The organism is Kineococcus lubricus (genome assembly GCF_050871965.1).
Classification (GTDB): Bacteria; Actinomycetota; Actinomycetes; order Actinomycetales; family Kineococcaceae; genus Kineococcus.
Genome location: NZ_JBJLSK010000004.1, coordinates 1 through 115,343, shown reverse-complemented (window position 1 = coordinate 115,343; position 115,343 = coordinate 1). Strand labels below are relative to the sequence as shown.

Sequence of the window (115,343 nt, the reverse complement as noted above, 5' to 3'; positions counted from 1 at the left end):
TGTCCGGCGGGGAGCAGCAGCGGGTGGCGCTGGCCCGCAGCCTGGTCCGCCGGCCCCGCGTCCTGCTGGCCGACGAACCCACCGGCGCCCTCGACGTCGACACCGGCTCGGCCGTCATGGACGTGCTGGAGGAGCTCGTGCGCGACGACGGCACGACGCTGGTGACCATCACCCACGACCTGTCCGTCGCCGCACGCGCCGACCGGCAGTTCCGCCTCGACCACGGCGTCCTCACCGAGATCACCGACGACGCCCTGGCGGCGGCGACGGCCCACCGGGAGACGCTGTGACGGGGTTCCTCGCGGCCGTCACGGAGGCCTGGGGCGAGATCCGCGTCAACCGGGTGCGGGTGGTCCTGTCCCTCGTCGGGGTGTTCCTCGCCGTGTTCGCGATGACGACCATCACCGCGGTCGGGAACATGGGCCGGCAGATCATCGGGGAGAGCTCCGAACGCGCCGGCGGCCGCCCGGCGACGCTGCGGGTCGACGCCTCCCCCACGACGCAGTCGACCCCGGAGACGACCCGCGAGGCCGCGGAGGCGTTCGCGGCGGCCGCCGCCCGCCACGACGTGAGCTGGTGGGGGAAGACCGGGTTCGGTCAGCTGACGGTGCGGTTCCCGGCGGGCACCCAGCTGGTGTCGGCCACCACGGTGGACCCCAGCTACGGCCCCATGCACCGGATGATCGTCACCGAGGGGCACTGGTTCAGCGCCGCCGACGACACCGCCTTCTCCCCCCGGCTCGTCGTCAACGACGGGTTCCTGGACCAGCTCGGCGGGTTCGACGCCGCGAACCCGCCGACGGTCGTCCTGGGCGGGGACACCCCCGTCACCGCGACCGTCGTCGGGGTCTCCAACCCGACCGGCAGCGACCCGACCTACCCGCAGGCGTGGGTGCTGAACTCGGCCGTGGAGCGCTGGAACCTGGCGGACCCGACGTCCTCCTCACCCCCGAGCCTGGAGGTCTGGGTCCCCGACGCCGACGTCGACGCGCTGACGCAGGCGCTGCAGAGCGAGGTGCAGTCGAGCCTGCCGGGGTTCTCCGTGTACGTCTCGCGGGCCGACGCCGGCGCCGAGCTGGGGATCGTCGACGCGGTCCTGTCCTACGGGGTCCGCGGGGTCGGGGTCTTCGCGCTGCTCCTGGGCGGGATCGGGGTGCTCAACGTGGGCCTGGTGACGGTGCGCCAGCGCATCCGGGAGATCGGGGTGCGCCGCAGCTTCGGCGCGACCGGGGGCCGGGTGTTCTTCGCGGTGCTCCTGGAGAGCGTCGCCGCGACCTTCGTCGCCGGGTTCCTCGCGGTGATGCTGTCGATCATCCTGGTCTCGAACTTCCCGCTGCAGTCGGTCCTGCCGGCCGGGCTGACGCTGGAGGACGTGCCGCCCTTCCCGGTCTCCGCGGCCGTCGAGGGCCTGCTGGCGGCCACCCTCGTCGGGGCGCTGGCCGGTCTGGTGCCCGCGACGATGGCGGTGCGTGCCAAGGTCATCGACGCGATCCGCTACTGAACGTCCGGGGCCGGGCCGCGGCCCGGCCCCGGGACGGACCTCAGGGCGACCTCAGTGGGACAGGGCCAAGTAGGCCAGCAGGTCGTGGCGGGTGATGACGCCGACGGGCTTGCCGTCCTCGACGACCACGGCCGCGTCGGCGCCGGTGAACACCTCCCGGGCGTCGGCGACGGACTGCCCCGACCCGACCAGCGGCAACGGCGCGCCCATGTGCGCGCTCACGGCGTCCGACATCTTCGCCCGGCCGGTGAACAGCGCGTCGAGGACCTCGCGCTCGTTGACGGACCCGGCGATCTCACCGGCCATGACCGGCGGCTCGGCCCCCACGACGGGCAGCTGGGAGACGCCGTACTCCCGCATGATCTCGATGACGTCGTGCACGGTCTCCGTCGGGTGCGTGTGCACCAGCGCCGGCAGCCCGGCGCTCTTGTGCCGCAGGACGTCCCCGACGGTCCCGCCCTCCTCGGAGTCCAGGAACCCGTAGGAGGCCATCCAGTCGTCGTTGAAGATCTTGCCGAGGTACCCGCGGCCCCCGTCGGGCAGCAGCACCACGACGACGTCGTCGGGGCCGAGGTCCTTCGCCGCGCGCAGCGCCGCGACCACCGCCATCCCGCACGACCCCCCGACGAGCAGGCCCTCCTCGCGGGCCAGGCGCCGCGTCATGAGGAAGGAGTCGGCGTCGGAGACGGCGATGATCTCGTCCGGGACCGACGGGTCGTACGCGCTCGGCCAGAAGTCCTCGCCCACGCCCTCGACGAGGTACGGGCGGCCGGTGCCGCCGGAGTACACCGACCCCTCGGGGTCGGCGCCGATGACGCGGACCGGGCCCTGCTCCTTGAGGTAGCGGCCCGTGCCGGTGATGGTCCCGCCGGTGCCGACGCCCGTGACGAAGTGGGTGACCTTCCCCTCGGTGTCGGCCCAGATCTCCGGGCCGGTCGTCTCGTAGTGGCTGCGCGGGCCGTGGACGTTGGCGTACTGGTTCGGCTTCCACGCGCCCTCGATCTCGCGGACCAGGCGGTCGGAGACGGAGTAGTACGACTGCGGGTCCTCCGGCGGCACCGCCGTCGGGCACACCACGACCTCCGCGCCGTAGGCCTTCAGGACGTTGCGCTTGTCCACCCCGACCTTGTCGGGGCACACGAACACGCAGCGGTAGCCGCGCTGCTGGGCGACCAGCGCCAGGCCGACGCCGGTGTTGCCGCTGGTGGGCTCGACGATCGTCCCGCCCGGCTTCAGGGCACCCTCGGCCTCGGCGGCCTCGATCATGCGGGTGGCGATGCGGTCCTTCACGGAGCCGCCCGGGTTGAGGTACTCGACCTTCGCGAGCACCGTGCAGGCCAGGCCCTCGGTCACGCGGTTGAGCTTGACCAGCGGGGTCCCACCCACGAGGTCGACGACGGTCTCGGCGTAGCGCATGGGCCCATCATCGCCCACCGGACGAGGGGGCCCGCACGGGCCGCGCGCCGTCACAGGGCCCGGCGCACCGCCGCCACCACCTCCTGCGCGGCGGCCAGCGCCGCCGCGTCGCCGAAGCGCACGACGTCGGCGCCGACGACCGCGAGCTGGTCCCCCAGGCCGTGGGTGCCCACGCGCGGCAGCTCCCGCCGGGGTTCGCCCTCGGCGTCGGCGGCCAGGTCGGCCAGCGCCTGCGCCGCGGCGCGCACGGCGTCGGCCGGGCTCCCGGCCCCCTCGACGGCCCGCTCCAGGCGGGACAGCGGCAGCCCGCGGACCCGGTCGGCCTGCAGGCCCAGGGAACGACGGAGCTCGGCGCGCTGAGGTTCCAGCGCGCCGAGCTCGGGGTCGGTCTCGTGCGGCGTCGGGTCGTTCACGCCCGACAGTCGATCACACGCGTCAGTCGCTGCTGCCGCGCAGGATGGCGATGAGCCGCAGGATCTCCAGGTACAGCCACACCAGCGTCACCATCAGGCCGAAGCCGGCGCGCCAGGACTCCTTGACGGGCAGGCCGTTGCGGATGCCCTGCTCGACGTAGTCGAAGTCGAGGACGAGGAACAGCGAGGCCAGGACGACGCCGAAAGCGCTGACCAGGATGGCCAGCGGCCCGCCGCCGGAGTAGGCGCTGGCGCCCGTGACGGCCCACAGGCCCAGGTTGACCAGGCCGAAGACCAGGTACCCGACACCCGCGATGAGCAGGATCTTCGTGAAGCGCGGGCTGTTGCGGACGATGCCCGTCTTGTAGGCGACGAGCATCCCGGCGAACGCGGCGAGCGTGCCGAGGACGGCCTGGCCGATGATGCCGTCGTACAGCGAGGCGTAGACCGCCGAGATGCCGCCGACGAACAGGCCCTCCAGGGCCGCGTAGGCGAACATGACGCCCGGGCGGACCTTCCGGGACACCTGCGCCCAGATGCCGAGGACCATCGCGACCAGGGCCGCGCCGATGATCGGCAGGAAGGACAGCGTCCCGCCGCGGACACCGAAGTACCCGGCGGCCGCACCGACGAGCAGGACGGCGAACAGCGACGCCGTCCGCAGGACGACGTCGTCGAGGGTCATCCGGCGCGACTGCGCCGAGGTGGCGGACGGCTTCTGGTACCAGTCCTCGAGCGTGCGGGCCGAGGCGTCCGCGGGCCGGCGCTGGGCCGAGCTGGGCGCGTCGAACGTCGCGTAACCGTTCCGCTTCCACTCGTTGCTGCGCGCGAAGACCGGGTTCTTGCTCTCCATGGCTCCCCTCCGGAGCTGATGATCCTTGTCGGTTGCAACGACCGGGGAGGGAGCACCGTTCCCCGCACCGATCACGGAGTCATCACGATGAGTACCCGGGACGGGGATCGAACCCGCACGCCGCGAACGGCCCGGGGGTTTAAGCCCCGTGCGCCTACCAGTTACGCCACCCGGGCCTGCGCGGGCCCATCTTGTCAGGAGCGCGCGACGCGCTCGAACTCGGTGAACGGGTGCGACGAGGCACCCGGCGAGACGGCCTCGCGGTGGAACAGCGCCGCCTGGACCCACCCCAGCAGCACCCCCGCCTTGCGGCTGCCGGTGGGGACCGTGGACAGGTGGTGCAGCCGGTGCAGGAGCCAGGCCGGGTAGCCGCGCAGCCGCAGGCCGCGGACCTGCGCCACCCCCTGGTGCAGCCCCAGCGAGGCGACCGACCCCACGTGCGCGTGCCGGTACTCCTGCGTGGGGCGCCCGCGCAGCCCGGCCAGGAGGTTGTCGGCCAGCCGCCGGGCCTGCCGCACGGCGTGCTGGGCGTTGGGGGCGCAGAACGCCCCGGGCGCCGTCACGTCGGGGACGGCGCAGCAGTCCCCCGCCCCCCAGGCGTCCTCGACGCCCACCACCCGCAGGTCGGTGCCCACCCGCAGGCGACGGCGGTCGTCCAGCGGCAGGTCCGTGGCCTCCAGGACCGGGTGCGCCTGGACCCCGGCGGTCCACACGATCGTGCCCGCCTCGAACGCGCGGCCGTCGGAGAGCACGACCCGGCCGCCGGCGCAGGACGTCACGGTGGTGCCGAGCGCGACGTCGACGCCCCGCGCGCGCAGGACCTGCGCGGCGTACCGGCTGAGCGGCTCGCCGACCTCGGGCAGGAGGCGGCCGGTGGCCTCCACCAGGACGAACCGCAGGTCCGCGGCCCGCAGCCCGGGGTGCAGCCGCACCGCGTAGCGGGCCATGTCCTCGATCTCGCCGATGGCCTCGATCCCGGCGTACCCGCCGCCGACGAACACGAACGTCAGGGCCCGGGCCCGCCGGGCGGGGTCGGTCGAGACCTCGGCCCGGTCGAGCTGGGCCAGGACGTGCCCGCGCAGGTGCACGGCCTCCTCGACCGTCTTGAACCCGGTGGCGTGCTCGGCCAGGCCCGGCACCGGCAGCGTCCGGGCCACCGACCCGGGGGCCACGACGACCACGTCGTACGTGAGGTCGCGCTCGGCCCCGTCGGCGGTCCGGACCCGCGCGCGCCGGCCGGCATGGTCGAGGGCGACGACGTCCCCGGTGAGGACGTCGGCGCCGGACAGGGTGCGGCGCAACGAGACCACCACGTTGCGGGGTTCGATGGAACCGGCGGCGGCCTCGGGCAGGAACGGGTGGTAGGTCATGTACCCGCGGGGGTCGACCACGGTGAGGTGCAGCTCGCCGGGCCGGGACCGGCGCAGCAGCCGCCGGGTCGCGTTCAGCCCGACGAAGCCGCCGCCGATCACGAGGACCTCCGTGGGGGCGCCGGGCACGGAGGTCACCCCTGACCTCCCAGTCGCGCGGCGCGGGCCACCACCTCGTCGAGCATCGCCTCGGTCAGCCGGCCGGTCGCGGTGTTCTGCCGGCTGACGTGGTAGCTGCCGAGCAGCCGGACCGTCCCGTGCGGACCGGTCAGGTCGGCCTCGGCGCCGTGGCCGAACCTCGGCTGCGGGCGCGGCACCGTCCACCCCGCCCGCCGGGCCGCCGTCAGCGTCGATGCCCACGCGATGGCGCCCAGCGCCAGGACGACCCGGACGTCGGCGCCCACCTCGCGCAGCTCGGCGTCCAGCCACTGCGCGCAGGTGGCGCGCTCGTCCGGGGTGGGTCTGTTGTCCGGCGGCGCGCACCGCACGGGCGCGACGATCCTGGTGCGCCGCAACGCCAGCCCGTCGGCGGCGTGCACCGACGTGGGCTGGTTCGCCAGGCCCGCGCGGAACAGCGCCCGGATGATCCAGTCCCCGGAGGAGTCGCCGGTGAACATGCGCCCGGTGCGGTTCCCGCCGTGCGCGGCCGGGGCCAGCCCGATCACCAGCACCCGCGGGTCGTCGACGCCCAGGCTCGGCACGGGCCGGCCCCAGTAGGGCTCGGTGCGGAACGCGCGGCGCTTGAGGCGGGCGACGTCCTCGCGCCAGGCGACCAGGCGCGGGCACGCGCGGCACACGCAGCTGCGGGCCAGCAGGTCCGTCGTCGCGAGCCGGCGGACGTCGTCGGGGGTGCGGGCGACCGGGGTGCCCGGGGCGGACGGGTCACCCGGCCAGCCCGTGCCCGGCGGGACGGGCGAGTCGAAGCACCGCCCCGTCCCGGGGTGCTCAGCGGGCGACGGTGTCGGCGAGGTTGTCGAGGAGTTCACCGTAGATGCGGTCCAGACCGCGGGGGGCGAAGGTGCGCTCGAAGAAACCGCCGATGCCGCCGGCGCCGTTCCACTCGCTGGTGACGACGACCTCGGAGGCGTCCGGGCCGTCGTCCTCCACGCGCCACGTCGTGACCAGGGTGGAGTTCGCGTCGCTCTCCACGAGGGCGTGGCGGTCGGTGGCGGTCACGACGGCGCGCACGTCGCGGACCCGCTTCTTGGTGGCGTGCAGCTTCCAGCGCACCTGCGTGCCCGGTCCCTGACCGCCCTCCAGCACCTCGTAGTCGGTGAACTGCTCCGGGAGCAGGCGCGGGCGCGTGCCGCTGTAGTCGGCCAGTGCGGCGAGGACGCGCTCGGCGGGCGCGTCGATGCGTCGAGTGGTCGTGGCGGTCACGGTGCTCATGCTTCCCACCCTGCCAGATGTGCGGTTGGGTGGGCGCGTGGTGACGAGCGGCGCGCTGCGGGCCTGGGCCCTGGGACTCCCCGGGGCGCACGAGGAGGAGACGTGGGGCGCGGCGACGTTCCGCGTCGGGGCGAAGATCTTCGTCATCCTGCACGACGAGGACCGGGTCGCCTCGGTCAAGGCGTCGAAGGCCGACCAGGCCGAGCTGATCGCCGGCGACCCCGAGACGTACCGGATCGCCTCGCACACCGGGCGCTTCGGCTGGGTCGCGGTGCAGCTGGACAGCGCCGACCCCACCGAACTGCGCTCGGTGGTGCTGGAGGCGTGGCGGCGGACCGCGCCGAAGCGGCTGCAGCTCGCGCTGCCCGACGAACTGCGGGCCCTGCTGCCCCGACGCTGACCGGGGGCTGATCAGAGGCTGCGGGCCAGCGCGACGGCGATCCCGTCGAGGATGTCGTGCTCGCTGGTGAGCACCTCCTCGATCCCCGCCCGCGCCGCGACCCGCTCCAGCACCGTCGCCCACACCAGCGCACCGGCGCCGATGACGTCGACCCGGCCGGGGTGCACGAACGGCATCGCCGACCTCTGCGCCCGCGTCGCGCGCAGCAGCCGCTCGCACGCGGCCAGGACCTGCTGCACCGGCAGCCGCACCCCGTGCAGGCAGCCGGGGGTGTACTCCGCGAGCTCGATGGCGGCGGCCGTGATCGTCGTGATCGACCCGGCGACCCCGACGAGCGTGCGGGTCCGCTCCAGCGGGACGGGGCTGGTCGCGAGCGCGGCCTCGACGTCGGCGCGGGCCGCCGCGACCTGCTGCGGCGTGGGCGGGTCGTCGTGCAGGTGCCGTTCGGTCATCCGCACCGACCCCACGTCCAGCGAGCAGGCGGCCTCGACCTGCCGGCCGCCCAGGACCAGTTCGGTGGAGCCGCCCCCGAGGTCGACCACGAGGAACGGCGCGCGCTGGACGTCGAGCTCGGCGGTGGCCCCGGCGAAGCTCAGCGCGGCCTCCTCGTCGCCGCTGACGACGTCGGGGTCGACCCCGAGGCGGGCGTGGACCCCGGCGCGGAACTCCTCCCGGTTGGACACGTCCCGCGAGGCGGAGGTCGCGACGAACCGCACGGCCGCCGGTGCGTGCCGGGCGATGAGCTCGGCGGCGCGGTCGACGGCGGAGAAGGTGCGCTGCAACGCTTCCGGGGCGAACGCGCCGGTCCGGTCGACGCCCTGCCCGAGGCGGACGACCTCCATCGTGCGTTCGAGCTCGTGCGCGCGGCCCGTCACGGGGTCGACGTCGGCGACGAGCAGGCGCAACGAGTTCGTGCCGCAGTCGAGCGCGGCGACGCGCCTCACGCGTCGGCCCCGGTGTGCGGGCAGGTGGCCGGCCAGCCGCCGTCGGCGGCCAGCCGCTCCAGCGTCTCGTCCCCGATGGGGTTGACCCCCGGGCCCGCCGCGAGCGCGTGCCCGACGAGGGCGTGCAGGCACTTGACCCGCGTCGGCATCCCGCCGCAGGAGATCCCGGCGATCTCCGGGACGTCGGCGTCCCCGAGCGCGGCCCGGCGGCGCAGCAGGTCCTCGTGCGCGCGCTGGTACGCCGCGGCGAGCTCGGCGTCCTGCGCGAGGCGCTCGGTCATCTCCCGCATGAGGCCCGAGGCCTCCAGGGTGCTGATGGCACCGGCCGCGACGGGGTCGACGAGGTAGTACGTGGTGGGGAACGGGGTGCCGTCGGGCAGCCGCGGCGCGGTCTCGACGACGTCGGGGCGACCGCAGGAGCAGCGGTGGGCCACGGCCACCACTCCCCGCGGGACCCGGCCGAGCCGGCCGGCGATGCTGTCGAGGTCGGCCTGGGCGACGGGGGTGGCGGGGCTGCTCACGGTCTGCTTCCTACTTCGTCGAGCTGGGCGTTCCCAGCCCGGGGGTGGTCGGCGGGGGGACGTCGGCGGGGTTGCCGGCGATCCGCAGGGACTCCCAGATGTTCTCGTACCAGGCCGCCGCCGGCCTCGGCACGGTCGTCGCGGCCTCCTGCGGGGAGACCTCGTCGGCGCTGCTGGCACCGTCGACGACGTACGGGACCTCCCCGGGCAGGACGTACCGCAGCCGTTCCCGCGCCTGCGTCATGACGTAGGCGTCGTCGTCCCAGCGGTCGGCCTGGGCCTGCGCCGCGGCGAGGTCCTCCTGCTGCTGGGCGATCCGGTGGGTCAGCCGCCCGATCTCGGACCGCTGCTCCAGCCACTTCTGCAGGCTCGGCACCAGGAAGATCGCCAGCAGCAGGACCACCGCGGACAGCACCAGGACGCGCGGGCCGCGGGTGCGGCGCCGGTCGGCCGGGCTCATCGTCGCGGCGCTGCGGCCCCGGGCCGCCGGCGCCGGGCGGGAGTTCGCCTTCGCGCTGCGGCCGGTGGTGCCCGGCCCGCGCCCGGCGCGCGACGGCTGGCGGGGTGCAGCACTGCGCCCCGCGGCCCCCGCCTGGCGGGAGGGGCTGCGGGGCGCAGTCGGACGTCGCGTCGCCATGGGCTCTAGCTTCTCCCGGACGCGGCCGTCACCGGGTCAGGCGCGCCCGGTGAAACCGGCCGAGCGCGGGAACGCCTTGGCGCCGGCGTAGCGGGCCGCGTCGTCCAGCTCCTCCTCGATGCGCAGGAGCTGGTTGTACTTCGCGACGCGCTCGGAGCGGGCCGGGGCGCCGGTCTTGATCTGACCCGAGCCCACCGCGACCGCGAGGTCGGCGATGGTGGTGTCCTCGGTCTCGCCCGAGCGGTGGCTCATCATCGTGGTGAAACCGCTGCGGTGCGCCAGGTCCACGGCGTCGAGGGTCTCGGTCAGCGAACCGATCTGGTTGACCTTCACCAGCATCGAGTTGCCCGCACCGAGGTCGATGCCCTTGGCCAGCCGCTCGGGGTTGGTGACGAACAGGTCGTCGCCGACGAGCTGGAGCTTGCCGCCCAGGGCGTTGGTGATGTGCACCCAGCCGTCCCAGTCGTCCTCGGACAGCGGGTCCTCGATGGAGACCAGCGGGTACTCCGAGACCAGGCCCTCGTAGTAGCCGGTCATCCACTCCGCCGAGCGCTTCGAGCCCTCGAAGTCGTAGCCGCCCTCGCCGAAGAACTCCGTCGCGGCCACGTCGAGCGCCAGGGCGATGTCCTTGCCCGGGGCGAACCCGGCCTTGCCGACGGCCTCGAGGATGAGGTCCAGGGCGTCCTTGTTGCTGGGCAGGTCGGGGGCGAAACCACCCTCGTCGCCCAGGCCGGTGGACAGCCCGCGCGACTTCAGCACCGACTTCAGCGCGTGGTACGTCTCCGCGCCCCAGCGCAGCGCCTCGCGGAAGGAGGCCGCGCCGACGGGGGCGATCATGAACTCCTGGATCGCGACACCGGTGTCGGCGTGCGCGCCACCGTTGACGATGTTCATCATCGGCACGGGCAGGACGTGCGCGTTCGGGCCACCGAGGTAGCGGAACAGCGGCAGGTCCACCGAGGACGCCGCGGCCTTGGCGACGGCCAGCGACACCCCGAGGATGGCGTTGGCGCCCAGGCGGTTCTTGTTCGGGGTGCCGTCCAGGTCGAGCATGACCTGGTCGATGATCCGCTGCTCGTGGGCCTCGTGGCCGACCAGCGCGGGGCCGACCTCCTCGATGACGGCCTCGACGGCCTGCTCGACGCCCTTGCCCAGGTAGCGGCCCTTGTCGCCGTCGCGGCGCTCGTTGGCCTCGTAGGCGCCGGTGGACGCGCCGGACGGCACGGCCGCCCGGCTGAAGGTCCCGTCGTCGAGCAGGATCTCGACCTCGACGGTGGGGTTGCCGCGCGAGTCAAGGATCTCGCGAGCTCCGACGGCCTCGATGGTGGCCACGCGCACTCCTCGTGCTTCTCGATGTCGTCTGTCGACCCGAGCCTAGTCGCCCCCGCCGGATCGGGAACCACCCCCCGACGCCCGACGTCGTGCAGGACGAGGGACGACACCGAGGAGGGGGCACGACGATGAGCGAGGGTGACAACGCCTGGCGGTTCGAGGTGGACGGCCGGCAGCACGAGGTCGACGTCGACGTCGCGTCGATGAGCGGGAAGATCGTCGTCCGGCTGGACGGGAAGGTCCTGGAGGAGGACCGGATCTGGTTCTCCGACAAGGAGTTCCGCTTCCCGATCGGCGCGCACGAGGCCGTCGTCGAGGTGGACCTGGCCTACGGCGGCTTCGCGACCCGCTCCTCGCTGCGCCTCGACGGGGCGCACGTGGAGCCGCTGCGGCGCTGATCAGCCCGCCAGCGCCGTCCAGCCCAGCCGCCCCGCCCCCACCAGGCCCGACCCGCGGGGCAGGGCGGCCGGGGTGAGGCGCACCTCGGCCAGGTGCGGGTAGACCGCGAACTCCGCGAACGCCCGGCGCAGCGGGTCCATCAGCACGTCCCCGGCGGAGGCCACTCCCCCGCCCACGACGATGTCGGTCAGGTCGAACAGCGCCGCCGCCGAGGCGAACGCCGAGGCCAGGGCCCGGGTCCCGGCGGCGATGACGGCCGTGGCGAGCGGATCCCCGGCGCGGGCGTCGGCCGTCAGCACCTTCGCGTCGACCCGCTCCCCCGGCCGCCAGCCCTGCGCGAGCGCGGCCCGCACCATCGCCGGGCCGCTGGCGTACGCCTCCACGACCCCCGACGCCCCCGACCCCGGCAGCAGCTCCCCGTCCAGGACCACCCCGACGTGGCTGATGAACCCCGCGTTGCCGGACTTGCCCGACAGGATGCGCCCGTCCAGGACGATGCCGCCGCCGATGCCGGTGGAGACGACGACCCCCATCATCGACGGCGACCCCTGGGCCGCGCCGACCCACTGCTCGGCCGCGGCGAAGCACTGGCCGTCCTGCGCCAGCCGCGCCCGCGCAGGCTGCCCCAGCGCCGCCGACGCGTGCGCCGCGACGTGCTCGACGAGCGGGAACCCGCGCAGCGACGCGATGTTCACCGGGTGCACCGTCCCGGTGACCGTGTCGACCGGCCCGGCGGACCCGATGCCGACGACGTCGGCGACCGGCAGGCCCGCGGCCAGCCCGTCCCCGACGACGTCGCCGACCAGCCCCGCGAGCGCCGCGGCGACCGCGGCGGCGTCGTGGGCGTCGGTGGGCACCTCGCGGTCGTGGCTCACGGCCCCGTCGTCGGCGACGAGCCCCGCGGCGATCTTGGTGCCACCGATGTCGATGGCCAGCACGTGGGTCACGAGCCGGACCCTACCCAGCCGCCCGCTCGCGGGCCCGGGCCGCGGTCTCCAGGTCGCGGGTCGCCGTGCGCAGCGCCGCCTCGGGGTCGACGCCCGCCGCGTGGGCGCGCCGCACGACCGCCAGGAGCTCGTCGCCGATCTGCCGCTCCGTGGCCTGCGCGCTCACCGGCTCGTCGAGACCGTTGCGCTGCAGCCGCCCCAGCACCTTGTCCGCGCGCGCCAGGGCCGGCAACCCCGGCGGGATGCCGTCGAGCACGCTCTCGCGCGGCTTCTCCGTCGCCTTGACCGCGTCCCACCCGGCCTGCAGGTCCTCGGCCACGGCCTCACCGGCGAACACGTGCGGGTGCCGCCGCTCCAGCTTGGCGACGATCGTCGCCGCCACGTCGTCCACGTCGAACGGCTCGGCGGGGTCCTCCTGCGCGACGCGGGCGTGGAAGACGACCTGGAGCAGGAGGTCCCCGAGCTCCTCGCGCAGGTCGGCGCGGGTGCCGTTCTCGACGGCGTCGACGACCTCGTAGGTCTCCTCCACGAGGTAGCGCAGCAGCGAGGTGTGGGTCTGCTGGGCGTCCCAGGGGCAGCCGCCGGGTGAGCGGAGGCGGTCCATGACGGCGACGAGGTCGAGGAGCTTGCTGCCGGGGCGGGGGTCGCTCACAGGTCGCACGCTACCCACCCCGGTCGGTGCGACGACCGTGGACTGCGAGGGGCCGCCCCGCAGGAGGCGCGCGGTGTCGGTGACCACCGCTCCCCGGGGGAGCCCGCGTTCCGGGACGAGCCGGGAATCCCCGTGGCGCTGGTGGCACGGCTGCAGGAGGTGCCCCCCGCGAGCGCACGCCGTCGGTCCACGTCCTGGACGACCGCGTCCTGCGGGACGGCGAGCCCGCCGTCCCGCTCGACGTCGGTCCGGCGAGCCTCAGCGTCGACCTCGGCCGCCTGCTGCCCTGAGCCCTACCGGGCGCCGCCCGCCGCGACCGCCGCGGGCTGGTCCAGCAGGACGGCGTTGACGAACTCCGTCGCCCAGGCCAGCACCTCGGCGTCGCGCAGCGGCTTGCCGCCGATGCGCGCGGTCATGGGCGCCGGCACGAGGGCGACGTCGAGGGCGGGTTTGAGGATCGTCCCGGGGTAGAGCCGCTTGAGCCGCAGCTCCTTGGACTCCGGCAGGCTGATCGGCGCGAACCGGACCTGCTTGCCCATCAGGGCGACCTCGCGCAGCCCGCCCTGGCGGGCGGCGATGCGGAACTTCGCGACCTCCAGCAGGTTCAGCACCGGCTGGGGCGGGGTGCCGTAGCGGTCGACGAGCTCGGCGTGCAGCTCGACGAGGTCGTCGGCGGAGTCGGCCGCGGCCAGCCGCCGGTAGGCCTCCAGGCGCAGCCGCTCGGAGGGGACGTAGTCGTGCGGCAGGTGCGCGTCGACCGGCAGCTCGATCTTCACCTCGGTGGGTTCGGGTTCGGCGTCCTCGTTCGCCGCGCCCGGCACCTTGTTGCGGACGTCGGCGACGGCGTCGGCGACCATCCGCATGTACAGGTCGAAACCCACCCCGGCGATGTGCCCGGACTGCTCCCCGCCGAGCATGTTCCCGGCGCCGCGGATCTCCAGGTCCTTCATCGCCACCGCCATGCCCGAGCCGAGGTCGGTGTGCTGGGCGATGGTGGCGAGGCGGTCGTGGGCGGTCTCGGTGAGGGGTTTCTCCGGCGGGAACAGGAAGTAGGCGTACGCCCGTTCGCGGCCGCGGCCCACGCGCCCGCGCAGCTGGTGCAGTTGCGACAGGCCCATGCTGTCGGCGCGCTCGACGATGAGGGTGTTGGCGTTGGAGATGTCCAGGCCGGTCTCGACGATCGTCGTGCAGACCAGGACGTCGAACCGCTTCTCCCAGAAGTCGACGACGACCTGCTCCAGGCGGTGCTCACCCATCTGCCCGTGCGCGGTCGCGATGCGCGCCTCGGGGACGAGTTCCTTCAGCCGCGCCGCCGTCCGCTCGATGGACGACACCCGGTTGTGGACGTAGAAGACCTGCCCCTCGCGCAGGAGCTCGCGGCGGATCGCCGCGGTGATCTGCTTCTCCTCGTACCCGCCGACGTAGGTCAGGACGGGGTGGCGCTCCTCCGGCGGGGTCGCCAGCGTCGACATCTCCCGGATGCCGGTGACGGCCATCTCCAGGGTGCGCGGGATCGGGGTGGCGCTCATCGCGAGCACGTCGACGTTGGTGCGCAACGTCTTCAGCGCCTCCTTGTGCTCGACGCCGAAGCGCTGCTCCTCGTCGACGATGACCAGGCCGAGGTCCTTGAACTTCACCTCGCCGCTGATGAGCCGGTGGGTGCCGATGACGACGTCGACGGACCCGTCGGCCAGCCCCGCGATCGTCTCCTTGGCCTCCTTGCCGGGCGTGAAGCGGGACAGCGGCTTCACCGAGACCGGGAACTGCGCGTAGCGCTCGGCGAACGTCTTGAAGTGCTGCTGGACCAGCAGCGTCGTCGGCACCAGCACGGCGACCTGCTTGCCGTCCTGGACGGCCTTGAACGCCGCCCGCAGCGCGATCTCCGTCTTGCCGTACCCGACGTCGCCGCAGATGAGCCGGTCCATCGGGACCGGTTTCATCATGTCGGCCTTCACCTCGTCGATGCTGACGAGCTGGTCGGGCGTCTCGACGTAGGCGAACGCGTCCTCGAGCTCGCGCTGCCACGGGGTGTCGGGGCCGAACTGGTGCCCCTTGGTCGCCATCCGCGCCGAGTACAGCCGGATGAGGTCGCCGGCGATCTCCTTGACGGCCCGGCGGGCCTTGTTCTTGGTGTTGGTCCAGTCCGAGCCGCCCATCTTGGACAGCGTCGGGGCCTCGCCGCCGGTGTAGCGGGTGACCTGGTCGAGGGTGTCGGAGGGCACGAACAACCGGTCGCCCGGCTGACCGCGCTTGCTGGGGGCGTACTCCAGGACGAGGTACTCGCGGGTCGCGCCCTGGATCGTGCGCTGCACCATCTCGACGAACCGGCCGATGCCGTGCTGCTCGTGGACGACGAAGTCCCCGGGGCGCAGGGACAGCGGGTCGACGGCGTTGCGCCGCCGGCGCGGCGCCATGCGCCGCATGTCCTTCGTGGACTGGCCCCCGACGCCGGTGATGTCGGACTCGGTGACCAGGGCGGTCCGCAGCGCCTCGGCGACGAACCCGTGCTCCACGCTCGCGGTCGTCACGGTCACCACCGACGGGGCGGGTTCCTCCACGAGGTCGTCGACGAGCCGCGCCGGGACGTCCTCGCCCGAGAGCATCTCGACCAGCCGCTTGGCCGGGCCGTGCCCCTCGGTCGTCACGACGATCCGCCACCCGGCCGAGGCGAGGTCGCGCAGCTCGCGCAGCGCCTTCTCGGTCTCCCCGCGGTACCCGGCGACGTCGCGGGCGCCCACGCGCAGGATCCGCACGTCCTCCAGGTCGCGCAGCTCCTCGTCCTCGACCAGGGAGGTGATCGACCACCAGGGGCGGCCGGTGGCCTCGGCGTGGGCCCGGACCTCGGCCAGCGTGGCGAACGAGGACGCCCCCAGGTCGACGGGCGTCTGCCCGCCGGCGGCGGCGTTCATCCAGGCCGCGTCGAGGAACTCCGCGCCGGTGGCGACGAGGTCGTGGGCGCGGGCGCGCACCTTCTCGGGGTCGGCCAGCACGACGTGCGTGCCGGCCGGCAGGACGTCCAGCAGCGGTTCCATCCCGTCGACCAGGGCGGGGGCCAGGGACTCCATGCCCTCCACCGCGATCCCCTCGGCCAGCTTGGCGAGCACGTCGGCGGCGCCGGGCAGGCTCTCCTGCAGCGCGCGGGCGCGCTCGCGGACGGTGTCGGTGAGCAGCAGCTCCCGGCACGGCGGGGCCCAGACCCCGTCCGGCTCGACCTCCAGGGTGCGCTGGTCGGCCACCGAGAAGGAGCGGACCTCCTCGACCTCGTCGCCGAAGAACTCCACGCGCAGCGGGTGCGGGCGGGTCGGGGGGAAGACGTCGAGGATGCCGCCGCGGACGGCGAACTCGCCGCGGCGCTCCACCATGTCCACCCGCGTGTAGGCGGCGGCCGCGAGCGCCTCGACGGTCGCGTCGAGGCCGACGTCGTCACCGGCGCGCAGGCGCACGGGCTCGAGGTCGGCCAGCCCCTTGACCAGCGGTTGCAGCACCGCCCGGACCGGGGCGACGACGACGCGCACCGGCCCGGTGGTCGGGTCGTCCGCGGAGGGGTGGGCGAGGCGGCGCAGGACGGCCAGGCGCTGGGCGACGGTGTCGCTGCGCGGCGACAGGCGCTCGTGCGGCAGCGTCTCCCAGGCGGGGAACTCCGCGACGGCGTCGTGCGGCAGGTAGCAGCGCAGCCAGGTGGCGGTGTCCTCGCACTCGCGGCCGGTGGCGGTGACGACCAGCAGCGGGCGCGCCTCGGCGAACGCCGCGACCAGGGCGGGCCGCACCCCCAGCGGGGCGACGACGTCCAGGGCGCTGCTGCCCCCCTCCTGAGCGGTCTGGACGGCCGCGCGGACGGCGGGTTCGGTGCGCAGGACGTCGAGCAGGCCGGTGAGGCTCACGAACACTCCGGTGACGAGGGGTCCACGGGTCCACGGGGACCGTGAGGTGGCGGTGGGGGGTCGCGACCAGCCTACGACCGGCCTGCGACACGGGCCCCGCCACCGCCGGTGGCGCCCGATCCCGTCCGGTGGACCGGCCCGTTCCCACTACTGTCGCGGCCGTGCCCGGCTTCCCCGAACAGTCCCCCGACGCGCACCCCGTCCCCCGCTCACCGCACCGGGCCCGCCGCCCGCTGCGGCTGGCGCTGGCGCTGCTGGGCCTGCTGCTGCTGGCGTGGGCGGTGGCCGTCGCCGTGTCCGGGGTGCTGGCGGGGCGGGCGCTGCAGCGGGTGGCTGCGGAGGTGCCCGAGCTGGAGGCCCGGGTCCGCGCCGAGGACTGGGCCGGGGCCCGCTCGACCGCGACGGGGATCGCCGAGGACGCGCGCACCGCGGACCGGGCCACGTCGGCGCTGCCGTACCGGCTGGCCACCGCCGTCCCGTGGGTCGGCGACCAGCTGGGGGCCGCGGCCGGCGGCTCCCGCGCGGCGGCGCTGCTGACGGACCCGCTGCCGCAGGCCCTGGGGGTCGTCGACGACGTGCTGGGCGAGGGGCTGGTCTCGGCGGACCGCACCGTCAACGTCGACGGCGTGCGGCGGCTGACGCCGATCGTCACCGACTACCAGGCGCGCATCGAGCAGGCCCGCTCGGCGCTGCACGCGGCGGAGACCCCGGCGGTGCTGGCCGTCCTGCGCGACCGGCTGGACCCGGTGACGGCCCAGCTCGACGCCGTCTCCGGGCCGCTGGACACCGCGGCGCAGGTGCTGCCGCAGGTGCCGTCGCTGCTGGGGGCCGCCGACGGCGCCCGCACCTACCTGGTCGCCTTCACCAACCCGGCCGAGGTGCGGCCCGTGCAGGGCATCGTGGGCGCCTACGCCTACCTGAGCGTCGACGGCGGCCGGATCTCGCTGACGGCGACCGGGACCGACAACGACCTGTACGCCGCCCGCGCCGACGTCTCCGCCGTCGGGGAGGAGTTCGCGGCCCTCTACGGCCAGGACGCGGCGAAGGTGCAGAACGTCACGATGGGCGGCAGCGCCGACGAGGCGGGTGTCCTGACCTCCTCCCTGGTGAGCGCGGCGGGGCTGCCGACGCCGGACGCCGTCGTCTTCGTCGACCCGGTGGGCCTGGGGCAGCTGCTGGGCGAGGAGCACCCCCCGCTGGACCTCGGCCCGTTCGGCGCCGTCGCGACCCCGGACCTGGCGCACGTCCTCATGTACGACGCGTACGTGACCTACGGCGAGGACCAGGACGCCCGGAAGGCGTTCCTGGCCGCGACCTCGGCGGCCGCGTTCGAGGCGGTGCTGTCCGACGGCCTGTCGACCGCGGCCCTCGACGGGGCGCGGGAGGCCGTCGCGTCCGGTCACCTCGCGGTGTGGTCCAGCCGCCCGCAGGAGCAGGCGGCGCTGGTCGCCGCCGGGGTGTCCGGGACCCTGGGCGAGCCGCAGGACGCGGTGGCCCGGGTGGGGCTGACGAGCACGGTCCCCTCCAAGCTGGACTACTGGGTGCGCCCGTCCTTCGAGGTGTCCGCGCCGTGCTCGGGGACGGGGACGACGCAGGGGGCGCTGACGCTGACGCTGGCGAACTCGGTGCCCACCTCCGTCCCGGCGTACGTGTCGAACGCGGCGGCGCCGCGGGCGGCGGACCGGCGCACCGCGGCGCAGGTCGTCTCGCTGTGGGTGGCGCCGTGGGTGGGGCTGGACCGGGTGACGGTCGACGGGACACCCGTGGGCGCCGCCGTCGACGGCGAGCGCGGCTGGCGGCTGGTGCGGGTGAGCGTGCAGGTCCCCCCGGGCACGTCGGTGGTGGTGCGGTGGGAGTTCACCGGCGCGGCCGGCGCCCTCCCCCGCACCGTCGTCGGCCCGACGACCGCGACCGCGCCCACGGTGACGACCGGCAGCTGTACTCCGTGAGTGTTCGGCCGAACGTGCGGTTCTCGTCACTCTGGTCGCACCTCGTCCCACGAATCGCCCACATCAACTGGACTCCGGGGTGACGTTCCGTCATCCTGGGGGCCGCCTCGCGATCACAGGGTTCGCCGGGGCACTCGAAGTGGGGGGAACCACCGTGCGCAAGACCACCGCCCGCCTGGCTGCTGCCGGGGCTCTGACCGTCGCCGCTCTCGGCGTCACCTCCGGGGCGGCCTTCGCCGGCACCAGCTACGCCCCGTCGACCCCGACCCCGTCGGTGTCCGACGTCGTCACCCCGTCGGCGAGCCCGACGACCGGGGGCTCGACCCCGTCGTCGACCCGCTCGACCACCCCGGCCGCCGTGGGTGGCTCCAGCGACGAGCTGGCCTACACCGGCGCCGAGGTCCTGCCCTGGGCCGCGGCCGGCACCGTGCTCGTCCTCGGTGGCGCCGCGATGGTCGTCGCCGGCCGCCGCACCGCGCGCCGCACGCACTGACGCGACACCGCACACCTGGTACGACGCAGGGCCGCCGGGCACCCGGCGGCCCTGCGTCGTTCCCGTCCCCGGCGCACGCCCCGCGGAGGGCCCGAGATGACCTTCACGTCCTGCGTGTTCGACGACCTCCCCCGGCCGGACTACTGCGACCTGCACGCCGTCCCGCTGCCCGCGGGGGCCGACCCGGACCCGGCGCTGTGGGCCCGGACGATGTTCTCCCCGGACGGGGCGCCGCGCTGGGTGGCGGCGGCGCTGCGGGCGCGGCAGGCCCTGGTCCCGCTGCTGGGGATCGAGCGCGCACCGCACGCGGCGTTCACGGTCAGCCGGGTCGTGGGCGAGGAGGCGCTCATCGCGGTCGACGACACCCACCTGGACTTCCGCTGCGCCGTCGGCGTCGACCGCGAGCGGGAACTGGTGCGCTGCACCACGGCGGTGCGCTTGAAGAACCGGCGCGGGCGGGTGTACTTCGCGCCGGTGGCCCTGGCCCACGGACCGGTGGTGGAGGCGATGCTGCGGCGCACCGCCGCCGCGCTCAGCTAGCCGGGGCGTGGAACTTCTGCTGCGCGGCCTCGAGGCCCTCGGCGACGAGCTTCTCCACCGCGTCGGCGGCGTCCATCAGCAGGAAGGGCAGGTCCTTCTTCTCCGTGCCGGAGAACTCCTTGAGCACGAAGTCGGCCGGGTCCTGACGGCCCGGGGGCCGGCCCACACCCACCCGGACGCGGGCGTAGTCCTTGTCCCCCAACGACTTCGAGATCGAGCGCAGGCCGTTGTGACCGCCTTCGCCGCCGCCGCGCTTGAGCCGGACGGCACCGAAGGGGATGTCGAGCTCGTCGTGCAGGACGACGAGCCGGTCCACCGGGACGTCGAAGTACTTCGCCAGCCCGGCCACCGGACCGCCCGAGACGTTCATGTACGACGTGGGGGCCGCGAGGACGACCCGCGGCCCGGGGACACCTCCGGGCAGGACGCCGAGGCGTACCTCGGCGACCCTGGCCCCGGAACGGTGCCTCTTGAAGGAACCCCGCGTGCGCGACGCCAGCTCGTCCAGCACCATCTGGCCGACGTTGTGCCGGGTGCGCTCGTACTCGGGCCCGGGGTTCCCCAGGCCCACGACCAGCCAGGCGTCGCTCACGCGGTCAGTCCTCCGTCAGCGGTCTCAGGCGTTCTCGCCCGCGACCTCGGTGTGCTCCTCCTTGACGATGCCGGCCTCGGCCTCGGCGGCCTCCAGCTCGGCCTCGGCCTGGGCGGCGGTCGCCGCGGCGGTCACCACGACCACCAGCTGCTCGGGGTCACCGGCGAGGGTCGTGCCCTCGGGCAGGGTGACCTGCGAGGCGGCGACGTGCGTGCCGGCGGTCAGGCCCTCGACCGACACCGTCACGGCGGTCGGGATGTGGGTGGCCTCGGCCTCGACGGACAGGGTGGTGAGCTCCTGCTGGACGACGGTCTCCGGACCGGCCTCGCCCTCCAGGTGCAGGGGGACGTCGACGGTGACCTTCTCGCCGCGGCGGACGACGAGCAGGTCGACGTGCTCGATGAAGCCCTTGAGGGCGTCGCGCTGGACGTCCTTGGGCAGGGTGAGGTGCGACTCGCCGTCCACGGTGACGTTCAGCAGGACGTTGGAGTTGCGCAGCGCGAGCAGCGTCTCGTGACCGGGCAGCGTGATGTGCAGCGGGGCCTCGCCGTGGCCGTAGACGACGGCGGGGATCTTGTTGGCGCGGCGGATGGAGCGCGCAGCGCCCTTGCCGAAGCTGGTGCGCTTCTCGCCGGCGAGCTGGGTCTCGGACATGGTGGGTCTCCTCGATCTCGGGGTCTGGCGGCGTGACGAGGCCCCGGGAGAGAACTGCACACTCATCCACCGCGTCGATCACGGTGCCGCTCACGCGCCACCCTCGCCGAGGCAACCGGGCTCAATGCTACCCGCTCCCCCGGCCCGCCCGGACGGGCCGGAGGAGCGACCGGATCAGCTGTGGCCGTCGAACAGCGAGGTGACCGACCCGTCGTCGAACACCTCGCGGATCGCGCGCGCCAGCAGCGGCGCGATCGGCAGCACGGTCAGCTGCGGGAACTGCTGGGACTCCGCGATCGGCAGGGTGTCGGTCACGATGAGCTCGGTGATCGGCGAGTTCTTCAGCCGGTCCACGGCCGGGCCGGACAGCACCGCGTGCGTGGCGGTCGCGATGACGTCGGCGGCGCCGTTGGCCTTCAGCGCCTCGGCGGCCTGGACGATCGTGCCCGCGGTGTCGATGAGGTCGTCGACCAGGACGCAGGTGCGGCCCTCGACGTCACCGACGACCTCGTGCACCTTGACCTGGTTCGGCACGTTCGGGTCCCGGCGCTTGTGGATGATCGCCAGCGGCGCCCCGAGCCGGTCCGACCACAGGTCCGCCACCCGCACCCGGCCGGCGTCGGGGGACACGATGGTGATGTTCGAGCGGTCGACGCGCTTGCCGACGTGGTCGGCGAGGATCGGCAGCGCCCACAGGTGGTCGACCGGTCCGTCGAAGAACCCCTGGATCTGGGCGGTGTGCAGGTCCACCGACATGAGCCGGTCGGCCCCGGCGGTCTTGAACATGTCCGCGATGAGCCGGGCCGAGATCGGCTCACGGCCGCGGCCCTTCTTGTCCTGCCGGGCGTAGCCGTAGAACGGCGCGACGACCGTGATCCGCTTGGCCGACGCGCGCTTGAGCGCGTCCACCATGATCAGGTGCTCCATGATCCACTGGTTGACGTTCGCCGTGTGGCTCTGGATCACGAAGGCGTCGGAGCCGCGGACGCTCTCCTCGAACCGGACGTAGATCTCCGAGTTCGCGAAGTCGTAGGCGCTCGTGGGCACCAGTTCCGCGCCCAGGGCCGCCGAGACCTCCTCGGCGAGCGCCGGGTGCGCGCGGCCCGAGATGAGGACCATGCGCTTCTCGCCCGTGGTGGTGATGCCGGTCATGAGTCGGTCTCCTGCTTCTCGACGCCGTGGTCGTCCTGAGCCCGCTGGGCCGCCTGGGCCGCGGGAGTTCCTGGGCGCTTCTCGACGGTCCAGCCCTCGAGGTTGCGCTGGGGTGCCACGTTGATCGCCAGGGCGCCCGGGGGGACGTCCTTGCGGATCACCGTGCCGGCCCCGGAGTAGGCACCGTCGCCGACCGTCACGGGGGCGACGTACATGTTGTCCGAGCCCATCCTGACGTGGCTGCCGACGGTCGTGTGCGCCTTGCTCACGCCGTCGTAGTTCACGAACACCGAGGCGGCCCCGATGTTGGAGTGCTCGCCGATGGTGGCGTCCCCGACGTACGACAGGTGCGGCACCTTCGACCCGCGGCCGATGCGGGCGTTCTTCGTCTCGACGAAGGTGCCGATCTTGCCGTCGGGGCCGAGGTGGGTGCCCGGGCGCAGGAACGCGAACGGCCCCACCTGCGCCCCGGCGCCCACGACGGCGCCGGACCCGTGGGTCCGCTCGACCAGGGCCCCGGCGCCGACCTCGACGTCGGTCAGCGTGCAGTCCGGGCCGACGACGGCGCCGGCGGCGACGCGCGTGGTGCCGTGCAGCTGGACGCCGGGGCGCAGGGTGACGTCCTGCTCCAGCTCGACGTCCGCGTCGACCCACGTCGTGGCCGGGTCCAGGACGCTCACACCGGCCAGCATCCAGCGCCGCAGCGTCCGCCGGTTCGCCTCCGCGGCCAGGTCGGCGAGCTGGGCGCGGTCGTTGACGCCGCGGATCTCCCACTCGTCGCTCAGCGCGAGCGCCTCGACGCGGCCGCCCCCGGCGCGCAGGAGGGCCAGGACGTCGGTCAGGTACACCTCGCCGGCGGCGTTGTCGCGGCCGACCCGCCCCAGGGCGGTGCGCAGCGCCGCGACGTCGAAGGCGTAGATGCCGGAGTTCACCTCGCGCACCGCGCGCTGGGCCTGCGTGGCGTCCTTCTGCTCCACGATGGCGCTGACACCGGCCTCGTCGCGCAGCACGCGGCCGTAGCCGGTGGGGTCGTCGAGCTCGGCGGTCAGGACCGTCATGGCGTTGCCGCCCGCGACGTGGGCAGCGGTCAGGTCGCGCAGCGTCGCACCGGACAGCAGCGGCACGTCGCCGTAGGTGACCAGAACGGTGCCGGTGAGGTCGGCGGGCAGGGCCTCCAGGCCGCACTGCACCGCCCGTCCGGTGCCGGGGACCTCGTCCTGCAGGGCGACGAGCACGGCGTCGTCCTGGGCGCTGACGGCCGCGGCGACCCGCTCGGCCTGGTGCCGCAGGACCACGACGAGGTGCTCGGGACCGACCTCGCGGGCCGCGCGCAGCGCGTGGCCGACGAGGGGGCGCCCCCCGAGCGGGTGCAGCACCTTGGGCGTGGAGGACCGCATCCGCGTCCCCTCCCCCGCGGCGAGCACGACGACGGCGGCGGGGACGGGGGTGGGTGAGGGGGTGGCTGGCTGGGCGGTGGTCACGCGGGGCGCGCTCCTCGCGGCTCGTCCGGCCGGCTCGCCCGGGCCCTGGTGGGCCCGGGGGGTCGAGCGGCCGGTGGCGTCGACGGACAGGGGCGAGGATATCCGCCGCGCGCCGCGCGCCGGACCACCGGCCACGCGATCGGGGGACGGCCGCGGCCGCGTGCTCCCGGGAGAGGATTCGAACCCCTACTGGACGGGACCAAAACCCGCCGTGCTGCCGTTACACCACCCGGGACGGCGTCTCACCGTTCGTGCGTCGAGCACCGTGCCCGCCCATCCTGCCAGCTCCCCCGGCCGGCGCCGGACACCCGTCCGGCAGGATGGTGCCGTGTCCGCCACCCGTCCCCGCGCCCGCATGACCGGCGGGGAGCGCCGGGAGCAGCTCATCGGCGTGGGCCGCTCGCTGTTCGCCGCCAAGGGCGTCGAGGGCACGACCGTGGAGGAGATCGCGGCCGCCGCGGGGGTCTCCAAACCCGTGGTGTACGAGCACTTCGGCGGCAAGGAGGGGCTGTACGCGGTCGTCGTCGACCGCGAGATCGCGGCGCTGCTGGGGGCGATCACCCGGGCCCTGTCCGGCCGGGGGTCACCGCGGACGCTGCTGGAGCGGGCGACCGTCGCGCTGCTCGACTACATCGACGCCTCCACCGAGGGGTTCCGGATCCTGCTCCGCGACTCCCCCGTCACCCAGCCCACCGGCACCTTCGCCAGCCTCATCTCCGACATCGCCCGGCAGGTGGAGCACCTGCTCGTCGACGCCTTCGCCGCCCGCGGGTACGCCCCCGAGCGCTCGGGGATGTACGCCCAGATGCTCGTGGGGATGATCGCGGTGACCGGGCAGTGGTGGCTGGACACCCGCGAACCGGGCAAGGAGGAGGTCGCCGCGCACCTGGTGAACCTCGCCTGGAACGGCCTGACCGGGCTGGAGCCGGAGCCGCGGCTGTCCGCCCGGGCGCGCGTCGCCGACGGCCCGGGTGCCGAGCACTAGGGTCGCGCTGTGACACCCGAAACCCTCGGCGACCCCGCGGGGAGCGACGAGGTCGACCTCATCGTCGCCGCCTGGCGGCGCGAGGCCCCCCAGCTCGACGTCGAGCCGCTGGAGGTGCTGTCCCGCGTCGCCCGGCTGGCCCGGCACCTGGACCGGTTGCGGCGCGACGCGTTCAGCGCGCACGAGCTGGAGACGTGGGAGTTCGACGTCCTCGCCGCGCTGCGCCGGGCCGGTGCCCCGCACGAGCTGTCCCCCGGGCAGCTGCTGGTCGAGACGCTCGTGACGAGCGGCACGATGACCAACCGCGTCGACCGGCTGGTGCGGCGGGGCCTGGTGGACCGGCGGCCCGACCCCGACGACGGGCGCAGCGTCCGGGTGCGGCTGACGGTGGCCGGGGCGGCGGTCGTGGACGCGGCGCTGGCCGACCTCGTGGACGCCGAGCACCGGATGCTGGACGTCCTGGGACGCGAAGAGCGCCGAGCACTCGCGACGCTGCTGCGTCGGGTGTCGGCGCCCTTCGAGGGGTGAGGCGGGTCCGTCAGTAGGCCCCGCGGCCGCGGAGCACGGCCCCGGCGGTCTTCCACAGGATCATGAAGTCGAAGGTGAAGGACCAGTTCTCGACGTAGCGGACGTCGAGGCGGACCGACTCGTCCCAGTCGAGGTCGGAGCGGCCGTTGATCTGCCACAGACCCGTCAGGCCCGGCTTGACCAGCAGGCGGCGACGCATGTCGTAGCCGTACTCGTCGACCTCCTTCTGCAGCGGCGGGCGCGGGCCGACCAGCGACATCTCGCCGCGGACGACGTTGATCAGCTGGGGCAGCTCGTCGAGGGAGTAGCGGCGCAGGACGCGGCCGATGCGCGTGATGCGCGGGTCGACCTTCATCTTGAACAGCACGCCGTTGCCGTCGGTGGAGTCGCGCAGGTCGATGAGCAGCTTCTCCGCGTCGGTGACCATCGAGCGGAACTTCATCATCGGGAAGGTCTTGCCGTCCTTGCCGACGCGCTGCTGCTGGAAGAAGACCGGGCCCTTGCTGTCGAGCTTGATGACGATCGCCAGGGCCAGGAACAGCGGACTCAGCACGACCAGGGCCAGACCGGCGCTGACGCGGTCGACGGTGGTCTTGGCCAGCCGGCGGACGCCCTCGAGCTCGGGGCGCTCGACGTGCAGCAGCGGCAGGCCGCAGACGGGACGGATCGCGACGCGCGGCCCGATGACCTCGGTGAGGGCCGGGGCGACGACGAGGTCGGCGCGGGTGGCCTCCAGCTCCCAGCCGAGCCGGCGCAGGCCGGGGCCGTCGAGCTCGGGGCAGGCGGTGACGGCCACGACGTCGGCGTCCACGCTCGTCACGGCGTGCCGGACGTCGTCGAGGCTGCCGATGACCGGGATGCCCAGGGCGCGCAGCTCGGCGTCCTCCTCGGCGGTGCCGCGGCCGCCGGGGACGCAGGCCCCGACGATGCGCATGCCGTGGTAGCTGGCGCGGTGCAGCTGGCGGGCCATGCCGGCGACGGCGGCGCGGTGGCCGACGGCGACGACGGTCTGGCTGGCCTCGCCACGGGTGCGGCGGGCGTGCAGCTGCTGGCGCAGCGCGTACCGGCCGATGAGGGTCAGGAAGATCGCGATGGGGAACGCCACGACGACGTACCCGCGGGCGATCTCCAGACCGAAGGCCCAGGAGCTGGTGCCCACGAGGGCGACCACCGCCAGGCCCGCGGTCAGGACGCGGTGGAACTCCTCCGAGCCGACCCCCAGGAAGCGCGGCTCGTAGGTGCGCAGGGCGCCCATCGCCACGACCCAGATGACCGGCAGCAGCACCGCGCACGCCACGACGGCGCGGCCGGAGGTGGTGGACAGGTCCGCCGGGGACTCGTTGAAGCGGGCGAAGAAGCCGACGAACGCTGCGAAGGCGGCCGACAGCGCGTCGACCGCGACGATCTTCTGGACGTAGGTGCGCTGCCAGGCCGGCGTGCGCTCGGCGAGGCCGAGGGCCGTGCGCTGACGGGGAACGAGCAGACGTTCGCGACGCACGGCGTCCGCGGTCTCGTCCGCTGGTGAGGTGCCGAGGAGCTGGTCCTCCAGCTCACCCGGTGACGTTCTGGCGCCGGGCATGTCGCTGATGCTCAAAGTCCCCCCTGGACTGGTGCGTCGCCCACCGGACACCGGGGGCGGCACCCGCGGTCCTCGCCCCCACGGGACCACCGGTGCGTGGCAGAGAGTAGTAGACAGCCACCCGAACGACGCAAGGGGTGGCAGTCCCTGTCACGCTCGGGGCGCACTATTCGACCGGTTGGGCTCACCCGTTCGACGCAATGGTCATCAACCACTGCGGAGAGTGATCAAACTCGCGAGTGATCCCCCTCCCCGCGGGAGACCTACCCTGGTGCGGTGGCACACCTGCTCGGCGGCGAAGCGCTCCGTCTCGAACACCCCACCCGCGTCGTCTTCGAGTCGATCACCCTCGGCGTCGACGAGGGGGACCGCATCGGCGTCGTCGGGCGCAACGGCGATGGCAAGTCCAGCCTCCTGGGGCTGCTGTCGGGCCGCGTCGAACCGCACGGCGGCCGCGTCACCCGCCGCGGCGGCGTCAGCGTCGGCGTCCTGGACCAGAACGACGACCTGGACCCCTCGGCCACCGTCGGGCACAGCGTCGTCGGCGACCTCGACGAGCACGTGTGGGCCGGCGACCCCCGGGTCCGCGACGTCATCGCCGGCCTGGTGGCCGACATCGCCTGGGACGCCCGCGTCGGCGACCTGTCCGGCGGCCAGCGCCGCCGCGTGGCGCTCGCGGCCGTCCTCATCGGCGACTGGGACGTCCTGATCCTCGACGAGCCCACCAACCACCTCGACGTCGAGGGCATCGCCTGGCTCGCCGCCCACCTCAAGGGCCGGTGGGCCGCGAACGACGGCGCCCTGCTCGTCGTCACCCACGACCGGTGGTTCCTCGACGAGGTCTGCACCGCGACGTGGGAGGTGCACGACCGGGTCGTCGAGCCCTTCGAGGGCGGGTACGCCGCCTACGTCCTGCAGCGCGTCGAGCGCGACCGGCAGGCCGCCTCGGCCGAGGCCAAGCGGCAGAACCTCATGAAGAAGGAGCTGGCCTGGCTGCGTCGCGGCGCCCCCGCGCGCACCTCCAAGCCGAAGTTCCGCATCGAGGCCGCCAACGAGCTCATCGCCGACGTCCCCCCGCCGCGCGACCGGGTGGAGCTGTCCCGGCTGGCCACCGCCCGGCTCGGCAAGGACGTCGTCGACCTGCTCGGCGTCGGCGTCTCCTTCGGCGACAAGGAGGTGCTGCGCGACGTCGAGTGGCGCATCGCCCCCGGTGAGCGCACCGGGATCCTGGGGGCTAACGGGTCCGGCAAGTCGACGCTGCTGTCGCTCATCGCCGGCACCCTGCAGCCGACGTCGGGGCGGGTCAAGACCGGCACGACGGTGCGGATCGGGATCCTCGACCAGCAGTTCCGCGAACTGGCCGACATCGCCGGCGACCGCGTCCGCGAGGTCCTGGCCCGCACGCGGACGACGTTCCAGATCGACGGCAAGGAGATGACCCCCGCGCAGCTGCTGGAACGCCTGGGCTTCGCCCGCGAGCACCTGTCCGCCCGCGTCGGCGACCTCTCCGGCGGCCAGGCCCGCCGGCTGCACCTGCTGCTGGTGCTGCTGTCCGAGCCGAACGTCCTCATCCTGGACGAACCGACCAACGACCTCGACGTGGACATGCTGGCCGCGATGGAGGACGTCCTGGACACCTGGCCGGGCACCCTGGTCGTCGTCTCGCACGACCGGTACTTCGTCGACCGCGTCACCGACCAGCAGTACGCCGTCCTGCAGGGCCGGCTGCGGCACCTGCCGGGCGGGTTCGAGGAGTACCTGCGGCTGCGCGCGGCGGCCGACGGCGCGGCCGCGGCCGCGAGCGCGCCGCCGGCCCGGTCCGCGGAGCCGGCCGGGCTGAGCGGGGCGCAGCTGCGGGCGGCGCAGAAGGAGATGACGGCCGCCGAGCGCCGCCTCGACAAGCTGACCGGCGAGATCGAGACCGTCCACCGGAAGATGGCCGAGGCCGACCCGTCCGACTACGAGGGGACCATGCGGCTCGCCGAGGGGCTGCGGACGCTGGAGGCCGAGGTCGCGGCCCTGGAGGAGCGCTGGCTGGAGCTGTCCGAGCTCGTCGCCTAGGCCGCCGGGCGGGCCTTCGGGCCACGCGTCAGGCCACGGGCTCCAGCACCCGGGCGCCGGGGACGGGACCGGTCGCGACCCGCAACCGGTCGGCGCCGACGACGGGCGCCAGGTCGCGGGCCAGGTCCTGCGCGGCGTCGGCCGAGGACGCCAGGAGCGCCACCGTCGGCCCGGAACCGGAGACGACCCCGGCCACCGCCCCGGCCCGCTGCCCCGCGCGCAGCGTCCGCGTCAGCTCCGGGGCCAGCGAGCACGCCGCCTCGGCCAGGTCGTTGGACAGGGCCGCGCCCAGCACCGCGGGGTCCCCGCTGCGCACGGCGAACTCGACGGCCTCGAGCCGGTCGTCGTCGGCCGGCTCGCTCCAGCCGTCCAGGGCCCGCAGCCGGTCGCACTCGCCGAACACGGCGGGTGTGGACAACCCCGCGGCGCCCAGCACGAACACCCACGCGAACCCCGCGGTCGTCAGGACCGGCACCAGCTGCTCGCCCCGGCCGGTGCCGACGGCGGTGCGCCCGTGCAGGCCGAAGGGGACGTCGGAGCCGAGCTCGGCCCCCAGGGCGGCCAGTCCGTCCAGGCCGGTCCGCAGCTGCCACAGCGCGTCGCAGGCCACCAGCGCCGCCGCCGCATCGGCCGATCCGCCGGCCATGCCGCCGGCGACGGGCACGCCCTTGCGCACGTGCAGGTGGACGGGCTCGTCGAGACCGGCGCGGGCGGCGAGCGCGCGCGCCGCGCGCAGCGCGAGGTTGGACTCGTCGAGCGGGACGCCGGACACGTCGGTCCCGCCGACGGACTCCACCGAGACCCCCCACCGCTGCGCCGGGGTGGCGGTGACCTCCTCGAACAGCGAGACGGCCTGGAAGACGGTGACGAGGTCGTGGAAGCCGTCGGGCCGCAGCGGCCCGACCCGCAGCAGCAGGTTCACCTTGGCGGGGGCCTGCGCGGTGACGGAGGCGCCCGTCGCGGGGCCGGGCACGGTCAGGACTCCTTCGCGGCGGCCGCGATGCGGGCGAAGTCCCCGACCGCCAGCTGCTCCCCGCGGGTGGAGGGGTCGACGCCGGCGGCCCGCAGGACCTCCTCGGCCCGGGCCGGGGACCCGGCCCACGTCGCCAGCGCCGCGCGCAGCGTCTTGCGTCGCTGGGCGAACGCGGCGTCGACGACGGCGAAGACCTCCTCGCGCGTCGCGGACGTCGGCGGGGCCGGGCGGCGGGTGAAGGCCACCAGGCCGGAGTCGACGCGCGGGACGGGCCAGAACACCGGCGGGGGCACGGCCCCGGCGCGACGGGCCTCGGCGTACCAGGCCGTCTTGACGCTGGGGACCCCGTAGGTGCGGCTGCCCGGGCCGGCGACCAGCCGGTCGGCGACCTCGGACTGGACCATGACGACGCCGCCGCGCAGCGTGTCGAAGCGCTGCAGCATCGTCAGCAGCACCGGGACCGCGACGTTGTACGGCAGGTTCGCCACGAGCGCCGTGGGCGGCGGCCCGGGCAGCTCGGTGACCTGCAGGGCGTCGGACAGCACCACGTCGAAGGAGACACCGGGCCGGGCCCGCTCGGTGAGCGTGGCCGGCAGTTCCGCCGCGAGCACCGGGTCGATCTCGACGGCCACGACCCGGTCGGCGACCTCGAGCAGGGCCAGGGTCAGCGACCCCAGCCCGGGGCCGACCTCGACGACGACGTCGTCGGCGCTCAGGCCGGCGACCCGCACGATGCGCCGGACCGTGTTGGCGTCGACGACGAAGTTCTGGCCGAGGGTCTTGGTCGGCCGGACGCCGAGACGTCCCGCGAGGTCGCGGACGTCCCGGGCCGACAGGAGGGAACTCAGAGCTTCTTGCCGCACACGGGCCATTGTCCGGCACCGGCGCGCTGGTAGAGGAGCTTGGCGCGGTACGTCTGCTCGGAGGCGGAGGCCTGGCTGGGCAGCCCGCTGCCGCCGACGGCCTTCCAGGTGGACACGGAGAACTGGTACAGGCCGTGGTACTTGCCGCTGGCGGAGACGATCGAGGGGTTGCCGCCGGACTCGCACTGGGCCAGCGCGCCCCAGTTCAGCCCGTCGGCGCCGCTGACGGACCCGCCGCCGCCGCCGGTGGAGGCGGCCGGGGCCGCCGCGACGGGCTTGGCCTTGGTGCCGACCTGCACGACCTCCTCGACGGGGGCCGCGTCGACGACCTCGCCGGTCGCGACGTGCTCGGAGCGGACGCCGTCGCGGAACACGTCGGCGTAGGTGACGGTCTTGGAGCCGTCGACGCCGGCGGTGACGACCTTCTTCTCACCCTTGAACAGCTGGTCGGTCTGCTCGGTGCGGCTGCCGTGGCCGATGGCGACGGTCTCGGTGCTGGTGGAGCGGTCGATCCGCACGACGGTGACGGTGGCGCCCGCGGTGAGCCGGTCGGCGCCGGCGTGGGACAGCTCGTCGCCCTCGCGCATCGTCACGCCGGCCTCGGTGAGCAGCTCGTCGACGCTGCCGGCGGTGCTGGTCAGCTGGCGGGTCTGCCCGTCGGCGACGAGGGTGACGGCCTTGGGGGTGGTCACGTCCAGCGCGAGCCCCTGGCGGCCCAGCGGCTCCGAGCGGGACGCGGACAGCTTGGCGCCGTCGGCGCGGACGTCGAGGTCGGCCAGGGCCGCGTCGACGGTCTGCGCGGTGGTCCAGTAGGTCTTGGTCTCACCGTCGACGGTGAGGGTGAGCTCGCGGCCGTAGCGGACCACGACGGTCTGCCCGTCGGCGAGGTCGGTGTCCACCGAGGGGGCGACGATGTCGTGCTCGCCGACGGTGATGCCCTGGTCCTCCAGGAGGTCGGCGACGGTGCCGCCGAAGGCGCTGGCCTGCGTGCGCTGCCCGTCCGCGTCGATGACGACGTCCTTGTCGAGGGCGGTGAAGGCGACGGTGCCGCCGACCACGGCGGCCAGGCAGGTGCCTCCCGCGACGAGGCGGACGGTGCGGGACGAGCGGCGGACGGCGTGGGCGAGCGGGAACGGCACGAGGGATCCTTCGACGATGTGCCCGGGCACGAGATCCGGGCTCCGGCGCCGCCTGGAGGGACCCCCGTCCCCACGCGCACCTCGTGGCCCGGCCGTCTCGATCCGGCCGACAGGAGCGGACCGTAACCGCTCCGAGACCTCTTCGACAAACCGCCGTGACCGCTTGACCCCGTGAACCCTTTCAGGGGAGGGGGATCGAGGCGGTGTGACGCGACTCACCAGGGGCCGTAGACGGCCTCGGTGGTGGCGGCGATCGTGGCGCACAGCTCGTCCAGGTCCGCGCCGAGGGTGGCGGCCATGGACCGCACCGTCAGCGGGACGAGGTACCCCGCGTTCGGGCGGCCCCGGTGCGGCGTCGGCGTCAGGTACGGGGCGTCGGTCTCCACCATGACCCGGTCGCGCGGTGCGGCGCGCAGGGCCTCGCGCAGCGGCTCGGCGTTCTTGAAGGTGACGGTGCCCGCGAAGGAGAGGTAGTACCCCGCCTCGACGCACTCGCGGGCCATCGCGGCGTCGCCGGAGAAGCAGTGGAACACGGTGCGCTCCGGCGCCCCCACCTCCCGCAGCAGCGCCAGGACGTCCTCGTGGGCGTCGCGGTCGTGGATCTGCAGCGCCAGGCCGAGGTCCTTGGCCAGCTGGACGTGCGCGCGGAACGACTCCTGCTGGACCCCGGCGCCGTCGGGCCCGGTGCGGAAGTAGTCCAGGCCGGTCTCCCCCACGACCCGGACCCGGGGGTGGCGGGCCAGCTCGGCGATCTCGGCGAACGCCGCGTCGAACTCCCCCGCCGCCACCAGGCCGGGGACCTCGTTGGGGTGCAGCGCGACGCCGCCGAGCAGCTGCGGGTGGCGGTCGAGGGCGGCGACGGTCCAGCGCGCCGCGTCCAGGTCGCAGCCGATCTGGACGCTGCGCGGCACCCCCGCCGCCGTGGCCGCCGCCAGCAGCGCCTCGACGTCCTCGTCGGTCTCGGAGTCGAGGTGCGTGTGGTTGTCGACGACGGGGACCGCGAGCGGTTCGGGGGCGGGGGGACGGGCGGACCTCACTTCTGCAACCGCGCCAGTTCCTCCTCGACGACCGCGGCGACGTCGAGCTTGGTGAAGATCGGCGTCGGGGCGGCCACCGGGGTGCCCGGCACGATCGGGCGCGGGGCCCACTCCGGCAGCGTCGCGCCCTCACCGGAGCCGCGCCGGTAGTCCCCGGTCAGGATCGGGTACGGGCGGCCGTCGTCGAGGTCGGTGACCTCGCGCAGCTCCGGCAGCGGGGAGACGGTGCCGGTGCCGCCGAACGCCTCGTGCACCTTCTGCGCCGAGTGCGGCAGGTACGGCGACAGCAGCGTCCGGCAGTCCGAGACGGCCTGCGCGGTGACGTGCAGGACGGTCCGCATCCGCTCGGGGTCGGAGTTCTTGATCTTCCAGGGTTCCTGGTCGGTCAGGTACTTGTTGACCTCCCCGACGATCCGCATGGCCTCACCCAGCCCGGCGCGCTGGCGGTGGTGCTCGATGAGGTCCCCGACGGCGCCGAACCCCGCGCGGGTGGTGTCCAGCAGCGCGCGGTCGGCGTCGGTGAGCTCGCCCGCCGGGGGGATCTCGCCGACGTTCTTCGCGATGAGCGAGGCCGTCCGGTTGACGAGGTTCCCCCAGCCGGCGACCAGCTCGGACGTCGCGCGGGTCGCGAACTCCTGCCAGGTGAAGTCGGAGTCGTTGTTCTCCGGGCCGGCGGCGGAGATGAAGTACCGCAACGCGTCCGGCTGGTAGCGGGCCAGCACGTCGCGGACGTAGATGACGACGCCGCGGCTGGAGGAGAACTGCTTGCCCTCCATGGTGAGGAACTCGCTGGCGACGACCTCGGTGGGCAGGTTGAGGTTCCCGAACGGACCCGGCTCCCCGCCGCGGGCGCCGCGGCCGTCGTAGGCCAGCAGTTCCGCGGGCCAGATCTGGGAGTGGAACGTGATGTTGTCCTTGCCCATGAAGTAGTACGACTCCGCGGACGGGTCGGTCCACCACGCGCGCCAGGCGTCGTCGTCGCCGGAGCGGCGGGCCCACTCGACCGACGCGGACAGGTACCCGATGACGGCGTCGAACCACACGTACAGCCGCTTGGCCGGGTTCTCCTCCCAGCCGGCGAGCGGGACCGGGATGCCCCAGTCGATGTCGCGGGTCATGGCCCGCGGCTTCATGTCGGCGAGCAGGTTCTGGGAGAAGTTCAGGACGTTCGTCCGCCAGCGGCCGGTCTCCGCGCGGGTCTGCAGCCAGGACCCCAGCGCCTCGGACAGCGCCGGCAGGTCGAGGTAGAAGTGCTCGGTCTCCACGAACACCGGCGTCTCGCCGTTGATGCGGCTGCGGGGGTTCTTCAGCTCGATGGCGTCGAGCTGGTTGCCGCAGTTGTCGCACTGGTCCCCGCGCGCGCCGTCGTACCCGCAGATGGGGCAGGTGCCCTCGACGTAGCGGTCGGGCAGGGTGCGGCCGGTGGACGGCGAGATCGCGCCCATGCCCTTCTTCGCGACCATGTAGCCGTTGCGGTGCACCGTGCGGAACATCTCCTGCACGACCGCGTAGTGGTTGGCCGTGGTGGTGCGGGTGAACAGGTCGTAGGACAGCCCCAGGCCTTGCAGGTCCTCGGTGATGACGCGGTTGTAGCGGTCGGCCAGGCCCTGCGGGGTCAGCCCCTCCTGCTCGGCCTGCACGAGGATCGGCGTCCCGTGCTCGTCGGTGCCCGAGACCATGAGGACGTCGTGACCCGCCATCCGCATGTACCGGCTGAACACGTCGGAGGGGACGCCGAAACCGGCGACGTGACCGATGTGGCGGGGGCCGTTGGCGTAGGGCCAGGCCACGGCAGACAGGACGTGGGTCATGCGGTGAGTCTATTGGCCCGATCAGCGGGCACGGGGTGTCGCGAGCCCGCTACGGTCGGTCCGTGCAGGCCCTGGTGAGCGACCGACCGGACAGCCGGCTGGTCAACGTCGTCGTCGACGCGGTCGACCCCGTCCCGCTCGCGCACTGGTGGCGGCAGGCCCTGGAGTGGCGGATGGGGTACGCCGACCGGTACGAGACCGACGTCGTGCCGCCGGAGGGCGAACCGGGGGTGGACCTGGTCTTCGTGCCCGGCGCCGGCCCCAGGGCCGGCCCGAACCGGGTGCACCTGGACCTGGACTCCTCCTCCCCCGCCGACCAGCGCGAGACGGTCGCGTACCTGCTCGACCTCGGCGCGACCCGCGCCGACGTCGGCCAGGGCGACGTCCCGTGGGTGGTGCTGGCCGACCCCGAGGGCAACGAGTTCTGCGTCCTGGACCCCCGGCCGGAGTACGAGGGGACGGGCCGGGTCGCCTCGATCGTCTGCCTGGCGCAGGACCCGCAGGCGCTGGCGGGGTTCTGGGCCCCGCTCGCCGGGATGCGCCCGGTGCGCTCCTCGGCGCGGGTCGCGGGGTTGCGCGGCGACGGCGGCCCCTACCTGGAGTTCGTCGCCTCCCCCACCCCGCACCGCGTGAAGAACCGCTGGCACCTGGACGTCCGCGCGACGGCGGCCGGGCCCGGCCGCGACCGGGTCGTGTCCCGGGCGCTGGAGGCCGGGGCCCGGCCCGTCGACGTCGGGCAGGGCCCCGGGGTGGGCTGGACGGTGCTGGCCGACCCCGAGGGCAACGAGTTCTGCGTGCTCGCCGGGGCCGTCGGCTGACCTGCCCCCCGACTCCCCTCTCCGCGATCAAGGACACAGGTGTCCTTGATCGCGGGGCGGGCGCGGTCAGGGGATGAGCAGCAGCTTGCCGGTGGTGCGCCGCCCCTGGAGGTCCTCGTGGGCGCGGCGCGCCTCGTCGAGGGGGTAGGTGCGCCCGACCCGCACGTCGAGGCGGCCCGCGGCGACCCAGCCGAGCAGCTCGTCGGTGCGGGCGAGCAGCTCGGCCCGGTCGCGGGTGTAGGAGGCCAGCGTGGGGCGGGTCAGGAACAGCGACCCCTTCGCGTTGAGCCGCTGGACGTCGAAGGGCGGCACCTGCCCGCTGGACCCGCCGAACAGCACCATGAGCCCCCGCGGCCGCAGCGCGTCCAGGCTCGCGTCGAAGGTGTCCTTCCCGACGCTGTCGTAGACGACGTCCACCCCCGCACCGCCGGTGAGCTCGCGGGCCCGGGCGGTCGACCCGTCGTAGCCGACGACGACGTCGTCGGCGCCCGCGGCCCGGGACAGCTCGGCCTTGGCCGGGGTGGACACGGTGGTCAGGACGTTCGCCCCGCGCAGCTTCAGCACCTGCGTCAGCAGCAGCCCGACGCCGCCGGCCCCGGCGTGCACCAGCGCCCAGGTGCCCGGGCCGGCCGCGAAGGTGTCGGTGGCGAGGTAGTGGGCGGTCAGGCCCTGCAGGAGCACGGCCGCGGCGGTGGCCGCGTCCACGCCGTCGGGCACGGGCACGAGCTCGGCGGCGGGGACGAGCACCTGCTCGGCGTAGCTGCCCGGCGCCTCCTTCCAGGCGACGAGCTGCCCGGGGGCGAAGCCCTCGACGCCCTCGCCGGTGGCGCGCACCCGCCCGGCGCCCTCGCTGCCCAGCACGGCGGGCAGGTCCAGCGGGTACACCCCGGAGCGGCGGTAGGTGTCGATGTAGTTGACCCCGGCGGCCTCCACGTCGACGAGGACCTGCCCGGGCCCGGGGTCGGGCGCGGGGAGGTCGGTGACGGTGAGGACCTCCGGTCCCCCGGTCCGGTCGATCTGCACGGCTCGCACGGGCAGCAGTCTGCCCGGTGGTCTCAGCCGCCGGTGCTCTCCCGCACCACCAGCCGGCCGCTGACCGTCAGCAGGCGCTCGGGGCCGTGGTGCCCGGCCAGCCGGTCGGCGAGCAGCCCCAGGGCGAGGTCGGCCATCTCCGAGCGGTCCAGCGCGATGGAGGTGAGGGTCGGGGCGCCGTAGCGGGCCTGCTCGACGTCGTCGACGCCGACGACGGCCACGTCCTGCGGGACCCGCAGCCCCAGTTCGCGCAGGGCGTGCATCGCGCCGAAGGCGACGAGGTCGTTGGCGGCGAAGATCGCGTCGACGTCGGGGCGGGCGGCCATCAGCGCCCGCGCCCCGTCGTAGCCGTGCCGCAGCTCCCACTCCGGCAGCGGCCACAGCAGCCCGGGGTCGAAGCGCAGCTTCGCCCGCCGCAGGGCGCTGCGGTAGCCCTCGATGCGCTGGGAGACGACGGGCGGACGCAGCGAGTCCGCGGCCTTGTCCCCCAGGAACGCGATGGTCCGCCGGCCCGACTCGGCCAGGTGGCGGACCCCGGTGTCGCCCAGGGAGACGGAGTCGATGGTCACCCGGTCGTAGCCCGACCCCTCCCCGTGCTCCCCGATGAGCACGGCCGGGGTGGAGTCGCGCCGCTGCGCGAGCTCGCCGACGGGCATGGTCAGGGGGACGAACACCAGCCCGTCGACCAGGCGGACGGGGAAGCCGCCGGCGACCTCGCGCTCGCGCTCGAGGTCGCCGTCGGTCTGCTCCACGAGCAGCGTCATGCCGCGCGAGCGGGCGGCGGTCACCAGCGCGGAGGTCAGCTCCCCGTAGTAGGGGCTGGTCACGTTGGGCAGGGCGAGGGCCACCAGCCCGGTCCGGCCCTGCCGCAGCTGCCGGCCGATCCCGTTGGGGCGGTAGTCCAGGCGCTCGATGAACTCCTTGACCCGCTCGCGCATCTCGGGCCGCACGTGCGGGTGGTCGTTCACGACGTTGGAGACCGTCTTGATGGAGACACCGGCCGCTTCGGCCACGTCCCGCAACGTCGTCGGCCGCGCGGGGGTTCGCGACGGGGAGGGACCGGCAGGCACCGACGCATTGTGCCACCGGTGCCTTGACGCCGTCGCCGGTTTCGCGTTCACTACTTCCAACGTTGCACTTGCAACGTTGGAAGACGGCGTCGGAGACGACGCCGGACGACCAGAGCACCACCGCAGTGACCAGCTCCTCACACCGACGTGACGCGAACCAGGAGAGCCATCCGTGCGCACCGCCCGCCTCGCCCTCGACCCCGCCTTCACCGTGGGTCCGGTCCCCCGACGGCTGTTCGGCTCGTTCGTCGAGCACATGGGCCGTTGCGTGTACACCGGGATCTTCGAACCCGACCACCCCAGCGCCGACGAGGACGGCCTGCGCACCGACGTCCTGGAGCTCACGAAGGAACTCGGCCCCACCGTCGTGCGCTACCCCGGCGGGAACTTCGTCTCCGGGTTCGAGTGGGAGGACTCCGTCGGCCCCCGCGAGGAACGTCCCCGCCGCATCGACCGGGCGTGGCGCTCGGTCGAGACCAACCAGTTCGGCCTCGCCGAGTTCGACGCCTGGGCCCGCAAGGTCGGGACCGAGACCATGATGGCCGTCAACCTCGGCACCCGCGGCCTGCAGGAGGCCTGCGACCTGCTCGAGTACACCAACCTCGACTCCGGCACGAAGTTCTCCGAGCTGCGCAAGGCGCACGGTTCCAAGGACCCGTTCGACATCAAGCTGTGGTGCCTGGGCAACGAGCTCGACGGCCCCTGGCAGACCGGTCACAAGACCGCCGCCGAGTACGGCCGCCTGGCCGCCGAGACCGGCATGGCGATGCGCTCCATCGACCCCGACATCGAACTCGTCGCGGTCGGTTCCTCCAGCCGCTCGATGCCGACGTTCGGCGAGTGGGAGCAGACCGTCCTGGAGCTGTCCTACCACGCCGTCGACTACATCTCCCTGCACGCGTACTACGAGGAGAAGCCGGGCGACACCAAGAACTTCCTCGCCTCGGCGGTCGACATGGACCTGTTCATCGAGCAGGTCGTCGCGACCGCGGACGCGGTGCGCGCCAAGGGGAAGCACAACAAGAAAATCAACCTGAGCTTCGACGAGTGGAACGTCTGGTACCAGAGCCGCCCCCACCACGCCGAGGGCGTTCAGCCCTGGGACGTCGCCCCGCGCGTCATCGAGGACGAGTACTCCATCACCGACGCCGTCGTCGTCGGAACCCTGCTGAACTCCCTGCTGCGCCACTCCGACCGCGTCCACATCGGCGCCCAGGCCCAGCTCGTCAACGTCATCGGCCTGCTGCGCAGCGAGGCGGGCGGGGAGGCGTGGAAGCAGTCCATCGCGCACCCCTTCGAGCAGATGCGCAAGCTCGCCCGGGGGAACGTCCTGCAGGTCGTCACCACCTCGGACACGTACGAGACCGGCAACTTCGGCGACGTCGACGTCGTGGACGCCTCGGCGACCTACGACGACGAGACGCTGACCGTCTTCCTCGCCAACCGCGACCTGGAGGACCCCGCCTCCGTCGAGGTCCCGCTGCGCGGTTTCGACGTCGACCGCCTCGCCGAGGCGAAGGTCCTCGCCGCGACCGAGGGTCAGGACCGGCACACCACCAACCGCGACGGGGACCACCAGCAGGTCGGGCTGCGCCGCCTCGACGACGTCACCGTCACCGAGGGCCTGGCCACCGTGGTGCTGCCCCCGCTGAGCTGGGCGGTCGTGCAGTTCCGCAAGGGCTGAACCTCACAGCTCGGTGAGCCTGCGGCGCAGGAGCTCGGCCAGTTCGACCGACTCCCCGTCGCGGGCACCGCGCCCGACCTGCAGGGGCGGCTCCACCGGTTCCAGGTGGACCCGGCGGAACCGCCCCAGCAGCACCGGCGCGACGTCCAGCACGTAGTACCGCCCCGCCGGGTCCACCCCCAGCGACCCGTTCGCCCGCAGGTACCAGCCGACGACGTCGGTGCGGCAGCGCACCGACCCCGCCCGCGCCCGCAGCGGGCCGGGCTCGCGGCCGCGGCGGTGCAGCTCGGCCACGAACCCGCGCAGCAGGTCCTGCGCCTGCGCCGTCTCCGCCGCCCGGACCCGCTCCCACCACTGCGCGCTCACGCGCCCATCAGAGCAGCAGGTCCCCCGGGGTCGCCAGCGGGCGCCACGCGGGCACCTCGTCGCCGGCCGCGGCCGGCACCAGCCCCGGCAGCCGGTCGGCCGCGACGAGCGGGCCGAGGTCGAGCTGCGTCAGGTCCCCGATGTCCTCCACCGGCACCTGGAAGGTGCGGAAACCCCCGAGCTCGGGGACGTCGCGCGCCGACGGCGCCCCCACGACCTGCTCCACCAGCGGGGTCTGGTCCAGCACGAACCCGACGCTGGCCAGCACCGACACCTCCTCGTCGGGGTCGAGGTCGGCCGGCTGCGGCAGCAGGAACGCGGCGATCTTGTAGAAGCGGCGCGGGATGCGCACCCCCCGGTACTCGGGGTCGTCGTCGGCGAAGACCGGGCCGGTCACCACGACGATCCGCTGGTCCCAGCGCCGGGCGTGGTCCAGGACGTGGTCCTCCAGACCCAGCCACAGCTCGCTCGACTGGTTGAACCGGGACGCCTGCGGGGCCGCGTTCGTGTACGCGAACGTGTCCGCGTTCGCCGTCGGCGCCTGCGGACCCCACACCGGGTCCCGCCGGCGCACCAGGTGACCGCGGTCGAAGTCGTTGCGGGCGTACAGCTCCGCCCCGGCCTGCTCGTCCGGCCCGATCCGGGGGTCGGTGAACCAGGCGTCCCCGCCGCGGTCGAGGTCGACCAGGGCCGCGCCGTCGATCGCCACGACCGTCGCCGCGGCCAGGCGGCGGTCCGGCCGCTGCACGATCGAGAAGTTCGTGTACGGCAGGACCACGACCTGCGCGCCGTCCAGCGGTTCGGGCAGCGGGATCCACGGGCCGGGGGCGAGGAAGCGCGGGTCGTACCCCGCCCTCCCCCGCAGGTCCGGCGCTCCCGCGCGGCTGATCCCCAGACCGGTCCCGGTGTCCGTGTCGCTCATCCCGGAAGACTGCACCCGACCTCCGACACGGAGGGTGACGGGCGAGTGTCAGCTCAGCGCACGCTGCGCGAACACGTCCGCGGCGCGGCGCAGGTACTCCGCCGTCCCGGGGCCGAAGGCCTCGTAGGTCGCGCGGAACCGCTCGTCCTCGACGTACCCCCGCGTCAGGGCGCGGTAGGCCGCCGCGTCGGGCGTCCAGAACACCGACACCCACGCGTGGTGCCGGCGGACCAGCTCCTGCACGGCCCCGTCCTCGACCGCGTCCCCGCGGGCGGCCGCGGCGGCCAGCCCCGCCCCCACGGCCTCGTGCTCGGCCAGGTGCGCGCGCCGCCCCGCCTCACCCAGCTCCCGCCAGGCGCGCTGCCCGTCCTCGTGCGCCGCGCGGCCCCAGCGCTCGACGACCTCCTCCTCGTACCGGCTCGCGTCGAACCCGTCGAACATCTCCTCCACGGCGATCCCCTCCCCCGTCCTCAGGCCCGCCAGCGTCCGGCGGACCGACCTCGTCAGCCGCGCGATCCGCGCGGCCTCCTCCTCCAGCTGGGCCAGGTGCGCGGTCAGCGCGCCCTCCTCCCCGACCCGGGCGGCCAGGACGTCACCGATCGCGGCCAGGCCCAGCCCCAGCTCCCGCAGCAGCAGGATCCGCTGCAGCCGCCGCAAGGCCGCCTCGTCGTAGTACCGGTAGCCGTTGGTCCCGGTGCGGGAGGCGGGCAGCAGCCCGATTTCGCCGTAGTGGCGCAGCGTGCGGCTCGTCGTGCCCGTCGCCCGCGCGACCTGCTGGATCGTCCACTCCCGTCCCACGTCCACGACGGTAGGAGTTGACGCAGCGGCAGGGTCAAGACCGGGGAGGAACTGGCGTTCAAGTGCCGGGGCCCGCCGTCCGACACCATCGCTGGACGGCCGATCACGGTCGGTCGCGGACGATCGGAGGGTGGTACGTCGTGCCGGTGACCCGGGCCCACGCCCTGCTGCCCGTCCTGCCCGCGGACCTGCCGTCGCTGGAGGCGAGCCTGGAGCACCTCGTCGCCGCCGCCGACGAGAGCACCGCCGCGGGCGTGCCCACGACCCTGGTGCTGGCGACCAGCGCCGACCCGGCCGCCGTGGACGCCGTGCTGGCCAGCTGGGTGCCGCTGCTGAACCTGCTCGACGGGGTCACCCTCACCGTCGAGCACCACCCGGGGGCGCGGTCGCGCGAGGAGCTGCGGTCGCGGTCCGCGCAGGGGCTGGGTGCGGCGCTCGCCGACCACCCCGCCGACGCAGCCGCGACGCTGGTCCTGACCACGACGTGCGACGTGCTGGTCGCGCCGGACTGGGTCGTCGGGCACGTCCGGCACCACCGGGAGGGGGCCCGGGCCAGCACGGGGCCGGTGCGCGGGGGCGGTGACGTGCACGAGCTGACCGCCAACCTGGCCGTGCGGGCGGACCTGCTGCCGGCGGTGCTGGCCGACCGGCGGCGGGTGCGGCTCGTCCACGCCCTGACGCCGCTGGTGGCGACCCCGCGGGTCACTCTCCCGGCGTCTCCCTGAGGTCCTCGGCGAGGATCGCGAGCAGCTCGCGCCGCGCCTTCTCCAGGACGTCCCCGGCCCGCCGCACGTCGGCCGGGCGGCCGGCCAGCTCGATCTGCTGGTAGGTCATGGCCAGCGCCCCGAGCTGCCGCCGGAAGGCGTGGGCCCGTTCGCGGTCCGGGCCGCCGTCGAGCGTCTCCCACGGCGGCGGGGTGTCGCCGTACTCCCGTTCGACGTGGGCGCGGCCCTCGTCGGTCAGCGTGAACCGCTTGGGGTCCTCGGGGTCGGCGACGACCAGGCCCTCGTCCTGCAGCTGCTGCAGGAGCGGGTAGACCGACCCGGGGCTGGGCTTCCACTGCCCCTCGCTGCGGCGGGCGACCTCGCCGATGATCCGGTACCCGTTGCTGGGCCCCTCGGCGAGCAGGACGAGGACCGCGGCCCGCACGTCACCGCGCGGGCGGCGGCCGCCCCGGCCGGGACCCCCGCCGAACCCCCCGCCGAACCCGGGACCGAAGCCCCCACCGAACCCCGGGCCGAAGCCGGGACCGAACCCGCCGAACGGCCCGCCGGGGCGGTGCCCCCGGGCGTGCTCGACGTGCCCGCCCCACATCTGCTGGAACTTGTTCCCTCTCACGACACACCTCCACGTCATCGCGAAGCCGAGTGCCTCGCGATGCTTCGACGATATATCGCTATGGCTCGGAAGTGAAGGGGTGAGCGTCGACGGGTTCGTCGACGGGATCCGGCTGAGGTCGCCCACCGCGTCGTCGAAGACCCTGTGGTGGCCGGGCAGCCGCTCGGCCTCAGGAGCGCGGGACGGCGACCCGTTCGCGGCGCGGGGCGGGCGTGGTCAGGTCGATCGTGGCGGGGGTGCGCAGGCCCGGGAACGCCTCGCGCAGGAACTCCCGGCTGCGCCGCGCGGCCTCGCGGTGCACCGGGTCGTGGTCGTACAGCTCCACGCTGACCCAGCCCTCGTACCCCGCGGCCAGGACCGCGCCCACGGCGTCGAAGTCCACGTGGCCGTCACCGGGCACCAGGTGCGCGTGGACCCGGTCGGCGATGTCCTCCACCTGCAGGTGCCGCGTGAACGGCAGGTGACGTTCCAGCGACCCCAGGGCGTCGTCCTCGACGACGACGCAGTGCCCCAGGTCCTGGCTCAGCCACAGGTCCGGGCTGCCGGTGCGTTCCATGACGGCGGCCACCTCGGCGTTCGTCTGGTAGTGGAAACCCGGTTCGGGCTCGATGCCCAGCACCGTGCTGCCGCGGGGCAGGCCGGCGGCGTCGAGGGTGTCGTGCAGGGTGTCCAGCAGGACGGCCAGCGCCTCGTCGAACCAGGCGTCGGCCTGCGCGGGCGCGACCTCGGGCCGGCGCCGGCCCGAGGAGAACACCACGAGGGGGACGCCGATGAGGGCACCCGCGCGGACCCCGCGCTGGAGCAGGTCCAGCCGCCGGGCGCGTTCGGCCGGGTCCGGGTCGACGAGGGCGGGTTCGAACGGGGAGTCGCTCAGCAGGTGCGGGTCGCCGGTCGCCAGGCTGCACGCGGTGAGGCCCGTGCGTTCCAGCGTCGCCCGCAGGCGGTCGGCGTCGGCGGGACCGAACGCCCAGGGGTCGACGTGCTGGTGGTTCAGGGACAGCTCGATCCCGTCGTAGCCCAGGTCGGCCAGGGTGCGGACGGCGTCGCCGACGTCCAGCGAGCGCAGGCCGTTGGCGTTGTAGGCCAGGCGGATCGGGTGCGGGGTCACGGGCACGGGGACTCCTGGGTTCGAAGTGGTGCGCCGGGGCGGCTCGGTCGGCGTGGAGCCGGCGTGACGGCGGTGTGACGGGCGGCGCGGCGGGGACGTCACGGTGGCCGGTCGCGACGGAGCGGCGCGACGGGTTCCCTCCGGCACGAAACCACGTCCCGTGCGCTGACGCACCGCGAGCGGACGGGTGAGGATCGTCACGAGGGTTTCGCCGCGCGGACCCCCGGGGCCGCGGGCAGAGTGTTCGCGTGCTCCTCATCCAAACCACGGGTGACCGAGGTCACCGGTGACCCCGTCGCCGGCCACCGCGGAACTCGGTGCGGAACTCCCCGAGACCGGCGGCCCCGTCGTCCCCCCCACCACTCTGACCCTCCTGCGGGAGGTCGCCGACGTGAAGCGTCTGCGCGACGCCCGCGGCCCCGGGTCGCTGGCCGACCGCGCCTTCACCCGGTCCTGGCGGCTCCTGCTGCGGGACTGGTCCCCGGAACAGGTGCAGCGGCTCGCGCTGCGCGAGGTCGCGCACGCGCTCGTCGCGGCCCGCCTCGCGGGCGTGGACGCCGGGGTGCTGGCCGCCGCCGGGCTGGACCGCGCCGAGCGGCTGCGGGTCCTGGAACGGGCCTTCGACGCCGTCACCTCGACCGCCGAGGGGGGTTTCGGCGACCTGGCCGACCTGCGCGCCGCCCTGGACCCCGAACCGTTCGACGAATCGCTGCTGCCGACCGCGCCGCCCTTCGTCGACGCCCTCGTGCGCCAGCCGCGCGCCGGGGCCACCCACCCCGACCTGCCGCGCGTGGTCGTCGAACCCCCCGAGAGCCACGGGGACCACTGCTTCGTCACCGCCGTGTACTCCGCGCTCGTCGCCCCCCGCTTCGGCGTCGGGCGCGGTGAGGCGTTCCTCGTGGCGCTGGCCCACCACCTGCCCAACGGCGACCTGCCCGACGCGGGTTTCGGCGGGGAGGTGCTGCTCGGCGAGCACTACCTGCCGGTGCTGGCCGCCCTGGAGGAACGCTCCCTGCGCCAGCTGCCGCTGGGGCTGGCCGGGCACCTGCGCGACCTGCTGCCGCAGCGGGAGACGACGGGCACCGCGATCGGGCGGGTGTTCAACACCGCCGACGTGCTGGACCGCGTGCTCCAGGTCCACCACCACGCCCGCGCCGCCGCGTTCACCGCCGCCCAGGCCCTCGACGACCTGGACATCGTGCACCCCGGTGCCGTGCAGCAGTTCCAGCTCGGCGTGCTCGCCGGCGCCGGCATCCCCGTGCGCTGAAACCCCGATCGAGGAGTTCCGTGACCGTCCCCGTCCAGCACCCGGCAGCGCACGAGGCAGCGCACGACGAGCGGACCGGCTGGGTCGTCGCCGGCGCCGGCTGGGTCGCCCGCGACCACATGGCCCCCGCCCTGGCCGCGTCGGCGAGCAGCCGCGTCGTCGCCGTCGTCGACCGCGACCTCGAGGCCGCCCGCGCCCTGGCCGCGCGGTTCCCCGGCGCCGAGGCCCACGACGACCTGACCGCCGCCTTCGCCACCCCCGGGGCCCGGATCGCGTACGTGGCGACCCCGAACCACGCCCACCGCGAGGTCGCCGTGGCCGCCGCGCGGGCCGGCCTGGCCGTGCTCTGCGAAAAACCCCTGGCCGCCGACCTCGACGACGCCGCCGCGCTCGTGGCCGGGTGCGAACAGGCCGGGGTCGTGGCCGCCACGGCCTTCGACCAGCGGTTCCACCCCGCCCACGAGGCGATGGCCGCGATGGTGGCCCGCGGGGACCTGGGGACCGTGACGGCCGTCCGCATCGTCTACGCCTGCTGGCTGCCGCCGGGCTGGGCGCCGCCGGGCAGCACGACCGGCGACAACTGGCGCGTCGACCCCGTCCGCGCCGGCGGCGGGGCCTACGTGGACCTCGCCCCGCACGGCCTGGACCTCGTCGGGACCCTGCTGGGCGAGGACGTCGCGACGGCCACCACCCACCTGCAGCACCGCGTCCACGACTACGCCGTCGACGACGGGTCCGTCCTCGTCGGCAGCACGCCCTCCGGTGTGCTGGTGACGATCTCGAACTCCTTCAACACCGTGGAGACCCTGCCCCGCCGCCGGCTGGAGATCGTCGGGACCGCCGGGCAGCTCGTCGCGACGAACACCATGGGCCAGGACGCGGGCGGGCACGTCGAGTTCGTCGACGCGGCCACCGGCGCCTCCCGCGAGGTCGGGTTCGACCGGGAGACGTCCCCGTTCACCGGGGAGCTGCGCGCCCTGGAGGCCGCCGTCACCGGCGGGGCGCCGTGGCGGTTCCCGATGGCGCGCGACCTGCGCCTGCTCCACCTGCTGCACGACGCGATCACCCCGGCGTCCGCGACCGCGGGACCCCGAACCCTGGAGGCACGAGCGTGACCGGCCCCGACGACTCGCACGCCCTGCGCGGGGTCCGCGCCGGGGAACTCGCCCCCCTGCCCACCCGCGCCCACCGCAGTCACCGCGCCTACTCCTGCACCAACTGCGGGCACTGGCAGCGCTGGTTCGCCCACACCCCGCCGCCGGCGTGCCCGGTGTGCTCGGACGTCCGCAACGAACTGCCCGAGGACGGGTTCGAGTTCCTGCGCGAGACCGAGGTCGACGCCCTCGTCACGACCTCGTGGCGCGAGGCCGTGCCCGGGGTGACGGAGTTCTGGTGCGACCCGGTCGTGGGCCTGGGCTCGCACGGCTGGGTCCTGGAGACCGCCGACGGCCTGCTGGGTTTCGAGGCCGCGCCGTGGTACTCCGCCGACGCGCTGGCCGAGCTGCGCCGCCGCGGCGGGCTGCGGGTCCTGGCCTCCAGCCACGTCCACGGGTTCGGCGGGCTGTGGCAGCTGCAGGACGAGCTCGACCCGCCGGTCGTGTCCGTCGGGGTCCACGACCTCACCTGGACCAAGGCGTTCCGGGTGACCTGGCCCGCCGACGACCGGACCGAGCTCGCGCCCGGGATCGCGCTGCACCGCACCGGCGGGCACTTCCCCGGGCACAGCGTGCTGCACGACGCCGGCCGCGGCCTGTTCTTCTGCGGCGACTCCCTGAAGATCGACCTCGACGAGGACGGGAACGCCGCGGCCCTCAGCGCGCACAAGGCGTTCCACGCCCAGATCCCGCTCTCGCGCGCCGAGCTGCGCAGCATGCGCGAGATCGTCGGCGCCCTGGAGTTCGAGACGGTGTTCAGCCCGTTCGAGTTCGCCCGCGGGGTCACCACCCGCCACGTCGTCGCGCTGGTGGACCACATGCTCGCCAACCCCCCGTCGGCGTCCCCGGTCCCGATGGACCTGCTGGACCGGAAGGTGGGGGTGTTCGCGTGAGGACCGCACACCCCCTGACCGTCGACCACCCCGTCGAGGAGGGCCGCGACCACCGCGCCACGCAGCGGTTCCGAGACGTCCTCGGCGAGCGCGACCGGTTCCAGTTCCCGACCTACCGCCTGGACACCGTGGGGATCCCCTCGTGGTGGACAATCGCGGCCACCGGGAGCGCCGGGGCGGCCGCCATCGGCCACGGCTACGGCGCGACCGACGCCGACGCGCGCCGCTCCAGCTGGGGCGAGTCCGCCGAGCTGGGGCTGCTGCGCCGCAAGGTCGCCACCCTGGAGCACCGCCGCGGCACCCGCGCCGACCTCGTCGCCGAGTTCGGCGCCGACGCCGTGCTCGACCCGCCGTCGGTGTGCCTGGACGCCGGGGCCGACTGGGCCCCGGACGCGGTGCTGAACTGGCTGCCGCTGCAGCGCTACGGCACCGGTGAGCGGGTGTGGGCCCCGGCCGACGTCGTCCTGCGCGACGCCGACGAACTGCCGCCGGGGTTCGTGGACGACCTGCCCCGCCTGGTCACCCGCCACGGCAACGGCCTCGGCGCGGGCGACAGCCTGGAACGCGCCGTGGCGCACGGCATCGGGGAACTCCTCCAGCGCGACGGCAACGGCACCCGGTTCCGGGCCATGGACACCGGCGTCGTCCTCGACCTCGGTCCCGGGGGGGGGGGGGGGGGGGGGGGGGGGGGGGGGGGGGGGCGGGGGGGGGGGGGGGCGGGGGGCGGCCGCGGGGGGCCCGCGCGCGCCCCCCCCGCCCCCCCCCCCCCCCCCCCCCGCCCCCCCCCCCCCCCCCCCCCCCCCCCCCCCCCCCCCCCCCCCCCCCCCCCCCCCGCTGCAGCCGGTCATGGTGACCGCCGCCGGGGAGGCCGCCCACCCCGACCGCGAGGTCGCGCTGCGCAAGGCCGTCCTGGAGTTCGCCGCGGCCCGCTCCCGCAAGGCGTTCACCCACGGCGACCTCGACGCGGTGCGCGCCATCAGCCCCGCCGGGTACGTCGACCGCTACGCCGCCGACCCCACCACCCAGGAGGAACGCGCGCTGCGCGGGATGCTGGGGTGGCTGGAGCGCGACGCCGCGCAACTGCGGGGACTGCTCGAACCGGTCGTGCTGGCCGAGCGCAGCCGCCGCCGGTTCGACACCCTCCCCACCTGGAGCGCCCCCGAGGGCGCCGACGAGCAGCAGGCGCTGGCCGCCCACCTCGTCGGGATGCTGCGCGAGAAGGGTTTCGACGTCCTCGTGCTGGACTGCTCCGACGCCGCAGGAGGCGTGGCGGTGGCCCGCGTCGTCGTGCCCGGCCTGGAGGTCGAGATCGTCAGCTACGGGCGCATCGGCGAGCGCGGCCTGACCGACCTGCTGGCGCGCGGCGACGGGCGCACCGGGCTGCACGGCATCGTGGGCCTCGGCGCCCCCGGGGCCGCGGGGGTCCCCGCCACCGCCGCGCCGGTCCACCTCACCGACGCCGCGCGCGAGCGCGTCGGCGGCCCGGCGTGGCTGGACCGCGCCGCGCTGGACCGGGTCCTGGGCGACCTGTACCCGCTGTACCGCGAACCGGCACTGCACGCGGCCGCCGTGGCCCGCGCGAAGGGATGGACAGCATGAGGATCTGCTTCGTCAGCCGCCGCTACTGGCCGGCGGTGTCGGGCATGAGCGTGTACGCGGAGAAGCTGCTGGAAGGGCTGGTGGCCCGCGGCCACGACGTCGTGCTGGTGTCGCAGTTCCGCGGCGACCCCGCCGGCAGCGCCGTCTACGGCGGCGGGCCGCCGCCGGCCGACCGCGTCCCGGCGGGCGTGCGGGCGGTGGGCCTGGAGGCCCTGGGCGAGCAGCGCGTCGCCGACGGTTCCGACGCCGACTTCGCCGCCGACATCGCCACGATGCGCGAGACCGTCGAGCGCCTGCACGCCGAGGAACCCTTCGACCTGCTGCACGCCCAGTACGCCTGGCCCACCGGCATGGCGGTGCTGGAGGCGTCGGCGTCCCTGGGGCTGCCCTCGGTGGTCAGCGTCCAGGGCGGCGACGGGCACTGGGTCGGGTTGTGCTGCCCGGCGCACTCGGTGGGCATCCGCACCGTCCTCGACCACGCCGGGGCCGTCCTCATCGGCTCGCAGACGTTCGCCGACGAGGTCGTCGAGCACCACGGCACCGACCCCGCCCGGTTCGACCTGGTGGGCGGGGCCACCGACACCGACGCGTTCGCGCCCGCCGACGACACCGCCGTGGGGGTGCTGCCCGCGCAGGGGCCGGTGACGCTGCTGTTCCACGGCCGCGTCGACCGCCGCAAGGGCGTCCTGGATCTGCTGCACGCCCTGGCCGCGCTGCGCGCCGAGGGCCGCGACGTGCGGCTGCTGGTCTCCGGGATCGGGCCCGACGTCACCGCCGTGGCCGACCTCGTCGCCGAGCTCGGCCTGGGCGACGCCGTCGAGCAGCGCGGGTACGTCCCGTACACCGACGCCCCGGCCGTCTACCGCGACGGGCACGTGTTCGTCTCCCCCACCCAGTCGGAGGGTTTCTCCAACACGATCCTGGAGGCCATGGCCGCCGGGCTCCCCGTCGTGACGACCCGCACCGTGGGGGTCGTGGACTGCGTGCGCGACGGCGAGAACGGCCTGCTGCACGAGGTCGGCGACGTCGCGGGGCTGGCCGCCGCGCTGCGCCGGCTGCTCGACGACCCGGCGCTGGGACCGAAGCTGGCCCAGCAGGCGCTCGGCGAGGTCCGCGACGTGTGGTCGTGGCCGGCCCTCACCGCGCGCGTGGAGGCCGTCTACGACCGCCTCGCCGGCACCACCCCGGACACGGCGTGGACGGGGCTGGACCCGGCGCAGCGGCCCACCAGCACCGGCCGCGGCGTGGAACCGGCGACCGCGGACGCCGACTGCCGGTTCCTGCGCACCCCGCACCTGCTGTGAGACCGGCCCGGGTCCTGGCGGTCTCCCCGCACCTGGACGACGCGGCGTTCTCCGCCGGGGCCCTGCTGACCGGGCTGGCCGCCGCGGGGGCGCAGGTCCACGTGGTGACGGTGTTCACCGCGACCGTGCCCGACCCGACGGGTTTCGCGCTGGCGTGCCAGACCGACAAGGGCCTGGCCCCCGACGTGGACTACATGGCGGTCCGCCGCGCCGAGGACGCCGCCGCGATGGCGGAACTGGGCGCGCGCGGCCACCACCTGCCGCTGCCCGAGGCCCCGCACCGCGGCTACGGCAGCGCCGCCGAACTCTTCGGGGCCGTCGCCCCCGGGGACGAGGACTGCCCGGCCGCGGTGGGCGCCGCCCTGGGGGTTTTCCTCGACGGCGGCTCCCTCGACGGGCCGGTGGACCTGCTGCTGGGCCCGCAGGGCCTCGGCGACCACGTCGACCACCGGCACGTGCGGACCGCCGTCGACGCGCTCGCCGTGCGCCGCGGGCTGCCGCTGGCCCGGTGGGCGGACACCCCGTACGTGCTGCGCTCCGGGGCGTCGGAACCCACGGGTTCCCCGCGCCGGGCGGTGGAGGCGGAACTGGCCGCGAAGGTGGCGGCCTGCGCCGCGTACGCGACGCAGCTGGGTTTCCAGTTCGACGGGACCGAGGCGATGGCGCGGGCCCTGCGGGCGTGCCCGGAGACGTTCGACGCGCCGGTGCCCTGAGGGTGGTGCGGACCGTTCCCCGGGTCGGCCCGCACCCGAACGGGTTCCCCACCCCGCCCGGTCCGCGCACGGACCCCTACCGTCTCCCGGTGACCTCCGCCGTCCCCTCGTCCTCCGGTGACTGGGACGTCCGGGTCCAGCCCCTGGCCCCGGCCCGTCCGCGGCTGCGGCCGCTGCGGGTCCCGGACCCGCCCGAACCCCTCGTCGACGCCGACGTCCCCGGCGACGACCCCGTCTCGGCGGTGATCGGGGTGGTCCTGCTCGCGCTGAACCTGCCCTGGTTCCTGCTGATCGTGCTGGTGTGGGTTCCGCTGTGGACGGCGAAGTTCTGCTGGTTCCTGCTGCGCCTGACGATCACCGTCGCCGTCGTCACCGGCGGGCTGCTCGGCTGGCTGCTGCTGCCGCTGCCGTGGGAGGTCGTCGCCGTCCGCACCCGTCCGGTCCCCGACGTGCGGATCACCCGCACCGCCGGGTGGCCGGCCGCGCTCGTGCAGCGCCACCGCCTCGCACGCGGTCGGGGGACCGGGTGAGGTTCAACGGGGCCGCACGCCCACACCCAGAACGCGTGCTCGTCCGGGGACGCCCGGTTCACCCCTGCCGGGTAGGTGCCGCGCCCGCGTCGGTGAGCCGGCGCAGCCGCAGCGCCAGCTGCACCTCCAGCGCCCGCTGCGGGGCCGACCAGTCCTCCCCGAGCAGCCGGCCGACCCGTTCCAGGCGCTGGGTGACGGTGTTGACGTGGACGCCGAGGGTGTCGGCGGCGCGGGCGGGGGAACCACCGGCCCCGAAGTAGGCCTCCAGCGTCGCCACCAGGTCGGTGCGGCGGCGCTGGTCGTACTCCAGCACCGGGGACAGCGTCGCGGTCACGAACCCCCGCACGTCCCGGCCCTCCCCGATCAGGAGGCCGAAGAAACCCAGTTCGCCCGCGCCGGCCGAGCTGCCGGTCCGCCCCAGCGCCGTCAGGGTCGCCGCGCAGCGGGCCGCCTCGGCGTGCGCGGCGGCGATCCCGGCGGGTTCGTGGACCGGTCCCCCGCCCCCGGCGGTCACCGGGCCGGCTCCGGCGGCGTCGAGCTCGCGCCGCACCACCGCGGCCGCCGGTCCGGCGTCCAGGTCGGGCAGGCAGAGCACCACGGCGCCGTCGTGGGTGCCGGCCAGCCCGCCGCGCGTCGCGGCCAGGTGGGTCGCCGCGGCCAGCGCCCGGGGGCGGGAACGTTCCTCCACGCGGGCCACGACGACGGCCAGCGGCCGGTCCAGGTCGGCCCCCAGGCGGCGGGCCCGCTCCCGCAGCCCCTCGGGGTCGCGGACGGGTGAGGTCAGCAGTTCCTCCAGCAGTTCCCCGCGCACCCGGCCCTCGGCCTCGCTGGCGGTGCGCCGGATCAGCAGCAGCAGCGCGGTGACCAGCGCGGCGCGTTCCAGGATCCGCTGGTCGGCCTCGGGCAGTTCCTCCTCGCGGTGCAGGGCCAGCCCGCCCAGCAGTTCGCGGTCGACGGTCACGGCCGCGGTCCACCAGTCCCCCTCCCGCACCGTCCGCCCGGTGCTGCGGGCCCGGGTCAGGGCACCGGCGGGGTCCGGCGGGAGGTCGCGCACCCCCTCGGCGTCCCAGCTCCGCCCCCGGCCCTCCTCGTCGAGCACGGTGATGGAGCCGCCGAGGACCTCCTGGACCGCGGCCGCGACGTCGTCGACGCCCCCGCCGTGCAGGACGACGTCGATGAACCGGTCGTGCGCGGCCGCGGCCCGTTCCACCGAGGCGGTGTGCTCGCGCAGTTCCCGGCTGGTCGCCGACAGTTCCTCCAGCGCCGCCCGCGTCTCCTCCAGCAGGCGGGCGTTGTCGAGGGCGATGGCGGCGTGGGCCGCGAGCGAACCGAGCAGCGAGACCTCGGAGCGGTCGAAGGTGCGGGCGGTGCGGTCGGCGGCGAACAGCACCCCGACGACCTGCGAGCCGCGGACCAGCGGGACCCCCAGGATGGCGACCAGCCCCTCCTCGTGGACCCCGCCGTCGATCTCGCGGGTGTGCCGGAACCGGTCGTCGCGGGAGTAGTCGGCGGAGGCGTACGGGGCGGCGGTCTGGGCGACCAGGCCCCCCAGCCCGGCCCCCATCGGCAGCCGCAGCGCCTGGAACCGGGCCGAGACCGAGCCGTCGGTGACGCGCATGAACGTGTCGCCGCGGGCGGGGTCGTTGAGCGTCAGGTACGACACGTCGGTGCCCAGCAGCTGCCGGGCCCGCCGGACGATCGCGGTGAGCACCGAGTCGACCCCCCGCAGGGCGGCCAGGTCGCCGGCGGTGTCGAACAGCGCGGACAGTTCCGACTCCCGGCGCCGGCGCGCGGCGAACGCCTCCCGGACCTGCAGGGCGAGCAGCTTCACCCGGTCGAGCTCGGCGAGGTCGGCGGCGTCGGCCCCGGCGGCGCGGGCGCGCACCAGCGGGCGCTCGTACTCGATGGCGGCGGCGTCCTCGAGCAGCAGCTCGAAGAACTCGGCGGCACCGGTCCCGGTCACGGCGGGCATTCTCGCCGGTCGCCCGGTCAGTGCGCGCTCCACCCGCCGTCCATGACCAGCGACGTCCCGGTGACCGAGGCCGCGGCCGGGGAGCACAGCCACGCCACCGCCTCGGCGACCTCCTCGGGTTCGATGAGCCGCTTGACCGCGGCCGGGGCGAGCATGACCTGCTCCACGACGTCGCTCTCGGACATCCCGTGGACCCTCGCCTGGTCGGCGATCTGCCCTTCCACCAGCGGTGTGCGCACGTAGGCGGGGTTCACGCAGTTGGAGGTGACGCCGTGCGCGGCGCCCTCGAGGGCGACGACCTTCGACAGGCCCTCCAGACCGTGCTTGGCGGTCGTGTAGGCCGCCTTGTAGGCCGAGGCCCGCAGCCCGTGGATCGAGCTGACGTTCACCACCCGCCCCCAGCCGCGCGCGTACATGTGCGGCAGCGCGCCCTTGAGCAGCCGGAACGGGGACTCCAGCATCAGCCGCAGGATGAGGGAGAAGCGGTCGGCGGGGAACTCGTGCAGCGGGGCGACGTGCTGCAGGCCGGCGTTGTTCACCAGCACGTCGACGTCCAGGTCGAGGGCGTCCACGGCGTCGAGGTCGGACAGGTCCACCGCCACCGCGGTCCCGCCCACCGCCTCCGCCACCGCCCGCGCCGCCTCGCCGTCGCGGTCGACGACGACGACGGCGGCACCGGCCTCGGCCAGGCGCACGGCGCAGGCGCGGCCGATGCCCGACGCGCCGCCGGTGACGAGGGCACGACGCCCGCCGAGGGGTCCGCCGGGGGGAGCGCTGACTGCCATGCCGCGACGCTAGAGGCCCGTCGCGGCCTTTCCCAGGGCGCGGCGCACACAACCCGCGCGGCACCTGTGGGGGCGGACCACACCCGGAGTCCCGGCTCCCGCGCCGACGGACGTGTCGGGCGGGCACACGAGCGCCGTCCCGATGGGGGTGCCGGACCACATGGTGGCCGGCGGTGCGCGCTCCTACCGTCGGACCAGCAGTTCCCTCGACGAGGAGAGATCCCATGCCCGCACCTGCGCACCCCCGGAAGGGGTTCGGCCGCGTCGTCGGCGCGAGCCTCATCGGCACCACCGTGGAGTGGTACGACTTCTTCCTCTACGGGTCGGCCGCCGCGCTCGTCTTCCCCGCCCTGTTCTTCCCCGACAGCTCGGAGTTCGCCGGCACGCTGCTGGCCTTCGGGACCTACGCCGTCGGGTTCGCCGCCCGGCCGATCGGTGCCCTCGTCTTCGGCCACTTCGGCGACCGCGTCGGCCGGAAGAAGCTGCTGGTGATCTCGCTGCTGATGATGGGCGGCGCGACGTTCGCCATCGGCCTGCTGCCCACCTTCGGCACCGTCGGCGTGCTCGCGCCGGCCCTGCTGGTCACCCTGCGGCTGGTCCAGGGTTTCGCCCTCGGCGGGGAGTGGGGCGGGGCGGTCCTGCTCGTCTCCGAGCACGGCCGGCCGGAGAACCGGGGTTTCTGGTCCTCGTGGCCGCAGGCCGGTGCCCCGGCCGGGAACCTGCTGGCCACCGGTGTCCTGGCGCTGCTGGCCGCGTTCCAGTCCGACGCCGCCTTCGAGAGCTGGGGCTGGCGGATCCCGTTCCTGCTGTCGGCCGCGCTCATCCTGGTCGGGTTGTTCGTCCGGCTGTCGGTCAGCGAGTCGCCGGTGTTCCTGGAGGCGCAGCGCGTCGCCGCGCAGAAGGCCGCGGACAGCGGCGTGGCCGAGACCCCGCCGCTGCTGACGGTGCTGGGCCACTACAAGCGCGAGGTCCTGGTGGCCATGGGCGCCCGGATCGCCGAGAACGTCTCGTTCTACCTGCTGACCGTCTTCAGCCTGTCCTACCTGACCAAGGCCCAGGGCGCGGAGTCGTCGTTCGGGCTGAACGCCCTGGTCCTGGCCTCGGTGGTGCACCTGGTGACGATCCCGTTGTGGGGCGCCCTGTCCGACCGCGTCGGGCGCCGCCCGGTCTACCTGTTCGGCGCCGTCGGGATCGGGGTGTGGGCCTTCGCGCTGTTCGGCCTGCTGGACCCGCAGAACCTGTGGACCAGCGTCCTGGCCATCACCGTGGGCCTGCTGTTCCACGGCGCGATGTACGGCCCGCAGGCGGCGTTCTTCGCCGAGCTGTTCGGCACGAAGTCGCGCTACACCGGCGTCGGCATCGGCTCCCAGCTGGCCTCGCTCGTCGCCGGGGCGCCCGCACCGCTCATCGCCCTGGCCCTGCTCGGCAGTTTCGAGGACCCGAACCCGACGGCGGTCTCGGTCTACCTGCTCGTGTGCGCCGTCGTCACCGTCGTCGCGGTCCTGGCCTACGGGGAGACCCGCACCCGGGACCTCGCCGCCGACCACGCCGTCGTCCTGAAGGGGGCCGAGCGGCCGGTCGACCACGTCTGAACCGGCGCGTCACCCCGCCCTCGGCCCGTGAGGTGCGCGCCGGCGTCCCCGGCCGCCCCTCGACGTGGACAGGTCTTCGACGAGCGCAGCGATCTCCTGCTCGTACGCCTCGTCCGGCAGCCGGACCCCGTCGGCCGCGCCGTCCTCGACGGTCACGATCCGGACGTCGGGCGGCGGGCGGCGTCCCGGCGTGCCGGGGGCGCGGAGTGCCCCGGCCAGCCGCCGGGAGACGAACACGGCGCGGACGCCGTGGCCGATCAGCAGGTCCAGCTCCTCGCCCGCCGACCGGGCGTCGGCGCCGGCTTGAGCGACCAGGAGCGTCACGCGGTGCGCCCGGGCGGCCCGGCACAGGGCGGACAGGCGTGCGGCGGTGCACGGATCGCCGACGTCGTCGGTGAGGAAACCGAGGTAGGCGACCCAGCCGCGCGCCACCGCCTGCGCGTGCGCGTGCGGTCGGTACCCCAGGTGGGAGGCGACGGTCAGGACGTGGTCCCGGGTCCGGGCCGGTGTCGTGCGGGTTCCGCCGTTGAGGGCTCTGGACGCCGTGGCGATCGAGACGCCGGCGGCGTCGGCCACGTCCTGCAGGGTCACCGGACCACCGGTCCGAGGTGCAGCCGCTCCCCCGGGCACGGCGCTGCGAGCCCGGTCACGCACGCGGCTGCCCGGACCGGTGCGGCCACGGCCCGCCGAGCAGCCAGGTCACCTCGCGCCGCAGCAGCTCGCGCCGCGACGCGCTCGCGTAGGAACGCACGTCGTGACCGAGCCCGTCGTACACGACTCGCCCCGGGCCGGCCGCCTGCCACACGACGGGGTGCAGGTCGCCGTCGTGCTCGGTGGACAGCAGGACGGTCGAGGCCGGGTCCGGTCGCAGCCGGCAGTACCGCTCGTCGAACGCCTCCACCCCGGGCAGGCCCGCCGTGACGGGGTGGTCCTGCCCGGGGGCCGGACGGAAGCGGGCCACACCGATCGGCGGGTGCGTGGAGACGCCCGGGACCCACCGCCCACCGATCAGCGACGCCCAGCCGGGAGCGTCGGTGAACGTGTTGGCGGCCTGGTGCACCGCCAGCAGCGCGAGGCCGCCCCCGCTCACCAGCTCGCCGAGCCGGTCGTGGAAGGGCCGCCACGCGGTGTCGTCGCCGTCCCGGTCCGGGTCGGGACGCCCGGTCCCCGCGACGACGACCAGCAGGGAGAACTCGTCGCCGTCGTCGAGGGCGGTGGGGGCGGTCCCCCGCACCTGGGCCCGCACGCCGACGCCCCGCAGCACCCCGGCGAGCGCGCACCCGGTGGCTGCGTCGTCGTGCCAGCGGTCCTGGTACCGGCCGCGCCCCACCAGGACCAGCGCTCGTGCCCTCACCCCGCCACCTTCGCACCGGTCGCCGGCGGCGGGTACACCTTGAGCGCGGACACCGTCGCCGTGCGCGCGCCGTTCGTCGCCGACACCACGAGGCGCACCTCGGTGACCTCCCGCGGGGGCACCCGGTGCACGCGGTGCCGGTGCCGGTTGCCGGTCACCGCGGCCAGCTCGATCCAGTCCTGCCCGCTCCCCCCGACCGTCCTGCCCTCGAGGCGGTAGTCGCGCAGCAGGTCCGGCACGACCTCCCAGGGGGTGCGGTGGTGGTGCAGGTTGACGAGGTCGGCGTCGACGTCGTCGTTGAGCACCAGGCGGACCTCGGCGATCCGCACGGGTTCGGGCCAGCTGAGCGTGAGGGTGACGGGCCCCCGCGCCAGGGCGTCGACCGCCGAGGACCACAGGTGCGGGCCGCCGAAGGGCCGTTGCAGACCGTCGACGACGCGACCTGCGCGGTACGCCGCGGTCGGTGGTGACACGTCGAACGCGAAAGCCCTACCCCGCAGGGGACGCGCCTCCCAGTCGGTGACGAGCTGGTCCACCTCGTCGGGGACGTGCTCGTCGAACGCCGCGTCGTCGGCGGTCCGGGCGCGCAGGGCGAGCACCCCGTAGGGGTGCCCGTCGGTGAGCACCAGCCGCACCCCGGGCGTCGCGCGGACCACCAGGACGGCGTTGGCGGGTTCGGCAGGTGTCCAGTCGAAGGTCACCGTCCCCGACCCGCGACCGGCCGGGACGTCGGTCCACGACGTCGCGACGAGTTCGCGCGGCACGTAGTTCTGCGGCTTGCCGGTCCCCCACAGCTCCACCGGCAGGCGGCTGGGCGCGTCGGCGTCGGTGTGCAGGGTGACGGTCCCCAGGCGGGGGTCGACCGGCAGGACGAGCGCGAGGTCGCGGTCGAGCGCGAGGGTGCCGACGTGCGCGAAGCCGGTGGTGGACAGCGCCGTGAGCTCGCTGTCGGCCCGTACGCGCGCCGCCGGCGCCAGGTCCTCGGCGTCGTCGGCCCGCACACCCACGAGCGGGGCGTCCTCGCGCAGCAGCGTCCGCCGCAGCAGCCCCCCGTGACGCCGCCCCAGTTCGCGGGGCGCCACGCCCAGCCGGGCCGCGAGGTGCGCGGCGGTGCCCGCGGCCTGCCCCAGCGCGGCGCACGTGGCCATGACCCGCGTGGAACCGAAGGCGACGTGGGTCGCGGAGACGTTGCGGCCGGCGAAGAGGAGGTTGGTGACGTTGCGGGAGTACAGGCAGCGGTACGGGATGTCGTAGGTGCCGTCGGTGTAGCGCTGCCGCGCACCGGGCTGGCGGGCGTAGACCCCCTCCACCGGGTGCAGGTCGATCGACCAGCCGCCGAAGGCGACGGTGTCGGGGAACGTGCGCTGCTGCAGCAGGTCCTGCTGGGTGAGCACGTGGTCGCCGAGGAACCTGCGGTACTCCCGCTTGCCGGGGACCGCGCCGACCCAGTCCAGGGTGAGCGTGTCGGCGTCGAACTCGCCGGAGTTCTTGATGTGGTCCCACACGCCGAACACCACCGACCACAGCTCGTCGCGGATCCTCTCGTTGTCGGTGACGGTGTCGAGCTCACCGCCCCACTCGATCCACCAGTAGTTGCAGCCCTTGTCGCCGGTGCGCACGACCCTGTCGGTCAGGACCGGGCTCCCCCGGAGGTCCTTCGCGATCGAGGGTGGGACGAACTTCTCCGGGACACCGGTGTCGTGGCTGGAGAAGAAGATCGAGCTCCCCAGCAGCTGCCGGTCGGCGCGCTCGGGGGCCCACTCCTCACCGTGCTCCGAGCGCGCCTCTCGACCGATGCGGTGCTCGGCACCGGCCAGCGCACCGACCAGCCCGTCCCCGGTGCAGTCCAGGAAGACCGGCGCGGTGAAGCGCGTCTCGATCTCGCTGCCGGTGGTCCACCCCGTGACCGCCGTGATGCGGTCCTCCCCGGTCTCGACGGCCCGGACGTCGGTGTTCAGGTGCAGCGCCACCCCCGGCTCGGCCCGGACGAGGTCGAGGACGACCTGGTCCCAGTACACGGGGTTCCCCTGGGGGTTGCGGTACTGGTTCTCCAGGAACAGCTCCCCCACGATCCCGGTCTCACGGGCGAAGCGCTGGGTGCCGTGGGCCGTGGCGCCGACCACCCACACCCGGACCTCGCTGGAGGAGTTGCCGCCGAGCACGGGGCGGTTCGTCACCAGGGCGACGCGCGATCCCAGCCGGGCCGCCGCGACAGCGGCGCAGACCCCGGCGAGCCCTCCTCCGACGACGACGAGGTCGTGGTGCGCGCTCCGGTGCTGCATGCGGGGAACCTCCCGGGGGACGGTGTCGAGCTGTGACGGGTTCGGAGGGGCGGCGCGCAGCGCGGCCGGTGCGCGCCGCCCACCGGGTCAGGCGAAGGGGCGGGTGCTGAACGCCGCGTACGTCACCTCGTACGTCGACCGCCCCTTGCCGTTGCGGCCCGCGACGGTGACCCGCACCGTCCCCTCGGGGATGGAGTCGCTGCCCGTGCCGAACAGCTCGTACACGGCCCTCCCCGGCGGGACGGGTGAAGCGCGGCGCTCACCGAACGACGTGGTGATGACGACGTCGGCGGCCGGCACGCCGTCGTTGCGCACGTGGACCGCGAGAGCGACCTCGTCGTCCACGCGCTGGGCCTTCACCGACACCGGGCCCGACGACACCGGCCGGCCCTCGTCCGCGCCGTCGACGTCGAGGCCGTAGAACATCCTCGGGGCGCCGTCGAGGACGACGCTCACGGTCCCGTCCACCACCGGCAGCTCGGTGCGCCGGCCGATGGAGTCGACCTGCGTCACCGTCGCGCCCGTGGCGGGCAGCTGCACCGTCGTCCTGGTGCGCCAGGTGTCGACCCACGGCTCGGGGCTGGGCCAGAAGCCGTCGGCCTCCTTCGGCGCCCCGGTGTTGAGGGTGTAGCCGTCGGCGCGCGACCAGAGGATCGACAGCGGCCCGCGCGGGGTGTCGAACAGCAGACCGCGCAACGTCTCCTGCTCGAAGGCGAACCAGCGCACGAAGGACGACTCGTCCAGGTGCTCGGCCGCGTTGGCGTAGGCCAGCAGCGACGGTTTGGGGCTGCGGTCGCGCAGCACCAGCCCGAAGTGGTACTCGCGGTTCGTGGCGCTCGCGCCCGTGGGGTTGGCCTTGACGTTGTCGTAGAACTGGAACCACAGCGCCCGGGTCACGCCGGCGGACTTCGCGAGGGCCAGGGTGAGCAGCGTGTTCTCCGCCGCGTGGCGGTAGGTGTCCTCCCACTGCGAGTTCGGCTTGGTCGGCGTGTACGCCTCCGTCAGCCACAACTCCATCGAGCCACCGGTGTGCTCGTCGATCATGCGGCGCGCCTCGTTCACCGCACCCATGTAGTTCCAGTACGAGCCGGTGCTCCCGCTCGTCCAGGTGTCGGGTGTCGGGGCCCAGTCAGGAGTGCAGTTCCCGCGGCCGGGGTGGAGGTTGAAGGCGTCGGCCACGTCGGCGAGCCCGGCGGCGAACATCTTCTCGGCGTAGACGTGGTCCATGCCGGCGAGCCCCACGGGGACGAGCTTCACCGGGCTGCGCCGCGCGTCGAGCTCGGCGCGGAACGCCGTCGCCCACTTCGTCACGTACTTCTCGGCACCGACGCCCTTGAGCACGCCACCCTTCATGTTCCACTCGTTGGCGCACTCGTAGGCGATGGCGCCCACGCTCTGCGCGGTGTCGAGCTCGCTCTTCACGTAGGCGGTCAGCGCCGCGGGGTCGCCGTCGAACTCGTCCAGGCTCGCCGGCGTCCGCAGGCGGTGCTGGGTGAACCCGTACCGCTCGAGCTCGGCCTTCGTGAAGTGCGCGTGCCGTTCGTGGCGCACGCCGAGGCGCGCGATGAGGGCGCGCTCCTCCGGCGGCCCGAAGAGGTAGTCGGCGGCGAGGCCGAACATGCTGGTGGCGCTGGTCTCGACGAACTCGTGCGGCGGCAGCACCGCGATGTTCGTGCGCGCGTAGCTCGTGTCCGGGCCCGCCGTCGTCGTCAGCTCGACGAACGCGATGCCCCGCCCCGGCAGCTCCACCTGCAGGTCGTCCGAGACGGTCGCCTGCGCGCCGGCGTCCACCGTCCGCGTCCGCTCGGCGACGGTGGTCCCGTCGAAGTCGTGGGCGGTCCACGTGAACCGCACCGGACGGGCGGATCCGCCGTTGTGCACGGCGCCGTGGACGGTGAGCGGGGCGGTGGCGCTCTCCCAGACGTTGTACGGCCGGTCGGTCCACACGTCCGCGGCCAGTGCGCGCCCCGCGACGAGCGCCTCCACGAGCACGGGCCGCGCCGCGGTGGTCAGCGCGACGTCGGCCTCGGCCCGGAACCTGCCGGCCGAGACGACGGCCGCCGGAAGGTTGAGGGCTCCGGAGTCGCGCCAGGAGGAGTTGCTCCCGGGGGCGACGATGAACAGCGACCGGTCGCCGAGGTCCTGCTCGTAGACGCTGCGGCCGTTCGTCTGGAACGGGATGCCGCCGCGCGGGTCGCGCACCCAGTCCGCGACGCCCGTGAAGGTCTCGACGGTCGGCCCGGGCACGGCCTCGCGCCGCATCATGCCGTTCGCGGCCGACGCGGTGCCCGGCGAGACGATGTCGTAGACGATCCCCAGGCGCCGGCCGCGGGGGGTGAACGTGCCCGTGACGCTCGCACCGGGGACGGGGACGTCCCAGGTCACGACGAGGGCCGGGGCCCCGTCGGCCGCCTGGCCGGTCGTCGAGGTCCCGGAGGTGAGGTTCAGGGCCCCCAGCCGGTACCCGGTGAAGCGCTGGCGGACCACCCCCTCGGCGTCGAGGAGCGACACCGTGCCGCCCGAGGCGCTGATCGTGAAGCCCTCGCCGTCCAGCGTGAGGGCACCGGCGGCCGTCGCGGCGGGTGCGCCGGCGCCCTGCAGGAGGAACTGGGAGCCGAGGACGCCGAAGAACCCGGCGGCCACGAGAGCGCGGCGGGACAGCGGGGCGGGTGCCTGGGAGCAGGCGGCGGTGGACGGGGTGCGTCGTGCGTCGTGGGACATGACTCCCTCTCGGAGAGGTGGGCGGGGAGGTGGTGGACGGGTGGGCCGGCGCCGTCAGCCCTTGATGCTGCTCGACAGGCCGACGCCGCGGAGGAACTGCTTCTGGAAGACGAGGAAGAGCACGACGGGGATGAACACGGCGATGAACAGCGCCGCCATGAGCAGGGAGACCTCGGAACTGGCGGCGAGCCGGGGCAGTGAGACGGCGAGCGGCTGCATCTTCGGGTCGGTGAGGACCAGCAGCGGCCACAGGAACTCCTTCCAGGCCGCCACGACGGTGAGCAGCGAGACGACGCCGAGGATCGGCCGGGACAGCGGCAGGACGATCGAGACGAGGATCCGCAGGGGCCCGGCACCGTCGATGCGCGCCGCCTCCACGAGCTCGCGCGGCAGCGCGTCGAAGAAGTTCTTGATGATGATCACGTTGAACGCGTTGGCCGCCGCGGGCAGCCACACGGCCCAGTAGGTGTTCTGCAGGCTTCCGCCGACGACGGGCAGGTCCAGCACGGTCTGGTAGAGCGGCACGAGCGAGACGACGCCGGGGATGAACAGGGTCGCCAGCACCAGGGCGGTGAGGACGTTGCCCCACCGGGGCCGGAGCACGGAGAGCACGTAGGCCCCGGTGACGCACACGAGGAGGGTCAGGGCCCACGACCCCGCGGCGAGCCACACGGTGTTCAGCAGGGAGGTGCCGACGTCGAGCCGCGTCCACGCCTCACCGAGGTTCTGCCCGCGGAACCCCGAGGGCCACAGGGCGAAGGGGTCGCGCAGGGTGTCCTGGGCGGTGGACGTCGCGGCTTTGAACAGCCACAGCATCGGCCCCGCCCCGGCCACCAGGAGCCCCACCGCGACGAGCACCTCGACGGCCGCGAGCGTGACGCGCACGACGGGCCTGCGCAGGTCGGTGTCGGAGACCGCTGTCCGCTCCCGGGCTTCGGGTGCACCGGCCCGGCGCCGCGGGCGGCGCTCGGTCCGGACGTCGGTGGCGGTGCCCATCAGCGGTTCACCTTCCGGGTGAGGACCTGGTAGGCCGCGGCGACGGCGGCCAGGACGAGTGCGAGCAGGAGGCTGAGGGCCGCGGCGGCCCCGTAGTCGCCGTTGACGAACGCGTAGTTGAAGATCATCAGCAGGACGGTCGTCGTGGCGTTGTCCGGCCCGCCCCCGGTGAACAGGTACGGCCCGGAGAACACCTGGGCGGTGCCGATGACCGTCAGGAGCGCCAGGACCAGGACGATGCCGCGGATCTGCGGCAGGGTGATGTGCCGGATCCTGCGCCAGATGCCCGCGCCGTCGAGTTCGGCGGCCTCATACAGCTCGGAGTTCACGCTGGTCAGCGCGGCGAGGAAGATGATGGTGTTGGTGCCGGCGCCCGCCCAGGTGGCCTCCAGCACGAGCGAGAGCATCGCCGAGCCTCCCGAGTTGAGCCAGGGCTGCGGGTCGATGCCGACCCAGCCGGCCGCGGTGTTGAACAGGCCCGTCGGTGACGGGTCGTAGAACACCTTCCACAGCAGGATCGAGACGACCGGCGGGAAGACGACCGGCAGGTAGACCAGCGCGCTGTAGATCCCGCCGCGCCTGCGCAGCTCCGCCATCGCGACGGCCAGGACGATGGGCAGCGGGAAGCCGAGCACCATGCACAGGACGCCGTAGAGGACGGTGTTGCCGACGGCGGTGGGCAGCAGCGGGTCGCTCAGGACGTACGTGAAGTTCTCCCACCCCACCCACTCGTCGGCGGCGACGAAGTTGGTGCGCTGGAAGCTCATGACGAGACCGCGGACGATCGGCCCCCACGAGAAGACCAGGAACACGAGCACGAGCGGGAGCGCGATGAGCGCCGTCGTGGCGTGCTCGCCGCGCAGGCGCCACCGGCGGCGGCGGGCGGGCACCGGAGCCGGTGCGGCCGGGGGCGCGCCGGTGCCGGGCGGCTGCGGCGCGGCGCGGTGCCGCCGGGTGGTCGGGGTGCTGGTCATGGGCCGGGATCTCCTCCGAACGTCCTCCGGGTCAGCGGGCGGCGCGGTCGATCTTGGCCTGCGCCTGCTCCTGCGCCTCGGACAGCAGGCTCGGGATGTCGGCGTCGCGTTCGGTGAGGACCCGCTGCACGACGCTGTCGAGCAGCGCGTAGACCTCCTGGGCGCTCGTGACGGGTTCGGTCTTCAGCTCCACCTCGGCGAGGTCGTCGTCGTAGGGAGCCACGTTCTCCTGCGGGACGTTGATGTGCTCCGCGATCCAGCCGAGGTACTGCTCGTACAGCTCGGGGGTGACGGGGCTGATGCGCGGCAGGCCGACGTTCCCGCCGTCCTCCGCGGTGGCCTTCGCGGCGGCCACGGCGGTCTCCTGGTCGGAGTACGTCCGCAGGTCGAAGTAGTCGATCCAGCGGACGGCCGCGGCCTTCTGCTCCTCGGAGGTCTTCGGGCTGACGATCTCGACGGAGCCCCCGGTGAGCACCTCGCCGGTGTTCCCGGGGCCGCGGGGCACCGGCGCCAGGCCGATGCTCTCCCGCGGCATGCCGTAGTTGGAGACGGCGGCACCGTACGAGGCGGACGGCACGGACATGAACATGGCGACCTTGCCGGCCGCGAAGTCCTTGGCGATGTCCGTCATGTTGTACAGGAAGCTGGACCCCATGGAACCGTCCTCCCAGCGCATCTGCTGGAGGTACCGCAGGGCCTGCCGGGTGGCGTCGTCGTCGAAGGTCGCCTTCGTGCCCTGCTCGTCCTCGATCGACCCGCCCATGCTGTACGTCTGGGCGGTGAGCATCCAGCCGCCGTTGTTCTCCGTCGTCATCTGCGCGTAGCCGGCGACCCCGGTCGCCTGCGAGATCCGCTTCGCCGCCTCCCGGACCTCCTCCCACGTCGTGGGCGGGGTGTCGGGGTCCAGGCCCGCCTGCACGAACAGGTCGCGGTTGTAGAACAACCCAATCGCGTAGGGCAGGACGGGCACGCCGAACTGACGGCCCCCGGAGTCCTGCGCGACCTTCGCGGTCTGCGGGTTGAGGGTGTCGGCGAAGTCCGCCTCCTCCAGCGCGTCGGTGATGTCCGCCACCTGCCGGCGCTGGATGAGCGACTGGATCTCGGTGAACGGCACCTTGAGGACGTCGGGGAGGGTGTTGCCGGCGACGTTGGCCTGGAAGGTCTGCGCGTCCCACACCGTCTCGACGGGCTGGACGTCGATGTCGGGGTTGGCCTTCTCGAACGCCGCCACCCGCTTGTCGAACGTCGCGCGTGCCGCGGCCTGGTCGGCGCTGGGGTAGTCGCCGACCTCGAGGGCGACCGGCCCGGCCGCGTCGGCCGTCTCCGACCCGGAGGACGAGCACGCGGGCAGGGCGAGGACGGTCGCGGCGGCGGTGGCGCCGAGCAGGAGCAGGGGTGAGCGCTTGAAGATCATCGTTGATTCTCCTGGTGGGTGGTGGGCCTCGGGGTCGTGCGTCGGGGGTGCGCGGCGGGCACCCCCGGGTCAGGCGGAGAGGGCGACGCGGTCCTCGACGAGCTCGTGCTCCAGCGGCAGGCCGCGGGCGAAGCGGGAGACCTCGCCGGCCACGAGCGCCCCCAGGCGTGCCTCCTCGCTGCCGAGGCTGCCGGCGATGTGCGGGGTGAGGAAGGTGTTCGGCAGCCCGAGGAGCGGGTGCCCGGTGGGGAGCGGTTCGGGGTCGGTGACGTCGAGCAGGGCGAAGAGGTCGGGGCGGTCGGCGAGCACGGCGCTCAGGACGTCGTGGTCGAGGAGGCCACCGCGGGCGGTGTTGATGAGGGTGGCGCTGTCGGGGAGGGCCGAGAGCAGGTCCCGGCCGACCATGCCGCGGGTTCCCTCGGTGAGCGGGGCGTGCAGCGTGAGGACGTCCGCGCGGGCGAACGCGTCGGCGAGGTCGACCCGCTCGACGCCGAGCGCGGCGCACTCCTCGTCGCCGACGAAGGGGTCGAAGGCGATGACGCGGACGTCGAGCGCGGCGAGCCGCTCGGCGACGCGCCGGCCGATCGCGCCCAGGCCGACCAGGGAGACGGTCGCGCCGTCGAGCCCGCGGACCCCGGTGCGCTCGGGGGTGCGGGCCGTGCCGCGCGCGGCGGCGGCCAGCCGCCACGCGTTCTTCAGGGAGAGGTGGATCTGCGCGACCGTGAAGTCGGCGACCGAGACGGCGTTGGCGTCCGCGGCGTTGCACACGCGCAGACCGCGCGCCCACACCTCCTCGCCGACGATGCCGCGCACCGTGCCCGCGGCGTGCGCGACCAGTTCGAGCGCTGGGAAGCGGTCGAGGACCGAGGCGTCCAGGGGCGGGGTCCCCCACCCGGTGATGAGCACCCGGGCCCTCGAGGCCTCGTCCCGCGATCCGGCGAGCGGGAGCAGCGCGTCGCGATCGAGGTCGATCAGCGCGGCGTGCTCGGCGATGGTGGAGCGCGCCCGTGCGTCGAGCACCGAGGTGCGCCACTGGGGCCCGATGATGCTCGCCACGACCAGCGGGGCGGCCTGTGCGGTGGTCTTCAAGACACCTCCTCGTGTCGGGCGGTCGTCGCCGGAACCACTATTCGATCGACTCGATCAGCGGGTCAATCCGACGGCGTGAAACGATCGGAAGTGATCGGACGCAGGTGGAAGGGCTGCTCCCCGGACGTTCTCGCTCTCCCTCGGCGCCCGCCGGCCCGGTCGAGGACCGGACGATCGGAACCGATCTGCCGGAGTAGGGTTCTGCGCCACCGGACCCGGAGGAGTCGCCGTGATCGCCGCCGAACGCCGAGAAGCCGTCCTGCGTGAGCTGCGGCTGCGCGGCTCGCTGTCCGTCGCCGAGTTCGCCGGGCGCTTGGCCGTGTCCCCGATCACGCTGCGGCGCGACCTCGCCGAGCTGGAGCGGGCCGGCCGTCTCACCCGCGTGCACGGCGGGGCGACCGCGCTCCAGCAGGTTCCCCCCGGCCCCGTCGCGTTCGAGCGGAGCGCGCAGCAGCTCGCCGCGACGTTCGGTCTGGCACCGCGCGACGCCGGCGACTCCTCCGCCGTCGCGACGATCGGGATGGTCGTCCCCACCCGCAGCTACTACTACGCCTCGATCATCGAGGGCGCCCAGAGCGCCGCCTGGCTCGCGGGAGTGCGCCTCACCCTGGCGATCTCCGACTACAACGAGGCCGAGGAACGCCGCGTCTTCGAGCGGATGCTCCACCTGGGCCTCGACGGGGTCCTCATCACCCCCAGCCGTTCCGAGCTGGGAGCCAGTCCCCTGCGGGAACTGGTCGAGACGTCCACGGTCCCCGTGACGGTGCTCGAGCGCGTGTGGGAGTTCCCCACGCGCGGTCGCGCCGTCGACTCCGTCCGCTCGGACCACCGCTACGGCGGGGAACTCGGAGCGCGTCACCTCGTCGAACTCGGCCACCGCCGCATCGGCCTGTGGACGTTCGCCAACCCCCACGTCGGGGAGATCAGCGCGGGGTTCCGCGCCGCCGCCGACGCAGCGGGTTGCCACGTGCACACCCCCTCCTTCGACTTCGGGCACCCGGAGTGGAACTCCCTGGACCCCATGCAGAACGTTCGCCGCTACGTCGACGAGGCGGTCGGCGCGGGCGTGACGGCGCTCGTCGTCCACCCGGACGAACTGGCGCTGCAGGTGGTGCAGGCCGCGCTCGACCGGGGCGTCGACGTGCCGTCCGGGCTGTCGGTCGTCGCCTACGACGACGAGGTCGCCAGCCTCGCCGAGCGGCCGATGACCGCCGTCTCACCCCCGAAGCGGGCCATCGGGTTCGCCGCGATCGACGCGTGCCTGCGGGCGATCGCACACGTCCCCTCGTCCGTCGAGGACTTCCCGGCGCAGCGCATCCGGTTGCTGCCGACCCTGCGGGTGCGGGAGACGTCGGGGCCGCCGGGCGGACGGGGACCGCAGTGACCGGTTTCGACCGTTTCGCGGACCACGGTTGCCCGGGAGCGTTGCCGCGCAGTGGAGTACGGGCGTGAACCCCTCGCCGCCCCCGCTGCTCGACCGACTCCGCGACCGCGAGGACCGGACGCTGTCGCCGTTCACGGGGTGGACCCGCGAGTCCTGGGCGCTGCTCGCCGACGAACTTCTCCTGGCCGCGCGGACGCACGCGTCGCCCTCGCACGCCGGCATCCGGTTCCCCGGCCCCGTCGGGGGCTACGGCGACGACGTCGACGCGCTGGAGGGTTTCGCGCGCACGTTCCTGGCCGCGGGTTTCCGCGTGACCGGCGAGGACGGCGCCGACCCGAACGGCTACCTGGAGTGGTACGGGCGGGGCCTCGCCGCCGGGGTCGACCCGCGCTCGCCCGAACGCTGGCCCCGGCTGGACGAGCACCACCAGGCCCGCGTGGAGGCGGCCTCGATCGCCCTCGTGCTGACGATGACCGGACCGTGGCTGTGGGACCGGCTGCCCGCCCGCACCCGGGAGCAGACCGTCGACTACCTCTCCGCCGCGATCGGCGCCCGGTACCCGCCGATCAACTGGCTGTGGTTCCAGGTCGTCGTCGAGCAGTTCCTCGCCTCCGTCGGGGTCGACGTCCCCCGCGACGAGCTCGCCGGTTTGCTCGCCCGCACGGACGCCTTCGAGCGCGAGGACGGCTGGTGCTCCGACGGCGCGAGGCGCGCGTACGACCACTACGCCGGCTGGGCCCTGCAGTTCTACCCGCTGCTGTGGAGCGAGCTGTTCCCCGACGAACCCCTCGCCGCGCAGCGGCGCGAGCGCTACGTCGCCCGGGCGGGCGCGTACCTGCACGACGCCGTGCGGCTCGTCGGCGCGGACGGTTCACCGCTCGTGCAGGGACGCAGCCTCGCGTACCGGTTCGCGGCAGCCGCCCCGTTCTGGGCGGGTGCGCGGGCCGGGGTCGAGGCCCCCGCACCGGGCACGCTGCGCCGGGCCGCCTCCGGCGTCGCCCGGCACTTCGCCGAGCACGGGGCACCGAACGCCCACGGGCTCCTGAGCACGGGGTGGCACGGCCCCTGGCCGCCCCTGGCGCAGCGGTACTCCGGACCCGGGTCGCCGTACTGGGCCGCCAAGGGCCTGCTCGGGCTGAGCCTGCCGCCCGGGCACCCGGTGTGGACGGCGCGCGAGGGGCCGCTGCCCGTCGAGGAGGACGACCAGGACCTCGTGGTCCGCGCCCCGGGGTGGCTGGTGACCGGCCTGCGGCGCGACGGCGTCGTCCGTGTCGTCAACCACGGCACCGACCACGCCGTCGCGGGCGACGTGCTGCCCGAGGGCCCGCTGTACTCGCGGTTGGGCTACTCGACCGCGACCAGCCCCGTCCTCCTGCCCGCCGACGGGGCGCTCGACCAGTCCGTCGTCCTGGTCGACGCGCAAGGACGCACGAGCGCCCGCACCGGCTTCGAGCGCCTCGCCGCCCGCACGCTGCCCAGCGGCACCCTGCTGGGCGCCTCGCGGTGGCGGGCGCACGTCGTCCGCACCGCTCCCGGGACCGCCGACCACGGTTTCCCCCGCGCGGGCGAGGTCGTCCACCGCGGGCCCCTCCTCGAGGTCGTCTCGCTGGTGCGCCGCGGCTGGGAGGTGCGCCTGCTGCGCCTGCCCGACGGGGCGGGCGGAGCGATCCTGCGCACCTCCGGGTGGGCGGTCGCGGACGCGACGGGCGCCCGCCCGGGACCCGCCACGCGGCTCGTCGACCTCGCGGGGCTGCAGGACGCGGGTGAGGAGACCGCCGCCGGCGCCTCCCCGCTCGCGCCGCAGGTGCGGGTCCCCTGGCTCGCGGTACCCGGGGAACCGGTGCCGGGCCGCTGGTACGCGGCCGCCGTCGCGCTCGGCGACCCCGGCGCCGCCCCGCACCTCGTCGCGGGCGGGACGGACGCGGACGAGGAGGTCCCGTGGTCCGTCGCGTGGGGTGACGGGACGGTGGACGCGGTCGACCTGCGGGCCGTCCTCAGCCCCGGCGGATCGTCGTGACGACCGCCCCGGTCGCGCGGGGCCCGGCCGGGCGCGCCGTGAGCCGGACCAGCGAGCCGCCCCACACCGCGCGCAGCTGGGGGTCGTCGAGCTCGACCGTCTCCAGGTCGACGACCACCTCGGCGTCCGCCCCCGCGTCGTGGAAGGTGATGGTGAGCGGGGTCGCGTCCTCGCCCTCGGGGGCGCGCGCGAGAACCCGCGCCCCGTCGACCCCCTCGACCCCCTCGACCCCGGCGAGCAGCAGGTGCAGCGACGGCCGCAGCGGCCGCGACGAGGACCACGTGTCCTGCACGACCACGGCGTGCGCGGTCCGGTCCAGCGCGGCCGTGCGGCGCCAGCTGCGCAGGTCCCCCGGGGGGTACGCGCCGGCCAGCTCCATCGACAGCGCGGTCCGCCCGGCCGCCTCGAGGAGTTCCACGTCGCTCGCCGCCGATCCCGCGCCGCAGGGCTGCTCCCGCCCGTCGGGCGTGGGTGTGCTGTGGAACACCGACCGCGTGAACCACGCCTCGTACCGCCGGGGGCCGAAGCTGTCGCGCGTGTAGGTGCCGGTGCCGGCGTCGACGACGACCGGTACGCCGTCCGACGCGACGATGAACGATCCGACGTCGTTGTGGTTGTGCGGTTCGCCGTTGTGCCCGCCCTTGACCACCAGCGCCAGTCCCTCCGCCGTGCCCCCACGCTCCCTCGTCGCCAGCAGCTGCAGCCGGTCCAGGTACTGCGTGCGGGGGAAGGCGCCGCCCGCCTCGCGCGCCCCGGCCCACGTCCCGTCGGCCAGCACGCCCAGCGCCCGCGTCAGGGGCACCGGCAGCACCAGGAGCGGTCCGTCGCCGCGCAGGGACCGGGCGTGCCGCGCCACGTCGTCGTCGCCGACGTACCGCGCGAAGCGGTGCAGCAGACCGGCGGGGTTCTGGTCCTTGACGGTGCCGCTGTCCGCGCGCGGGGCCCGCGCACCGCCGTCGCCGACGTTGGCGCTCCAGGGACCGCCGAGGTGGACCACGAGGGGGTAGCGGGCGAGGCGGGCCAGGAGGGGATCGGCTGCGGTGACCTCGCGGGCGGACGCGTCGAAGGCCGTGAGCAGTTCCAGCGCCTCGAAGTAGCGGCCGGCCGACTGCCACCAGTACATGACCCCCTCCGCGCAGCCGCCGTCCTCGGGAACCCCGTCGCGGTAGGCGAGCAGGCTGGCGTGCGCGGTCCGGGTGATCCGTTCCCACCGCCGGGGACCGAGGTCCTCCACGAGCGCGGTGGCGAGCACGTTCGAGACGATCCACGGGTTCCAGTTGCTGGGTATCCCGAACCAGTGGTGCTCGCGCGCGTGTTCCTCGAACGGCACGAGGACCCGCTCGTCGACCTCGCGGGAGACCCGCTGGAAGAGGTCGGCGAGCGCCGGGTCGTCCTGCGCCCGCTCACGGTGCAGCGCGGCGAGCCAGCTGAGGGTCGCCGCGGTCTCCGCGGCGAACAGGTCCAGCGTCGGGTCGGTGGGGTCGGGCAGGGCGCGCGCCTCGCGTTGCGCTGCGGGGTGGTGGGTCGAGTTGTCGTGGGCGGGCACGCACCAGCTCGACTCCTCAAGGACCGACCAGGCGCCGTCGACGAGCGGGTCGAGCCACGGGCCGCCGGGTTCCAGGGCGAGCGCGAGGGCCAGGGCCGTGAGCCGGCGACGCCGCGTGAAGTACCCGTCCTCGTACGCCCGCCGGTCACCTCCCCGGGCGAAGGCCAGCCACCCGCCGGCGGTGAGCACCGGCCAGGGCGACGCGGCGGCCTCCCGTGCCGCACCGAGGACCTCCGCGGCGGTAGCCGGGTCGATCCGATCCCACGCGCCGCGTTCGTGCGCGCGCGGGAACGGGGTCCAGCCGGGACGCCCGGCGCGCGCCGCAGCGAAGGCTGCGGGGTCGATGGCGCCGAGGGCCTCGGCCGCGGGAGTTCGAGCGCCGGTCTTCGTGTCCACCCGGGGGACGGTAACGGCACTGGCTGCGGGTACGGCCTCCCCCGGGCGCTAACGATCGCAAACGATCGGGCGCCGGTCGTCCGCTCCGTCCACCGCGCCCGGGGACGGTTCCCCCCGAACCCTCCCGCGATCGGCTGCTGCCGGCCCGGGTGCGGCACGACCGGCGTTTCGGCGCGACTCGCGAGGAGTTCCCGGGGCAGCGGCGCCTGCGGGTGATCCCCTCCGGACCCGTTGCCGCGGAAGGGCTGCGCCGAGGACGATCAGTCCGCTCACCTCGACCCGCAGGTGGGCGAACCAGGTCAGCGCAGGAGGTCGCGGTGGGCGCGCACCTGGTCCGGGTGCTCGTTCTGCCGGGCGGCCCACCCGGCGAACCCCCGGCAGGGCGCAGGAGCGGAGGCCGAGGCGAGACCCGTGTTCCAGCGGGAGGCACCCGGGAGGTCGCGCAGGGACCACGGTCACGGGGACGCCTCGTCACGACCAGGGCATCAGCGGGTGAGCCGACGACGATCGCGCCCGACCCACCCGGCGGAGCGGTGACCCCGCAGCCCCTGCTGCTCCACGCCACGGTCCGCGGCGACACCCGACGCCGGGTGCCCGGGCGAGCGGGGGCGGGGACCAGGTGGTCGTGCCGGTGGCCGCGCTGTCGCGTCGATGCGGTGGCGCACCGGCCAGGGGCGGTTGTCACCCCGCGCACCGGCGAGGAGGATCAGCAGCGTGAGCCTGGAAACCTGGTGGTCCCACGTGCAGCAGGACACCCGCGACTGGCTGCTCGCCCACAACGGTGAGGCGCTGAGCCCCGCCGTCGTGCAGGACGTCGAACGGGTGGCCGGTCCGCTCCCCGCGCAGGCGTGGTGGCTCGACCGGACGGAACCCGACGGCCTGCACCTGTCCGACGCAGCGGTCGACTGGGTCGAGGAGGTGGCCAACGGGGAGGTTCCCCGGCCACCTTCGAGCGCGTCCTGACACCCAGGCGACCGACCGCGCACCGACCGCGCCGGCCGCTCGGGACGCGGAGCGGGACGCTCGCCCGCCGAGGTCACCCGACGCCCGGGCCCCCGGCGCCCGAGTGGCGCACCACGGCGACCACCGGGCACCAGCGACGGAACTTCCTTGACGACCAGCGACTTAGGATCCTGAGTTGCTGGTCGTGGACCTCGCTCACGAACTGCACGACCTGGTCCGGACCCTCGACCGGCACGCCGAGCGCGCTGCCCCCGCACGGGCTCAGCTACCACCGGTACGTGGCGCTCGTCATCACCTCCGAGCACCCCGGGATCACCGGCCGCCGGCTCGCCGGCGCCCTCGGGATCTCCGAGCCGTCCACCAGCGCGCTCGTGCGTCAGCTGATGTCGGCCGGCCTGCTGCGCGACGTGGCCGCGCCCGGGACCGGCAACGTGCGCCGGCTCGAACCCACCGAACTCGGCGAGACCACGAAGCGGCGGTGCACCGACCTCCTCGGCGGGGCCCTCGAGCGGAGCGCCTTGCGCATCGGCCTCGACGCCGCCGCGCTGGCCGCCACGGTCCGCGCCCTGCACGACGAGGTCCGCCGCCCCGCCACCGACGATCCCGCCCCCGCCCCCACCCCCGAGGAGTCCCCGTGATCCCCGCAGCCGTCGTCGCCGCCCCCACCGCCGTCCTGATGCTCACCCGCCTCGGCCTGCTGGCCGCCCTGCACGTCGTGCCCAGCGACTACTCCCCCGTGCGTCACGCCGTCAGCGACTACGCCGTCGGCCGCACCCGCCGGCTCGCCACGGCCATGACGTGGACCGCCGCGGCCGCCTGGGCCGGGCTCGCCGCGACCGTCGCGATCGCGCTGCCCACCTGGGAGCACCAGAGGTCCACGACGACGTGGCTGCTGGTCCTCGCGGTCCTCTTCGCCGCCCTGCCCCACCTGCCCACCGACCTGGAGGGCGCGCGCCGGACGCGGGTGGGGACGCTGCACCTCGTCGTGGCCGTCGCCTGGTTCGCGATCAGCTACTCGCTCACCGGAACCTTCGCCGACCTGTTCGAGGGCACCACCCTCGGCGACGCCCTGCGGGTGCTGCACCTGGTGGCGGCGGTCTCCCTGACCTGCCTGGTGGTCGCCCTGGTCGTCCCCCACCTGCGGCGGCGCGCCTTCGGCCTCAGCGAACGCGTGTTCCTCGTCGCCATCGCGGTGTCGTACCTGCTCGTGACGATCGGCGTGACGACGAGCCTGCCCGGGCGCTGACCCGCCGGACGCGTCCGTCAGTGGCTGCGCCGGCCGCGCCGCGACTGCAGCACCGGGGGCAGCAGCCGGTCGGCGACCACGCCCGTCGCCACCGAGAACACCGTCTTGTGCAGCACGTCGACGGCCAGTTCCGCGGCCGGCCAGGTCGACGGCGGCGCACCGACGCCGGTGGCGTTCTCGACGGTCTGGTCGAACCCGAGGCGCACCACGGTGTGCCAGGCGTTGGCGTGCGCCCCGCGGATGCCGGTGGCCGCCCACACCCCGCGCAGCGCCCCGAGGGTGGCCGCCGTCCCGTAGTGCATGACGTGGTTCCAGACCACCGGGGTCGCCGCGTCGCCCGGGTCCCGGCCCAGCAGCGCCAGCAGGGCCCGCGCTGGGACGTGGGAGTCGCGGCGGTGCGTCACGGCCTGCTCCAGCTTCTCCCCCACGCTCATGACGGCCCCGCCGGCCAGTCCGGCCACGGCTCCCGCCCCGGCCGCCCGCAGGACCGCGGCGGGCCGGGAGCGGCGGTGCGCGCCGGAGGGTTCCCTGGAGTTCATCGTGGTCCACCGATCTCCGGGGCGTCCCGGTGTCGTCGTCGTGGGCCCACCGTGCCCGCAGGTGGGCGCGGCCACCACCCCGGACCGGGCACCGGGGTCCGGCGGCGCACCGGCGTGGCGCCGGGTTGCGCTGGCAGGCCCGCCCGTCCTGACGCACAGTGGCCACTCGGGGTCGAGCCACCGGCCCACAGGTCGACGGCGGCTCCCGGGCCGCGGCGGGGAGGCGGCACGTGCGGGCGATGGTGTACCGGGGGCCCTACCGGATCAGGGTAGAGGAGAAGGCCCCGCCCAGGATCGAGCACCCCAACGACGCGATCGTGCGGGTGACGCTCGCGGCGATCTGCGGTTCGGACCTGCACCTGTACCACGGGCTGATGCCGGACACCCGCGTCGGGACGACGTTCGGCCACGAGTTCATCGGCGTCGTCGACAGCGTCGGTCCCTCGGTCCGGAACCTGGAACCCGGTGACCGGGTCATGGTGCCGTTCAACATCTCCTGCGGGTCGTGCTTCTACTGCGCCCGCGGGATGCTCGCCAACTGCCACAACGTGAACCCCAACGCCACCGCCGTCGGCGGGATCTACGGCTACTCGCACACCACCGGCGGCTACGACGGCGGCCAGGCCGAGTACGTGCGGGTGCCGTTCGCCGACGTCGGGCCGGTCGTGATCCCGGAGTGGATGCACGAGGAGGACGCGGTGCTGCTCACCGACGCCACCGCCACCGGGTACTTCGGGGCGCAGCTCGGGGACATCCGCGAGGGCGACGTGGTCGTCGTCTTCGGCGCCGGCCCGGTCGGGCTGGTCGCGGCGGCCTCGGCGTGGCTCATGGGCGCCGGCCGGGTGATCGTGGTCGACCACCTCGACTACCGGCTGGAGAAGGCGAAGACGTTCGCGCACGCCGAGACCGTGAACTTCGCCGAGCACGACGACGTCGTCGTCCACCTCAAGCGGATCACCGACCACCTCGGCGCCGACGTCGCGATCGACTGCGTGGGCGCCGAAGCCGACGGGAACTTCCTGCAGCACGTCGCCGGGGCCAAGCTGAAGCTGCAGGGCGGTTCACCGGTCGCGCTGAACTGGGCGATCGACGCGGTCCGCAAGGGGGCGACGATCTCGGTGATGGGCGCCTACGGCCCGGTGCCGAACGCGGTGAAGTTCGGCGACGCCATGAACAAGGGCCTGACGCTGCGCATGAACCAGTGCCCGGTGAAACGGCAGTGGCCGCGGCTGTTCGAGCACCTGCGCAACGGCTACCTGCGCCCGCGCGACCTGGTGACCCACCGCATCCCGCTGGAGCACGTCGCCGAGGGGTACCACCTGTTCTCCTCCAAGCTCGACGGCTGCATCAAACCCCTCGTCGTCCCCACCGCTGCCTGAGGAGCCCACCATGGCGTACTGGCCGCAGAAACCCCCGCTGCCGGAGACCGTCGAGGAGTTGCGCGCCCGCATCCCCGGCTGGGGCGTGGACCTGGACCCGAAGGACCGTCCCGCCGTCCCGCAGGAGGTGTTCGACCCGGAGGCGTACGGCGCGCACTGGGAGTTCCCCGACCGCCAGCCCGAGCGGTACGGCCCGCGGGAACGGTCCGTCGAGCACGCGTTCCTGCCGCCGGTGTTCGGCACCAGCGCCCCGCTGCACGGGGTGTCCGGCCGGATCCGCCGCCTGGCCTACGACCGCTTCAGCGAGGGCCGCAACGCGCACTGGCTGCTGCTCATCGCCGCCGACCGCGTCGACGCGTTCGAGGGCCTGCTGACCTCCGCCGCCCGCGGCCGCCCGGACGACCCGGTCACCGAGACCGGCGTCCGCGCCGAGGCGACCGGCCACCCGGTCGGCTCCCGCGCCGGGCGCGTCGACACCCACCACCAGTGGATCGACCCGCTCGTCGTCGGGGGGCCGTGGGTGGCCGCCGCGGCCGGGATCGCCGTGGGCGTCACCGCCGTCGTGCGGCGCGCGAGCCGGAACCGGTAGCCCCGGGACGGGACCCCGGGCTCCCCCGCGAGCGACCGGCAGCCTCGGCGACGGTCGGTGCGTCCCCGTCGTCGCCTTCCACCGCGACCGGCCGCAGGGCCGTCCGGGGGACCGCGGGCGCCCCGGGCGGCCACCCGGCTCAAGGGACCCGGGCACGGCACCGAGAGTCGGGGACGGGGACGGACGGTCCGCACCCGTCGCCGAACCGCGGAGTCGTCGTGAAACGGATCCTGTCGAGCACCGCCGGTGCCCTGCTGGTCGCCGTCGTCGGTGCCGGCACCGTGACGGGGTCCCTGCTGGCCCGCGCGGACGCCGTCCAGCGCAGCTCGGCCGCCGAGGCCCGCACCGCCGCCCTCCGGCTCGCCGGGGTCCGCCTCGACCTGTGCACCGGCGTGACCGAGCTGGCGATCGCCCGCGTCCGGGAGGGCGGCGAGGGCGGCGGGCAGCTCGACCACGACGCCGTGCAGGCCCGGTGGGAGACCACCTACCGGACGAGCGCGGCCACCCTCGACCACCTGCGCGGCGGACCGGCCGGCGCGGACGCGGAACGGGCCCGCACGGCGCTGACCGAGCTCGGCGTCGAGGGCCCCGACGACGTCGGGAGCTTCCTGTCGGACTACGCGAACGCCGTCCTGGACGTCTGCCTGGGCGCGCAGTCCGTGGGGGGCCGCGCGGTCGACCCGCTCGAGGCCGCGCTGTCACCGCTCGACGAGCTCATCGCCTCGATCGGGTACCAGCAGGTGGACTTCGCCGCCGCCGAGGCCGCCCTCGGCATCGGCGTCCACGCCGGCGACCTGACCGCCTGGCTCCGGTCCCAGGGGTACGCGGTCGCCGGGCAGCCCCTGGTGGGCAGCGCGGTCGAGCCCCGCGTCGTGCCCGCGCCGGCAGCGGGCGCACCCGGGGAACCGGACCTCTCGGAGGACCTGACCGACCTGCGCCGGCAGGAACCGGCGGTCGCCCGCGAGGTGCTGGCGCTCGCCGCCGGCCCGGACGGCACCGCGCAGGAGTCGGCCTCCCGGTGGACCGGCGCGGTCCTGGGCGCGGACGAGCGGTCGAGCCGGCCCGTCGCCCCCGGCGACCTCGCCGTGAGCGGTGCCCGGCTGGCCGAAGCCCTGCACCGCAGCGCCTCGACCGGTGTCGCCGACCGCGTGACCCGCCTGAGCCGGGAGCAGGACGCGACGACGCGCCAGGCCTGGCTGTGGCTCGCCGTCGCGGTCGTCGCCGGCGCGGGGACGCTCGGCGTCCTGGTGCGGGTCGTGCACGTCCGGCGCCACCAGGAGCGGCTGCTGCGCGCGGTGGCGGGCACCGACCCCTTGACGGGCCTGGCCAACCGCCGCGCCCTGGACGACCACGTCGCACCCCGCTTCGCCGACCGGGAGACGGGGACCCACGCGGTCCTCGTCCTGGACCTCGACGGTTTCAAACCCGTCAACGACACCTACGGGCACGCCGTGGGCGACGAGGTGCTGCGGGCCGTGGCCAAGCGCGGCCGGGGCGTGCTGCGCACGCAGGACGTCCTGGCCCGCACGGGCGGGGACGAGTTCGTCGTCGTGCTGCTGGACCTGTCGCCGCACGAGGCCGCGGAGGTCGCGTCCCGCGTCGCGGCGGACCTCGAACGCGCCCTCGCGGGACCCCTGCACCTGGGGTCGCTGACCGTCCGCGTCGGGGTGAGCGTCGGCTGGGCGCTGCGCGAGGGGCGGGGCGACCTGTCCGGGACCATCGCGATGGCCGACCGCGCGCTGTACGACGTGAAGCGCTCGCGCCCGGACCGGGCCGCGCGACCGCGCGACTGACCGCCCTCGGGGGCGGCGCTCAGCGTCCGGCGGTGAGCACCTCGACCGACGGCGTCGTCAGCCCCTCCGCCCGCGCCCAGGCCACCGCCTGCGCGGCCGGCAGCGGCCGGGCGAAGAAGAAGCCCTGGAGCTCGTCGCAGCCGAGGGCGCACAGCCGGTCGGCCGCCGCGACGGTCTCGACGCCCTCGGCGACCACGACCAGCCCGAGCCGGTGCGCGAGCGCGATGAGGGCCGAGACGATGGCGTCGTCCTGGGGGTGGGTGACGAGCTCGGCGACGAACTGCCGGTCGATCTTCAGCTCGTGGACGGCCAGGCCCCGCAGGTGGACGAGGCTGGTGGACCCGGCCCCGAAGTCGTCGACGGCGATGCGGACGCCGCGCTCGCGCAGCTTCGCGACCGTCGCGCGGGCCCCGGCCGGGTCCTGGACGATGGCGGTCTCGGTGATCTCCAGGACCAGGTCGGCGGGGTCCCAGCGGGTCAGGGCGAGGGCTTCCTCGACGATCCCGAGCAGGCCCGGGTCCAGGCTGACGGCGGAGACGTTGACGGCCATCGTCGTGTGCAGGCCCGCGGTCCGCCACGCGGCGGCCTGCCGCAGCGCGCTGAGGAGCACCCAGCGGGTCAGGGCGTGGATGAGGTGGGTGCGTTCGACGACGGGCAGGAAGTCGGCCGGCTGCAGCAGCCCGCGGGTGGGGTGCTGCCAGCGGACCAGCGCCTCGAACCCCAGCAGCCGGGCGCCGTCGCCGGAGACCTTCGGCTGGTAGTGCAGGACGAGCTGGTCCTGCTCCATCGCGGTGCGCAGCTGCCCGAGCAGTTCCAGCCCGCCGGCCGAGTGCGGGTCGCTGGCTGCGTCGTAGCGCAGCACTCCGGCGCGCGAGCGCTTCGCCGCGTACATCGCGACGTCGGCGCGCTGGAGCAGTTCACCCAGGGTGTGCCCGTCGGGGCCGGCCACGGCGATGCCGATGCTGCCCTGCACGTCCAGCGGGACGACACCGGCGTGGAAACCCCCGATGCTCAGGCCCGCGAGGACCCGTTTCGCGGCGACCTCCAGCTCGGCGTCGGAGCCGGGTTCGGCGACGAGGACGGCGAACTCGTCACCGCCGAGGCGCGTGACGACGGCGGCGTCCCCGGCGGTGGCGCGCAGGACGCCGGCGACCTGCACGAGCACGTCGTCGCCCGCGGCGTGCCCGAGGGTGTCGTTGACGTCCTTGAACCCGTCGAGGTCGAGCAGCAGCAGCCCGGGGCGCCCGCCGCGGGCCAGGAGGGGCTCGGCGAGCTCGTGCAGGGCCCGCCGGTTGCCCAGCCCGGTCAGCGGGTCGGTGCGGGCCAGGTCGTGCAGGACGCGGTCGCGCTGGCGGACCAGCGCGACCAGGGCGACGGCGGCGACCAGGGTCACCAGGACGACGGTGGCCCAGGCGGTGGTGGCGGCGGTCACACCGCCCCATCGGCACGCAGCGTCACCAGCTGAACCGGCGGGTTCAGCCGATCGGCGGAACGCTCCAGCGCAGCAGCACCGGACGGCCGTGCTCGTGGCCCAGTTCGCCCCACGTCCCGGCCTCCAGGGCGAACAGCGCCCCGGCCGTGGGCGACAACCCGAGCCAGGTCGCGAGCAGGACCCGCAGGAAGTGCCCGTGGGCGACGAGGACGACGTCGGCGTCGCGGCCGGAGGCGGTCACCAGCGCCTGCGCGCGCCCGAGGACGAGCCGGGCCCGCTGGGCGACCTGCTGCACCGTCTCCCCCGGGGTGTCGCCGGGCACGACGCCGTCGTGCCACACGGAGAACGGCCGGCCGAGCTCGACGGCGATCTCCGGGGTGGTCCGGCCCTCGTAGCCGCCGTAGTCCCACTCCACGAGGTCCTCGTCGGTCCGCAGGTCCCGCAGCCCGGCCAGCTCGGCGGTGCGGCGGGCCCGCTGCCGGGGGCTGACGAGCACGGCGGCCACGTCGCGGCCGGCGAAGACGGGGGCGAGGGCACGGGCCTGGGCCTCGCCCTCGGCGGTGAGCGGGACGTCGGTGCTGCCGGTGTGCTGGCCCGACAGGCTCCAGGCGGTCTGTCCGTGGCGGACGACGAGGATCGACACCGCGCGAGGCTACCTCCCGAACCTGTGGGGGCCCGGGCGGCCGGACCGGCACCCCCACCGACCGGCGGCGGGGGCCGTGGTGACAATGTGCCCCGTGGATCCCTTCGCCGACGTGCTGACCGCCAACGCCGAGTACGCCAAGACCTTCGTCGACGACGGCCGCCCCGGGATCGCCGGGGTGGGTCTGGCCGTCATCACCTGCATGGACTCGCGCATCTCCCCGCTCGACATGCTCGGGCTGGTCAAGGGGGACGCGAAGATCCTGCGCAACGCCGGGGCCCGCGTCACCGACGACACCCTGCGCACCCTCGTCCTGGCGCACTACCTGCTGGGGGTGGAGCGCGTGCTGCTGCTCGCGCACACCGACTGCGGCATGACGAAGAACACCGACTCCGACGTGCACGCGAAGGTGCTGGCGCAGGGCGTGGACTCGCGCAGCATCGACTTCCGCACGATCGCCGACCAGCGCACGACCCTCGTCCACGACGTGCAGCGCATCCGGTCCTGGCCGTTCCTGCCGCCGGCGATGCCGGTCGCGGGCGGCATCTACGACGTGCGCACCGGCGCGATCGAGATGGTCGTGGGCGCCGACGCCACCGCCGAGGCGCTGCCGGGCGCCTGAGCCGTGCCGACCGCGGACGAGCTGCTCGGCGACGCCGTCGCCGCCGAGCTGCTCGACGCCCTGCAGGCCGCCGACCGCGGCAACCCGTTCGCCGCGACCCGCGCCGCGGTCGCCCGCCTGCGGGGGCAGCCCCTGGGGGACCGGGCGCGGTCGCTGGCGGCGGGTCTGGTCGCGGACACCGGTCACGACCACGCGCGGCTGGCGCGGGTCGTCCGCGCCGCCTACGAGGACCCGGCGCTGGCGGGCTGGCACGTGTGGCCGGTCACGCACGCGCTGGCCACCACGGGCGTGCAGGACCCCGACCCCCGGGCCTTCGACGACGCCCTGGACCTGATGGCCCACCTGACGCCGCGGCTGACGTCGGAGTTCGCGCTGCGGCTGCTGCTGCGGCACGACACCGCCCGCGTCCTGGAACGCGCGCGGCGCTGGACGGGGCACGAGGACGAGCACGTGCGCCGGCTGGCCTCCGAGGGCACCCGGCCGCGGCTGCCGTGGGGTCTGGGCGTCCCGGTGCTGACCGCGGACCCGCAGCTGACCCGCCCGCTGCTGGACGCCCTGCACGACGACGCCTCGGAGCACGTGCGCCGCTCGGTCGCCAACCACCTGAACGACCACGGCCGCCTGCACCCCGGGTTCGCGGTCGAGGTCGCCGGCGGCTGGCTGGCGTCGGCGCACGGGCCCCGGACGGTGCGGCACGCGCTGCGGGGGCTGGTGAAGAAGGGCCACCCGGGCGCCCTGGAGCTGCTGGGGTTCGGCGCGGTGCGGGTGCGGACGTCCCCGCTGGAGGTCACCCCGCGGGTCGTCGCGATCGGTGGGGACGTCACCTTCCGCGCCACGCTGGAGAACCTGGACGCGCGACCGGCCGAGGTCGCCGTCGACCACGTCCTGACCTTCCCCGGCGCGCGCGGCGGGCAGCGGTCCAAGACGTTCACCCTGACCCGGCTGCGGCTGGCGCCCGGGGAGGTCGCCGAGGTCCGCGGCACCCACTCGTTCCGGCAGCTGAGCACCCGCACCCACGTCCCCGGCCCGGCCTCGCTCGCGTTGCAGGTCAACGGGGTCCGGCAGCCGGCGACCGGCCTCACCCTGGTCTGACCTCGCGCCGGGGCGCGGCTGCGCCAGGATGGGGCCGTGCCCGGGCCCATCCAGTCCATCGAGCGGGCCGCCGCGGTGCTGCGGCTGCTGGCCGGTGCCGGTCAGGGACTGGGCGTCGTCGACATCGGCAACGCGCTGGGGCTGGCGAAGACGACCGCCCACGGCATCGTCCGCACCCTCGTCGACGTGGGGTTCGTCGTGCAGGACGAGGCCGGGGACTACCGGGCCGCGCCGGACCTGGCCGACCTGGGCCGCCCCCGCATCGACGCGAACGACCTGCGCGCCCGGGCGGTCAACTGGGCCGACTCCCTGGCGAGCCGGTCCGGGGAGTCGGTGCGGCTGGCGACGCTGGCCCAGGGCCGCGCGCTCGTGGTGCACCACGTGTTCCGCCCCGACGACAGCGCCCAGGAGCTGCGGACCGGGACGTCGCTGCCCGCGCACGCGTGCGCGCTCGGCAAGGTGCTGCTCGCCTCCGCGCCCGTGCGGCCCCGGGGCCGGCTGGCGGCCATGACGGCCCGCACGGTCGTCGACGCCGCCGCGCTGCGCCGGACGCTGGCCGCGGTGCGGGAGCAGGGCTGGGCCCTGGAGGTCGACGAGCTGGAGGTGGGCGTCGCCGGGATCGCCGCCCCGGTGCGCGACCTCGGTGGCCTGGTCGTGGGCGCGCTCGGCATCGAGGGCCGCACCGAGCGGATCGTCGACGGCCGCGGGCGCCCGCGCGCGGGTCTGGTCCCGGCGGTGCGGCAGGCCGCGCGGGCGATCTCGCGCGAGCTGGGGGTGCGGGAGGCGTGAGCGGCCGCCCTGGTGCCGGTGATCGCCTCGGCCCGATGATGACCGGTGTGAGCGATCGACGGCCGGAGCACCAGGGGTACGTCGTCGCGATCGACCAGGGCACCACCTCGACCCGCTGCATCCTGTTCGACCACGCCGGGCGCCTCGTCGCGGTGTCCCAGCGCGAGCACCGCCAGCACTACCCCCGGCCCGGCTGGGTCGAGCACGACGCCGCGGAGATCTGGCGGGCGGTGGCCCGGCTCGTCCCGCAGGCCATGGCGCAGGTCGAGGCCACCCCCGCCGACGTCGTCGCCATCGGCATCGCGAACCAGCGCGAGACGGTCGTCGCGTGGGACCGGCGCACCGGGGACCCGGTGGGGCCGGCGATCGTGTGGCAGGACACCCGGACCGCCGACCTCGTCGAGGAGCTCGCCGCCGACGGCGGCGTGGACCGGTTCGCCGACCTGTGCGGGCTGCCGCTGACGACGTACTTCGCCGGGCCGCGGATCGCGTGGATGCTGCGCGACGCCGGGTTGCGCCGCCGCGCCGAGAACGGCGACGTGCTGTTCGGGACGATCGACTCCTGGCTGGTGTGGAACCTCACCGGCGGCCCCGACGGCGGGCGCCACGTCACCGACGTCACGAACGCCAGCCGCACGATGCTCATGGACCTCACGACCCTCGACTACTCCCCGCGGATGCTGGAGGTGTTCGGCATCCCGCGGCGGGCGCTGCCGGAGATCGTGGCCAGCTCGCAGGTGTACGGGCGGGCGCGCACCGTCGTGCCGGGAGCCGTCCTCGGCGCCGCGCTCGGGGACCAGCAGGCGGCGCTGTTCGGGCAGACGTGCTTCTCCCCCGGCGACGCGAAGTGCACGTACGGCACCGGCAGCTTCCTGCTGATGAACACCGGCACGGAGATCACCCGTTCCTCCCACGGGCTGCTCACGACGGTCGCCCACCGCATCGGCGACGAACCACCCGTGTACGCGCTGGAGGGTTCCATCGCCGTCACCGGCGCGCTCGTGCAGTGGCTGCGCGACAACCTCGGGCTCATCTCCACCGCCCCCGAGGTCGAGACGCTGGCCCGCACGGTGCCGGACAACGGGGGCTGCTACTTCGTGCCCGCGTTCTCGGGGTTGTTCGCCCCGCACTGGCGGGCCGAGGCCCGCGGCCTGCTCATCGGGCTGACCGGGTTCGTCACGAAGGGGCACATCGCCCGCGCCGCACTGGAATCCACGGCCTGGCAGACCCGCGAGGTCGTCGAGGCCATGGACGCCGACTCCGGCCTGCGGCTGAACTCGCTGCGCGTCGACGGCGGGATGACGTCGAACAACCTGCTCATGCAGACCGTCGCGGACGTCCTGGACGCCCCCGTGGTGCGGCCCATGGTCAGCGAGACGGTGTCCCTGGGCGCGGCGTACGCCGCGGGCCTGGCGGTGGGTTTCTGGCCCGACACCGAAGCGCTGCGCCGCCGCTGGCACCGCGCCGGGCAGTGGGAACCGGCGATGGAACCGCAGGTGCGCGACCGGGGCTGGGAGGACTGGCAGGAGGCGGTGCGGCGCACGTTCGGCTGGATCCGGCACTGACGACGCGCGCAGGATCCACCACACGCCGGCATCGAAGACCGGAGTCGACGGAGACCTGGGTGTGGGTGGTGATGCCGTGCCGGCGAACACGGGATGCGGTACGAGCCGCCGCCTGAACTCCAGACGCCTTCGACCTCGTCCGGCAGGACGGGAACTGACGGAGGCGCTCAGGGCAGTGCTTGCCCACCGCAATCACTCCCGGTCATCATCGCGCACCTTCAGCGATGTTCGATGAGCCGGGGTGGTGAGAGGGACCGCTGGTGGCCAGTGGTCGGCGGTGTTGGCCCTTACGCTGCGGTCCCCAGGTGAACAGGTGAGGAGAAGCAGTGCGACGGCCGCCGAGCGAGCCACCGCAGTCGGCGGCAGCGAGCCGGGCACCGGGTTCTTCGCCTACCCGGAAGGCACTGCGTCGCAGACCGTCTGACTCGCCACTGACCGCACGGCGTTCCATCGCCGGACCCGTGCACGGGGGCGCTGCTCACGGGCGGCCCGTCAGCGACCGGAGGCGGGGTGGGCTGAGTGCCCCGTGAAGGAGTTCCGCCACGGCCGGTGCTCGCTGGCCCACCGCGCCTGTTCCAGGCGGCGGTGCTCCTCAGCGGGGTCGCGGCGGGGGTGTGGACGGTGATGGCCGGCGATGCTGCCACGGTGCTGCCTGGTGGGTTGCTGGCGGCTGGATCGGTGCTGGCGTTGGTGGGTCTGCTCGCGGTCATCAGTGGCCGGCTGGTCTGGGCGGCCGTCCCGGGGCGGGTGGCAGGGCTGGTCCTGGTCGTGACCGGTACGACCGCCGCGACGGCCGGGTACCTGTTCAGCGGCCCGGCCGTCCCCGGTGGCCGGACCGCCTCCGAGGTCTCTGGTGCCCTGGGCGCCGGGTCGCCACCGCCGGTGACCCGGGGCGGACCCGCCGCGACCCCCGACGCGCCCGCGTCGGTGAACGCACCAGCCTCGACGCCCACCTGGACGGCATCGCAGGGCTCGGCGGGTGTTCCGGACGGTTCCTCCGGGGGTCGGGAAGACCCGGGCGCCCTGCCGTTCTACGCCAACTGCGCTGCGGTGCGGGCCGCGGGAGCCGCGCCGATCGTCCCCGGCGACCCGGGCTGGCGTTCGGCTTTCGATCGGGACGGGGATGGCGTCGGATGCGAATGAGTGACGTGGACCTCCGCGTCGCAGCGACCACGGTCGCCGGCCGGGCACCCAACCCGCCGCCCGGGTCGGTGGCCCCTGCGAGGCGTGCAGTGGTGACAGCGTGAGGCGCCGACCGATCGGATCGATGACGCTCTTCGTCGCCGGTGCGGTGGTGGTGGCGGCGTTGCTGGTCGGGGTGGCCGCTGGCCCGTACGTCCGGTGGGGGCAGCCGTTCAGTCCGGTGAAGTTCGGGCAGTTCCTGGCCGAGGCCGCCGGCCAGCTGGCCGCTCTGGCGGTGCTCCTGACGTTCATCGTCGTGGTGTTCCGGCTGTTGCACGCTTTCAACACCGCAGGTGCCCGAACGGACACCGACTACGGCTCGCGTGGTGCGTCGCGTACGGGTGGCGGGTGGCGGTGGGCCCTGGGGCTGCCTGCGGCCAGGCCACGGCGGACCGGCGCGTCACAACCCGCTGCCGGCGGACCGGCCGCCTCCTCTGCGGGTCCCGGACTGCTGGCGTTGCCGGCGTCGGGTCCGGGACGAGTGGGGCCGTGGAGCAGCTGGCCGTCCCTGCTGCCGTCCGGAGGGTTGCAGGCGCCGAGCCTGCGCAGCCTGCGGGTGGAGCCGGTGGTGACCGGCGAAGGTCTGCCGGTGACGGTGTCGTGGGACTTCACCGACGCCGACGAGGTCATCGTCGCCGGCCACAGCGTCCGGCAGAGCAAGGCGTCGCTCTCGGTGGTCCCCGGTGGCAGCGGACCGCTGGAAGTCGTGGCGCTGAACGGTGCAGGGGCGAGGCAGGAGTGGACGGCGGCGGTGACGGTGCTGCCGATCCCCCGGCTCGACAGCCTGGACCTGCCGGCTGCGCCCACGGTGCGGTTGAGCGTAGACGTCAGCGCGGTGCTGGACGCCCGCGCACCCACGGGGGCCCTGCGGCACCTGTTCGCTCGTCAGGACGGCCACCAGCTCGCCGGTCAGCTACCCGAGCACGTGCCGTCACCGCGACTGTCCCCACTGCTGGTCCCGTCCGGGCTGCGCCACTGGTGGCGGACCAGCACCCGGCACCTGCACGCCGCGGTCGAACGGACCCAACGCTCGCGGGGGACGGCAACCCGCTCTTCAACCACTGGGCTCCCCACCGGGCCTGATGCATCTCCTGCACCTGAGGAAGGTTCCCCTCGTCGTGATTGAGCCCCCGTCTCCTACCGCCGCGAAACTCCCGCCCGCGACCTCCTCCCCCGTCGCAGGAGTTCCCTTCGAGGCTGCCGTCGGCCACAGCTCCGGGATCGTCGCGAGCGCCGGCCCGTCCACGGGCACGAGCCGGTTCCGGGGCGCCCTCTCCCGTGGGCGAAGGGCGGTGGGGGATCTCCTGCTGGTGGTGGCCGGTAGCAATCAAGCGGTGCTGGAGCAGGTGCCGCAGGACCGGGTCAAGCAGGCGACGCTGGGTGGGGCGGTGCTGACCACTGCGGGGCTGGCAGTGTTCTCCTGCGCCATCGCCCTTCACGTGGCCCTGCACGCTCCCGTCGTCCTGGCCGTCGTGGGGGGTTTGGCGTGGGGTGTGGTGATCCTGAACCTGGACCGGTGGCTGGTGGTCTCCACCGTCCGCCAGTCCCGCGCGGTGTGGACGATCCTGATGAGCCTGCCCCGCCTGGCCTTGGCGTTGATCATCGGTCTGGTCGTGTCCACCCCGTTGACCCTGACCGTCTTCGGCGGTGAGATCGACGCCCGCCTGCAGATCACCCACACCCAGGCCCTGGCCGACTTCGAGCAGCGGTTGCAGTCCGACCCGCGTTTCGTCGGCCTGCCCGATCAGCAGGCCCAGATCGTGGCGCTGCAGCAGGACATCGCGACCGCCAGCCCGCAGTCGGTGATCGAGGCTGACCCGCAGGTGGTACGGCTGCAGCAGCAGCTGGATCAGACCGAGGCCGACTTCGACGCCGCCGAGCAGGCGGTGGCGTGCGAGAAGGAGGGCACTTGCGGGTCCGGACGGGCCGGGGCAGGTCCGGCGGCGGCGGACAAGGAGGCCCGCCGGGACCGCCTGGCCGCGCAGCGGGTGGAGCTGGCCGAGCAGCTGGCCGCGGCGAAGCAGGCCCTGACCGGCACCGCCGCGCAGCAAGTGGCTGCGGTGGTGGCCGACAAGAGCGCCCAGCTGGAGGTCCTGCAGGCCACCGTGCAGCGCGCTGAAGCCGATCGGGCGGCGACGGTGGCGGCCAACCGGGCCGCCGTCGCTGGGGACGACGGCCTGCTGGCGCGTTTGGAGGCCCTGCACGACCTGGAGCACGACAGCACCACCATGACCTCGGCGCACCGGTTGCTGTTCGCGTTCCTGACGGCGCTGGAGTGCCTGCCGGTGTTCTTCAAGACCATCCTGCTGCTGGCCAAGCCCAGCAGCTACGAAGTGCTGTCGGCTGCGCACGACGAGCAGGTGCAGAAACGGGCGCACCTGCTGGCCGCCACCGCCTACCAGGAAGCCGAGGTGCAGGCCCAAGCGTCGCTGGACGCGGTGCGGGCCCGTGCGGCCACCCAGCTGACCGCCGAAGTCCGGGCCGCGCGGGTGGTGCTGGAAGCGCAGGTGGAGCTGGCCGGCGAGGCCGTGGCGGAGTGGAAGAAGGCCCAGTCCGGGGCACTGGTCGAGCAGATGCGTCGACAGGTCGCCGAGCAGATCGCCGAGCAGGCGGGTGCTCCGACCGCGGAGCAGGGCACTCCCGACCGGTTGCAGCCGTGGACCGACCAGGCCGCACCGGGCCCAGCCGCGGACCCACCGGCTGCTTCGGGTGATGGCGGCCTCGACGCGGAGTGGGTGCTCGACCTGCGCGAGACCCCTACCGCCGCCCGACGGGGACCGTCGTGGACCACGTCACCAGCGTGGATCGAGTCGCCGAGCCGAACCCGCGAGGACGCGGCCGTTGACGCGGTCCGAGAGGACGACACCCTGCCACTGCCACGGCAGGAGGAACCTCCGGCGGAACGACGAGCACGGTCCTGAGCACCGGGACGCAGGCGCCAGGGAGTTTCCAGCACGTCAGGAGCGGCCCGCGAAGGTCTCGGGATCGCAGGTGCCGCAACAAGACCGGTTCCCGGGCCGATCGGCGTCGACGTTCGTGCATCGGACCTTTCGATCCTCATCCCCTGGGGCACGTCGCGCGCGCCGCACGGGATCCACGACGAGACGAGCGCACTACCGGGAAAACCGCTCCCTCCCGCCCCCTCCTCCCTGCCACCCTGTCCCGGTGCCCGACCTGTTCACCGCCCACGGCGACGCGTGGTCCGTCCTGAGCGGCGCCCGCCCCGGCGGCGCCACCGCCCGGTTCCCCGGCGCCCGCGCCGCGTGCAGCGGGACCGCTGCCCCGCAGTACAACGGCGCCGACCTCCTGGACCCGGCGCTCGCCGACCCCGGGCAGGTCGCGGCCTGGTTCGCGGGGCGCGGCACGCCGTGGGCGTGGCGGGTGCGGGCCGGGACGGTGTGGGGCGGGGACCTGGTCGTGCGGCAACGGCTGGCCGGCGTCGACGCCGGCGGGTTCAGCCCGGTGGACCTGCCGCCGGGGTGCGCGGTGCGGGTCGCGGACGCCGGGGACCTCGACGCGCTGGCGGCCGTGGACGCCGCCGCGTTCGGCGGGGAACCCGCCGCGGTGCGGCCCTGGTTCGCGGGGCAGCTGCGGACCCCGGGGGTGGAGGTCCTGCTCGTCACCGGGGCCGACGGTCCGGTCGCGGCGGCGTACACGGTCCGCTCCGACGGGGACGCCGGCCCGGCGGTGCTGCTCGGCGGGGTCGGCGTGGTGCCCGCGGCCCGGCGGCGCGGGATCGCGGCGGGGTTGTCGTCGTGGGCGCTGGGGCGGGCGTTCGCGGCCGGAGCCCGGTTCGCGCACCTGCAGCCCGACGACGACGCGGCCGCCCGGGTGTACGCCCGGCTGGGGTTCGTCGAGGGGCCGGGGCTGGAGGTCCGGGCCCCCGCCTGAGCCCGGCACCCGGCGCTGCCGTCCAGGTGAACGACCGCTCGACCGCTTGAGCAGGACGCCCCGCGAGCCGATCAGGGACCGTGCCGTCCCCGCGCCCCGCCCCCGCCGCCCGGACCGCCCGTGCGCCCCGGGGTGCCCGGCGGGCCCCGTCCCTGCACAGCAGCCTGCTGGCCCTGGTCCTCGTGCCGGTGGTCGGGCTGACGGGTGCCGTCGCGCTGGCGGTGGGTGCCGGTCACGAGATCTCCGTCGCCGCCGACACCGCGGCGGAGCAGGTGCGGGCCGCGGCCCTCCTGGACACCGTGCGCGGCAGCATCGCCCAGGAGGTGGTGCCGGTGCTGAGCCAGGCCGTGCTCGCCGACCCCGTCTCCGCCGCCGCGTCCGGCCTGGACACCTCCGGCCTCGCCGGCATCGCCGCCGTGGCCGGTCCCGCCATCGCCCAGCAGCTGCGCACCGTGCAGACCGCGACCGACACCGCCGTGGACGCCACGGCCGGGACCGCCGCCGAGGCCGAAGCCGGAGCCGCCGCGGACCGGGTCGCGCGGCTGCGCGCGAGCGCCGCCGCCGGCGAGGACGTCACGACGGTCTTCGCCCGCTACGGCGACCTCGTCACCGACCTCGCCGGGCAGGTCGACCGGCACCTCGACGCCGCCCGCGACGAGTCCCTGGACGGGCCCGGGGCCCGCGCGGTGAACGACCTCGACCGCGCCCAGGCCGCCGCCACCTCCGCCAGCCTCCAGGTCCCGCTGTTCCTGGGTTCGCTGTCGGTGCCGGAGAGCGAGCGGGCGCAGGCGCGTGCCTCCTTCCTGCGGGTGTGGGGTGGTTACCGCGCCGCCGACGCCGAGCTCACCGCACAGGCCGGGGCCTCGGCGGTGGCGACCTGGCGGGCCGCGACCGGCAGCGAGGCGGCGGTGCAGGTCGACGCCCTCCTCGACGGCGCCGCCACCAGCACCTCGGGGACGGCGCTGTCGCTGCCGCAGTTCCTCACCCTCACCACGGCCGGCACCAGCCGTGACGCGGCGCTGCGGGAGGCGGTGGACACCATCGGGGCGCAGGCGGTGGCGGCCACCGACCTGCCGGCCCAGCGCGCGGCGGCGGAGCTGCGCGTCCTGCTGCTGATCGCCCTGGTCCTGCTGGTGGTGACCGTGGGCGTCATGGCCGGGGTGCACCGGTTCATCGCCCGCCCGCTGCGACGGCTGGCCCAGCAGGCCGCCGCCGTGCGCGACGGCGAGCTGCAGGACGACCTCCTCGACGCCACCGGCGGCGGGCCCCGCGAGGTGCGCACGCTGGCCCAGGGTCTGGCCGCCACCGTGTCCAGCCTGCGCCGGGTCCAGGCCCAGGCCCAGGCCGTCGCCGACGGCGACCTGGACGCCGAGGTGGTCAAGGAGCCGCTGGCCGGTTCCCTCGGCGCGGTCGTGCACGCCTCGATCACCCAGATGATCAGCGCCATCCACGAGCGGGAGCGGCTGCGGGTCGACCTCGCGCACCAGGCCTCCCACGACGCCCTGACCGAGCTGCCCAACCGCGCCGAGGCCGGCGTCCTCATCGAGCGGGCCCTGCACCGGGCCCGGCGCAGCGAGCAGCCCGTGGGGCTGCTCTTCGTCGACCTCGACCACTTCAAGCAGGTCAACGACACCCTGGGCCACGCCGCGGGCGACGAACTGCTGCGGGTCGTCAGCGCGCGGATGGAGGAGACCGTCCGCGGCGGGGACACCGTCTGCCGCCTGGGCGGCGACGAGTTCGTGGTCCTGGTCGAGCCGGCCGAGGGCCACCACCAGCTCGTGGAGCTCGGTCAGCGCCTCATCGCCGCGATCGGCGCGCCGGTGCCCGTGGGGGACCGCGTCGCGCGCGTGGGGGCCAGCGTCGGCGTGGCCGTCAGCGCCGTCGGCCCCCACGGCGCCCGGTCCACCTCCGAGCGCCTCCTGCAGGACGCCGACGCCGCCGCCTACCGCGCCAAGGCCGCCGGGCGCGGTGTGGTGGAGGTCTTCGACGAGGAGATGCGCCGCGAGCTGGCCGTGCAGACCGCCACGGAGGACGCGTTGCGCCGGGCACTGCGGGAGGGCGAACTCGTCCTGCACTACCAGCCCGTCCTGGACCTGGTCACCGGGCGCACCGCCAGCGTCGAGGCCCTGGTCCGCTGGGACCGGCCCGGGCACGGCCTGGTCCCGCCCGACGCCTTCATCCCCGCCGCGGAACGTTCCGACCTGATCTGCGACCTCGGTCGGTGGGCGCTCGCGGCGGCGCTGGCCCAGCTCACGCGGTGGGACGACGGCGGCGAGCTCGCGGGTCTGGGGGTGGCCGTCAACATCTCCGGTCGGCACCTGGCCAGCCGTCACCTGCTCGAGGACGTCGCCGAGGCCCTCACCGTCTCCGGGGTCGACCCGGCCCGCCTGACCCTGGAGATCACCGAGACGGTGCTGGTCGACGAACCCACGGCCCTGGACCAGCTGCGGGCGCTGCGGGAACTAGGGGTGAAGATCGCCCTCGACGACTTCGGCACCGGCTACACCTCCATCGGGCAGCTGCCCAAGCTGCCGGTGGACATCCTCAAGATCGACCGCAGCTTCGTCGCCTCCCCCGCCGCCGGGCACGCCGAACTCGTCCGCCTCGTCATCTCCGCCGCCCACAGCTTCGACCTGGGGGTGGTGGCCGAGGGCATCGAGGAGGACCACCAGCTGCACCGCCTCGTCGCGGACTCCTGCGACAGCGGGCAGGGGTTCCTGTTCGCCCGTCCCGCGGCCCCGGCCGACCTGGCCCTGCCCTGCGCGGAGGCGACGGCCGCGGAGTGACCGGGACGGTCCCGGGGATCAGAGCTCGAACCGGTACCCCATCCCCGGTTCGGTGATGAGGTGCACCGGCGCGCCGGGGACCTTCTCCAGCTTGCGCCGCAGCTGCGCCACGTACACCCGCAGGTAGTTCGTCTCGCGGCCGTACCCGGGGCCCCACACCTCCTTCAGCAGCTGGGTCTGCCCGACGAGGCGGCCGGCGTTGGTGACCAGCACCTGCAGCAGGTTCCACTCCGTCGGGGTGAGCCGGACCGGTTCGCCGTCGCGGGTGACGGTGCGGCGGGCCAGGTCGATGTGCAGGCCGTCGACGTCGAGGACCTCCGGGGCGCTGTCGTGGGCGGCGCCGCGGCGGACCGCGGCCCGCAGCCGGGCCAGCAGGACGTCCATCGCGAAGGGTTTCGTCACGTAGTCGTCGGCGCCGGCGTCGAGGGCGTCGACGGCGTCGGCCGAGGCCGTGCGGGCCGTGAGCACGATGATGGGCACCGGGCTCCAGCCGCGGATGCCGGCGATGACCTCCAGCCCGTCGAGGTCGGGCAGGCCCAGGTCGAGGAGCACGACGTCGGGGTGGGCGGTGGCGGCGGCCTCCAGCGCCGCGGCGCCGTCGGCGGCCACGGTGACGTCCCACCCGCGGGCGCTGAGGTTGATCGACAGCGCCCGCCGCAGGCCGGGTTCGTCGTCGACGACGAGGACCCTGCTCACGCCGTCGCTCCCCCGGGGACCCCGGCCGGTTCGTGGGCGTGCCCGGCCAGCGGCAGGTCCAGCACCATCGTCAGCCCGCCGCCGGGGGTGTCCTCGGCGGTCAGCCGCCCCCCGACGGCCTCGGTGAGCCCGCGCGCGACGGCCAGCCCGAGGCCGAGCCCGGCACCGGAGCGGTCCCCGAGCCGCTGGAACGGGGTGAACGCCCGTTCCTTCGCGGTGCCCGGCAGCCCGGGCCCGTGGTCGACGACGAGGAGCCGGACGACCCGGCGGGCGTCCTCGGTGGACACGCTCGCGGCGACCTCGGCCCGCGCGCCGCCGTGCCGGACGGCGTTCTGCACCAGGTTGGCCACGACCCGTTGCAGCAGACCGGGGTCGGTCGAGACGGGCGGCAGGTCGGCGGGGACGGCGACGTCGACCGGGCCCACGTCGCGCACGGCGGCGTGCACGACCTCCTCGAGGTCCACGACGAGCAGGTGGGGTTCGACGACGCCGCTGCGGACGCGGGTGAGGTCCAGCAGGTCGTCGATGAGCCCCTGCAACCGGTCCGCGGAGTTCCCCACCTCGGCCAGCAGTTCGTCCCGCACCTCCTCGGGCAGGTCGATGTCCTCGGCCCGCAGGCTGTCCAGCGACGCCTTGAGGGTCGCCAGCGGGGTCCGCAGGTCGTGCGAGACGGCCGTCAGGAGCGCCCCGCGCACCGCGTCGCCCTCCTCCAGGCGGCGCGCCTGGGCGGCTTCGGCGCGCAGCCGCTGCCGTTGCCGGACGGCGGCGATCTGGGTGGCGAACGCCTCGACGACGCGCCGGTCCTCCGCCCCGAGCAGCCGGCCGCGCAGGACCAGGCAGGTGTGCTCGTCCACCACCACCTCGGCGTCCGCGTCGGTCGGGTCCAGGCACACCGGGTCGCCCGTGGCGGCCGCGACCGTCCACGACGAGCGGGGGCCGCCGCGTTCGAGCAGCGTCACCGAGTCGACGGCGAACGTCTCGCGGGTGTGCCGCAGCGCCTCCTCGAGGGGGTTCTTCGCCAGCAGCGCCGTGCGGGTGAGCACCGACAGCGCCTCGGACTCGGCGCGGCTGCGCTCGGCGTCGCGCAGGCGGCCCGCGGCCTTGTCGACGGCGCTGGACAGCGCGACCGCGACGAGCAGGAAGACGGCCAGCGCGACGGCGTTCGTCGGCTGGGCGACCGCCAGCTGGTGGTAGGGCGGGGAGAAGAACCAGTTCACGGCGAAGCCGCCCAGCAGCGCGGCGGCCAGCGCGGGCCACCGCCCGCCCACCAGCGCGGCCCCGACGACCACGACGAGGTAGCTCAGCAGGTCGGTGGCCAGGTCCTGCGTGGGCAGCGCCAGCAGCACCGCGGTGACCAGGGCCGAGCCGACCACGGCCAGCACCCAGCCCAGCGCCCGCCGGTTCGGGGACAGCGCCGCGCGGGCCCGGCCCGGCAGCCGGAACGGGCGGGCCTGCGCCTCGTGGGTGACGACGAGGACGTCGACGGGCCCGGCCCCGCGCACGACGGTGTCCCCCACGCTGGTGCGGAACAGCGAGGTGATCGGGCGGTGCCGGCTGGCGCCGACGACGATCTGGGAGGCGTTGACGCCGCGGGCGAACTCCAGCAGGGCGGCGGCGACCCCGCCGTGGACCGAGTCGCCGACGACCTGGTGGTACACCCCGCCCAGGCTCTCCACGAGGGCGCGCTGCTCGGCCAGCCGGGCCGGTGAGGTGCGGACCAGGCCGTCACCGCTGGCGACGTGGACGGCGTGCAGTTCCCCGCCGGCGCCGCGGCCGGCGAGGCGGGCGGCCCGGCGCACCAGCGTCGCCCCCTCGGGCCCGCCGGTGAGCGCGACGACGACGCGCTCGCGCGCCGGCCACGTCGTCTCGATCCCCTGCTGGGCCCGGTAGCGTTCCAGGCCCTCGTCGACGCGGTCGGCCAGCCACAGCAGCGCCAGTTCCCGCAGGGCGGTGAGGTTGCCGGTGCGGAAGTAGTTCGACAGCGCCGCGTCGACCCGGTCGGTGGCGTACACGTTGCCGTGGGACAGCCTGCGCTGCAACGCCTCCGGGGTCATGTCGACGAGCTGGACCTGGTCGGCGGCGCGCAGCACCGCGTCGGGCAGGGTTTCCCTCTGCTCGATGCCGGTGATGTGCTCGACGACGTCGTTCAGCGACTCGAGGTGCTGGATGTTCACGGTGGAGACGACGTCGATCCCGGCGTCGAGCAGGTCCTCGACGTCCTGCCAGCGCTTGGGGTGCTTCGAACCCGGGGCGTTGGTGTGCGCGAGCTCGTCGACGACCGCGACCTGCGGGTGGCGGGCCAGGACGGCCTCGACGTCGAGTTCGCCGACGGTCAGGCCGCGGTGCTCGACCTGCCGCCGGGGCAGGACCTCCAGGCCGTGCAGCAGGGCCTCGGTCCGTTCCCGCCGGTGGCACTCGACGAGGGCGACGACCACGTCGGTGCCGCGCCGGGCGCGCCGGTGCGCCTCGTCGAGCATCGCGTACGTCTTGCCCACGCCGGGGGCGGCGCCCAGGAACACCCGCAGCCGCCCCCTCCGCTTCTCCTCCACCCGGTCAGTCTCGCCCACCGCTCAGCCCGCGAGCGCCTGCAGCGCCACGTTCAGCTCCAGCACGTTGACGTGCTCGGCGCCCAGGAAGCCCAGGTCGCGGCCCTGCGCGTGCCCGGCGACGAGGTCGGCGACCTCCTGCTCGGGCAGCCCGCGGGCCGCGGCCACCCGCGCCACCTGCTGCCGCGCGTACTGCGGGGAGATGTCGGGGTCCAGCCCTGAACCGGAGGCGGTGAGGGCGTCCGGCGCCACGTCCGCGGGGGCGGTGCCGTCGGCGGCGGCCGCGGCCGCCCGGCGCTCCTCGACGGCGGCGAGCAGGCCGGCGTCCTCGGGGCCGAGGTTGGAGGCGCCGCTGGCGGTGGGGTCGTAGCCGTCGCCGGCGGCCGAGGGGCGGGGTTGGAACCACTGCGGGCCGGTGAACGGCTGGCCGATGAGCCGGGAGCCCACCGGGGTGCCGTCCACGCGGACGACCTGGCCGTCGGCGCGCTCGGGCACGACCCGGCCCACGGCGTACACCGCCGCCGGGTAGACCAGCCCCAGGCCGGCGGTGGCCAGGAGCAGGAGCAGCAGCCCGGTGCGGAACTGCCGGAACAGGGTGGAGGTGGTGGTGGACATGGTCAGCCGAGCCCCGGGATCTGGGAGACGATGAGGTCGATGAGCTTGATGCCGAGGAACGGCACGACGACGCCGCCGGCGCCGTAGACGAGCAGGTTGCGCCGCAGCAGGGACGCGGCGCTGGAGGGCCGGTACCGCACCCCGCGCAGGGCCAGCGGGATCAGCGCGACGATGATCAGCGCGTTGAACACGACGGCCGAGACGATCGCGCTCTCGGGGGTGGCCAGCCGCATGACGTTCAGCACGCCCAGCTGCGGGAACGTCGTGACGAACATCGCGGGGATGATCGCGAAGTACTTGGCGACGTCGTTGGCGATGGAGAACGTCGTCAGCGCACCGCGGGTGATGAGCAGCTGCTTGCCGATCTCGACGATCTCGATGAGCTTGGTCGGGTCGGAGTCCAGGTCGACCATGTTCCCGGCCTCCTTGGCCGCGGTCGTCCCGGTGTTCATCGCCACCCCGACGTCGGCCTGGGCCAGCGCGGGGGCGTCGTTGGTGCCGTCGCCCATCATCGCCACCAGGCGGCCGCCGGACTGCTCGCGGCGGATGAGTTCGAGCTTGTCCTCCGGGGTGGCCTCGGCCAGGACGTCGTCGACGCCGGCCTCGACCGCGATGGCCTGCGCGGTGCGCTCGTTGTCGCCGGTGACCATGACGGTGCGGATGCCCATGGCGCGCAACTGCTCGAACCGTTCGCGCATGCCCTCCTTCACGACGTCCTTGAGGTGGATGACGCCCAGGACGCGGGCGGTGCCGCGCGCGTCCTCGGCCACGACGAGCGGGGTGCCGCCCGCGGTGGAGATGTCCTCGACGACCTGGCCGACCTCGGCGGGAACTTCACCCCCGAGGGTGCGGACCCAGTGCGTCGCGGCCGCCGCGGCCCCCTTCCTGATCCGGCACCCGTCGAGGTCCACCCCGGACATGCGGGTCTGCGCGGTGAACGGCACGAAGGTCGCGCCGGGCAGTTCGCCCTCGGCGCGGGCCCGCAGCCCGTGCTGCTCCTCCACGAGGACGACCACGGACCGGCCCTCGGGGGTGGCGTCGGCCAGGCTGGACAACTGCGCCGCGTCGGCCAGTTCGGACAGCGTCACCCCGGGGGCGGCGACGAGTTCGTGGGCCTGCCGGTTCCCGAGGGTGATGGTCCCGGTCTTGTCCAGCAGCAGGGTCCCCACGTCACCGGCGGCCTCGACGGCCCGGCCGGACATCGCCAGGACGTTGCGCTGCACCAGCCGGTCCATCCCGGCGATGCCGATGGCCGACAGCAGCGCGCCGATCGTGGTCGGGATGAGGCAGACCAGCAGCGCCACGAGGACGACGGTGCTCTGCGGGTTCCCCGAGTACACCGCCATCGGCTGCAGCGTCACGACGGCGAGCAGGAACACCAGGGTGAGGGCGGCCAGCAGGATGTTCAGGGCGATCTCGTTGGGCGTGCGCTGGCGGGCGGACCCCTCGACCAGGGCGATCATCCGGTCCACGAAGCTCTCGCCGGGTCTGGCCGAGATCCGCACGACGATGCGGTCGGACAGGACCGTGGTGCCGCCGGTCACGGCGCTGCGGTCCCCGCCGGACTCGCGGATCACCGGGGCGGACTCCCCGGTGATGGCGGACTCGTCGACGCTGGCGACGCCGTCGACGACGTCACCGTCGCCGGGGACCGTCTCCCCCGCCTCGACGACCACGAGGTCGCCGACGCGCAGCGCGCTGGAGGGGATCCGGACCTCGTCGCGGCCGTTCTCCAGCCGGCGCGCGACCGTCTCGGTGCTGACCCTGCGCAGCGACGCGGCCTGCGCCCGGCCGCGGCCCTCGGCGACGGCCTCGGCGAGGTTGGCGAACAGGACGGTGATCCACAGCCAGGCGGCGATGACCCAGGCGAACACCGACGGTTCCAGGGCCGCCAGGACGGTGGTGAGGACGGCCCCGGCGGCCACGATGAACATGACCGGGGTGCGGACCAGGTGCCGCGGGTCGAGCTTGCGGAACGCGTCGGGCAGGTTCTGCACGAGCTGGCGGGGGCTGAAGGCCCCGCTGGCGACGCGGTGCGGGGCGCCCGGCGCCTCGGTGCTGCTGCGCGTCGGCGCGGGGGTGTGCGTGTCGGTGCTCATGCGGTGGCTCCGGTGAGGGCTTCGGCGATCGGGCCGAGGGCCAGGGCGGGGAAGAACGTCAGCGCCGTGACGACCACGACGACGGCGGTGTGCATCCCGGCGAACGTCGGGGTGCGGGTGGGCAGGGTCCCGGCGGTCGCGGCGGCGGGTCGCTGCGCGGCGAACGCACCGGCCAGGGCGATGACCAGGAGCATCGGCAGGAAACGGCCCACGTGGATGGCCAGCCCGAGCGCGGTGTTGTAAAAGAGGGAGTTCGCCGACAGGCCGGCGAACGCCGAACCGTTGTTGTTCGCCGCCGAGGCGAAGGCGTAGAGCATCTCGGTCAGCCCGTGCGGGCCGCTGTTCAGCAGCGCCGAGCGGGTGTCCTCGCTGGACAGGGCGACGGCCGCGCCGACGAGCAGCGCGGACGGGGTGGCCAGGACGTAGAGCGCGGCCAGGGTGATCTCGCGCTGGCGGATGCCCTTGCCGAGGTACTCCGGCGTGCGCCCGACCATGAGCCCGCCGATGAACACGGTGAGGACGGCCAGGACGAGCATCCCGTACAGGCCCGAACCGACGCCGCCGGGCGTGGTCTCGCCCATCATCATGTTCAGCATGACCATGCCCCCGCCCGCGGCGGTGTAGCTGTCGTGGAACGAGTTCACCGCCCCGGTCGACGTCCCGGTGGTGGCCGTGGCGAACAGCGCCGACGCCCACTCCCCGAAGCGGGTCTCCTTGCCCTCCAGCGCGGCGCCGGCGGCCTGCGGGACGGTGCCCAGCGCGTGCGTCTCGGCCCAGGTCGTCACGGTGAGCGAGACACCGAAGACGAACCCCATGACCGACAGGATCGCCAGCCCCTGGCGGTGGTCACCGACCAGCGTGCCGAACGTGCGGGGCAGGCTGAACGGGATCACCAGGATCAGGAAGATCTCCAGCAGGTTCGACAGCGCGGTGGGGTTCTCGAACGGGTGCGCGGAGTTCGCGTTGAAGAACCCGCCGCCGTTGGTCCCCAGCAGCTTGACGGCCTCCTGGGAGGCGATCGGTCCGCCGACGATCGACTGCGACCCGCCGGACAGCGTGGTGTACTCCGTGGCGCCGGTGAAGTTCTGCACGACCCCGGTCAGCAGCAGCAGGACCGCGCCCACCACCGAGATCGGCAGCAGGACCCGCAGCGTGCCGCGGGTCAGGTCGACCCAGAAGTTCCCGATCGTGCCGGTCCCGCGGGCCACCAGCCCGCGCACCAGGGCGACGGCGACCGCGAGACCGACCGCGGCGGACAGGAAGTTCTGCACCGTCAGCCCGGCCATCTGGACCAGGTGCCCGACGGCGGACTCGCCCGAGTAGGACTGCCAGTTGGTGTTCCCGACGAAGGAGACCGCGGTGTTCCACGCCTGCGACGGCTCCATCCCCGGCATCCCCAGCGAGAGCGGCAGGGACGACTGCAGGCGCAGGAACGCGTACAGGAACAGGATCGAGACGGTCGAGAACCCGATGACGGCCAGGGCGTACACCGGCCAGCGGGTGTCCGCGTCGCCGTCGACGCGCAGCAGGCGGTAGATGCCGCGCTCGACCCGCAGGTGCCGGACGCCGGTGAACGAGCGGGCGACGAAGTCGCCCAGGGGGACGTGCACGGCGGCGAGCAGGACGACGAGCAGGCCGATCTGCATCAGGCCCGCGGCGGTGTCGGACAGGGTCATCAGAACCTCTCCGGCCGGAGCAGGGCGTACAGCAGGTAAGCGGCGGCCAGGACGGCGAGCGCGAGGCCCACCGCCGCCTCCGGGCTCACCGGCGCTCCAGCGCGCGCACCAGCGCGGTGGCGGCGGCGGCGAGGGCCAGGGTCAGGGCGACGAACCCGACGTCCAACACGGGGAACTCCCAGGAGAGGTGGTGAGGGTGGTGGTGCGCCCCCACCCCAGCACCGCGGCGGCCCGCCACCGCCGGTCCTGACGCGCCCTTGACGCGACCGGGGACCGTCGTTGACGGGTCCTTGACGCCCCTCAACGGCTCCCGACGTCCGCGCACGTCGACGTCGCCGTCCACGGCGGGGCGGTGCGTGCCGTTCCGACACCTCTTGAACCGCACGAGGTGCCGAACGCCACGCACCGGCCCTCCTGCGGGAGGTGTTCCGCCTCAGGCGTCCAGGAGCAGGTCGGCGACGGCCGCCGGCCGGAAGAGGAACCCGACGTGGGAGGAGTCCAGGGTGTGCACGCGGAACGCGTTGCCCGGGGTGGCCTCGTCGGCCTCCCGGATCATCCGGTCCTGCAGGGCCGGGGGGATCGAGCGGTCGGCTCCCAGCCGGACGTAGGTGCGCGGCAGGCGCCCCCACGTGCCCGGGTCGATGCGGGCGTCGGCGGCCATGACGGCCAGGGACTCGTCGGGTTCCATCGTGGTGCGGAAGGCCGTGAACGCCTCCGGCGACACGTCGTGGGCGGTGGCCGCCCGCAGCGCGGCCAGCAGGTCCGGGTCGGCGTCCCGGTAGTTGGCTCGCACGGCGCCGATGACGGCGGGGTCGCCGACCGCCAGCGCACTCAGCCCCGGCAGCAGGCTGGTAGCGAACTCCGGTTCCGCCATCAGCTCCAGCGGGCTCGACCGGGAGACGCAGACCCAGGCGGAGACGTACACGAGGGCGGCGAACAGGTCGGGACGGCGGTTGGCGGCCACGGTGGCCGTCACCCCGCCCAGGCTCGCGCAGACGAGGACGACGGGTCCGTGCACGGCCAGGCGCTCGGCGGCGGACACGACGACGTCGACGTTGTCGTCGAGGGTCACCGAGGCCAGGGCGGAGGGGGCGCGGGCCAGGGTGGGCAGGTCCTGGGGCGCGTCGTAACCGTCGGGCAGGCGGGCGTCGAAACCGTGACCGGGCAGGTCGACGGCGTAGGGGCGCTGACCGCGCAGGGCCAGTTCGCGTTCCAGCGGCGCCCAGGAGTGCGAGCTGGAGCCGGAGCCGTGGACGAGGAGGAAGGTGCGGGTGGGGGCGGTGGTGGGCACGGTGGGGTCCTGTCGCTGGGAGGGGTGTTCCGCCCCGGGGGGCGGTTCCGGCGACGTCGCGCGCTCCGCGGACCCGGGCGGGTGCGCGGAGCGGGCCGCTGCGGGGCAGCGGCGGGCGCGTCGCTCAGCGCGGGCGCAGGCGCAGGTGCGTGGTGCTCACGCATCGACGCTAGCCCGTCCCGCTCCCAGGCGCAGCCGTGTTTCCCGGCTCTCCGGATCTGTGGGTGGGTAGCTCACCCAGAACCGCGTCGCCGTCGCCGCCACGGACGGGTCCCATCGGCGGTGAGCAGGATGCGAATGCGGTGGTTGCCGAAGTTGCGGAACCCGTGAGCCAGGCGGCGGGTCCCTCGATGATGATGTTGATCGCCTCGGTGCCGCCGTCGCTGGTTCCACCGGTGTCGAAGCAGGCCGGCACCTCCGCCCGCCACGACCGCAGCGTGCGCCCCGGGCGGGCGATCTCCGGGACCGGGCAGCGGTGGGAGGAGTCGAGCACCTGCTCCGCGGTAGCCCGGCCCGCGGCCGGGGTGGGTGCGTGGAACATCGACCGCACCTGCTGCCGTCGGACGGTTCAGCGCCCGATGGTGTCCAACTCGGCCAGGTCCTGCTCGGACAGGACGGTGGCTGCGCCGGAGACGTTCTCGCGCAGGTGCGTCACCGACTTCGTCCCCGGGATCAGCAGGACGTTCGGCGAACGCTGCAGCAGCCAGCTCAACGCCACCGCCATCGGCGTGGCCGACAGCCGCTGCGCCACCGCCGACAGCGCCTCGGACTGCAGCGGGGTGAACCCACCCAGGGGGAAGAACGGGACGTAGGCGATCCCGTCGCGGGCCAGGTCGTCGAGCAGGTCGTCGTCGTGGCGGACGGCGAGGTTGTACATGTTCTGCACGCACACGATCGGGGCGATGGCTCGGGCCTCGGCAACCTGTTCGGCGGTGACGTTGCTGACCCCCAGGTGAGCGATCAGGCCGTCCTGTTGCAGCTGGGCGAGGGTCTCGAGGGCTTCGGCGATCGAGCCGTCCTGGGGACCGTCAGCGTCACCCATGCGCATGTTCACCAGGTCCAGGGTGTCCACTCCCAGGGCCTGCAGGTTCTCCTGGACCTGCCGGCGCAGGTCCTCAGGTGCCCGAGCGGTGGGCCAACCGCCGTGAGCGTCGCGGTCGGCCCCGACCTTGGTGGCGATGAACAGCGACTGCGGGTAGGGGTGCAGGGCCTCGTGGATCAGCTCGTTGGTGACGCGGGGGCCGTAGGCGTCGGAGGTGTCGACGTGGGTGATGCCGGCCTGCACGGCGGCGCGCAGGACGGCCAGGGCGCCGTCGTGGTCGGCCGGGGGGCCCATGACCCAGGGTCCGGCCAGCTGCATCGCACCGTAGCCGAAGCGGGTGACCTCGCGGTCGCCCAAGGTCCAGGCGCCGCCGGGCAGGACATCCGGGGTCGAGCCGGTGCTCCCGCTGGTGGATCCGCTGGTGGATCCGTCGGCGTCGCTGGTGGAGGTGGTGTTCACGGGGGAGCCCTTCCGGTGTCGCCGTGCGTGTTCGTCTCGATGACCGCGGTCGCGGTACTGGCGCCGCGAGGCGGCATGGACGAGACTGACACCCCTGCTCTCCATCGGGAAGTAGGCACTTTCAGGTGCGTTGCGCACCACTGGGACCTGGAGGGCAGCATGGCCGGGACGACACCGTCTCCCCCGAGCACCCGGAGCACCCGGAGCACCCGGAGCACCCGGACGGCGAAGGCGACGACGGAGGAGACCGAGCGCGCCTCCGCGCAGCAGTACAACGCCTTCCTGGCGGTCTGCCCGAGCCGGCAACTGCTGGACCGGATCTCGGACAAGTGGGTCACCCTGGTCCTGTGCGCCCTGGCCGGTGAAGCTGCAGCCCAGCGTGACGACGACGCGCCCGCCGGGCCCCGGGTGCTGCGCTACTCCCAGCTGTCCCGGCTGCTGGTGGGGGTCAGCCAGAAGATGTTGACCCAGACGCTGCGGTCCCTGGAGGCCGACGGCCTGGTGACACGCAGCGCCGCCCCGACGGTGCCGGTGACGGTGACGTACGAGCTCACCGACCTCGGCGCATCGCTGCACCGAGTGGTGGGCCACCTCCGGGCGTGGGCACAGGACAACATGGACGCCGTCACCGCCCACCGCGCCGACCACGGTCAGGGAACCTGAGAACCCGACCAGGCCAGGCGACGCACTGCTGGGCGTCATCGTCCGATCGGGCGGCCCCAGGACGTCCTCACCACCCGCGGATCCGAAGAACCCGTTCCCCGCGCACCCTGCAGCGCCCCGCGACGGCGACGACCTCAGCGCCTCGCGGTGGTCACGGACGCGCCCCGCTCGAGACGACCGGGCAGGACCGACCGCGACGCCGGGTGCCCGGCACCGTCGTCCAGGAGGCGCCGGCCCACCATCCTCGCGGCCTCGACCGCGATCTCGTGCACGGGCTGCACGAGGACGGACAGGCGCGGGTGGAAGGCCCGGGCCAGGTCCGGCCCGTCGAACCCCACGAACGAGATGTCGTGCGGGATCGTCACCCCCGCCTCGTTGAGCGCGATGAGGGATCCGACGGTCAGCTCGTAGTTCGCGCAGTGGAGCGCGGTCGGCCGGGGACCCGCCAGCAGGGCGCGGGTGGCGGCGTGACCGAACTCGACGGTGAGGGGCCCGGTGCGCACCCGCTGCGGTGCCACGTCCAGACCCGCCCGGGCCATGGCCTGCTCGAAACCCCGCCGCCGCTCGCGCATCGTCCAGACGTCGTCCGGGCCGCCGACGAACCCGACGTCGCGGTGGCCGTGGTCGGTCAGGTGGCTGACGACCTGCTGCGACGCCCCGGGGTTGTCCAGGACGACGGCGTCCGTGTCCAGGCCCTCGAGCAGGCGGTCGACGACCACCAGGGGCAGGCCCCGCGCGCCGGCGGCCCGCAGCGCCGGACCGTCGTGCGCGGCGGGGACGGCGATGATGGCGTCCACCATCCGCCCCCTGAGGAAGTCGACCGCCTCGGAACCCCGCTGGTGGCCGCTCGAGCTCACCACGACCCCCATCCCGGCCTCGCGGAGTTCCCCCTCGACCCCGGCGATGATGCTGAGGTGGAAACCGTTGTTCAGCTCGGGCAGCAGCACCCCGACGGTCTTGGACCGCCGCGTCCGCAGGCTGCGCGCGACCTCGTTGACCTGGAACCCCAGGCTCCGGCGGGCGGCCTCGATGGCGGCGGCGTTGTCCGGGCGGACCGAACCGCCGTTGAAGTACTTGGAGATGGTCGCCAGGGACAGCCCGGTCTCGCGCTGGATGTCCTTGTACGTCGCGGCCACGGCCGAGCCTCCTCACCCGCCCCCGTGGGGCTGGTCCTCGCACGGGTGGATCGACGACCGGAGGCGACCGACGCGGCCGGACCGGAGGGGCGAGCGTACCGGCGGTGCACCGGTCAGCGGCAGCGCACGCGCAGGACCTGGACCTGCGACGCGCGGCCGGGTTCGTCCGGCGTGCGCGGCGCGGAGACCTCCAGCGCGTCGGGCGTCCGCTGCCACTGCGGCGCCTGCGCGGACCCCAGCCAGGACACCTCGACCACGTCGGCGGCGAAGGCGTCGTGCCCCAGCCGCGTCAGCCGGACCGTGCCGCCGGGCAGCAGGAGCGGGAAGGCGTAGACGGTGTCGCCGTCGCGGGTGTAGCGGATGTCCTGCGCGGTGAAGACCACCCGGCCCTCGTTGAACCCCTGGGCGTTCACCGGGTTCGCGGTCTCCAGGCTCGGCCCCTCGCCGGCGACCTGGAACGGGCGGGTGCCGAAGACGGCCTCCCCGTGGGCCTGCACCCACTCCCCCACCTCGGTGAGCACGTCCTGCTCGTCCTGGTCGATCGTGCCGTCCCCGCGCACCGGCACGCTCAGCAGCAGGTTCCCGTTCTTGGACACGACGTCCACGAGGGTCTGCACCACCGTGAGGGCCGACTTGTACCCGTGCCGTCCGGCCAGGGCCGCGTCGTAGTGCCAGTGGCCGATGCAGGTGTCGGTCTGCCACGGCAGTTCCTGCAGGTCCTCGGGGGCACCGCGTTCGACGTCCCAGGTCAGCCGCGTCTTCTGCTCGTCGGTCAGGACCTTGCCCAGCAGCACCGCCCGGTTCTCGCCGTGGCGCGCGACGCTGCTGTTGTAGAAGTGCGCCGCGATGCGCAGGCCGGCGTCGGACACCGGCCACAACGGCAGCGCGGTGTCGTCGAAGTAGAGCAGGTCGGGTTCGACCTGGTTCACCAGGTCGATGGTGCGGTCGTGGAACCGGCGGCAGAACTCCTCGTCGGGCCGGCTCGCGCCGTCCCCCCACGCCCACTGGCCGTGGGCGCGCTCGGGGTCGCCGGCGCCGTCGCTCAGCGGGTGGCGCTGGGCGTAGAGGTCCTGCGGGTCCAGCCCCTCCCACCACGTGCCCGTCCCCTGCTCGGCCCGCAGCGCGCCGTCGTAGGGGACGCCGGCGAGGGGTCCGTCGGTGTCCGAACCCCGGGAGGTCTCGTACCAGGTCCACGCGTGCGCGGCGTGGACCGTCACCCCGAACGGCAGCCCGGCCGCGCGGGCCGCCCCGGCCCACCCGGCGACGACGTCGCGGCGCGGTCCCAGGCGGGTGGAGTTCCACGCGTGGTGGCGGCTGTCCCACAGGTCGAAGTTGTCGTGGTGGTTGGCCATCGCGACGACGTACCGGGCGCCGGCCGCGGCGAACCGCGCCACGACGTCGGCGGGGTCCCAGTTCTCCGCGCGCCAGCCCTGGATGACGTCCTTGAAACCGACCTCGCTGGGGTGCCCGTACTCCTGCAGGTGCACCCGGTACGCCTCGTCGCCCTGGACGTACATCCTCCTCGCGTACCAGTCGCCGGCCTCGGGGGCGCACTGGGGACCCCAGTGCGCCCAGATGCCGAACTTCGCGTCGCGGAACCAGTCGGGGGCCCGGTACCCGGTCAGCCCCTCCCACGTCGGCGCGAAGGGCCCGTCGGCGACGGCTTCGGCGGCCCCGGTGACCCGGTGGTCGGGCACGAGGTCGATGGGTGCTCGGACGTCCACGGCGAACCAATCTGTCGGAGGCGACGACGCTATGCGAAACGATTCGCGCTCACAAGGGGACAGGCCCGGGCCTCGATCCGCCCGTCCGGTCGCCTTCGGACGTGGCCCCTCCCCGAGGGGCTCCCCACGACGCGGCGAACCGCTTCGCGAAGACTCCGTCCCGTCGGTGCGGCCACTCCCGGTCGAGGTCCGGCGGCGACGACCCCCGGACGCTCCCGGGCCCCCGCCGGGACCACCGCCGCGGCCGACCTCGCGGGCCGCTCCCCCGCCTGCCCCACGTCGTCGTCGGCGCTGGTGCTCGCACTGCCCGGCGAGCCCGGGCGGGAGCCCCGACCGCGCTCGGCGTCAGCCCTGCCCCGCTGCGGCGATGAGCCACGGGTCCGCGTCGGAGTCGCGCACCAGCACGTACCCCCACCCCGGTTCCCCGCCCGACGTCCCCGCGCCGCCGTCGTCGGCGGTGTACGTGGCCTGCACGTTCACCGCCTGCGCGTACGCCTTCAGCTCCTCCGGGCTCCAGGTGGTGTCGTACGCGGTGGTGGTGTCGGAGACCTCGACGTCGTCCAGGTCCGGGGCCCCGCCGTCCGGCCAGGCGTCGCTCGCGGCGAAGCCGGGGGTGGACAGGACCGCGGCGGTGGCCCGGTCGTCGTCCTGCACCGCGTCCAGGTAGTCGCGCACGACCTCGGCGGCCGGTTGCGAGGCGACGTGGCGGCCGACCACGTCGGGGTCCGGGGTGGTCGAGGGCGACCCGCAGCCGGCGAGGACCGCGGCGGCGACCGCGGCGGTGCTGACGAGGACGACGCGACGGAGTTCCACCCGTCCCTGTGTACCGCTGCGACGGGAGTCGCGGGCCTCCCCCGCCGGGACGGCCGGTCGTGTCGGGCCACCGTCATAGGCTGCCCCGGTGCTCCTCGTCCACGGCCTCTGGACCCGGCAGCACTCCCTCGCCCTGTGGGTCGAGGCCCCCCGCCGCCGCCCCGGACCGGCCCGCGCCGACGACCTCGCCGCCCTCGCCCCCGCCGCCGACGCGGTGGCCCGGGCGCTGGTGCGGCCGACGACGACGCTGACGGTGCTGCTGCCCTGCACCCCGGCCGGGCGGCCCGCCGCCTCGACGGGCCGGGCGCGCGCCGACCTGCGGCTGCTGCCGGTCGACCTGGAGGTCGTCGAGCTCAGCGGCGCGCGGGCGCTGGAGGTCCTCACCGAGGTCGCGGGCGGCGACCTGCCCGTCTCGGACGGGTTGCGCTGGCTGGCCCACGTCGCGGCCGGCGCGCGCCGGGCCGTGGACGCCGGGCACGTCGTGCCCGACCTCGCGCTGCGCGACGGCGCGTGGGTCGCCGGGTGGGGCCCGCTGCCGGACCGGGCGTTCGGCCGGTGGCGCGCGGCGCTCGCGCAGGCCTGCCCGCCGGTGCTGCGCGCCGAGCGGTCGCCGGGCGGACCGGTGCGGGCGGAGGACCTGCTCGACGGCGTGTGCGGGGTCGTCGTCGACGTCCTGGTCGCCGACCGCACCCGGGCCGTGGTGCCGCACGACCTGCCCGACGCCCCGGTCCCGCTGGCCTGGGTCACCGCCCTGCGCACCGGCCGGGCGCTGCCGGACGACCCGGTCCTGCGCTCCCTGGCCCGCCGGGTCCGGGAGTGGCACCGCAGCGGGGACGCCGACGGGTACGACGTGCTGCTGCGGGTCGTCGAGCCCGAACCGTGGGAGGACGTGCCCGGGGAGCTGGCCGACGGGCACCTGGGGACGGCGGCGCCGGACACCACGGGCGACCTGAACTGGCGGTTGCAGGTGCGGTTGCGGCCGCTGGACGACCCGAGCCTGGTCCTGACCCTGGCGCAGGCCCGTGCCGAGGACGGTGCGGGGACCGAGGACCCGCTGCTGGTCCTGCTCGGCGGCATCGCGCGCGCCGGGGCCGCGCACCCGCCGCTGCGGCGCGTGCTGGGCGGGCGGACCGACGCGGCCGCCGAGCACGGCGTGGAGCTGTCCCTGGAGGAGCTGCTGGACCTCGTCGAGCACGGCGGGCCGCGGCTGGCCGCGGCCGGGGTCGCGGTGCAGCTGCCGCGGCACTGGACGCGGAAGGCGCTGTCGTTCTCGCTGACCGCGGCGGCGGTGCAGCCCGGGGCGATCACCGACCCGCGGGTCCGCACGGCCGACCTGCTGGACTTCCGCTGGCAGGCGGCGCTGGGCGACTCCCCCGTCACCGAGGCCGAGCTGCTGGCGCTGGCCGCGGCGAAGTCGTCGCTGGTGCGGTTCCGCGGCGAGTGGGTGCAGGTCGACCAGGAGGCGCTGCGGCGCAGCGCGACGTTCCTGCGGCGGCGCGGGAACGGGCGGGCCTCGATCGTCGACGTGCTGGCGGCGGTGGGCTCGGGCCGGGACCTGCCGGGGCCGGTGACGTCGATCGAGGCGCGCGGGGTGCTGGGCGACGTCCTGTCCGGGCGGGCCGCCGAGCGGCTGCCCGAGCTGCCCGACCCGCCGGGGTTGCGGGCGGTGTTGCGGCCCTACCAGCGGCGCGGGGTGACGTGGCTGGCGACGATGTCGCAGCTGGGGCTGGGGGCCGTGCTGGCCGACGACATGGGGCTGGGCAAGACGCTGCAGCTGCTCGCGCTGCTGGCCCACGAGCGTCCCGACGACCCGGGCCCGACGCTGCTGGTGTGCCCGATGTCGGTCGTGGGGAACTGGGCCGCCGAGGCCGCCCGGTTCGTGCCGGACCTGCGGGTGCACGTCCACCACGGGCCGGGCCGGCCGCGGGGCGCGGACCTGGCCGCCCGGGCCGGCGAGGCCGACCTCGTCCTGACGACGTACGGGTTGCTGGTGCGCGACGTCACCGACCTAGCGGCCGTGGCGTGGCACCGGGTCGCGCTCGACGAGGCGCAGTACGTGAAGAACGCGAACACCCGCCAGGCGCGCGCGGTGCGGGCGCTGCCCGCGCGGCACCGGGTGGCGCTGACGGGGACGCCGGTGGAGAACCGGCTGGAGGACCTGCGCGCGGTGCTGGACGCGACGAACCCCGGGCTGCTGGGCAGCGCCGCGAGTTTCCGCGACACCTTCGCCGTGCCGATCGAGAAGCTCGGGCACGAGGAGCCGGCCCGGCGGCTGGCGGTCGTCACCCGGCCGTTCGTGCTGCGCCGGGTCAAGACCGATCCCGCGGTCGCGGGCGACCTGCCCGAGAAGATCGAGATGACGGTGCGGGCCAACCTCACCCCCGAGCAGGCGGCGCTGTACCGCCGGGTCGTCGACGACCTCACCGAACGGTTGCAGGACAAAGGTTCGGACGAGGACGGGATGTCCCGGCGGGGGATGATCCTGGCGGCGCTGACCCGGCTGAAGCAGATCTGCAACCACCCGGCGCACTACCTCGGCGACCGTTCGGGGGTCCTGCACCGCGGCCGGCACCGGTCGGGGAAGCTGCAGCTGCTCGACGACGTCGTGACCTCGGCGCGGGCGGAGGGCGAGAAGGTGCTGTGCTTCACGCAGTTCGCCGAGTTCGGGCACCTGCTGGCCCCGCACCTGTCCGACCTCACCGGCGAACCCGTCCCGTTCCTGCACGGCGGGGTGACCCGGCGGGGCCGGGACGCGATGGTCGAGGAGTTCTCCGGCCCCGACGGTCCGGGGGTGATGCTGCTGTCGCTCAAGGCGGGCGGGACGGGGCTGAACCTCACGGCCGCCAACCACGTCGTGCACGTCGACCGCTGGTGGAACCCGGCCGTGGAGGACCAGGCCACCGACCGGGCGTTCCGCATCGGGCAGCACCGCCGGGTGCAGGTCCGCAAGCTCGTGAGCGTGGGCACCGTGGAGGAACGGGTGGACGCCGTGATCAGCCGCAAGCGGGACCTGGCCGACCAGGTCGTCGGCAGCGGCGAGGGCTGGATCACCGAGCTCGACGGTGACGCGCTGCGGGAACTGATCCGGCTCGGCGACGACGCGGTGGGTGAGTGATGGCGTTCGGGCAGTACGGGAAGCGCCGCCCCGGCGGGGGTGCGCGGCTGCGGTCCCAGCGGGGCCGGATCGCGCAGAACTGGTGGTCGCAGCGGTTCGTCGACGGGCTGGAGCGCACCGGGGACCGGGGCCGGTTGCAGCGGGGCCGGACGTACGCGCGCGCCGGGCAGGTCGTGGAGCTGCGCCCGCGGCCGGGGGCGGTCGGCGCGCGCGTCCAGGGGTCCCGGCCCCGGCCGTACCTGGTGGAGGTGACGGTCCGCCGCTGGTCCGGCGCGGAGGTCGAGGCCGTCGTGGCGACCGTGGTGGAGAACCCGCTGCTGCTGGCCCCGCTGTTCGCCGGGGACGTGCCGCCGGGGCTGGTGGACCTGCTGTCCGGGATCGGCGTCGGCCTGCTGCCCGACGACCGCGAGGTCACCTACGACTGCAGCTGCCCCGACGACGGGGAACCGTGCAAGCACGCCGCGGCCGTGGTGTACGCGCTGGCCGAACGGCTGGACGCCGAACCGGCGACGGTCCTCACGTTGCGCGGGGTGGAACTGGCGGACCTGCTGCGGCGCGTCACCACCGCCGCGTCGGGGCCGTCCGAACCGGTGGAGGACCTGACCGCGCACGTGGCGACGTTCCACCGCGCGGGCGGGGACCTGCCCGAGCTGGTGGTCCGCGACCGGGTCCCGGGCCGGACGGTCGCCGACGACCTCGACGACCTGGTGCTGGGGCCGGGAGGGGCGGGGATCGCCGACGTCCTGCGGCCGTACTACGTGGCGCTGCAGGCCGGCGCGACCCGGTCGCGGGCGTAGCGCTCGACGAAGCGCCGCCACACCCGCGGCGCGAACGGAGCCGACGACGCCCGCAGCCGGACGGCGAGGTCGTCGAACTCGTCGGGGTGGAAGTACCCCTCGTCGCGGTAGACCGAGCAGCGGGCGATGAAGTCCTCGGCGTCGAGCTCGGGGTGGAACTGCGTCGCGTACACGTTGCGCCCCACCCGGAACGCCTGCACGGGGCAGGGGCCGGAGGTCGCCAGCAGGACCGCTCCCGGCGGCACCGCGACCAGGGCCTCCTTGTGCCCGACGAACGCGTCGAACGTGCCCGGCAGGCCGCCGAGCACCGGGTCCGCGCGGCCGGCGCCGGTGAGCGTCACCGGGACGGTGCCGACGGGTTCGCCGTGGGTGCGGTCGACCGTGCCGCCCTGGTGGACGCCGAGCGTCCCGATGCCGTAGCAGGCCCCCAGGAACGGCACGTCGCGCTCCACGACCTCGTCGAACAGGGCGGACAGTTCCCGTTCCACGCGCTGCTGCGTGGGCGACTTCACGGCGTCGCTGGTGCAGTAGGGGCTGCCGCCCAGCACGATCCCCGACCACGCGTCGAGGTCGAGGTCGGGCATCGGTTCGCGGTCCAGGCGCAGGCGCTGCAGCTCACCGGGTCCCAGACCGCCGTGCCGCGCGAACGCCTCGAACTCCGAATCGGCCACCGCGTCGTCCTCGCGGGTGGCCAGCAGCAGGAACGGCCTCACCCGTGCACGGTACGCGCTGCGCGGTCACGCCCGGCGTCCAGGTCGACCGCCACCACCCGGTTCTTGCCCGCCGCCTTGGCGGCGTACATCGCGTCGTCGGCGGCCTGCACGAAGTCCGCGGCGGTCCGTTCCCCGGTGGTCCCCGACGCGACCCCGACGCTGGCGCTGACCCGGACCGTGCCGCAGGACAACCGGAAGGGGGCGGCGAGGGCGTCGGCGATGCGCTGCGCGGCGGCAGCCTCGCCGCCCTCCCCGGCGCGCACCACGAGGAACTCGTCCCCGCCCAGGCGCCCGACGACGTCGGTGGGCCGCGACCGGCTGCGGATGCGCCCGGCGGCGGCGGCGAGCAGCTCGTCGCCGGCGCCGTGCCCGTACCGGTCGTTGACGCCCTTGAAGCCGTCCAGGTCCAGGAACAGGACCGCGACGCGGCGCCGCACGGCGCGCTCGGCGACGACGTGCTCCAGCGTCTCCAGGATCCCGGCGCGGTTCGCGATCCCCGTGAGGGCGTCGACGAGGGCGCGCGAGCGCAGTTCCTCGTGCAGCTGCTGCATCTCCTCGGTGGAGATGCGCATGGCCCGTTCCAGCACGTAGCGGGAACGGTCGTGCTCGGTGTACGTCGAGGACACCACCGCCAGGAACCGCTGCCACTCCCGCGGACCCGGCGGGTGCGAGGAGTCGGCGCCGGCGCGGCGCAGCTGCCGGGACAGGACGCGGTGCAGGTCCTCCGCGCCGTCGTCCGCGCCGTCGTCCCCGGCCCCGTTCACCACGGCCACTCCGAGATCACCCCCACGGTCACGGTCTGGTTGTGCAGGTCGCAGGAACGGGCGGACGTCGGGGCCAGCTCGCCGTAGCCGTAGAACCCGGCGACGGCGGTCCCGGCGCCCAGCTCGGCGGTGACCGACTCCAGCTCGTCCTCGACGCGGGCCCCCAGCGCCAGCCGCCGGCCCAGGCAGCTGACGACGAGCGCCAGCGCCCCGTCGGCGCCGTGCGCCGGGCCCGCCCCGGCGGTCGCGGCGCGGGCGGCGTCCTGGGCCGCGTCGACCATCGCCTCGGAGTTCTGGTGCAGCAACTGCACGACGGACCCCTCGGGGACGTCCCCGGTCAGCCCGATCGCGCGGGTCTCCTCGTCGAAGGAGCGCACCGACCGCACCAGCGCCGAGCGCTGCTCGCCCCGGCGGCGCAGCAGCAGCGGGAACCGCAGACCGGAGCCGGGCAGGCCCTCGGCCTCCACGCCCAGGTAGCGGCGGTACAGGTCCAGCGCGGGCTGGCCGTCGATCTCGAACAGCTCCGCGCCGCTGGAGCGGGTGGCCGTGCGCGGCGGGCCGAGCTCGTCCCAGCCGCCACCGGTGCCGCAGGTCAGGGTGACGTGGTCGCCGCACAGGCCGACCGCGACCGCGACGCCCTGGTGCAGGGCGCCGTCCAGGACGGTCCACGGGGCGCGGATGGTGCCGCCGGGGCCGGGCATGAGCGCCGACATGCCGCCGAAGACGGTCGCGCCGGCGGCCCCGAGGGACACCCCCTCGGCGAAGGCGTTGCCCACCACGTCCATCCCGTCGCAGATGACCAGGACGGCGCGCAGGTCGGTGCCCGCGGCGGCGGCGTCGGCGTGCAGCCCCCCGGCCAGCGCCCGCCCCACCGCGTGCGAGCGCGCGGCGGTCTGCGGGGCCGAGCGCAGGAGCAGCCGGGTGCGCTCGAACGCGCACACCAGCAGCAGCAGGCCGTCGTCCAGGAGGGTCGCCCCGTCGGCGACGCCGGCGGTGGAGCAGCCGGTGACCAGCGAGGTCGGGTAGGCGGCGGAGACCTCGGCCAGCGGCACGAGGCTCAGGTCCGTCTCGGGGGCCAGCAGGACCAGGACCAGCGTGGCGGGGCCGTCCAGGTCCGGCAGCTCCCCGGCCCAGCCGTCGGCCGCCGTCCACCGCACCGATCCCACCCGCACCGCGCACCTCGTCCCCGGTCCGCCGCTCGGCCCGTCGTGGTGCCATCGACGTCCGGCCCCGCGCCCTTGACGGGGCGCGGGGCCGGACGGGTGAGCGGGTCGGGCCGCGGGTCAGACCGGGACGATCTCCGGGGCCTGCAGGCGCACCGCGTCGGCCGAGGCGTCGTCGGGCTGCTCCTGCGAGGCGCGCTCGGCCGCGACGCGCTCGAGGTAGGTGCGGACCTCGGTGGCCTTGCGGTCGTCGTCCCACCCGAGCGGGCCGGCGACCAGGTCGGCGACGAGCTCGGCCGAGGCGGTGCCGCGGTCGTACGTCTCGATGGAGATGCGGGTGCGGCGGGCCAGGACGTCGTCGAGGTGCCGGGCGCCCTCGTGGGTCGCGGCGTACACGACCTCGGCCTTGAGGTAGTCGTCGGCCTTGGGCAGGACCTCGCCCAGCGACGGGTCCTCGGCGATGAGCGCGAGGACCTCGTCGATCGCCGAGCCGTACCGGTTGAGCAGGTGCTCGACGTGGTCGACGTGGATGCCGGCCTTCGCGGCCAGGGCGTGCCGCTGGTTCCACAACGCGTGGTACCCCTCGGCCCCGACCATGGGGACGTTCTCGGTGGTGGAGGCCGGGACCTTGCCGTCCAGCCCCTCCACGGCCACGTCGACGGCGTCCTTGGCCATCACGCGGTACGTCGTGTACTTGCCGCCGGCGACGACGACCAGGCCCGGGACGGGGTGGCCCACGACGTGCTCGCGGGACAGCTTGGAGGTGGACTCCGACTCCCCCGACAGCAGCGGGCGCAGCCCGGCGTAGACGCCCTCGACGTCCTCGCGGGTCAGCGGGGACTTCAGGACGACGTTGGCGTGCTCGAGGACGTAGTCGATGTCGGCGCTCGTCGCGGCCGGGTGCGCCTTGTCCAGCGTCCACTCGGTGTCGGTGGTCCCGACGATCCAGTGCCGGCCCCACGGGATGATGAACAGCACCGACTTCTCGGTGCGCAGGATCATCCCCGTCGTGGACTGGATCCGGTCGCGCGGGACGACGAGGTGGATGCCCTTGGAGGCCCGGACCTTGAACTGCCCGCGCGCGTTGACCAGTTCCTGGGTCTCGTCGGTCCACACGCCGGTCGCGTTGATGACCTGCTTGGCCCTCACCCGGATGTCGGTGCCGGTCTCCAGGTCGACCAGGACCGCGCCGACGACCCGCTCGCCCTCGCGGACGAACTCCTTGACGCGGGTGCGGTTGGCGATGAGCGCACCGTAGGTGGCCGCGGTGCGGGCGATCGTCATGGTGTGGCGGGCGTCGTCGACCTGGCCGTCGTAGTACTGGATGGCGCCGACCATGGCGTCCTTGCGGATGCCCGGGGCCACCTTCTGCACGCCCTTGCGGGTGAGGTGGCGGTGCAGCGGGAAACCCTTGTTGTTGCCCGAGGAGAGCGCCATGCCGTCGTACAGGGCCACGCCCGAACCCACGTAGGGGCGCTCGGCGAACCGCTTGGACAGCGGGTACAGGAACGGCACCGGCTTGACCAGGTGCGGGGCGAGCTTGTTGCGCAGCAGCCCGCGCTCGGACAGCGCCTCGTGCACGAGGGCGAAGTCCAGCATCTCCAGGTAGCGCAGGCCGCCGTGGATGAGCTTGGACGAGCGGCTCGACGTGCCCGACGCCCAGTCCCGGGCCTCGACCAGCGCGGTGCGCAGCCCGCGGGTCACCGCGTCCAGCGCCGCGCCGGTCCCCACGACGCCGCCGCCGATGACGAGGACGTCGAGTTCACCTTCCGCCATCTCGCGCAGCGCGTCCGCTCGTGCCTGCGGTGACAGTGCCTTGATCTCCACGTCCTGCTCCTCAGCGTCTTCCGTGCCTGTGCCGTTCGGGGTGTTGCTCCATGGTGGGCGCCGGACGCGCGTCCCGCGCGTCC

Annotated in this window: 102 protein-coding genes, 2 tRNA genes and 1 pseudogene (1 of these 105 running past the window's edge); 42 read left to right on the top strand and 63 right to left on the bottom strand. The window is 74.8% G+C overall.

Annotated elements, in window-relative coordinates; translation table 11 throughout:
* On the top strand, window positions 1–290 hold the end of the coding sequence (locus tag ACRYRX_RS04305; RefSeq protein WP_432510575.1) for an ABC transporter ATP-binding protein. It extends 448 nt beyond the left edge of the window; the window shows 290 of its 738 coding nt (coding positions 449–738); its start codon lies off the left edge, out of view; it ends in the stop codon at window positions 288–290.
* Window positions 287–1,501, top strand: a complete 1,215-nt coding sequence (locus ACRYRX_RS04300) for an ABC transporter permease (protein WP_432510574.1) — start codon at window positions 287–289, stop codon at window positions 1,499–1,501. Before ACRYRX_RS04305 ends, ACRYRX_RS04300 begins: the two co-directional genes overlap by 4 nt.
* A 51-nt stretch (window positions 1,502–1,552) precedes the next feature.
* Here the strand turns inward: ACRYRX_RS04300 and ACRYRX_RS04295 are convergent, their stop codons facing one another.
* From ACRYRX_RS04295 to ACRYRX_RS04265, 7 genes are all read right to left on the bottom strand, one after another.
* Window positions 1,553–2,917, bottom strand: coding sequence for a cystathionine beta-synthase (locus tag ACRYRX_RS04295; RefSeq protein ID WP_432510573.1), 1,365 nt, complete (start codon window positions 2,915–2,917; stop codon window positions 1,553–1,555).
* Window positions 2,918–2,967: 50 nt separating this feature from the next.
* A complete protein-coding gene (locus tag ACRYRX_RS04290) occupies window positions 2,968–3,330 on the bottom strand; it encodes a hypothetical protein (RefSeq protein ID WP_432510572.1) in 363 nt (120 codons plus the stop codon).
* A 22-nt stretch (window positions 3,331–3,352) separates the two neighbouring features.
* Window positions 3,353–4,183 carry a Bax inhibitor-1/YccA family protein gene (locus ACRYRX_RS04285; RefSeq protein ID WP_432510571.1) on the bottom strand — a complete coding sequence of 277 codons (831 nt, stop codon included), beginning with the start codon at window positions 4,181–4,183 and terminating at the stop codon, window positions 3,353–3,355.
* Between the two features lie 92 nt (window positions 4,184–4,275).
* Window positions 4,276–4,359: transfer RNA gene (locus ACRYRX_RS04280), tRNA-Leu, on the bottom strand.
* Between the two features lie 18 nt (window positions 4,360–4,377).
* Window positions 4,378–5,691: an NAD(P)/FAD-dependent oxidoreductase gene (locus ACRYRX_RS04275; protein ID WP_432510570.1), complete on the bottom strand. Its 1,314-nt coding sequence runs from the start codon at window positions 5,689–5,691 to the stop codon at window positions 4,378–4,380.
* The gene (locus ACRYRX_RS04270; protein WP_432510569.1) at window positions 5,688–6,539 is read right to left on the bottom strand and encodes a uracil-DNA glycosylase; all 852 of its coding nucleotides are present in this window, start codon (window positions 6,537–6,539) and stop codon (window positions 5,688–5,690) included. Before ACRYRX_RS04270 ends, ACRYRX_RS04275 begins: the two co-directional genes overlap by 4 nt.
* A complete protein-coding gene (locus ACRYRX_RS04265; protein ID WP_432510568.1) occupies window positions 6,499–6,942 on the bottom strand; it encodes an SRPBCC family protein in 444 nt (147 codons plus the stop codon). Before ACRYRX_RS04265 ends, ACRYRX_RS04270 begins: the two co-directional genes overlap by 41 nt.
* Before the next feature lie 37 nt (window positions 6,943–6,979).
* Here ACRYRX_RS04265 and ACRYRX_RS04260 point away from each other — a divergent pair, with 37 nt between their 5' ends.
* Entirely contained in the window at window positions 6,980–7,342 is a 363-nt protein-coding gene (locus tag ACRYRX_RS04260) for an MmcQ/YjbR family DNA-binding protein (RefSeq protein WP_432510567.1), read from the top strand.
* An 11-nt stretch (window positions 7,343–7,353) separates the two neighbouring features.
* Here ACRYRX_RS04260 and ACRYRX_RS04255 read toward each other — a convergent pair whose 3' ends face one another.
* Genes ACRYRX_RS04255 through eno form a run of 4 tightly spaced genes read right to left on the bottom strand, consistent with a single transcriptional unit; the run spans window position 7,354 to window position 10,776 of the window.
* On the bottom strand, window positions 7,354–8,286 hold the full coding sequence (locus ACRYRX_RS04255) for a Ppx/GppA phosphatase family protein (protein WP_432510566.1): 933 nt from the start codon (window positions 8,284–8,286) through the stop codon (window positions 7,354–7,356).
* Entirely contained in the window at window positions 8,283–8,807 is a 525-nt protein-coding gene (locus ACRYRX_RS04250) for a DUF501 domain-containing protein (protein ID WP_432510565.1), read from the bottom strand. The genes ACRYRX_RS04255 and ACRYRX_RS04250 overlap by 4 nt, the downstream gene beginning before the upstream one ends.
* A 10-nt stretch (window positions 8,808–8,817) precedes the next feature.
* A complete protein-coding gene (locus tag ACRYRX_RS04245) occupies window positions 8,818–9,444 on the bottom strand; it encodes an FtsB family cell division protein (protein ID WP_432510564.1) in 627 nt (208 codons plus the stop codon).
* Between the two features lie 36 nt (window positions 9,445–9,480).
* Window positions 9,481–10,776: a phosphopyruvate hydratase gene (gene eno / locus ACRYRX_RS04240; RefSeq protein WP_432510563.1), complete on the bottom strand. Its 1,296-nt coding sequence runs from the start codon at window positions 10,774–10,776 to the stop codon at window positions 9,481–9,483.
* A gap of 128 nt (window positions 10,777–10,904) precedes the next feature.
* On the opposite strand from eno, the gene ACRYRX_RS04235 reads away from it, so the two are divergent.
* The gene (locus ACRYRX_RS04235) at window positions 10,905–11,174 is read left to right on the top strand and encodes a hypothetical protein (RefSeq protein WP_432510562.1); all 270 of its coding nucleotides are present in this window, start codon (window positions 10,905–10,907) and stop codon (window positions 11,172–11,174) included.
* On the opposite strand, the gene ACRYRX_RS04230 is transcribed toward ACRYRX_RS04235, so the two are convergent.
* The 3 genes from ACRYRX_RS04230 to mfd form a co-directional block, all read right to left on the bottom strand.
* On the bottom strand, window positions 11,175–12,122 hold the full coding sequence (locus ACRYRX_RS04230; protein ID WP_432510561.1) for an ROK family protein: 948 nt from the start codon (window positions 12,120–12,122) through the stop codon (window positions 11,175–11,177). It lies immediately after the preceding gene.
* 10 nt (window positions 12,123–12,132) lie between these two features.
* A complete protein-coding gene (locus ACRYRX_RS04225) occupies window positions 12,133–12,774 on the bottom strand; it encodes a nucleoside triphosphate pyrophosphohydrolase (protein WP_432510560.1) in 642 nt (213 codons plus the stop codon).
* Window positions 12,775–13,067: 293 nt separating this feature from the next.
* Window positions 13,068–16,655: a transcription-repair coupling factor gene (mfd, locus tag ACRYRX_RS04220; RefSeq protein ID WP_432510559.1), complete on the bottom strand. Its 3,588-nt coding sequence runs from the start codon at window positions 16,653–16,655 to the stop codon at window positions 13,068–13,070.
* 161 nt (window positions 16,656–16,816) lie between these two features.
* Here mfd and ACRYRX_RS04215 point away from each other — a divergent pair, with 161 nt between their 5' ends.
* From ACRYRX_RS04215 to ACRYRX_RS04205, 3 genes are all read left to right on the top strand, one after another.
* Complete coding sequence (locus ACRYRX_RS04215; protein ID WP_432510558.1) at window positions 16,817–18,604, top strand: DUF4012 domain-containing protein; 1,788 nt, start codon at window positions 16,817–16,819, stop codon at window positions 18,602–18,604.
* Between the two features lie 154 nt (window positions 18,605–18,758).
* Complete coding sequence (locus ACRYRX_RS04210) at window positions 18,759–19,097, top strand: hypothetical protein (RefSeq protein WP_432510557.1); 339 nt, start codon at window positions 18,759–18,761, stop codon at window positions 19,095–19,097.
* Between the two features lie 96 nt (window positions 19,098–19,193).
* Window positions 19,194–19,637, top strand: coding sequence for a DUF2867 domain-containing protein (locus tag ACRYRX_RS04205; protein ID WP_432510556.1), 444 nt, complete (start codon window positions 19,194–19,196; stop codon window positions 19,635–19,637).
* Here the strand turns inward: ACRYRX_RS04205 and pth are convergent.
* The 5 genes from pth to ACRYRX_RS04180 form a co-directional block, all read right to left on the bottom strand.
* Window positions 19,630–20,229: an aminoacyl-tRNA hydrolase gene (pth, locus tag ACRYRX_RS04200; protein ID WP_432510555.1), complete on the bottom strand. Its 600-nt coding sequence runs from the start codon at window positions 20,227–20,229 to the stop codon at window positions 19,630–19,632. The genes ACRYRX_RS04205 and pth overlap by 8 nt on opposite strands.
* A 24-nt stretch (window positions 20,230–20,253) precedes the next feature.
* Window positions 20,254–20,883, bottom strand: a complete 630-nt coding sequence (locus tag ACRYRX_RS04195) for a 50S ribosomal protein L25/general stress protein Ctc (RefSeq protein ID WP_432510554.1) — start codon at window positions 20,881–20,883, stop codon at window positions 20,254–20,256.
* A gap of 174 nt (window positions 20,884–21,057) precedes the next feature.
* Window positions 21,058–22,035, bottom strand: a complete 978-nt coding sequence (locus ACRYRX_RS04190; RefSeq protein WP_432510553.1) for a ribose-phosphate diphosphokinase — start codon at window positions 22,033–22,035, stop codon at window positions 21,058–21,060.
* On the bottom strand, window positions 22,032–23,516 hold the full coding sequence (gene glmU / locus ACRYRX_RS04185; protein ID WP_432510552.1) for a bifunctional UDP-N-acetylglucosamine diphosphorylase/glucosamine-1-phosphate N-acetyltransferase GlmU: 1,485 nt from the start codon (window positions 23,514–23,516) through the stop codon (window positions 22,032–22,034). Before glmU ends, ACRYRX_RS04190 begins: the two co-directional genes overlap by 4 nt.
* Before the next feature lie 163 nt (window positions 23,517–23,679).
* A tRNA-Gln gene (locus tag ACRYRX_RS04180) sits at window positions 23,680–23,751 on the bottom strand.
* Between the two features lie 120 nt (window positions 23,752–23,871).
* Here ACRYRX_RS04180 and ACRYRX_RS04175 point away from each other — a divergent pair.
* Both ACRYRX_RS04175 and ACRYRX_RS04170 read left to right on the top strand, forming a co-directional pair.
* A complete protein-coding gene (locus tag ACRYRX_RS04175; protein WP_432510668.1) occupies window positions 23,872–24,501 on the top strand; it encodes a TetR family transcriptional regulator in 630 nt (209 codons plus the stop codon).
* Window positions 24,502–24,510: 9 nt separating this feature from the next.
* Window positions 24,511–25,029: a MarR family winged helix-turn-helix transcriptional regulator gene (locus ACRYRX_RS04170; protein ID WP_432510551.1), complete on the top strand. Its 519-nt coding sequence runs from the start codon at window positions 24,511–24,513 to the stop codon at window positions 25,027–25,029.
* Window positions 25,030–25,039: 10 nt separating this feature from the next.
* On the opposite strand, the gene ACRYRX_RS04165 is transcribed toward ACRYRX_RS04170, so the two are convergent.
* The gene (locus ACRYRX_RS04165; protein WP_432510550.1) at window positions 25,040–26,608 is read right to left on the bottom strand and encodes a sugar transferase; all 1,569 of its coding nucleotides are present in this window, start codon (window positions 26,606–26,608) and stop codon (window positions 25,040–25,042) included.
* Between the two features lie 276 nt (window positions 26,609–26,884).
* On the opposite strand from ACRYRX_RS04165, the gene ACRYRX_RS04160 reads away from it, so the two are divergent.
* On the top strand, window positions 26,885–28,669 hold the full coding sequence (locus tag ACRYRX_RS04160; RefSeq protein WP_432510549.1) for an ABC-F family ATP-binding cassette domain-containing protein: 1,785 nt from the start codon (window positions 26,885–26,887) through the stop codon (window positions 28,667–28,669).
* 28 nt (window positions 28,670–28,697) lie between these two features.
* On the opposite strand, the gene ACRYRX_RS04155 is transcribed toward ACRYRX_RS04160, so the two are convergent.
* The 5 genes from ACRYRX_RS04155 to metG form a co-directional block, all read right to left on the bottom strand.
* On the bottom strand, window positions 28,698–29,648 hold the full coding sequence (locus ACRYRX_RS04155) for a 4-(cytidine 5'-diphospho)-2-C-methyl-D-erythritol kinase (protein ID WP_432510667.1): 951 nt from the start codon (window positions 29,646–29,648) through the stop codon (window positions 28,698–28,700).
* Entirely contained in the window at window positions 29,645–30,514 is an 870-nt protein-coding gene (gene rsmA / locus ACRYRX_RS04150) for a 16S rRNA (adenine(1518)-N(6)/adenine(1519)-N(6))-dimethyltransferase RsmA (protein ID WP_432510548.1), read from the bottom strand. Before rsmA ends, ACRYRX_RS04155 begins: the two co-directional genes overlap by 4 nt.
* Window positions 30,487–31,644, bottom strand: coding sequence for a ubiquitin-like domain-containing protein (locus ACRYRX_RS04145; protein WP_432510547.1), 1,158 nt, complete (start codon window positions 31,642–31,644; stop codon window positions 30,487–30,489). Before ACRYRX_RS04145 ends, rsmA begins: the two co-directional genes overlap by 28 nt.
* 215 nt (window positions 31,645–31,859) lie before the next feature.
* On the bottom strand, window positions 31,860–32,681 hold the full coding sequence (locus ACRYRX_RS04140; protein ID WP_432510546.1) for a TatD family hydrolase: 822 nt from the start codon (window positions 32,679–32,681) through the stop codon (window positions 31,860–31,862).
* A complete protein-coding gene (gene metG, locus ACRYRX_RS04135) occupies window positions 32,678–34,492 on the bottom strand; it encodes a methionine--tRNA ligase (protein WP_432510545.1) in 1,815 nt (604 codons plus the stop codon). The genes ACRYRX_RS04140 and metG overlap by 4 nt, the downstream gene beginning before the upstream one ends.
* Window positions 34,493–34,554: 62 nt before the next feature.
* On the opposite strand from metG, the gene ACRYRX_RS04130 reads away from it, so the two are divergent.
* The gene (locus ACRYRX_RS04130) at window positions 34,555–35,310 is read left to right on the top strand and encodes a VOC family protein (RefSeq protein ID WP_432510543.1); all 756 of its coding nucleotides are present in this window, start codon (window positions 34,555–34,557) and stop codon (window positions 35,308–35,310) included.
* Between the two features lie 66 nt (window positions 35,311–35,376).
* Here ACRYRX_RS04130 and ACRYRX_RS04125 read toward each other — a convergent pair whose 3' ends face one another.
* A complete protein-coding gene (locus ACRYRX_RS04125) occupies window positions 35,377–36,342 on the bottom strand; it encodes a quinone oxidoreductase family protein (RefSeq protein WP_432510542.1) in 966 nt (321 codons plus the stop codon).
* A 23-nt stretch (window positions 36,343–36,365) separates the two neighbouring features.
* Complete coding sequence (locus ACRYRX_RS04120) at window positions 36,366–37,412, bottom strand: LacI family DNA-binding transcriptional regulator (RefSeq protein WP_432510541.1); 1,047 nt, start codon at window positions 37,410–37,412, stop codon at window positions 36,366–36,368.
* Between the two features lie 172 nt (window positions 37,413–37,584).
* Here ACRYRX_RS04120 and arfA point away from each other — a divergent pair, with 172 nt between their 5' ends.
* On the top strand, window positions 37,585–39,096 hold the full coding sequence (arfA, locus tag ACRYRX_RS04115) for an arabinosylfuranosidase ArfA (protein WP_432510540.1): 1,512 nt from the start codon (window positions 37,585–37,587) through the stop codon (window positions 39,094–39,096).
* Window positions 39,097–39,099: 3 nt separating this feature from the next.
* Here arfA and ACRYRX_RS04110 read toward each other — a convergent pair whose 3' ends face one another.
* Genes ACRYRX_RS04110 through ACRYRX_RS04100 form a run of 3 tightly spaced genes read right to left on the bottom strand, consistent with a single transcriptional unit; the run spans window position 39,100 to window position 41,182 of the window.
* A complete protein-coding gene (locus tag ACRYRX_RS04110) occupies window positions 39,100–39,462 on the bottom strand; it encodes a hypothetical protein (RefSeq protein WP_432510539.1) in 363 nt (120 codons plus the stop codon).
* A 7-nt stretch (window positions 39,463–39,469) separates the two neighbouring features.
* The gene (locus ACRYRX_RS04105) at window positions 39,470–40,384 is read right to left on the bottom strand and encodes a DNA/RNA non-specific endonuclease (RefSeq protein WP_432510538.1); all 915 of its coding nucleotides are present in this window, start codon (window positions 40,382–40,384) and stop codon (window positions 39,470–39,472) included.
* 48 nt (window positions 40,385–40,432) lie between these two features.
* On the bottom strand, window positions 40,433–41,182 hold the full coding sequence (locus tag ACRYRX_RS04100) for a MerR family transcriptional regulator (RefSeq protein WP_432510537.1): 750 nt from the start codon (window positions 41,180–41,182) through the stop codon (window positions 40,433–40,435).
* 146 nt (window positions 41,183–41,328) lie between these two features.
* Here ACRYRX_RS04100 and ACRYRX_RS04095 point away from each other — a divergent pair, with 146 nt between their 5' ends.
* Complete coding sequence (locus tag ACRYRX_RS04095; RefSeq protein ID WP_432510536.1) at window positions 41,329–41,907, top strand: hypothetical protein; 579 nt, start codon at window positions 41,329–41,331, stop codon at window positions 41,905–41,907.
* Here the strand turns inward: ACRYRX_RS04095 and ACRYRX_RS04090 are convergent.
* Together ACRYRX_RS04090 and ACRYRX_RS04085 are read right to left on the bottom strand one after the other, a co-directional pair.
* Window positions 41,885–42,520, bottom strand: a complete 636-nt coding sequence (locus ACRYRX_RS04090) for a PadR family transcriptional regulator (RefSeq protein WP_432510535.1) — start codon at window positions 42,518–42,520, stop codon at window positions 41,885–41,887. The two genes, ACRYRX_RS04095 and ACRYRX_RS04090, sit on opposite strands and share 23 nt — an antisense overlap.
* Window positions 42,521–42,689: 169 nt before the next feature.
* On the bottom strand, window positions 42,690–43,634 hold the full coding sequence (locus ACRYRX_RS04085; RefSeq protein WP_432510534.1) for a sugar phosphate isomerase/epimerase family protein: 945 nt from the start codon (window positions 43,632–43,634) through the stop codon (window positions 42,690–42,692).
* A gap of 280 nt (window positions 43,635–43,914) precedes the next feature.
* On the opposite strand from ACRYRX_RS04085, the gene ACRYRX_RS04080 reads away from it, so the two are divergent.
* The 8 genes and pseudogenes from ACRYRX_RS04080 to ACRYRX_RS04045 all read left to right on the top strand — a co-directional run bounded on the left by ACRYRX_RS04080 (window position 43,915) and on the right by ACRYRX_RS04045 (window position 51,088).
* The gene (locus ACRYRX_RS04080) at window positions 43,915–44,895 is read left to right on the top strand and encodes an HD domain-containing protein (protein ID WP_432510533.1); all 981 of its coding nucleotides are present in this window, start codon (window positions 43,915–43,917) and stop codon (window positions 44,893–44,895) included.
* 20 nt (window positions 44,896–44,915) lie between these two features.
* A complete protein-coding gene (locus ACRYRX_RS04075; RefSeq protein ID WP_432510532.1) occupies window positions 44,916–46,010 on the top strand; it encodes a Gfo/Idh/MocA family protein in 1,095 nt (364 codons plus the stop codon).
* Entirely contained in the window at window positions 46,007–46,942 is a 936-nt protein-coding gene (locus ACRYRX_RS04070; protein WP_432510531.1) for an MBL fold metallo-hydrolase, read from the top strand. The genes ACRYRX_RS04075 and ACRYRX_RS04070 overlap by 4 nt, the downstream gene beginning before the upstream one ends.
* Window positions 46,939–47,538: pseudogene (locus ACRYRX_RS04065) on the top strand (YcaO-like family protein); the annotation flags it as partial. The gene ACRYRX_RS04070 and the pseudogene ACRYRX_RS04065, both read left to right, overlap by 4 nt.
* Before the next feature lie 250 nt (window positions 47,539–47,788).
* The gene (locus ACRYRX_RS04060; protein ID WP_432510530.1) at window positions 47,789–48,541 is read left to right on the top strand and encodes a YcaO-like family protein; all 753 of its coding nucleotides are present in this window, start codon (window positions 47,789–47,791) and stop codon (window positions 48,539–48,541) included.
* On the top strand, window positions 48,538–49,845 hold the full coding sequence (locus ACRYRX_RS04055) for a glycosyltransferase family 4 protein (protein ID WP_432510665.1): 1,308 nt from the start codon (window positions 48,538–48,540) through the stop codon (window positions 49,843–49,845). The genes ACRYRX_RS04060 and ACRYRX_RS04055 overlap by 4 nt, the downstream gene beginning before the upstream one ends.
* A complete protein-coding gene (locus ACRYRX_RS04050; protein ID WP_432510529.1) occupies window positions 49,842–50,558 on the top strand; it encodes a PIG-L deacetylase family protein in 717 nt (238 codons plus the stop codon). Before ACRYRX_RS04055 ends, ACRYRX_RS04050 begins: the two co-directional genes overlap by 4 nt.
* Before the next feature lie 89 nt (window positions 50,559–50,647).
* A complete protein-coding gene (locus ACRYRX_RS04045) occupies window positions 50,648–51,088 on the top strand; it encodes a hypothetical protein (RefSeq protein WP_432510528.1) in 441 nt (146 codons plus the stop codon).
* Between the two features lie 58 nt (window positions 51,089–51,146).
* On the opposite strand, the gene ACRYRX_RS04040 is transcribed toward ACRYRX_RS04045, so the two are convergent.
* Both ACRYRX_RS04040 and ACRYRX_RS04035 read right to left on the bottom strand, forming a co-directional pair.
* The gene (locus ACRYRX_RS04040) at window positions 51,147–53,060 is read right to left on the bottom strand and encodes a helix-turn-helix domain-containing protein (RefSeq protein WP_432510664.1); all 1,914 of its coding nucleotides are present in this window, start codon (window positions 53,058–53,060) and stop codon (window positions 51,147–51,149) included.
* Between the two features lie 17 nt (window positions 53,061–53,077).
* Window positions 53,078–53,845, bottom strand: coding sequence for a 3-hydroxybutyrate dehydrogenase (locus ACRYRX_RS04035; RefSeq protein WP_432510527.1), 768 nt, complete (start codon window positions 53,843–53,845; stop codon window positions 53,078–53,080).
* Window positions 53,846–54,069: 224 nt separating this feature from the next.
* Between ACRYRX_RS04035 and ACRYRX_RS04030 the strand changes: the two genes are divergently transcribed.
* Window positions 54,070–55,437, top strand: a complete 1,368-nt coding sequence (locus ACRYRX_RS04030) for an MFS transporter (protein WP_432510526.1) — start codon at window positions 54,070–54,072, stop codon at window positions 55,435–55,437.
* A 9-nt stretch (window positions 55,438–55,446) separates the two neighbouring features.
* Here ACRYRX_RS04030 and ACRYRX_RS04025 read toward each other — a convergent pair whose 3' ends face one another.
* The 8 genes from ACRYRX_RS04025 to ACRYRX_RS03990 form a co-directional block, all read right to left on the bottom strand.
* On the bottom strand, window positions 55,447–56,028 hold the full coding sequence (locus tag ACRYRX_RS04025; RefSeq protein WP_432510525.1) for a LacI family DNA-binding transcriptional regulator: 582 nt from the start codon (window positions 56,026–56,028) through the stop codon (window positions 55,447–55,449).
* Between the two features lie 55 nt (window positions 56,029–56,083).
* On the bottom strand, window positions 56,084–56,791 hold the full coding sequence (locus ACRYRX_RS04020; RefSeq protein ID WP_432510524.1) for a ThuA domain-containing protein: 708 nt from the start codon (window positions 56,789–56,791) through the stop codon (window positions 56,084–56,086).
* A complete protein-coding gene (locus tag ACRYRX_RS04015; protein ID WP_432510523.1) occupies window positions 56,788–59,073 on the bottom strand; it encodes an FAD-dependent oxidoreductase in 2,286 nt (761 codons plus the stop codon). The genes ACRYRX_RS04020 and ACRYRX_RS04015 overlap by 4 nt, the downstream gene beginning before the upstream one ends.
* 87 nt (window positions 59,074–59,160) lie before the next feature.
* Window positions 59,161–61,794, bottom strand: coding sequence for a hypothetical protein (locus ACRYRX_RS04010; protein WP_432510521.1), 2,634 nt, complete (start codon window positions 61,792–61,794; stop codon window positions 59,161–59,163).
* Between the two features lie 54 nt (window positions 61,795–61,848).
* Entirely contained in the window at window positions 61,849–62,790 is a 942-nt protein-coding gene (locus ACRYRX_RS04005; RefSeq protein WP_432510520.1) for a carbohydrate ABC transporter permease, read from the bottom strand.
* On the bottom strand, window positions 62,790–63,764 hold the full coding sequence (locus tag ACRYRX_RS04000; RefSeq protein ID WP_432510519.1) for a carbohydrate ABC transporter permease: 975 nt from the start codon (window positions 63,762–63,764) through the stop codon (window positions 62,790–62,792). The genes ACRYRX_RS04005 and ACRYRX_RS04000 overlap by 1 nt, the downstream gene beginning before the upstream one ends.
* A 31-nt stretch (window positions 63,765–63,795) precedes the next feature.
* Window positions 63,796–65,178 (bottom strand): extracellular solute-binding protein, encoded by a 1,383-nt coding sequence (locus ACRYRX_RS03995; protein WP_432510517.1) that lies wholly within the window; start codon window positions 65,176–65,178, stop codon window positions 63,796–63,798.
* A 69-nt stretch (window positions 65,179–65,247) separates the two neighbouring features.
* Complete coding sequence (locus ACRYRX_RS03990; RefSeq protein WP_432510516.1) at window positions 65,248–66,267, bottom strand: hydroxyacid dehydrogenase; 1,020 nt, start codon at window positions 66,265–66,267, stop codon at window positions 65,248–65,250.
* 229 nt (window positions 66,268–66,496) lie between these two features.
* Here ACRYRX_RS03990 and ACRYRX_RS03985 point away from each other — a divergent pair, with 229 nt between their 5' ends.
* On the top strand, window positions 66,497–67,651 hold the full coding sequence (locus ACRYRX_RS03985; protein ID WP_432510515.1) for a LacI family DNA-binding transcriptional regulator: 1,155 nt from the start codon (window positions 66,497–66,499) through the stop codon (window positions 67,649–67,651).
* A 64-nt stretch (window positions 67,652–67,715) separates the two neighbouring features.
* On the top strand, window positions 67,716–69,668 hold the full coding sequence (locus tag ACRYRX_RS03980; RefSeq protein WP_432510514.1) for a DUF2264 domain-containing protein: 1,953 nt from the start codon (window positions 67,716–67,718) through the stop codon (window positions 69,666–69,668).
* Here the strand turns inward: ACRYRX_RS03980 and ACRYRX_RS03975 are convergent.
* A complete protein-coding gene (locus tag ACRYRX_RS03975; protein WP_432510513.1) occupies window positions 69,646–71,610 on the bottom strand; it encodes a heparinase II/III domain-containing protein in 1,965 nt (654 codons plus the stop codon). The two genes, ACRYRX_RS03980 and ACRYRX_RS03975, sit on opposite strands and share 23 nt — an antisense overlap.
* A 714-nt stretch (window positions 71,611–72,324) precedes the next feature.
* Between ACRYRX_RS03975 and ACRYRX_RS03970 the strand changes: the two genes are divergently transcribed.
* The 3 genes from ACRYRX_RS03970 (at window position 72,325) to ACRYRX_RS03960 (ending at window position 73,819) form a co-directional block, all read left to right on the top strand.
* Window positions 72,325–72,573, top strand: a complete 249-nt coding sequence (locus tag ACRYRX_RS03970; protein ID WP_432510512.1) for a hypothetical protein — start codon at window positions 72,325–72,327, stop codon at window positions 72,571–72,573.
* Between the two features lie 278 nt (window positions 72,574–72,851).
* Window positions 72,852–73,211 carry a winged helix-turn-helix transcriptional regulator gene (locus ACRYRX_RS03965; RefSeq protein ID WP_432510511.1) on the top strand — a complete coding sequence of 120 codons (360 nt, stop codon included), beginning with the start codon at window positions 72,852–72,854 and terminating at the stop codon, window positions 73,209–73,211.
* The gene (locus ACRYRX_RS03960; RefSeq protein ID WP_432510510.1) at window positions 73,208–73,819 is read left to right on the top strand and encodes a DUF998 domain-containing protein; all 612 of its coding nucleotides are present in this window, start codon (window positions 73,208–73,210) and stop codon (window positions 73,817–73,819) included. The genes ACRYRX_RS03965 and ACRYRX_RS03960 overlap by 4 nt, the downstream gene beginning before the upstream one ends.
* A gap of 17 nt (window positions 73,820–73,836) precedes the next feature.
* Here ACRYRX_RS03960 and ACRYRX_RS03955 read toward each other — a convergent pair whose 3' ends face one another.
* On the bottom strand, window positions 73,837–74,358 hold the full coding sequence (locus ACRYRX_RS03955) for a hypothetical protein (protein WP_432510509.1): 522 nt from the start codon (window positions 74,356–74,358) through the stop codon (window positions 73,837–73,839).
* 230 nt (window positions 74,359–74,588) lie between these two features.
* Between ACRYRX_RS03955 and ACRYRX_RS03950 the strand changes: the two genes are divergently transcribed.
* The 3 genes from ACRYRX_RS03950 (at window position 74,589) to ACRYRX_RS03940 (ending at window position 78,119) form a co-directional block, all read left to right on the top strand.
* A complete protein-coding gene (locus tag ACRYRX_RS03950) occupies window positions 74,589–75,737 on the top strand; it encodes a zinc-dependent alcohol dehydrogenase (protein ID WP_432510508.1) in 1,149 nt (382 codons plus the stop codon).
* A 10-nt stretch (window positions 75,738–75,747) separates the two neighbouring features.
* Entirely contained in the window at window positions 75,748–76,326 is a 579-nt protein-coding gene (locus ACRYRX_RS03945) for a hypothetical protein (protein ID WP_432510507.1), read from the top strand.
* A 218-nt stretch (window positions 76,327–76,544) separates the two neighbouring features.
* Window positions 76,545–78,119: a GGDEF domain-containing protein gene (locus tag ACRYRX_RS03940; RefSeq protein ID WP_432510506.1), complete on the top strand. Its 1,575-nt coding sequence runs from the start codon at window positions 76,545–76,547 to the stop codon at window positions 78,117–78,119.
* A 19-nt stretch (window positions 78,120–78,138) separates the two neighbouring features.
* Here the strand turns inward: ACRYRX_RS03940 and ACRYRX_RS03935 are convergent, their stop codons facing one another.
* Window positions 78,139–79,551 (bottom strand): putative bifunctional diguanylate cyclase/phosphodiesterase, encoded by a 1,413-nt coding sequence (locus ACRYRX_RS03935; RefSeq protein WP_432510505.1) that lies wholly within the window; start codon window positions 79,549–79,551, stop codon window positions 78,139–78,141.
* A 43-nt stretch (window positions 79,552–79,594) separates the two neighbouring features.
* A complete protein-coding gene (locus ACRYRX_RS03930; protein WP_432510504.1) occupies window positions 79,595–80,194 on the bottom strand; it encodes a histidine phosphatase family protein in 600 nt (199 codons plus the stop codon).
* Between the two features lie 85 nt (window positions 80,195–80,279).
* On the opposite strand from ACRYRX_RS03930, the gene ACRYRX_RS03925 reads away from it, so the two are divergent.
* From ACRYRX_RS03925 to ACRYRX_RS03885, 9 genes are all read left to right on the top strand, one after another.
* Complete coding sequence (locus ACRYRX_RS03925; RefSeq protein ID WP_432510503.1) at window positions 80,280–80,816, top strand: beta-class carbonic anhydrase; 537 nt, start codon at window positions 80,280–80,282, stop codon at window positions 80,814–80,816.
* 3 nt (window positions 80,817–80,819) lie between these two features.
* Entirely contained in the window at window positions 80,820–81,908 is a 1,089-nt protein-coding gene (locus tag ACRYRX_RS03920) for a DNA alkylation repair protein (protein WP_432510502.1), read from the top strand.
* 36 nt (window positions 81,909–81,944) lie between these two features.
* Window positions 81,945–82,697, top strand: a complete 753-nt coding sequence (locus ACRYRX_RS03915; RefSeq protein ID WP_432510501.1) for an IclR family transcriptional regulator — start codon at window positions 81,945–81,947, stop codon at window positions 82,695–82,697.
* Window positions 82,698–82,744: 47 nt separating this feature from the next.
* Window positions 82,745–84,262 carry a glycerol kinase GlpK gene (glpK, locus tag ACRYRX_RS03910; protein ID WP_432510500.1) on the top strand — a complete coding sequence of 506 codons (1,518 nt, stop codon included), beginning with the start codon at window positions 82,745–82,747 and terminating at the stop codon, window positions 84,260–84,262.
* Between the two features lie 549 nt (window positions 84,263–84,811).
* Window positions 84,812–85,405, top strand: coding sequence for an excalibur calcium-binding domain-containing protein (locus ACRYRX_RS03905; protein ID WP_432510499.1), 594 nt, complete (start codon window positions 84,812–84,814; stop codon window positions 85,403–85,405).
* 124 nt (window positions 85,406–85,529) lie between these two features.
* Window positions 85,530–86,570, top strand: a complete 1,041-nt coding sequence (locus ACRYRX_RS03900; protein WP_432510498.1) for a hypothetical protein — start codon at window positions 85,530–85,532, stop codon at window positions 86,568–86,570.
* 208 nt (window positions 86,571–86,778) lie between these two features.
* Entirely contained in the window at window positions 86,779–88,365 is a 1,587-nt protein-coding gene (locus ACRYRX_RS03895) for a DUF4407 domain-containing protein (protein ID WP_432510497.1), read from the top strand.
* A gap of 244 nt (window positions 88,366–88,609) precedes the next feature.
* The gene (locus tag ACRYRX_RS03890; RefSeq protein WP_432510496.1) at window positions 88,610–89,335 is read left to right on the top strand and encodes a GNAT family N-acetyltransferase; all 726 of its coding nucleotides are present in this window, start codon (window positions 88,610–88,612) and stop codon (window positions 89,333–89,335) included.
* An 80-nt stretch (window positions 89,336–89,415) separates the two neighbouring features.
* On the top strand, window positions 89,416–92,121 hold the full coding sequence (locus ACRYRX_RS03885; protein WP_432510495.1) for a putative bifunctional diguanylate cyclase/phosphodiesterase: 2,706 nt from the start codon (window positions 89,416–89,418) through the stop codon (window positions 92,119–92,121).
* Between the two features lie 18 nt (window positions 92,122–92,139).
* Here ACRYRX_RS03885 and ACRYRX_RS03880 read toward each other — a convergent pair whose 3' ends face one another.
* From ACRYRX_RS03880 to ACRYRX_RS03835, 10 genes are all read right to left on the bottom strand, one after another.
* The gene (locus ACRYRX_RS03880; protein WP_432510494.1) at window positions 92,140–92,817 is read right to left on the bottom strand and encodes a response regulator; all 678 of its coding nucleotides are present in this window, start codon (window positions 92,815–92,817) and stop codon (window positions 92,140–92,142) included.
* Complete coding sequence (locus ACRYRX_RS03875) at window positions 92,814–95,366, bottom strand: DUF4118 domain-containing protein (RefSeq protein WP_432510493.1); 2,553 nt, start codon at window positions 95,364–95,366, stop codon at window positions 92,814–92,816. The genes ACRYRX_RS03880 and ACRYRX_RS03875 overlap by 4 nt, the downstream gene beginning before the upstream one ends.
* Window positions 95,367–95,387: 21 nt before the next feature.
* Entirely contained in the window at window positions 95,388–95,978 is a 591-nt protein-coding gene (gene kdpC, locus ACRYRX_RS03870; RefSeq protein WP_432510492.1) for a potassium-transporting ATPase subunit KdpC, read from the bottom strand.
* Between the two features lie 2 nt (window positions 95,979–95,980).
* Entirely contained in the window at window positions 95,981–98,077 is a 2,097-nt protein-coding gene (kdpB, locus tag ACRYRX_RS03865; RefSeq protein WP_432510491.1) for a potassium-transporting ATPase subunit KdpB, read from the bottom strand.
* Window positions 98,074–99,753: a potassium-transporting ATPase subunit KdpA gene (kdpA, locus tag ACRYRX_RS03860; protein WP_432510490.1), complete on the bottom strand. Its 1,680-nt coding sequence runs from the start codon at window positions 99,751–99,753 to the stop codon at window positions 98,074–98,076. Before kdpA ends, kdpB begins: the two co-directional genes overlap by 4 nt.
* Entirely contained in the window at window positions 99,753–99,842 is a 90-nt protein-coding gene (gene kdpF, locus ACRYRX_RS03855; protein ID WP_432510489.1) for a K(+)-transporting ATPase subunit F, read from the bottom strand. The genes kdpA and kdpF overlap by 1 nt, the downstream gene beginning before the upstream one ends.
* On the bottom strand, window positions 99,839–99,967 hold the full coding sequence (locus tag ACRYRX_RS03850) for a hypothetical protein (RefSeq protein ID WP_432510488.1): 129 nt from the start codon (window positions 99,965–99,967) through the stop codon (window positions 99,839–99,841). Before ACRYRX_RS03850 ends, kdpF begins: the two co-directional genes overlap by 4 nt.
* A 219-nt stretch (window positions 99,968–100,186) precedes the next feature.
* Window positions 100,187–101,044, bottom strand: a complete 858-nt coding sequence (locus tag ACRYRX_RS03845) for an alpha/beta hydrolase (RefSeq protein WP_432510487.1) — start codon at window positions 101,042–101,044, stop codon at window positions 100,187–100,189.
* A 169-nt stretch (window positions 101,045–101,213) separates the two neighbouring features.
* On the bottom strand, window positions 101,214–101,594 hold the full coding sequence (locus ACRYRX_RS03840; RefSeq protein WP_432510486.1) for a transposase: 381 nt from the start codon (window positions 101,592–101,594) through the stop codon (window positions 101,214–101,216).
* An 18-nt stretch (window positions 101,595–101,612) separates the two neighbouring features.
* On the bottom strand, window positions 101,613–102,464 hold the full coding sequence (locus ACRYRX_RS03835; protein ID WP_432510662.1) for an oxidoreductase: 852 nt from the start codon (window positions 102,462–102,464) through the stop codon (window positions 101,613–101,615).
* 240 nt (window positions 102,465–102,704) lie between these two features.
* Here ACRYRX_RS03835 and ACRYRX_RS03830 point away from each other — a divergent pair, with 240 nt between their 5' ends.
* Complete coding sequence (locus ACRYRX_RS03830; RefSeq protein WP_432510485.1) at window positions 102,705–103,208, top strand: winged helix-turn-helix transcriptional regulator; 504 nt, start codon at window positions 102,705–102,707, stop codon at window positions 103,206–103,208.
* A 134-nt stretch (window positions 103,209–103,342) separates the two neighbouring features.
* Here ACRYRX_RS03830 and ACRYRX_RS03825 read toward each other — a convergent pair whose 3' ends face one another.
* The 3 genes from ACRYRX_RS03825 to ACRYRX_RS03815 all read right to left on the bottom strand — a co-directional run bounded on the left by ACRYRX_RS03825 (window position 103,343) and on the right by ACRYRX_RS03815 (window position 106,881).
* Window positions 103,343–104,344, bottom strand: coding sequence for a LacI family DNA-binding transcriptional regulator (locus ACRYRX_RS03825; RefSeq protein WP_432510484.1), 1,002 nt, complete (start codon window positions 104,342–104,344; stop codon window positions 103,343–103,345).
* A gap of 113 nt (window positions 104,345–104,457) precedes the next feature.
* The gene (locus ACRYRX_RS03820; RefSeq protein WP_432510483.1) at window positions 104,458–106,068 is read right to left on the bottom strand and encodes an alpha-L-fucosidase; all 1,611 of its coding nucleotides are present in this window, start codon (window positions 106,066–106,068) and stop codon (window positions 104,458–104,460) included.
* A gap of 345 nt (window positions 106,069–106,413) precedes the next feature.
* Window positions 106,414–106,881: a hypothetical protein gene (locus ACRYRX_RS03815; RefSeq protein ID WP_432510482.1), complete on the bottom strand. Its 468-nt coding sequence runs from the start codon at window positions 106,879–106,881 to the stop codon at window positions 106,414–106,416.
* 88 nt (window positions 106,882–106,969) lie between these two features.
* On the opposite strand from ACRYRX_RS03815, the gene ACRYRX_RS03810 reads away from it, so the two are divergent.
* Window positions 106,970–109,996, top strand: a complete 3,027-nt coding sequence (locus ACRYRX_RS03810) for a DEAD/DEAH box helicase (protein WP_432510481.1) — start codon at window positions 106,970–106,972, stop codon at window positions 109,994–109,996.
* Window positions 109,996–110,793, top strand: a complete 798-nt coding sequence (locus ACRYRX_RS03805) for an SWIM zinc finger family protein (RefSeq protein WP_432510480.1) — start codon at window positions 109,996–109,998, stop codon at window positions 110,791–110,793. The genes ACRYRX_RS03810 and ACRYRX_RS03805 overlap by 1 nt, the downstream gene beginning before the upstream one ends.
* Here the strand turns inward: ACRYRX_RS03805 and ACRYRX_RS03800 are convergent.
* The 4 genes from ACRYRX_RS03800 to ACRYRX_RS03785 form a co-directional block, all read right to left on the bottom strand.
* Window positions 110,751–111,506, bottom strand: a complete 756-nt coding sequence (locus ACRYRX_RS03800) for a glutamine amidotransferase (RefSeq protein WP_432510479.1) — start codon at window positions 111,504–111,506, stop codon at window positions 110,751–110,753. The two genes, ACRYRX_RS03805 and ACRYRX_RS03800, sit on opposite strands and share 43 nt — an antisense overlap.
* Complete coding sequence (locus ACRYRX_RS03795) at window positions 111,503–112,279, bottom strand: GGDEF domain-containing protein (RefSeq protein ID WP_432510478.1); 777 nt, start codon at window positions 112,277–112,279, stop codon at window positions 111,503–111,505. The genes ACRYRX_RS03800 and ACRYRX_RS03795 overlap by 4 nt, the downstream gene beginning before the upstream one ends.
* The gene (locus ACRYRX_RS03790) at window positions 112,267–113,436 is read right to left on the bottom strand and encodes an FIST signal transduction protein (RefSeq protein WP_432510477.1); all 1,170 of its coding nucleotides are present in this window, start codon (window positions 113,434–113,436) and stop codon (window positions 112,267–112,269) included. The genes ACRYRX_RS03795 and ACRYRX_RS03790 overlap by 13 nt, the downstream gene beginning before the upstream one ends.
* 117 nt (window positions 113,437–113,553) lie before the next feature.
* On the bottom strand, window positions 113,554–115,260 hold the full coding sequence (locus tag ACRYRX_RS03785; RefSeq protein WP_432510476.1) for a glycerol-3-phosphate dehydrogenase/oxidase: 1,707 nt from the start codon (window positions 115,258–115,260) through the stop codon (window positions 113,554–113,556).
* Window positions 115,261–115,343 lie beyond the last annotated feature (83 nt).

What these genes read in the sequence shown, in the direction of transcription:
- kdpC (WP_432510492.1), bottom strand. Translation starts at nt 95,978, where the DNA reads ATGTCCACCACCACCTCCACCCTGTTCCGGCAGTTCCGCACCGGGCTG.
- ACRYRX_RS04035 (WP_432510527.1), bottom strand. Translation starts at nt 53,845, where the DNA reads ATGGCAGTCAGCGCTCCCCCCGGCGGACCCCTCGGCGGGCGTCGTGCC.
- ACRYRX_RS03900 (WP_432510498.1), top strand. Translation starts at nt 85,530, where the DNA reads ATGACGCTCTTCGTCGCCGGTGCGGTGGTGGTGGCGGCGTTGCTGGTC.
- ACRYRX_RS04060 (WP_432510530.1), top strand. Translation starts at nt 47,789, where the DNA reads ATGGTGACCGCCGCCGGGGAGGCCGCCCACCCCGACCGCGAGGTCGCG.
- ACRYRX_RS04165 (WP_432510550.1), bottom strand. Translation starts at nt 26,608, where the DNA reads ATGCCCGGCGCCAGAACGTCACCGGGTGAGCTGGAGGACCAGCTCCTC.
- ACRYRX_RS04245 (WP_432510564.1), bottom strand. Translation starts at nt 9,444, where the DNA reads ATGGCGACGCGACGTCCGACTGCGCCCCGCAGCCCCTCCCGCCAGGCG.
- ACRYRX_RS04055 (WP_432510665.1), top strand. Translation starts at nt 48,538, where the DNA reads ATGAGGATCTGCTTCGTCAGCCGCCGCTACTGGCCGGCGGTGTCGGGC.
- ACRYRX_RS04295 (WP_432510573.1), bottom strand. Translation starts at nt 2,917, where the DNA reads ATGCGCTACGCCGAGACCGTCGTCGACCTCGTGGGTGGGACCCCGCTG.
- ACRYRX_RS04015 (WP_432510523.1), bottom strand. Translation starts at nt 59,073, where the DNA reads ATGCAGCACCGGAGCGCGCACCACGACCTCGTCGTCGTCGGAGGAGGG.
- ACRYRX_RS04265 (WP_432510568.1), bottom strand. Translation starts at nt 6,942, where the DNA reads ATGAGCACCGTGACCGCCACGACCACTCGACGCATCGACGCGCCCGCC.
- ACRYRX_RS04235 (WP_432510562.1), top strand. Translation starts at nt 10,905, where the DNA reads ATGAGCGAGGGTGACAACGCCTGGCGGTTCGAGGTGGACGGCCGGCAG.
- kdpA (WP_432510490.1), bottom strand. Translation starts at nt 99,753, where the DNA reads ATGACCCTGTCCGACACCGCCGCGGGCCTGATGCAGATCGGCCTGCTC.
- ACRYRX_RS03945 (WP_432510507.1), top strand. Translation starts at nt 75,748, where the DNA reads ATGGCGTACTGGCCGCAGAAACCCCCGCTGCCGGAGACCGTCGAGGAG.
- ACRYRX_RS04000 (WP_432510519.1), bottom strand. Translation starts at nt 63,764, where the DNA reads ATGACCAGCACCCCGACCACCCGGCGGCACCGCGCCGCGCCGCAGCCG.
- ACRYRX_RS04285 (WP_432510571.1), bottom strand. Translation starts at nt 4,183, where the DNA reads ATGGAGAGCAAGAACCCGGTCTTCGCGCGCAGCAACGAGTGGAAGCGG.
- ACRYRX_RS04195 (WP_432510554.1), bottom strand. Translation starts at nt 20,883, where the DNA reads ATGTCCGAGACCCAGCTCGCCGGCGAGAAGCGCACCAGCTTCGGCAAG.
- ACRYRX_RS04190 (WP_432510553.1), bottom strand. Translation starts at nt 22,035, where the DNA reads ATGACCGGCATCACCACCACGGGCGAGAAGCGCATGGTCCTCATCTCG.
- rsmA (WP_432510548.1), bottom strand. Translation starts at nt 30,514, where the DNA reads ATGGCCCGTGTGCGGCAAGAAGCTCTGAGTTCCCTCCTGTCGGCCCGG.
- ACRYRX_RS04005 (WP_432510520.1), bottom strand. Translation starts at nt 62,790, where the DNA reads ATGGGCACCGCCACCGACGTCCGGACCGAGCGCCGCCCGCGGCGCCGG.
- metG (WP_432510545.1), bottom strand. Translation starts at nt 34,492, where the DNA reads ATGACCCACGTCCTGTCTGCCGTGGCCTGGCCCTACGCCAACGGCCCC.
- ACRYRX_RS04030 (WP_432510526.1), top strand. Translation starts at nt 54,070, where the DNA reads ATGCCCGCACCTGCGCACCCCCGGAAGGGGTTCGGCCGCGTCGTCGGC.
- ACRYRX_RS03955 (WP_432510509.1), bottom strand. Translation starts at nt 74,358, where the DNA reads ATGAACTCCAGGGAACCCTCCGGCGCGCACCGCCGCTCCCGGCCCGCC.
- ACRYRX_RS04175 (WP_432510668.1), top strand. Translation starts at nt 23,872, where the DNA reads ATGACCGGCGGGGAGCGCCGGGAGCAGCTCATCGGCGTGGGCCGCTCG.
- ACRYRX_RS04040 (WP_432510664.1), bottom strand. Translation starts at nt 53,060, where the DNA reads ATGCCCGCCGTGACCGGGACCGGTGCCGCCGAGTTCTTCGAGCTGCTG.
- ACRYRX_RS03830 (WP_432510485.1), top strand. Translation starts at nt 102,705, where the DNA reads ATGGCCGGGACGACACCGTCTCCCCCGAGCACCCGGAGCACCCGGAGC.
- ACRYRX_RS03995 (WP_432510517.1), bottom strand. Translation starts at nt 65,178, where the DNA reads ATGATCTTCAAGCGCTCACCCCTGCTCCTGCTCGGCGCCACCGCCGCC.
- ACRYRX_RS04205 (WP_432510556.1), top strand. Translation starts at nt 19,194, where the DNA reads ATGACCTTCACGTCCTGCGTGTTCGACGACCTCCCCCGGCCGGACTAC.
- ACRYRX_RS04010 (WP_432510521.1), bottom strand. Translation starts at nt 61,794, where the DNA reads ATGTCCCACGACGCACGACGCACCCCGTCCACCGCCGCCTGCTCCCAG.
- ACRYRX_RS03805 (WP_432510480.1), top strand. Translation starts at nt 109,996, where the DNA reads ATGGCGTTCGGGCAGTACGGGAAGCGCCGCCCCGGCGGGGGTGCGCGG.
- kdpB (WP_432510491.1), bottom strand. Translation starts at nt 98,077, where the DNA reads ATGAGCACCGACACGCACACCCCCGCGCCGACGCGCAGCAGCACCGAG.
- ACRYRX_RS03925 (WP_432510503.1), top strand. Translation starts at nt 80,280, where the DNA reads ATGTGCCCCGTGGATCCCTTCGCCGACGTGCTGACCGCCAACGCCGAG.
- ACRYRX_RS04105 (WP_432510538.1), bottom strand. Translation starts at nt 40,384, where the DNA reads ATGAGCGACACGGACACCGGGACCGGTCTGGGGATCAGCCGCGCGGGA.